At 68.2% G+C, this 111,634-nt stretch carries 96 protein-coding genes, 3 pseudogenes and 1 riboswitch (1 of these 100 only partly in view); of the genes and pseudogenes, 46 read left to right on the top strand and 53 right to left on the bottom strand.

Annotated features, from left to right (window positions below):
* Positions 1-24 precede the first annotated feature (24 nt).
* Entirely contained in the window at positions 25-678 is a 654-nt protein-coding gene (locus RHOOR92_RS19835; RefSeq protein WP_167540068.1) for a hypothetical protein, read from the top strand.
* A 91-nt stretch (positions 679-769) separates the two neighbouring features.
* Here RHOOR92_RS19835 and RHOOR92_RS0104745 read toward each other — a convergent pair whose 3' ends face one another.
* Complete coding sequence (locus RHOOR92_RS0104745; protein WP_231378326.1) at positions 770-1,822, bottom strand: hypothetical protein; 1,053 nt, start codon at positions 1,820-1,822, stop codon at positions 770-772.
* Positions 1,823-1,947: 125 nt separating this feature from the next.
* The gene (locus tag RHOOR92_RS0104740; RefSeq protein ID WP_027489745.1) at positions 1,948-3,423 is read right to left on the bottom strand and encodes an AAA family ATPase; all 1,476 of its coding nucleotides are present in this window, start codon (positions 3,421-3,423) and stop codon (positions 1,948-1,950) included.
* Between the two features lie 99 nt (positions 3,424-3,522).
* Here RHOOR92_RS0104740 and RHOOR92_RS0104735 point away from each other — a divergent pair, with 99 nt between their 5' ends.
* From RHOOR92_RS0104735 to RHOOR92_RS0104695, 10 genes and pseudogenes are all read left to right on the top strand, one after another.
* Positions 3,523-4,611, top strand: coding sequence for a PQQ-dependent sugar dehydrogenase (locus tag RHOOR92_RS0104735; RefSeq protein ID WP_027489744.1), 1,089 nt, complete (start codon positions 3,523-3,525; stop codon positions 4,609-4,611).
* Between the two features lie 140 nt (positions 4,612-4,751).
* Positions 4,752-5,042, top strand: a pseudogene (locus RHOOR92_RS19210) (GIY-YIG nuclease family protein); the annotation flags it as partial.
* 131 nt (positions 5,043-5,173) lie between these two features.
* Positions 5,174-5,797: a YbhB/YbcL family Raf kinase inhibitor-like protein gene (locus RHOOR92_RS0104730; RefSeq protein ID WP_027489743.1), complete on the top strand. Its 624-nt coding sequence runs from the start codon at positions 5,174-5,176 to the stop codon at positions 5,795-5,797.
* Positions 5,798-5,968: 171 nt separating this feature from the next.
* Positions 5,969-6,124 (top strand): DUF1328 domain-containing protein, encoded by a 156-nt coding sequence (locus RHOOR92_RS19205; protein ID WP_007510123.1) that lies wholly within the window; start codon positions 5,969-5,971, stop codon positions 6,122-6,124.
* A gap of 54 nt (positions 6,125-6,178) precedes the next feature.
* Positions 6,179-6,541, top strand: coding sequence for a DUF883 family protein (locus RHOOR92_RS0104720; RefSeq protein WP_027489742.1), 363 nt, complete (start codon positions 6,179-6,181; stop codon positions 6,539-6,541).
* Between the two features lie 23 nt (positions 6,542-6,564).
* Positions 6,565-7,050: a hypothetical protein gene (locus tag RHOOR92_RS0104715; protein WP_027489741.1), complete on the top strand. Its 486-nt coding sequence runs from the start codon at positions 6,565-6,567 to the stop codon at positions 7,048-7,050.
* A complete protein-coding gene (locus tag RHOOR92_RS0104710) occupies positions 7,047-7,370 on the top strand; it encodes a hypothetical protein (RefSeq protein ID WP_015446381.1) in 324 nt (107 codons plus the stop codon). The genes RHOOR92_RS0104715 and RHOOR92_RS0104710 overlap by 4 nt, the downstream gene beginning before the upstream one ends.
* The gene (locus RHOOR92_RS0104705; protein WP_027489740.1) at positions 7,367-8,557 is read left to right on the top strand and encodes an AI-2E family transporter; all 1,191 of its coding nucleotides are present in this window, start codon (positions 7,367-7,369) and stop codon (positions 8,555-8,557) included. The genes RHOOR92_RS0104710 and RHOOR92_RS0104705 overlap by 4 nt, the downstream gene beginning before the upstream one ends.
* Positions 8,558-8,748: 191 nt before the next feature.
* Positions 8,749-9,051, top strand: a complete 303-nt coding sequence (locus RHOOR92_RS0104700; RefSeq protein ID WP_155950209.1) for a hypothetical protein — start codon at positions 8,749-8,751, stop codon at positions 9,049-9,051.
* Positions 9,048-9,428, top strand: coding sequence for a cupin domain-containing protein (locus RHOOR92_RS0104695; protein WP_081660218.1), 381 nt, complete (start codon positions 9,048-9,050; stop codon positions 9,426-9,428). The genes RHOOR92_RS0104700 and RHOOR92_RS0104695 overlap by 4 nt, the downstream gene beginning before the upstream one ends.
* Positions 9,429-9,460: 32 nt before the next feature.
* Here the strand turns inward: RHOOR92_RS0104695 and RHOOR92_RS18525 are convergent, their stop codons facing one another.
* Both RHOOR92_RS18525 and RHOOR92_RS0104685 read right to left on the bottom strand, forming a co-directional pair.
* Complete coding sequence (locus RHOOR92_RS18525; protein WP_231378325.1) at positions 9,461-10,324, bottom strand: hypothetical protein; 864 nt, start codon at positions 10,322-10,324, stop codon at positions 9,461-9,463.
* A gap of 168 nt (positions 10,325-10,492) precedes the next feature.
* Positions 10,493-11,452: a PD40 domain-containing protein gene (locus tag RHOOR92_RS0104685; RefSeq protein ID WP_027489738.1), complete on the bottom strand. Its 960-nt coding sequence runs from the start codon at positions 11,450-11,452 to the stop codon at positions 10,493-10,495.
* A 290-nt stretch (positions 11,453-11,742) separates the two neighbouring features.
* Between RHOOR92_RS0104685 and RHOOR92_RS0104680 the strand changes: the two genes are divergently transcribed.
* From RHOOR92_RS0104680 to RHOOR92_RS0104660, 6 genes are all read left to right on the top strand, one after another.
* The gene (locus RHOOR92_RS0104680) at positions 11,743-12,411 is read left to right on the top strand and encodes a nucleotidyltransferase domain-containing protein (RefSeq protein ID WP_231378324.1); all 669 of its coding nucleotides are present in this window, start codon (positions 11,743-11,745) and stop codon (positions 12,409-12,411) included.
* Positions 12,395-12,823 (top strand): hypothetical protein, encoded by a 429-nt coding sequence (locus tag RHOOR92_RS0104675; RefSeq protein WP_007510154.1) that lies wholly within the window; start codon positions 12,395-12,397, stop codon positions 12,821-12,823. Before RHOOR92_RS0104680 ends, RHOOR92_RS0104675 begins: the two co-directional genes overlap by 17 nt.
* A gap of 17 nt (positions 12,824-12,840) precedes the next feature.
* Positions 12,841-13,155, top strand: a complete 315-nt coding sequence (locus RHOOR92_RS0104670; protein ID WP_007510155.1) for a hypothetical protein — start codon at positions 12,841-12,843, stop codon at positions 13,153-13,155.
* 86 nt (positions 13,156-13,241) lie between these two features.
* Complete coding sequence (locus RHOOR92_RS20040) at positions 13,242-13,364, top strand: hypothetical protein (protein WP_255326662.1); 123 nt, start codon at positions 13,242-13,244, stop codon at positions 13,362-13,364.
* Between the two features lie 48 nt (positions 13,365-13,412).
* The gene (locus RHOOR92_RS0104665) at positions 13,413-13,697 is read left to right on the top strand and encodes a DUF1778 domain-containing protein (protein WP_007510157.1); all 285 of its coding nucleotides are present in this window, start codon (positions 13,413-13,415) and stop codon (positions 13,695-13,697) included.
* Between the two features lies 1 nt (position 13,698).
* On the top strand, positions 13,699-13,995 hold the full coding sequence (locus tag RHOOR92_RS0104660; RefSeq protein ID WP_027489736.1) for a type II toxin-antitoxin system RelE/ParE family toxin: 297 nt from the start codon (positions 13,699-13,701) through the stop codon (positions 13,993-13,995).
* A 42-nt stretch (positions 13,996-14,037) separates the two neighbouring features.
* On the opposite strand, the gene RHOOR92_RS0104655 is transcribed toward RHOOR92_RS0104660, so the two are convergent.
* The 3 genes from RHOOR92_RS0104655 to RHOOR92_RS0104645 form a co-directional block, all read right to left on the bottom strand.
* Positions 14,038-14,640 carry a hypothetical protein gene (locus RHOOR92_RS0104655; protein WP_027489735.1) on the bottom strand — a complete coding sequence of 201 codons (603 nt, stop codon included), beginning with the start codon at positions 14,638-14,640 and terminating at the stop codon, positions 14,038-14,040.
* A complete protein-coding gene (locus RHOOR92_RS18520) occupies positions 14,607-15,083 on the bottom strand; it encodes a PD40 domain-containing protein (protein WP_007510162.1) in 477 nt (158 codons plus the stop codon). The genes RHOOR92_RS0104655 and RHOOR92_RS18520 overlap by 34 nt, the downstream gene beginning before the upstream one ends.
* A 227-nt stretch (positions 15,084-15,310) precedes the next feature.
* On the bottom strand, positions 15,311-16,147 hold the full coding sequence (locus tag RHOOR92_RS0104645; RefSeq protein ID WP_027489734.1) for a LysR substrate-binding domain-containing protein: 837 nt from the start codon (positions 16,145-16,147) through the stop codon (positions 15,311-15,313).
* Positions 16,148-16,241: 94 nt separating this feature from the next.
* Here RHOOR92_RS0104645 and RHOOR92_RS0104640 point away from each other — a divergent pair, with 94 nt between their 5' ends.
* Positions 16,242-17,165: a cyclase family protein gene (locus RHOOR92_RS0104640; RefSeq protein ID WP_027489733.1), complete on the top strand. Its 924-nt coding sequence runs from the start codon at positions 16,242-16,244 to the stop codon at positions 17,163-17,165.
* Between the two features lie 279 nt (positions 17,166-17,444).
* Positions 17,445-17,888 (top strand): nuclear transport factor 2 family protein, encoded by a 444-nt coding sequence (locus RHOOR92_RS0104635; protein WP_231378322.1) that lies wholly within the window; start codon positions 17,445-17,447, stop codon positions 17,886-17,888.
* 27 nt (positions 17,889-17,915) lie between these two features.
* Here RHOOR92_RS0104635 and RHOOR92_RS0104630 read toward each other — a convergent pair whose 3' ends face one another.
* The 4 genes from RHOOR92_RS0104630 to RHOOR92_RS0104615 all read right to left on the bottom strand — a co-directional run bounded on the left by RHOOR92_RS0104630 (position 17,916) and on the right by RHOOR92_RS0104615 (position 24,855).
* On the bottom strand, positions 17,916-18,650 hold the full coding sequence (locus tag RHOOR92_RS0104630; RefSeq protein ID WP_027489731.1) for an SDR family NAD(P)-dependent oxidoreductase: 735 nt from the start codon (positions 18,648-18,650) through the stop codon (positions 17,916-17,918).
* A complete protein-coding gene (locus tag RHOOR92_RS0104625) occupies positions 18,647-20,089 on the bottom strand; it encodes a TolC family protein (protein ID WP_027489730.1) in 1,443 nt (480 codons plus the stop codon). Before RHOOR92_RS0104625 ends, RHOOR92_RS0104630 begins: the two co-directional genes overlap by 4 nt.
* A 134-nt stretch (positions 20,090-20,223) precedes the next feature.
* Positions 20,224-23,415 (bottom strand): efflux RND transporter permease subunit, encoded by a 3,192-nt coding sequence (locus tag RHOOR92_RS0104620; protein WP_027489729.1) that lies wholly within the window; start codon positions 23,413-23,415, stop codon positions 20,224-20,226.
* 192 nt (positions 23,416-23,607) lie between these two features.
* Positions 23,608-24,855, bottom strand: a complete 1,248-nt coding sequence (locus RHOOR92_RS0104615; RefSeq protein WP_027489728.1) for an efflux RND transporter periplasmic adaptor subunit — start codon at positions 24,853-24,855, stop codon at positions 23,608-23,610.
* A 144-nt stretch (positions 24,856-24,999) separates the two neighbouring features.
* On the opposite strand from RHOOR92_RS0104615, the gene RHOOR92_RS0104610 reads away from it, so the two are divergent.
* A complete protein-coding gene (locus RHOOR92_RS0104610) occupies positions 25,000-25,971 on the top strand; it encodes a LysR family transcriptional regulator (protein WP_027485107.1) in 972 nt (323 codons plus the stop codon).
* 43 nt (positions 25,972-26,014) lie between these two features.
* Here RHOOR92_RS0104610 and RHOOR92_RS0104605 read toward each other — a convergent pair whose 3' ends face one another.
* Positions 26,015-26,812 (bottom strand): undecaprenyl-diphosphate phosphatase, encoded by a 798-nt coding sequence (locus RHOOR92_RS0104605; RefSeq protein ID WP_007510181.1) that lies wholly within the window; start codon positions 26,810-26,812, stop codon positions 26,015-26,017.
* A gap of 362 nt (positions 26,813-27,174) precedes the next feature.
* On the opposite strand from RHOOR92_RS0104605, the gene RHOOR92_RS0104600 reads away from it, so the two are divergent.
* From RHOOR92_RS0104600 to glnA, 4 genes are all read left to right on the top strand, one after another.
* Positions 27,175-27,936: a TorF family putative porin gene (locus RHOOR92_RS0104600; RefSeq protein WP_027489727.1), complete on the top strand. Its 762-nt coding sequence runs from the start codon at positions 27,175-27,177 to the stop codon at positions 27,934-27,936.
* Positions 27,937-27,960: 24 nt separating this feature from the next.
* Positions 27,961-28,299: a P-II family nitrogen regulator gene (locus RHOOR92_RS0104595; RefSeq protein ID WP_007510185.1), complete on the top strand. Its 339-nt coding sequence runs from the start codon at positions 27,961-27,963 to the stop codon at positions 28,297-28,299.
* A 22-nt stretch (positions 28,300-28,321) separates the two neighbouring features.
* Positions 28,322-29,644 (top strand): ammonium transporter, encoded by a 1,323-nt coding sequence (locus RHOOR92_RS0104590; protein ID WP_007510187.1) that lies wholly within the window; start codon positions 28,322-28,324, stop codon positions 29,642-29,644.
* Positions 29,645-29,841: 197 nt separating this feature from the next.
* The gene (gene glnA / locus RHOOR92_RS0104585) at positions 29,842-31,254 is read left to right on the top strand and encodes a type I glutamate--ammonia ligase (RefSeq protein WP_007510188.1); all 1,413 of its coding nucleotides are present in this window, start codon (positions 29,842-29,844) and stop codon (positions 31,252-31,254) included.
* A 184-nt stretch (positions 31,255-31,438) separates the two neighbouring features.
* Here glnA and RHOOR92_RS0104580 read toward each other — a convergent pair whose 3' ends face one another.
* The 6 genes from RHOOR92_RS0104580 to RHOOR92_RS0104555 form a co-directional block, all read right to left on the bottom strand.
* The gene (locus tag RHOOR92_RS0104580; protein WP_007510190.1) at positions 31,439-31,738 is read right to left on the bottom strand and encodes a hypothetical protein; all 300 of its coding nucleotides are present in this window, start codon (positions 31,736-31,738) and stop codon (positions 31,439-31,441) included.
* A 116-nt stretch (positions 31,739-31,854) separates the two neighbouring features.
* Positions 31,855-32,412 carry a Panacea domain-containing protein gene (locus RHOOR92_RS0104575; RefSeq protein WP_015446404.1) on the bottom strand — a complete coding sequence of 186 codons (558 nt, stop codon included), beginning with the start codon at positions 32,410-32,412 and terminating at the stop codon, positions 31,855-31,857.
* A gap of 333 nt (positions 32,413-32,745) precedes the next feature.
* The gene (locus RHOOR92_RS0104570) at positions 32,746-34,059 is read right to left on the bottom strand and encodes a carbohydrate porin (protein WP_051281152.1); all 1,314 of its coding nucleotides are present in this window, start codon (positions 34,057-34,059) and stop codon (positions 32,746-32,748) included.
* Between the two features lie 5 nt (positions 34,060-34,064).
* Positions 34,065-35,456, bottom strand: a complete 1,392-nt coding sequence (locus tag RHOOR92_RS0104565; protein ID WP_027489726.1) for a cytochrome c — start codon at positions 35,454-35,456, stop codon at positions 34,065-34,067.
* Complete coding sequence (locus RHOOR92_RS0104560) at positions 35,453-37,096, bottom strand: GMC family oxidoreductase (RefSeq protein ID WP_027489725.1); 1,644 nt, start codon at positions 37,094-37,096, stop codon at positions 35,453-35,455. The genes RHOOR92_RS0104565 and RHOOR92_RS0104560 overlap by 4 nt, the downstream gene beginning before the upstream one ends.
* Positions 37,097-37,109: 13 nt before the next feature.
* Positions 37,110-37,640 (bottom strand): sugar dehydrogenase complex small subunit, encoded by a 531-nt coding sequence (locus RHOOR92_RS0104555; protein WP_027489724.1) that lies wholly within the window; start codon positions 37,638-37,640, stop codon positions 37,110-37,112.
* Positions 37,641-37,878: 238 nt separating this feature from the next.
* On the opposite strand from RHOOR92_RS0104555, the pseudogene RHOOR92_RS0104550 reads away from it, so the two are divergent.
* A pseudogene (locus RHOOR92_RS0104550) lies at positions 37,879-38,094 on the top strand (hypothetical protein); the annotation flags it as partial.
* A gap of 120 nt (positions 38,095-38,214) precedes the next feature.
* Here the strand turns inward: RHOOR92_RS0104550 and RHOOR92_RS0104545 are convergent.
* From RHOOR92_RS0104545 to RHOOR92_RS0104535, 3 genes are all read right to left on the bottom strand, one after another.
* Positions 38,215-39,588, bottom strand: coding sequence for an ATP-binding protein (locus RHOOR92_RS0104545; protein ID WP_015446409.1), 1,374 nt, complete (start codon positions 39,586-39,588; stop codon positions 38,215-38,217).
* A gap of 3 nt (positions 39,589-39,591) precedes the next feature.
* Positions 39,592-40,281: a response regulator transcription factor gene (locus RHOOR92_RS0104540; protein ID WP_007510205.1), complete on the bottom strand. Its 690-nt coding sequence runs from the start codon at positions 40,279-40,281 to the stop codon at positions 39,592-39,594.
* Between the two features lie 194 nt (positions 40,282-40,475).
* The gene (locus tag RHOOR92_RS0104535; protein WP_027489723.1) at positions 40,476-43,148 is read right to left on the bottom strand and encodes a TonB-dependent receptor; all 2,673 of its coding nucleotides are present in this window, start codon (positions 43,146-43,148) and stop codon (positions 40,476-40,478) included.
* A 216-nt stretch (positions 43,149-43,364) separates the two neighbouring features.
* Here RHOOR92_RS0104535 and RHOOR92_RS0104530 point away from each other — a divergent pair, with 216 nt between their 5' ends.
* Both RHOOR92_RS0104530 and RHOOR92_RS0104525 read left to right on the top strand, forming a co-directional pair.
* Positions 43,365-44,354 (top strand): YncE family protein, encoded by a 990-nt coding sequence (locus tag RHOOR92_RS0104530; protein ID WP_027489722.1) that lies wholly within the window; start codon positions 43,365-43,367, stop codon positions 44,352-44,354.
* Positions 44,355-45,325: 971 nt separating this feature from the next.
* Positions 45,326-45,676: a DoxX family protein gene (locus tag RHOOR92_RS0104525; protein WP_037114865.1), complete on the top strand. Its 351-nt coding sequence runs from the start codon at positions 45,326-45,328 to the stop codon at positions 45,674-45,676.
* A 176-nt stretch (positions 45,677-45,852) separates the two neighbouring features.
* Here RHOOR92_RS0104525 and RHOOR92_RS19195 read toward each other — a convergent pair.
* From RHOOR92_RS19195 to RHOOR92_RS0104495, 5 genes and pseudogenes are all read right to left on the bottom strand, one after another.
* Positions 45,853-46,196: pseudogene (locus RHOOR92_RS19195) on the bottom strand (cation transporter); the annotation flags it as partial.
* A gap of 19 nt (positions 46,197-46,215) precedes the next feature.
* The gene (locus tag RHOOR92_RS0104510; protein ID WP_007510216.1) at positions 46,216-46,788 is read right to left on the bottom strand and encodes an NADPH-dependent FMN reductase; all 573 of its coding nucleotides are present in this window, start codon (positions 46,786-46,788) and stop codon (positions 46,216-46,218) included.
* A 51-nt stretch (positions 46,789-46,839) separates the two neighbouring features.
* Positions 46,840-47,388 (bottom strand): DNA starvation/stationary phase protection protein, encoded by a 549-nt coding sequence (locus tag RHOOR92_RS0104505; protein ID WP_027489721.1) that lies wholly within the window; start codon positions 47,386-47,388, stop codon positions 46,840-46,842.
* 53 nt (positions 47,389-47,441) lie between these two features.
* Complete coding sequence (locus RHOOR92_RS0104500) at positions 47,442-48,053, bottom strand: NAD(P)-dependent oxidoreductase (protein ID WP_015446414.1); 612 nt, start codon at positions 48,051-48,053, stop codon at positions 47,442-47,444.
* Positions 48,054-48,278: 225 nt separating this feature from the next.
* The gene (locus RHOOR92_RS0104495; RefSeq protein ID WP_027489720.1) at positions 48,279-49,754 is read right to left on the bottom strand and encodes an aldehyde dehydrogenase family protein; all 1,476 of its coding nucleotides are present in this window, start codon (positions 49,752-49,754) and stop codon (positions 48,279-48,281) included.
* 275 nt (positions 49,755-50,029) lie between these two features.
* Between RHOOR92_RS0104495 and ygiD the strand changes: the two genes are divergently transcribed.
* Positions 50,030-50,809: a 4,5-DOPA dioxygenase extradiol gene (gene ygiD / locus RHOOR92_RS0104490; protein ID WP_027489719.1), complete on the top strand. Its 780-nt coding sequence runs from the start codon at positions 50,030-50,032 to the stop codon at positions 50,807-50,809.
* A 52-nt stretch (positions 50,810-50,861) separates the two neighbouring features.
* Here the strand turns inward: ygiD and RHOOR92_RS0104485 are convergent, their stop codons facing one another.
* The 5 genes from RHOOR92_RS0104485 to RHOOR92_RS0104465 are packed head-to-tail and all read right to left on the bottom strand — an operon-like array spanning position 50,862 to position 54,907.
* Positions 50,862-52,091 (bottom strand): amidohydrolase family protein, encoded by a 1,230-nt coding sequence (locus RHOOR92_RS0104485; RefSeq protein WP_027489718.1) that lies wholly within the window; start codon positions 52,089-52,091, stop codon positions 50,862-50,864.
* Between the two features lie 38 nt (positions 52,092-52,129).
* Entirely contained in the window at positions 52,130-53,386 is a 1,257-nt protein-coding gene (locus tag RHOOR92_RS0104480) for a M20 family metallopeptidase (RefSeq protein ID WP_027489717.1), read from the bottom strand.
* Positions 53,387-53,435: 49 nt separating this feature from the next.
* A complete protein-coding gene (locus tag RHOOR92_RS0104475) occupies positions 53,436-53,984 on the bottom strand; it encodes a DsbA family protein (RefSeq protein WP_027489716.1) in 549 nt (182 codons plus the stop codon).
* Positions 53,984-54,496: a redoxin domain-containing protein gene (locus RHOOR92_RS0104470; RefSeq protein WP_015446419.1), complete on the bottom strand. Its 513-nt coding sequence runs from the start codon at positions 54,494-54,496 to the stop codon at positions 53,984-53,986. Before RHOOR92_RS0104470 ends, RHOOR92_RS0104475 begins: the two co-directional genes overlap by 1 nt.
* A gap of 27 nt (positions 54,497-54,523) precedes the next feature.
* Positions 54,524-54,907, bottom strand: coding sequence for a conjugal transfer protein TraR (locus tag RHOOR92_RS0104465; RefSeq protein WP_027489715.1), 384 nt, complete (start codon positions 54,905-54,907; stop codon positions 54,524-54,526).
* Positions 54,908-55,139: 232 nt separating this feature from the next.
* Between RHOOR92_RS0104465 and RHOOR92_RS0104460 the strand changes: the two genes are divergently transcribed.
* Both RHOOR92_RS0104460 and ntrC read left to right on the top strand, forming a co-directional pair.
* Complete coding sequence (locus RHOOR92_RS0104460) at positions 55,140-56,150, top strand: ATP-binding protein (RefSeq protein ID WP_027489714.1); 1,011 nt, start codon at positions 55,140-55,142, stop codon at positions 56,148-56,150.
* Entirely contained in the window at positions 56,143-57,564 is a 1,422-nt protein-coding gene (gene ntrC / locus RHOOR92_RS0104455; protein ID WP_007510239.1) for a nitrogen regulation protein NR(I), read from the top strand. Before RHOOR92_RS0104460 ends, ntrC begins: the two co-directional genes overlap by 8 nt.
* 70 nt (positions 57,565-57,634) lie before the next feature.
* On the opposite strand, the gene RHOOR92_RS0104450 is transcribed toward ntrC, so the two are convergent.
* A complete protein-coding gene (locus RHOOR92_RS0104450) occupies positions 57,635-61,522 on the bottom strand; it encodes a glycosyl transferase family 36 (RefSeq protein ID WP_027489713.1) in 3,888 nt (1,295 codons plus the stop codon).
* 178 nt (positions 61,523-61,700) lie between these two features.
* On the opposite strand from RHOOR92_RS0104450, the gene RHOOR92_RS0104445 reads away from it, so the two are divergent.
* Positions 61,701-63,035, top strand: coding sequence for a glucoamylase family protein (locus tag RHOOR92_RS0104445; protein ID WP_027489712.1), 1,335 nt, complete (start codon positions 61,701-61,703; stop codon positions 63,033-63,035).
* A gap of 34 nt (positions 63,036-63,069) precedes the next feature.
* Positions 63,070-63,975, top strand: coding sequence for a phosphogluconate dehydrogenase (NAD(+)-dependent, decarboxylating) (gene gnd / locus RHOOR92_RS0104440; protein WP_007510246.1), 906 nt, complete (start codon positions 63,070-63,072; stop codon positions 63,973-63,975).
* A gap of 770 nt (positions 63,976-64,745) precedes the next feature.
* Here gnd and RHOOR92_RS0104430 read toward each other — a convergent pair.
* The 6 genes from RHOOR92_RS0104430 to RHOOR92_RS0104410 all read right to left on the bottom strand — a co-directional run bounded on the left by RHOOR92_RS0104430 (position 64,746) and on the right by RHOOR92_RS0104410 (position 69,549).
* Positions 64,746-65,291: a DUF488 domain-containing protein gene (locus RHOOR92_RS0104430; RefSeq protein WP_027489710.1), complete on the bottom strand. Its 546-nt coding sequence runs from the start codon at positions 65,289-65,291 to the stop codon at positions 64,746-64,748.
* A gap of 1 nt (position 65,292) precedes the next feature.
* Positions 65,293-65,508, bottom strand: a complete 216-nt coding sequence (locus RHOOR92_RS0104425; protein ID WP_027489709.1) for a DUF2945 domain-containing protein — start codon at positions 65,506-65,508, stop codon at positions 65,293-65,295.
* A gap of 149 nt (positions 65,509-65,657) precedes the next feature.
* Positions 65,658-66,080, bottom strand: coding sequence for a GIY-YIG nuclease family protein (locus RHOOR92_RS19190; RefSeq protein ID WP_231378321.1), 423 nt, complete (start codon positions 66,078-66,080; stop codon positions 65,658-65,660).
* 1,020 nt (positions 66,081-67,100) lie between these two features.
* Complete coding sequence (locus RHOOR92_RS0104420; RefSeq protein WP_027489708.1) at positions 67,101-67,805, bottom strand: LytTR family DNA-binding domain-containing protein; 705 nt, start codon at positions 67,803-67,805, stop codon at positions 67,101-67,103.
* The gene (locus RHOOR92_RS0104415; RefSeq protein WP_027489707.1) at positions 67,805-68,857 is read right to left on the bottom strand and encodes a histidine kinase; all 1,053 of its coding nucleotides are present in this window, start codon (positions 68,855-68,857) and stop codon (positions 67,805-67,807) included. Before RHOOR92_RS0104415 ends, RHOOR92_RS0104420 begins: the two co-directional genes overlap by 1 nt.
* 29 nt (positions 68,858-68,886) lie before the next feature.
* On the bottom strand, positions 68,887-69,549 hold the full coding sequence (locus RHOOR92_RS0104410) for a dienelactone hydrolase family protein (protein WP_027489706.1): 663 nt from the start codon (positions 69,547-69,549) through the stop codon (positions 68,887-68,889).
* A gap of 284 nt (positions 69,550-69,833) precedes the next feature.
* Here RHOOR92_RS0104410 and RHOOR92_RS0104405 point away from each other — a divergent pair, with 284 nt between their 5' ends.
* On the top strand, positions 69,834-70,256 hold the full coding sequence (locus tag RHOOR92_RS0104405) for a transposase (RefSeq protein ID WP_081660216.1): 423 nt from the start codon (positions 69,834-69,836) through the stop codon (positions 70,254-70,256).
* Between the two features lie 94 nt (positions 70,257-70,350).
* Here RHOOR92_RS0104405 and RHOOR92_RS0104400 read toward each other — a convergent pair whose 3' ends face one another.
* Entirely contained in the window at positions 70,351-72,519 is a 2,169-nt protein-coding gene (locus tag RHOOR92_RS0104400) for a prolyl oligopeptidase family serine peptidase (RefSeq protein WP_027489704.1), read from the bottom strand.
* Between the two features lie 147 nt (positions 72,520-72,666).
* Between RHOOR92_RS0104400 and RHOOR92_RS0104395 the strand changes: the two genes are divergently transcribed.
* Entirely contained in the window at positions 72,667-75,093 is a 2,427-nt protein-coding gene (locus tag RHOOR92_RS0104395; RefSeq protein WP_027485452.1) for a prolyl oligopeptidase family serine peptidase, read from the top strand.
* 166 nt (positions 75,094-75,259) lie between these two features.
* Entirely contained in the window at positions 75,260-75,601 is a 342-nt protein-coding gene (locus tag RHOOR92_RS0104390; protein WP_027489703.1) for a hypothetical protein, read from the top strand.
* Positions 75,602-75,721: 120 nt separating this feature from the next.
* On the opposite strand, the gene RHOOR92_RS0104385 is transcribed toward RHOOR92_RS0104390, so the two are convergent.
* Together RHOOR92_RS0104385 and RHOOR92_RS0104380 are read right to left on the bottom strand one after the other, a co-directional pair.
* The gene (locus tag RHOOR92_RS0104385) at positions 75,722-76,060 is read right to left on the bottom strand and encodes a cupredoxin domain-containing protein (protein ID WP_027485454.1); all 339 of its coding nucleotides are present in this window, start codon (positions 76,058-76,060) and stop codon (positions 75,722-75,724) included.
* A gap of 10 nt (positions 76,061-76,070) precedes the next feature.
* Positions 76,071-76,601 carry a DUF4142 domain-containing protein gene (locus RHOOR92_RS0104380; RefSeq protein WP_027489702.1) on the bottom strand — a complete coding sequence of 177 codons (531 nt, stop codon included), beginning with the start codon at positions 76,599-76,601 and terminating at the stop codon, positions 76,071-76,073.
* Between the two features lie 161 nt (positions 76,602-76,762).
* Here RHOOR92_RS0104380 and folE point away from each other — a divergent pair, with 161 nt between their 5' ends.
* Entirely contained in the window at positions 76,763-77,386 is a 624-nt protein-coding gene (folE, locus tag RHOOR92_RS0104375) for a GTP cyclohydrolase I (RefSeq protein WP_027485456.1), read from the top strand.
* 55 nt (positions 77,387-77,441) lie between these two features.
* Entirely contained in the window at positions 77,442-78,146 is a 705-nt protein-coding gene (locus RHOOR92_RS0104370; protein ID WP_007510273.1) for an RNA polymerase sigma factor, read from the top strand.
* 60 nt (positions 78,147-78,206) lie between these two features.
* Here the strand turns inward: RHOOR92_RS0104370 and RHOOR92_RS0104365 are convergent, their stop codons facing one another.
* From RHOOR92_RS0104365 to zwf, 5 genes are all read right to left on the bottom strand, one after another.
* Positions 78,207-79,025: a TlpA disulfide reductase family protein gene (locus tag RHOOR92_RS0104365; protein ID WP_027489701.1), complete on the bottom strand. Its 819-nt coding sequence runs from the start codon at positions 79,023-79,025 to the stop codon at positions 78,207-78,209.
* 100 nt (positions 79,026-79,125) lie between these two features.
* The gene (locus RHOOR92_RS0104360; RefSeq protein WP_027489700.1) at positions 79,126-79,779 is read right to left on the bottom strand and encodes a bifunctional 4-hydroxy-2-oxoglutarate aldolase/2-dehydro-3-deoxy-phosphogluconate aldolase; all 654 of its coding nucleotides are present in this window, start codon (positions 79,777-79,779) and stop codon (positions 79,126-79,128) included.
* 139 nt (positions 79,780-79,918) lie between these two features.
* Positions 79,919-81,736: a phosphogluconate dehydratase gene (gene edd, locus RHOOR92_RS0104355; protein WP_027489699.1), complete on the bottom strand. Its 1,818-nt coding sequence runs from the start codon at positions 81,734-81,736 to the stop codon at positions 79,919-79,921.
* 149 nt (positions 81,737-81,885) lie between these two features.
* On the bottom strand, positions 81,886-82,599 hold the full coding sequence (gene pgl, locus RHOOR92_RS0104350) for a 6-phosphogluconolactonase (protein WP_007510281.1): 714 nt from the start codon (positions 82,597-82,599) through the stop codon (positions 81,886-81,888).
* A 97-nt stretch (positions 82,600-82,696) separates the two neighbouring features.
* Positions 82,697-84,160, bottom strand: a complete 1,464-nt coding sequence (zwf, locus tag RHOOR92_RS0104345) for a glucose-6-phosphate dehydrogenase (protein ID WP_015446446.1) — start codon at positions 84,158-84,160, stop codon at positions 82,697-82,699.
* Between the two features lie 184 nt (positions 84,161-84,344).
* On the opposite strand from zwf, the gene RHOOR92_RS0104340 reads away from it, so the two are divergent.
* The 3 genes from RHOOR92_RS0104340 (at position 84,345) to nagA (ending at position 87,378) form a co-directional block, all read left to right on the top strand.
* Positions 84,345-85,097, top strand: coding sequence for a GntR family transcriptional regulator (locus RHOOR92_RS0104340; RefSeq protein WP_007510286.1), 753 nt, complete (start codon positions 84,345-84,347; stop codon positions 85,095-85,097).
* Positions 85,098-85,106: 9 nt separating this feature from the next.
* Positions 85,107-86,138, top strand: coding sequence for an SIS domain-containing protein (locus RHOOR92_RS0104335; protein WP_015446447.1), 1,032 nt, complete (start codon positions 85,107-85,109; stop codon positions 86,136-86,138).
* A gap of 100 nt (positions 86,139-86,238) precedes the next feature.
* Entirely contained in the window at positions 86,239-87,378 is a 1,140-nt protein-coding gene (nagA, locus tag RHOOR92_RS0104330; RefSeq protein WP_027489698.1) for an N-acetylglucosamine-6-phosphate deacetylase, read from the top strand.
* Between the two features lie 56 nt (positions 87,379-87,434).
* On the opposite strand, the gene RHOOR92_RS0104325 is transcribed toward nagA, so the two are convergent.
* The 4 genes from RHOOR92_RS0104325 to RHOOR92_RS0104310 all read right to left on the bottom strand — a co-directional run bounded on the left by RHOOR92_RS0104325 (position 87,435) and on the right by RHOOR92_RS0104310 (position 95,751).
* Positions 87,435-89,030: a sulfotransferase family protein gene (locus tag RHOOR92_RS0104325; protein ID WP_037114906.1), complete on the bottom strand. Its 1,596-nt coding sequence runs from the start codon at positions 89,028-89,030 to the stop codon at positions 87,435-87,437.
* Positions 89,031-89,201: 171 nt separating this feature from the next.
* Positions 89,202-90,827 carry a sulfotransferase gene (locus tag RHOOR92_RS0104320; protein WP_027489696.1) on the bottom strand — a complete coding sequence of 542 codons (1,626 nt, stop codon included), beginning with the start codon at positions 90,825-90,827 and terminating at the stop codon, positions 89,202-89,204.
* Positions 90,828-90,903: 76 nt separating this feature from the next.
* Complete coding sequence (locus tag RHOOR92_RS0104315; RefSeq protein ID WP_037114858.1) at positions 90,904-92,526, bottom strand: sulfotransferase; 1,623 nt, start codon at positions 92,524-92,526, stop codon at positions 90,904-90,906.
* Between the two features lie 189 nt (positions 92,527-92,715).
* Positions 92,716-95,751 carry a TonB-dependent receptor gene (locus RHOOR92_RS0104310; RefSeq protein WP_231378320.1) on the bottom strand — a complete coding sequence of 1,012 codons (3,036 nt, stop codon included), beginning with the start codon at positions 95,749-95,751 and terminating at the stop codon, positions 92,716-92,718.
* Positions 95,752-96,215: 464 nt separating this feature from the next.
* A riboswitch (cobalamin riboswitch) is annotated at positions 96,216-96,447 on the top strand.
* Positions 96,448-96,577: 130 nt separating this feature from the next.
* On the opposite strand from RHOOR92_RS0104310, the gene btuB reads away from it, so the two are divergent.
* The 3 genes from btuB (at position 96,578) to RHOOR92_RS0104295 (ending at position 105,090) form a co-directional block, all read left to right on the top strand.
* Positions 96,578-98,425 (top strand): TonB-dependent vitamin B12 receptor, encoded by a 1,848-nt coding sequence (gene btuB / locus RHOOR92_RS0104305; RefSeq protein WP_027489693.1) that lies wholly within the window; start codon positions 96,578-96,580, stop codon positions 98,423-98,425.
* Between the two features lie 173 nt (positions 98,426-98,598).
* Positions 98,599-101,775, top strand: coding sequence for an efflux RND transporter permease subunit (locus RHOOR92_RS0104300; RefSeq protein ID WP_027489692.1), 3,177 nt, complete (start codon positions 98,599-98,601; stop codon positions 101,773-101,775).
* A 144-nt stretch (positions 101,776-101,919) separates the two neighbouring features.
* On the top strand, positions 101,920-105,090 hold the full coding sequence (locus tag RHOOR92_RS0104295) for an efflux RND transporter permease subunit (protein ID WP_027489691.1): 3,171 nt from the start codon (positions 101,920-101,922) through the stop codon (positions 105,088-105,090).
* A gap of 58 nt (positions 105,091-105,148) precedes the next feature.
* Here the strand turns inward: RHOOR92_RS0104295 and RHOOR92_RS0104290 are convergent, their stop codons facing one another.
* Positions 105,149-106,438, bottom strand: a complete 1,290-nt coding sequence (locus RHOOR92_RS0104290) for an MFS transporter (RefSeq protein WP_027489690.1) — start codon at positions 106,436-106,438, stop codon at positions 105,149-105,151.
* Between the two features lie 87 nt (positions 106,439-106,525).
* Complete coding sequence (locus RHOOR92_RS0104285) at positions 106,526-107,482, bottom strand: hypothetical protein (RefSeq protein WP_027489689.1); 957 nt, start codon at positions 107,480-107,482, stop codon at positions 106,526-106,528.
* 165 nt (positions 107,483-107,647) lie between these two features.
* On the opposite strand from RHOOR92_RS0104285, the gene RHOOR92_RS0104280 reads away from it, so the two are divergent.
* The 3 genes from RHOOR92_RS0104280 (at position 107,648) to RHOOR92_RS0104270 (ending at position 111,186) form a co-directional block, all read left to right on the top strand.
* Complete coding sequence (locus RHOOR92_RS0104280; RefSeq protein WP_027485467.1) at positions 107,648-109,027, top strand: pitrilysin family protein; 1,380 nt, start codon at positions 107,648-107,650, stop codon at positions 109,025-109,027.
* The gene (locus RHOOR92_RS0104275; RefSeq protein ID WP_027489688.1) at positions 109,024-110,496 is read left to right on the top strand and encodes a pitrilysin family protein; all 1,473 of its coding nucleotides are present in this window, start codon (positions 109,024-109,026) and stop codon (positions 110,494-110,496) included. The genes RHOOR92_RS0104280 and RHOOR92_RS0104275 overlap by 4 nt, the downstream gene beginning before the upstream one ends.
* A 168-nt stretch (positions 110,497-110,664) precedes the next feature.
* Positions 110,665-111,186, top strand: coding sequence for an acyloxyacyl hydrolase (locus RHOOR92_RS0104270; RefSeq protein WP_027489687.1), 522 nt, complete (start codon positions 110,665-110,667; stop codon positions 111,184-111,186).
* Positions 111,187-111,245: 59 nt separating this feature from the next.
* Here the strand turns inward: RHOOR92_RS0104270 and RHOOR92_RS0104265 are convergent, their stop codons facing one another.
* Positions 111,246-111,634 carry the final stretch of a DHA2 family efflux MFS transporter permease subunit gene (locus RHOOR92_RS0104265; protein ID WP_027489686.1) on the bottom strand. Its footprint extends 1,138 nt past the window's final position, so 389 of the gene's 1,527 nt are visible here — the last part of the coding sequence; its start codon lies off the right edge, out of view; it ends in the stop codon at positions 111,246-111,248.

Genomic DNA, 111,634 nt, shown 5'->3' with positions numbered 1-111,634 from the left:
GAAGAGCCGGGGAAGTCCAGCCGTATGCGCGAGTCGAGTGGCCGGGTCGCGGTCCTGGTCGTGGTGATCGCCTGCCATCTTGGCCTGTGGATGCTGTTGCTGCGACCGGTCGTCTTCCATCGGGGCACGATGCCGGTCGTGGAAGACCATCCGCACGTACTCAAGCTGCGTTTTCTCCGGCTACCGCGGCCATTGCCGCACCAGGCATCGCCACGCCCGCCGACTGCACCGGCTGCGCGCGGCCATGCAACGCGGTCGGCAAGGTCGTCGAAATCGGTGGCGGTTCGGCAGGCTGTACGGATCGACGCGCAGCCCGATGAATCACACTCCTCCAGCGCGGGAAGCCAGGGCATGAGCGAGGACGATTCCGCCGGCGACGGAGGCTTTCAGAACCGGTTGCGCGATGCCCGGCACGCCCACTCCGTTCACGGAGTGCCCGGCTCCGATACTCCTTCTGCACCCGGCATCCATTTGGTCGATCCGATGAGCCAGGGTATCGGTGCAGTGATGCGCGCGGCACAACGCGCCTTCGGCATCAAGAATAGCCATTGCATCGATGTCGACGTGTGGCGCCATCTCACTCCGCAGGAGTTGAGTGCGCGACACGTCTCGCCGGATGACGTCGACAAGCTCGACGAGAAGTACGCCTGCAACAAGCCGCCGGGGCTACATTTCTAGTCTTCCGGCCAGAAGCGTGCCGCCGAGGCATGCAATCCGGCCTGGTTTTCCGGACCTCGAAGCGCCGTTCTTGGTGGGGCAGGCGATGGGCTCAATGCCCTTCGATGCCCGCCCTGTGCACCAGTGTCTCGAACGCCGCGGAGATCTGCGCGTCGGTGAAGTTGCAGTGCCCATCGCCGGTCGGGGCGAGCACAGTCAGCAACTTGCCGTTGCCCGCCGCACGCACCTGGTCAGGGTAGATGGGATGAAAGCGCGACGGGATGGTTTGATCGAAGGCGTTCCACTGCATCACCAGCGGCGCGTCGATACGGCCGGTCAAGGTGACGTTGCGTTGGGCATAGGCCATGGCAGCGGGCGAGCCGGCATAGCGATGCACCTGGCGGTTGAAGGCAGCATCGTCGCCGAAGCCGTGATAGATGGTCTTGCGGTTGTCCACCGGCATGCCGCCGGCGCGCTGTTCGAGTTCACGCAACACCATGTAGTCGAGCGCCAGCGATGGCAGCGTTTCCGGCGTTTCCTGCAGACGCTTTTCCAGCAGGCTGGCCTGCTTCGGGTGCGCCTGCAGCGCCTTGGCGAAGACAGCTGGAGGAATGAACGGTGGTGAGTCGGGAGCGGCCAGGTCCGGCAGGATGCCGGGAATCAGTGCATCGAAGGCCACCAGCGGTGTAACTACGGCACGCGACAGGAGGTCGGGTGTCGAAACGGTCACTCCGCACATGACCAGCGCACCGGTGTAGACGTGTTGGTAGCGCTCGATGCTTGCCGCGGTCTCCAGGCCACCCAGTGAGAAGCCGTAAATCCAAGTGTGGGCAGGGCGGGCGAAGGCACGAATGAAATGTCGGCGAAGACGTTCGTTGTCGACGACGGCATCATCCACAGCCCAGCCTTGCGATGCGTATTCGCTCTGTGCGACGGCATAGCCTTGCTTGAGAAAGATCGGAGTGGCTTCAGCTGCCCTCATCGGCGTCGTTTTCGGCGCACCCACGGGCTGATAGCCGTGCATCAGCATGACCAGGTCGCCGTTCCAGTTTGCCGGGATATCGATGCGGTAGGGAGCGCCCTGCAGCGTACCGGCGTGGGCGCCCGGCTCCAGGCCGGCGGCGAGCGCAGACAGAGAGCCGATTCCGATACAAGCGGCCAACATGAGCCAAACGTAGATCAGTCGAACCTTCCGTAGCGACCTTTGCATGATGACCCCTATGGTGGTGAGCGCAGGAAGTTAGTACGCGGAAAAGATCGGTATCGCCTCATCCTACAACTCAGTCCCGGTCAATCCGCCGCCACGCAGCGCCCCTGCGCCCACGCCCTTAGCGCCTCCACCTGCTCCCGCATCAACACCGACAGCGGCCGCGTCTGCTTCAGCGCATTGAGCAAGGTCGCCTGATCCGGCGGCGTGCCGCTGCCGGCGGCGTCGTACAGCGCGCTGACGATGGTCTGTTCGATTTCGGCGCCGGAGAAGCCGTCGCTGGCGGCGGCCAGCGCGGGCAGGTCGAAACTGGCGGGGTCGAGTTTGCGGCGGGCCAGATGCATGGCGAAGATCTCGCCGCGCACGTTTTCCTTCGGCAGGTCGACGAAGAAGATCTCGTCGAAGCGGCCCTTGCGCAGCAGTTCGGCGGGCAGCTCCTGCACTGCGTTGGCGGTGGCGACCGCGAACACCTTGGCCTTGCGTTCGGCCATCCAGGTCAGCAGGTAGCCGAGCACGCGGCGCGACACGCCGCCGTCATCGCCGCCGCCGGCCAGGCCTTTCTCGATCTCGTCGATCCACAGCACGCACGGCGCCAGCAGCTCGGTGCTGGCCAGCGCCTCGCGCAGGTTCTTTTCGGTCTCGCCCTGGTACTTGTCGTACAGCGTGCCGAAGTCCAGCCGCACCAGCGGCACGCCGAAGCCGCCGGCGATCGCCTTCGCCGCCAGGCTCTTGCCGCAACCCTGCACGCCGAGCAGCAGCACGCCCTTCGGCGGGTCGAGCGCGGGGTCGGGGGTGGCGGCGAGGAACACCGTGCGTCGGCGCTGCACCCATTCGCGCACGCGGCCGACTCCGGCGATGTCGGCGAAGCTGGCGGTGGCGTATTCGTAGTGCAGCAGGCCGGAGCGGTTGAGCAGGTCGAACTTCGACTGCATCAGCTCCGGCAGGTCCTGCGGGCCGAGTGCGCCGTCGTTGTAGATCAGCTTGCGCACGATGCGCCGCGCATCCGGCGCGGACAGGCCGAGCAGGTTGCGCACGATGGTGCGCGCGGCGTCGTTGTCGACCGTGACGTTGCGGCCCTGCTCGCGCTGCCAGGCCACCGCCTCGCCGCGCAGGATGCCGGCCAGTTCCTTGAGATCGGGCAGCGACAGCGGCACGCGCAGGGCCAGCGCTTCGAGTTCCTCCGGCAGCTCGACCCGGGCGCCGACCAGCACGATGGTGTGCGCCGCCGAACGCTGGCGCTGCACGATCTCGCGCAGCTGGCGCAGGCTCATCGCGTAGCGCAGCAGGCTGTGGAAGTCGAACATCAGGTAGATGCCGCGCTGCTCCTGCGCGCGGATCGCGTCCAGCGTGGCGGTGGCGTCCGGCGCCACCTCGGCGTCGGTTTGCGCGAAGTCGAGCCGGCCCAGGCCGTCGGTCAGCGTCCAGCGCCACAACGGGTGCAGCGCCTGCGCAATCACGTGGCGGAAGCACTCGATCACCCGCTGCTCGTCCACCGTCTCGATCACCAGCAGCGGCGTGGCCGCGCGGACCAGGGTGGTGAGATCGTCCAGTTCGCTCATGCAGTCCCCTCGAAAGGCTGCAGTTTAGCGGGCGGTGTGGCTTCTGGCTTCACGCGGGCCGGTATACGCTGCGGTTTCCCCGGAACGCGGAGAACCGCCATGCGCCTGCTGCTGCCGTTGCTGCTGGTCCTGTCGTCGCTGCCGGCGCTGGCCGCGCCGCCGCTGCAACGGCTGAGCCTGCCGAAGGGTTTCCACGTCGCGCTGTATGCCGACCAAGTGCCGGACGCGCGCGAGCTCGCGCTGGGCGCGAAGGGCACGGTGTTCGTTGGGTCCAACGACGCCGGCAAGGTCTATGCGCTCACCGACGCCAACGGCGATGGCGTGGCGGAACGGGTGCGGGTGATCGCCAGCGGGCTCGAGCTGCCGGTGGGCGTGGCGTTCAAGGGCGGCGACCTGTACGTGTCCGCGGTGAGCCGCATCGTCGTGCTGCGCGACATCGAGAACCACCTGGATGATCCGCCGAAACCGGCGGTGGTCACCGACAAGCTGCCGACCGAGGCCCACCACGGCTGGAAGTTCATTGCGTTCGGCCCGGACGGCAAGCTCTACGTGCCGATCGGCGCGCCGTGCAACATCTGCGACCCGGGTCCGGCGCACGGCAAGCTGATCCGCATGAACGCCGACGGCAGCGGCTGGCAGGACGTGGCCCGCGGCATCCGCAACACGGTCGGCTTCGACTGGCAGCCGGGGTCGAAGCGCCTGTGGTTCACCGACAACGGCCGCGACCTGCTGGGCGACGACCTGCCCAGCGACGAATTGAACGAGATCACCGGCCCCGGCCAGCACTTCGGCTACCCGTACTGCCACCAGGGCGACACGCTCGACCCCGAGTTCGGCCGGGGCAAACGCTGCAAGGACTATGTGCCGCCGGTGCTGAAGCTGGGCGCGCACGTGGCCGCGCTGGGCATGCGCTTCTACGAAGGCAAACAGTTTCCGGCCAGCTACCGGGGCGCGATCCTGGTCGCCGAACACGGCTCGTGGAACCGCACGAAGAAATCTGGCTACCGGGTGATGACGGTGCGCCTGCATGGCAGCAAGGTGCTCTCGTACGAGCCGCTGATCACCGGCTTCGAGCAGAACGAAAGCGCCTGGGGCCGCCCCGCCGACGTGCAGCCGCTGCCCGACGGCAGCGTGCTGGTCAGCGACGACCTGGCCGGGGCGGTGTACCGGGTGACGTACAAGCCATGAGCCCCATGGCATTCCTGCGCGAAGTGCGATTCCTGCCTGCGCAGGAATGACGATGGTGTGGGTGATGAGCGGGCGTGTGACCTTTTTCCCTTTGTCATTCCTGCGAAGGCAGGAATCGCACTTCAATGCGAGGCATAGCCATGGACAGGCGACAACCCTGCGTCTACATGCTGGCGAGCAAGAAAAACGGCGTTCTCTACATCGGCGTGACCAGCGACCTGGTCAAGCGCATCTGGCAACACAGAAACGACGTGGTGGAGGGTTATACCCATCGTTACAGCGTGCATACGCTGGTGTGGTACGAACTTCATCTCACCATGGAATCGGCGATCCTGCGCGAGAAAACGCTCAAGGCCTGGAAGCGCGACTGGAAGATGCGGTTGATCAACGAAGGCAATGCCGAGTGGCGGGACTTGTATCCGACTATCCTGCAGTTGTCGAAGTGCGATGCCTGCCTGCGCAGGCATGACGGGCGTGGAGGACGCCGCATTTTTCCGCCGTCATGCCTGCGCAGGCAGGCATCGCATTCGGCAGGCAACCTGCTATCCAACGGAGAAACCCCATGCACCTGCGCAGCGACAGTTTCGACAACGGCCAACCGATTCCCGCCGAGTTCGCCTTTGGCCAGCGCGGCGACCCGGTCGCGCTGTCGGACAACCGCAGCCCGCACCTGGCCTGGCAGAACGCGCCGGCGGCCACCCGCTCGTTCGTGCTCACCTGCATCGACCCCGACGTGCCCAGTCGCGGCGACGACGTGAACCAGCCCGGCCGCACGGTGCCCGCCGACTTGCCGCGGGTGGAGTTCGTGCACTGGCTGATGGCGAACATTCCGGCCGAGTGCGGCGAACTGGCCGCGGGCGCGTGCAGCGACGGCATCACCGCGCGCGGCAAGCGCGCACCGTTCGGGCCGCCGGGCAGCGTGCAGGGCGTCAACGACTACACCGGCTGGTTCGCCGGCGACGTCGAGATGGGCGGCGAGTACCGCGGCTACGACGGCCCGTGCCCACCGTGGAACGACGCACGGCTGCACCATTACCATTTCAAGCTGCACGCGCTCGACGTGGCCGCGCTGCCGCTGGCCGGCGGCTTCTCGCTGGCCGAGCTGCGCGCGGCGATGGCCGGCCACGTGCTGGCCGAAGCGGAGCTGGTCGGCAGCTACAGCCTGAACCCGGCGGTTGCCGGCTGAGAAATCGCGTCTGGCACGCCATGGTCGGCCGGCCCGGAACGCACGTGTCGCAAACGTCGGCATCACGTGCACGGCGCTGCCAGCGCCCTTCACACCCGCATGGCGCCGGCTGTGGGTGAATGGTTACGTGCGGTTTCCCCGCCGCCATTCCCTGCAGATGAGGATGCCTTCATGCTTCACTACGCCCTGGTTTTCCTGGTCATCGCGATCATCGCCGCCGTGCTCGGCTTCGGCGGCATTGCGGGTGCCGCCACCGGGATCGCGAAGATCCTGTTCATCATCTTCCTGATCCTGGCGATCATCGCGTTCTTCCGCCGCGCCAGTTGACGGCCGGTCGTCGCATCGCGTCTGTGCCACCATGAGTCTTCTCCGGAGCATGCAATGAACAAGCAAGTCCAGACCCCCGAACAAGCCGTCGGCGATCGCATCGACGAACGCGCCGAACGGATCAAGCAGGCCACCTCCGAGGCAGTCGCCGCCACCAAGGAAAAGGTGGATCGCGCCGCGGACCATGTCGAGGAAGGCCTGCACCACGCCACCGACAAGGTTGCCGGCGCGGCCCACAAGGCCAGCGACAAGGCCGCACGGGTCGGCGAGCGTGGCCGCGAGGTCTATGACGAAACGATGGACCGCGCCGACGCGTGGCTGGAGCAGGTACGCGACTACGTGCGCGAGAAGCCGATGCAGTCGGTCGCCATCGCGCTCGGCGCCGGCTGGCTGATCGGCCGCATCCTGCGGCGTTGAGCGACGCGGCACAGGGGCCGGGAATGCACGACGAGGGTGAGTCACCCCGCGCAGCGGCGGCGCCGGATCCGGCGCCGTCGTCGTCTGGATTGCTGGCCGAGGTCGGCCAGCTCGCGCGCGCGGTCAAGCGGCTGTTCGGCGCGCAGATGCAGCTGCTGGCGGCGGAGCTGGGCTTGGCGCGCAGCGCGATCTCGTGGCTGCTGCTGGCGGCACTGGCCGCCACCGTGGCGGGGGTCGCCCTCGGCCTGACCCTGCTCGGCTTGGTCGGCGTGCTGCTGGCGGCGTGGTTCGGCTCGTGGATCTGGGCATTGCTGGTGCTGGCGTTGCTGCAGGTGCTGTTCCTGCTTGGCTCGATCGCGCTGTTCCGCCGCTGCATGCACTGGATGAGCCTGCCAGCCACACGCAGCGAATGGAGTGCGATGATGCGCGAGACCCTGCACAAGGCCGAAGCCAGCGACGCGGCCGCGCAGGACAACGGACAGGACAGTCAGCGGGAGGAGCGGCGATGAGCGTGTTCGATCGCCTGGCGAAGGTGCAGGCCGCCCAGTTGCGCATGCGCGCGGCGCGGCACGCGTTGACCACGCCGGCGGCCGCCCTGCTGGTGCGCGGCCGCGCGCATCCGCTGACGACGGTGGGCGCGGCCGCCGGTGCCGGCTTCGTATTGGGCAGCCTCGACGTGCATCCGCTGCGGGTGCCGGGGCTGGGTCCGCTGCTCGGTGGCGGCCTGGCCGAGGTGGTGGCCCACGGCGTGCGCTTGGTCGCGGAGCTGGGCGCGATGGCGCCGGGTGCCGCCGCTGCAGCGGATGCCGAGGGCGGCGAGCCGGCATGAGCGAACCCGAACAGATGTTCCCGCCCGCGCCGGACGGAAGCGCGGCCGGGGCCGGCGCCATCGCCATCCCGGCGGAGCCGGCGACGGCAGAAGAGACGGCGGTTCGCCACGGGCTGCGCCACTTGAACGCCGCGCGCGGCATGCGCCAGCACCTGCGTGCAGTGCGCATGGTGCTGAACGCACTGCTGTTGCTGGCGCTGCTGTACACCATCACCCTGACCAAGGCCTTGCTGATTCCGCTGGTGCTGGCCGCCTTCATCGGCCTGGCGCTGAACCCGATCGTCGCCTTCGGCACGCGCTTCCGCCTGCCGCGCTGGCTCACCGCCAGCGTGCTGATGCTCGGCCTGATCGTCGGCATCGGCAGCGGCGTGGGCCTGCTGGCGCAGCCGGCGATCGGCTGGTTCCATGGCGCGCCCACGGCGATCAAGAGCTTCGTGCCGAAGCTGCGCAGCTTCACCAAGCCGCTGGAGGCGGCCAACCGCGCCACGCAGACCCTGGTCAGCAGCGGCACCAGCACCCGCGCGGCCGTGCCGCAGTCCGCGCCGGTCTCGATCAGCGCCTGGGACGTGGTGTCGACCGCGCCGAAGGTGCTGGCGGCCGTGCTCAGCGTGATGTTGCTGGTGTTCTTCTTCCTGATCTACGGCGACTCGATGCTGCGCCGGCTGGTACAGATCACCCCCGGCTTCGCCTACAAGCGACATGCAGTGACCATCGTGCGCGGGATCCAGACCGAGGTGTCGCGCTACCTGCTCACCGCGCTGCTGATCAACGCCGGCCTCGGCGCGATCACTGCCGGCATGCTGTGGCTGTACAAGGTGCCCGACCCGCTGCTGTGGGGCGCGGTGGCGATGTTCGCCAACTTCATTCCCTACGTCGGCGCGATCGTCACCACCACCGTGCTGGCGGTGGTGTGCATGCTGTACGCGAACGACGCCAGCCTCGAAGTGTTCCTGCCGGTGCTGACCTTCGCCGGCATCACCGCAGTGGAGGGCAACCTGATCACGCCGATGATCCAGGGCGCCAGCATGCGGCTCAGCCCGATCGCGATCCTGCTGTGGCTGCTGGTGTGGGGCTGGCTGTGGGGCATCCCCGGCGCCCTGCTGGCGGTGCCGATGCTGACCTGCACCAAGCTGATCACCGAACGCGTGCGCGGCTGGGAATGGTTCGCGCACATCGTGCAGCGCTAGATACGCTCGTCGCAGGGTGGACACGACCCGCCGTTCCCCATGCTCCAGCCCGCCACTTGGTCGCCGCCCTGATCATGGGGCCTGCGTCAAGCATCCTGGGTCGGCATGTCACGATTGCATTTCCTGATGCGTCCTGGTGATTGGCGGGCGGACACAACGACCGCGAAACCAGCGAACTTGAGGAGAATGCGATGAACAAAAGTGCGAGTCTCGTGATGCTCAAGGCCAAGCCCGGCCAGCGCGACGAGGTCAGGCGCGTCTGGGAAAAATATGCCCGCGACTACATCGCCGGCAGCGCGCTCAGCTTCTACTATTGCTACGACGACAACGATCCCGGCAGGATCATTGTGTTCGGACTCGGCGATCAGGCCAGCCTCCGGGGGTTCGCGCAGCAGCCCTGGTTCCCCGACTATCAGCGCGACACGCACGCGCTGCTTGCCGAGCCGGGCGAGGTCCGCAGCACGACGCCGCAGTATGTGAAAGACAACGCATGATCGGGTACGCGATGACAGACAGTGCGATCAACCTGCGCGACAAGCTCACCCGGTTCTCGGAACACTGGTCGCCCCGCGTCATTGCCGAGATGAATGACTACCAGTTCAAGCTCGCCAAGCTGCAGGGCGAGTTTGTCTGGCATGCGCACGCGGACACCGACGAAGTCTTCATCGTTCTCCAGGGCGCCATGACGCTCCAGTTCAGGGACAAGGCCATCCCGCTCGCTGCCGGGGAAATGTACGTCGTTCCCAAAGGCGTGGAGCATCGCCCCGTGGCCGAGCAGGAATGCTGCGTGATGCTGGTCGAGCCACGCGGCGTGGTCAACACCGGCGATGCAGGCGGTGCCTATACCGCGCAGAACGACGTGTGGGTGTAGCGCACCCCGCGGCTCATTTCAGCAGCGGGTATTCATGCAGGCTTCTTCGCGGAAGCGGGATCGGCCGGGGCGGCGTTCGCCGGCGGCGCGATGCCGTGCGCACGCAGCAGGGCCGAGATGTCGAAGCGCCAGAGATTGCGCGAGCCGTTCAGCGGCGACTGCAGGCGCCGTTGCAGCGAGGCCGCATCGTCGCGAGGCTTGGGGAAATGCACGTCGTCGCGGCGCTCGCTCGCTACGTAGAGCTCGCCGAACGCCGGCCCTAGCGACGGTGCGTTTTCCAGCGTGCGGCTGTTGACGTCGCCGCCGAGATGCTCGGGTTTGCCCCAGCCGCCATCCGGCTGGCGGAACACGATGTAGATGTCGGCGCTGCCCAGCGCGTCGCCCTCGTTGCCGGCGTAGAGCAGGAAGCGTCCGCGCGGGTCGACCGCGGGATCCATGCGGTTGTTCGCCAGGTCGCCCAGCGGCAGCCGCTCGGGCGTGGCATAGCCGTGATCGCGCGCCACGTAGATCTGGTACGCCTTGCCGGAATCTTCGCGGTGCGCCGAGAAATAGAGATCGCCGTTCGCCGCCAGCGACGGCTTGTAGATCATCGCGCCGTCGTTGAGCGCGCCGTCGACGTGGAGCGGCGCACTCCATCCGCCGTTCGGTTGCCGCGCGACGTGCCACAGGTTCGTGCCGGGAAAACGCCGCCCGTTCATCGTGGCCATCACCGGCGCGGCGCCCGGGCGCCGCGGCCGGTTGGAGACGAAGTACAGGCGCCCGCCGTCGGGCGACAGCGTCGGTTCGGAGTCGTGCCACCGGCCGGAGAACGCGGCCACCTGCGGCGTCGACCAGCGGCCCGCCGCGCGATGCGCGACCAGGATGGTGTCGTCGGCTTCGGCGAAGTCCGAACGCATGAAAGTACAGCGTGTTGCCGTCCGGCGTCAGCGCCACCGAGGTTTCCTGCAGGCCGGTGGAAATCACCCCGGGGCCGAGCAGTTCGCCGGTGGTTGCCGTGCGCGCGGCGGGCAGCGCGGACGAGTCTGCGTGATGACATGGTCGCTCCCGATGAGGTGCCGCTGGAATCACGGCGTGCGTCTTGCCGCCAGCCACGGCGCCAGCGACACCCGCCAGATATGGTTGCTGCCGTTGTCCCACGCGCGCATGCGCGCCAGGTCCGCGCGCGCCTGCGCGGGCGTGCGCGGGTAGGCCACCTTCGCCGTGTAGTTGCTGGTGAAGTACAGGGTGCTGGCGTCCGGGCCCAGGTGCGAACCCCACGGCTCGTAGCGGTTCACCGCATCGCCGAGGTCGACCGGCTTGCTCCAGGCATCGCCTGCGCGGAAGGCGATGTACAGGCGGTCGGGCTTGTCCTTGCCGGCGTAGTTGGCGTCGAACACGATGAACGACTGGTCCGGCGCGACCGCCGGATCGAGTTCGTGCGCCGCCGGATCGCCCAGCGCCAGCCGCTGCGGCGGCTGGTAGCGGCCGTCGCGCCAGGCGGTGCGGTAGAGGTGGAACTCGTGCGTGGTCTCGTCGCGCCGCTGGTAGTACACGTCGCCGTTGGCCGCCACGCTGGGCGCGTAGATGTTTGGCGCGTCGTTCACCACGTCGGGCAATCGCTGCGGCTGGCCCCAGCCGTCGCCGCGGCGATCGGCCCGCCACAGCTGGCCGCCACGCAGCGCCGGCCCGCCGGCCACGTCGGCGCGATTGGAGGTGTACACCAGGAACGAGCCGTCCGGCGCCATCGCCGGATCGTGGTCCTGCCATGGCCCGGAGAACGGCGCGATCTGCGGCGTCGACCAGCCGTCGCCCACGCGATGCGATTCCATGATGAAACCATTCCAGCCCGCCTGCTGGTCGAAGTAGACGGTGGCGCCGTCGGGCGCGAAGGTCAGACAGTCCACGCCGGCCGGGCCGGAGATCGCGCGGGGCGCGAAGATTTCCGGCGTGGCGGGCGTCGTGTCGGCGGCGCGGGCGCCGGCGAGGCCGGACAGGGCCAGCGCGAGGAGGCTGCGGGCGAGCAGGGGAAGTGGGCGGTGGGCCATGCATGTGCCTCGACAGGATGATGGTGCGGTCGAGTCTGCTTGGCGGTGTTGGCGCGTCGCTGCCGCTTTGTGACGAGCGGAGACTCGCTGTGACCAGCGGTTGTCAACGTAGGGCAACCGGTTCGACCTCGTCGCGTAATCGCGGCGCCCCTGACGCGTGCGCTGCCCTTGTAGGAGCGCGCTTGCGCGCGATGCTCTTGTCTGACCGGGTATCCGGCATCCTGCGTTGCCTCACCTCGCCGTGGCCCGCACCCGGGTGCGCGCCCATTGGTGCCAAGCGATCCTTGCACATGCCCATTTCGGGCAATAACATGCCCAATATGGGCAACAAAACGAACAGCAGAATCAGCGAAGCAGCGGCGCTCTACGCCAGCACCAGCTTGTCCGATGCCTTGTTCACCGCCACCCAGCAGCGCGTCCTCGCCTGCCTGTTTGGCCAGCCTGATCGCAGCTTCACCATCAGCGAACTGATCCAGACTACCGGTGCCGGCAGCGGCGCGGTGCAGCGCGAGGTCGCCCGGCTGGCCGGTAGCGGCCTGCTCGCGGTGGAACCCGTCGGCAATCAGAAGCGCTATCGCGCCGACCCAGCCTCGCCCATCCATGCCGAGCTGGTATCCATCGTGCGCAAGACCTTTGGCCTTGTTGCTCCCTTGCGCGAAACGTTGGCGCCGCTGGCTCCGCATATTCCGACCGCGTTCGTGTACGGCTCGGTGGCCAAGGGTACCGACACCGCTGCCAGCGACATCGACCTGATGCTGGTGTCGGATGCGCTGACCTATGCGGACGTCATGGCCGTCCTGCATCCGCTGATCGAACGCCTGGGGCGGGAGATCCATCCCACGCTCTACACCCGCGCCGAACTGCGCAAGCGCATCGCCGCGGGCAACAGCTTCGTGACCCGCGTGCTGGCACAGCCGCGGCTCTGGGTCATCGGTGGTGAGCATGACCTCGCCGCTTGAGAGCCTCGCCGGCACCGGCAAGCCGCTGGTGGAGGAGCCGATGGATTCGGCGGAGTTCGAAGGTCTGCTTCGCTCCGGCAGAGCGCGACTGGTCGACGCACGCAACGCATCACTCGCATTGGAAAGCCGCTTCGACCTGGCCTACAACGCTGCGCATGCACTGTGTCTGGCTGCGTTGCGCCGCGAGGGCTATCGTGCCCGTCATCGCTACATCGTGTTCCAGGTATTGCCGCATACGCTCGGTCTGGGGCCGGACATATGGCGCGTGCTGGACAAGTGCCATCACATGCGCAACGTCGCCGAGTACGAAGGGGTCCTTGATGTGGAGGAACGGATCGTGGCTGACCTGGTCGCGGCGTGTGAGAAGGTTGCGGATACACTTGCCGCGCTCCTGCAAAGGGATCATTCGTAGGTGATGGATACCGCACCATGACTGACAAACTCTACGGCGTCATCTGCGACAACACCGGCTTCCTCGTATTCCTTGACCACGCTCCTGACCCGGAAGCAGCCTGTCGCTTGGCGACGAGAGAAGGTACGCGCTGGGGCGCATTGGGGTCTTTCAAGCGTTCGCTCATGGGAGCGCCGAAAGGTGATGGCCGCTCCTGGCTGGAGCTGAGCGTTTACGACGTGACGGGCGTGCTTGAGTCTGACCTCGATCCGATTCTGGATGACGAGTCGTTGATGTGCGCCATGGACGAAGAAAACTTCGCAGCGCGCTTCGTCGCGGAGCAATTGAGCTGATGCGCCGCAGTTGCGGTCTTCAAGGCGAGGTGATGACATGCCACTGATGAGAGACTTCAAGCAGACCCTGGTGGAGCGCGTGCAACGTGAGCCGGCGTTTGCGCGCGCTGCTGGATGTGGCCGCCTCACTGTTCCTCAGTGGTGACCCGGCAACGGCGCGCGTGGTCCTGCGCGACCTGGTCAACGTCCCCGCTCGTCCGCTCGTGTGACACAAACGTGCTACATTCGCGCAAGATACAGCCGCCCCGGAGCGTTTCATGAGCACCACCACCATCCGCCTGCCCGACGAACTCAAGGCCCGCGTTGCCGAGGCGGCGAAACAGGCGGGCACGACATCGCACAATTTCATTCTGGAGGCGATCGCGGAGAAGGCCGACCTGGCCGCGCAGCATGCCGCGTTCCACGCGTTGGCGGATCAGCGCTACGCCGAGTTCCTGGAATCCGGCAAGAGCATCCCGTGGGACGAAGCGCGCGCTTACCTCAAAGGGCGCATCGCGGGAAAGGCGGTGAAGCGGCCGGTGGCCCGCAAGCTGGATCGATGACGTGACGCGTGTGAGGCTGGCGCCCGGGGTGATCAAGGATCTGGACCGCATCGTGGAGCACTTGCATCACCACGAGAGCGCGGCAGCCGAGACAAGGGCGGGGGAAATCATCAGTGCGTTCGACGTGCTTGCGGACAACCCGCTGATCGGCCGCCCGGCTGGCGACGACAAGCGCGAATTGCTGATCGGCCACGGCGCGGCGGGATACGTGGCGTTGTACTGCTACCTGCCGGTGATCGATACCGCCCTGATCCTGGCGGTGCGGGGACAGCGCGAAGGGGGATACGCAAGACCGTGAACGGAACCGAAGCCGAGAGGGTTGCAGCAGGTGCCGTTCGGCTCAGCTCCGTGGACGAGGCTTCTTGGGCGGCGGTCCCAGCTCCACAAAGGCCACGCCCACGATGGCAGCTTCCGTGATGATGGCTTCCAGTGCCGCCTTGCCCGCTTCGTTGACATACAGAACGGCCGCGGCTGTCAGCGGGTCCTTGAACACGGCCGCATCGACCGGCAGCCTGTCCTCGAAGAATTCTTCATTCACGACCGAACCGCTCGGACGCTTGGCCGAGTGAGCCTCGTCGATGCAGGGAATGACGCTGGTCACGTTGTAGAACCAGCGCGGCTCGCCCGCGCAGTCCAGCTCGAGGAATTGCCCGAAGCGCGACAGGAAGGGCTCGAGCGCAACCTTCGCCTTGTCGTTCATGACCAGGGCGCCCGGAGTCAGTGCACTGACGTCTGCCAGCGGTTTGGGCTTCTTCTTTCCCGGTTCGACGAAGACTTCGACCCTGGGCTTTCTTGACCAGGAGAGGCTGGCGCCGGAGGTGTCGAACATGCCCGACGCGACGTCCTTGTCGCTGCCAAAGACCAAAGGCGCATAGTCATTGACGGAGCCACTTTCGAGTTTCCATACTTTCACTTCCACCACCTCTGCCGTGAGGCTCGGCATCGTTCGCGTACAACAACACGACGATGTCCTTGCGCATATCGTTTGCCGCCGCGGCGCGGCTGCGGCTTGCCGTCGTAGTAGCCGTCGAGCGCTGCGCCGCCGGCGGCCACCGGCCGGTTCGAGGCGAACACCAGGTAGGAGCCGTCCGGCGCCATCGCCGGGTCGAGGTCGCGCCAGCGCCCGGAGAACGGCGCGACCCGCGGCGTCGACCAGCGGCCACCGACGCAATGCGATTCCATCAGCGTGAAGCTGTCGGTGCCGCGCATGAAGTACACCGTCGCGCCGTCGGGGGTGAACGCCGCGGCGCCGTCATCGGCGTTGCCGGCGATGACGCCGGGGGCGAAGATCGCCGGCGCCGGCGCGCCGGCAGGCGATGCGGCATGCGCGCCGCCGCTGATCAGGGCCGCGGCGGTCAGGAGCACGAACGGGGACGGCAAGCGCATGTCTGGCTCTCCTTCGCCGCGCGCCCGATCAAGCGGATGGCCGGCCGCGACGGCATGGATGTGGATGCCGCGCAGGCTGGCACGCGCGGCTCGGACCGTCGCCGATCTTGTGACGATCGGCGCTTCGAGCGTGACAAGCAGCGCGCGAACCCGCGCGGCCGGCCGGCAGGCGCTGCGGATGGATGCTGGTCCGCGCCGCGACCCCGTCGCGACCGCGCCAGGTCGAGCTAACCGGCTCGGCGCGCCCTTAGCCGCTTCGCGATGAGCGCTCCCAGCGCCTCGGCGACCGGTACCGTGGCCTTCCCGGCGAAGATCCGCACATCGATGGACGGCAGCGCCGGCAGCCCGCGCGCCCTGGGCAGATCCGGCGCGGCCAGATGGGAAGCCAGAACGCCAACCGCCAAACCGGCGCGCGCGGCAGCTTCCACCGACGCCACGCTGGAGGTGCTGGTGGTGATCTCCCAGGGCAGCCCGGCGCGATCCAGTGCGGCGAGCGCCTGCCCGCGCATGAGACAGCCTTCGGGGTAGAGCACGAGGGGAACAGCACCTTTGCCCGGCCAGTGACCCATCCACCGCAACGGCAGCCTGGCCAAGGTGGTGCCGGCGGCGTGGCCCGGCAGCCCGAGGCCGATCACCAGATCGCACCGCGTGTCGAGCTGCGCCACCAGGTCCCGCGTGGTGCCGGTCGTTATCTCGAACAGCAGGTCGGTCCGCCGCGCGCGGAGATCGGCGAGCGCCGGCATCAAGGCGTACGCGGCGATCTCGTCGGTCACGCCGAGCCGTACCACGCTGCGCGTGGTACCGTCGCGCACCGCCAGGACCGCCTCCTCGCTCAGGTGGAGCAGCCGGCTGGCGTAGCCGAGCAGGCGTTCGCCGGCAGGACTCAGGCGCACCTCGCGACTGTTGCGCGCAAACAGTGTTTCGCCCAGTTGCGCCTCCAGCCGCTGGACCTGCTGGCTGATCGCCGCCTGGCTGCGCGAAATGCGCGAAGCCGCCGCGCTGAAGGAGCCGCGCTCGGCAACGGCAACGAACGTGCGCAGCAGGTCAAGGTCGAGCGATGTCATGAATTTCTTATAGATGAGATAAGAACTATTGGATTGTCTTGATGATGCTGTCCGACTAGTGTCGCGTCAACCACGCACCCGGAGAACCAGCATCGTGACAACCGGCAACCAGACCACCGACAAGCGGGTTTGCTTTGACTTCGAAGTCGATTTCTCGAACGGCGGTGGCATACAGGGGCAGGGATTCCGCCTGGATCTCGACGGCGACGACATCGCCGATCAGGCGCTCGCCGAGTACATCATCAAGGACCTGCGCCTGTTGATGGTGGGAGCGGTCCGCATCCTGAACAAGCAGATCATCAACGAGCGGCACAAGCGGCGCGCCAGTGCCGTGGCGATCGCGCAAGGCGCGGCGCGGGGCGACCTGTTCGACCTGAGCCATCCGGTCCGGGACGGCGAAGTCGTGTTTCCCGGGCTGCCGGCGCCAAGGATCACCGAGCACATGAGCCACGAGGCCAGCCGTGGCCGCTATGCGCCCGGGGTGACCTTCCAGATCGGCCGGGTGGACATGGTCGCCAACACCGGCACCAGCATCGACGCGCCGTCCCATCGCTACCCGGGAGGAATCGACGTGGCGGGGCTTGCCCTGGCATCGGTGGCTGACGTCGACGCCGTCGTGATTCGGTTGGCGGGGATGCAGGGGCGCGCGATTGCGCGCGAGGCGATCGCCGCCACGGAAGTGCGCGGACGGGCGGTGCTTCTGGATACCGGCCAGGCGCTGCGCTGGGGGACGCCGGCCTACACCGAGGCGTCACCCTATCTGTCGCGCGACGGGGCGGAGTATCTGCGCGACAACGGCGCGCTGCTGGTCGGGATCGACGCCATCAACATCGATGACACCCAGGATGCCCAGCGGCCGGCACACTCGATCCTGCTCGCGGCAGGCATCCCGATCGTGGAAAACCTTGCACCGATGAATTCGCTGCCCTCCCGGAACCTCCGCTTCTCCGCCGCTCCGATGCGAATCGCCGGGATCGGTGCGTTCCCGGTGCGCGCGTGGGCCAGGGTACTGCCGTGATTCGGTCGCCCAACCGGCGTACGCAGCAGGTCGCGGCATCGAGCAGCCGCGGCGTTGCTGGCGGAAACCCCGGTGCTTCGTCGCCGTGATCGTGGACGCCGCTGGACAGCGCTTGTCTGCCGCTTGTCCTCCTCCCGCCGGCGCTGGTCACGGAAACGTTGCCGGTCGCCGCCCTGCCGTACAGGCTGGGTCGGCGGTCATCCGGCCGCGCATGAGGGCAGTGCGATGTGCAAGCCATATCTGTTTCGGATCGGCGCCAGGTGTGTGGCCGTGCTGTCGATGACGACCCTGAGCGTGCACGCGGCCACCGCCGTCGCGCGCGCGGGCGCGAACGAGACCAGCAGAAGCGAGGCGGCTGTGATCGCCGTCGACCAGCACTGGCTGGCGGCCGAGCTCGACGGCGACACGGCCTGGCTCGACGCCATGTTGCTGCCCGAGTACCGCTCGGTCGGCGCCGACGGGGTGGTGCGTGCGAAGGCCGCGATCCTGGCGCATGCGGTGAAGAACCGCGGCAACGACGCCGAGCGGCGCAAGGTGGAGGCGTGGCTGAAGGCGCATCCATCGGGCAAGGCGGTCGTGATCCACGGCGACACCGCGATCCTCACCTTCTACAACCCGCAGCTGGGCGCGGCCAACGGCGTGCGTTCGTCCGACATCTTCGTCTACGCGGGCGGCCGCTGGCATGCGCTGTACTCGCAGCACAGCACAGTCGGCGCCGGCTGAGCCCATTCCTCGATGCGGGAGCGCGGATCACCAGGCGATGGGTTCGCCGTCGCGGAAGAAGCGTCCGGTCGGCGCCGGGGTGGGCAGGCTGGTGGCCCACACCACACCGGCGGCGCCGATGCTGACCGGGCGGCCACCGGGGCCGCCGAGGTCGGTGGCGGTCCAGCCTGGGCACACCGCGTTCACTGCAATGCCGCTGCCCTCCAGCTCCGCCGCCAGCGTGCGCGTGTACGCGTTGAGCGCGGACTTGGAGGTGCGGTAGGCCACGCAGGCGCTGCCGTTCGAAGCGCTGGCGGCGCAGCCACTGGAGACGTTGACGATGCGGCCGTAGCCATGCCGGCGCATCAGCGGCAGCAGTGCGCTGCACAGCCGCCAGCTGCCGAACAGGTGGGTCTGCATCGCGTCCAGCGCCGGCGCGAGGTCGCCGGCGCTGGCCTGTGCGTCGGGGTCGTAGTAACCGCCGGCGTTGTTGACCAGCACGTCGAGCCGGCCGTAGGTGATCTCGATCCAGCGCGCCAGCGTGTCGACCTGCTCCTGTTGCGTGACGTCGAGCTGCACCGCGATCACCTCGCCGGACGCGCCGGCCAGCTGGCGCGCGGCGTGCAGGCCCTTGTCCAGGTCGCGTGCGCCGAGCAGCACGGTCATGCCGTACTCGCTGAGCTGGCGCGCCACCTCGAAGCCGAGGCCGCGGTTGGCGCCGCTGACCAGCGCCACGCGATAGACCGGCGTCGCCGCCGGCGGGCGACGGGCCGGGCGGCTCACGGCGCGTCGGCCCGGGCCACCGCGCTGCAGCGCTCGTCGCCGCAGGCCTGCCAGCCGCCGCCGAGCGCCTTGTACAAGGCGACGGCGCGGGTATTGATCGCCGCTTCGGCCTGGGCCAGGTCGTCCTCGGCGGCGAGCTGGGTGCGTTCGGCGTCCAGCAGTTCGAGGAAGCCGGTGGCGCCTTCCTGGTAGCGCACGCGGGCCAGCTCGGCGGCGCGCTTGCTCTGAGCGCCCTGCTCGATCAAATGGTCGACGCGGATGCGCTGCTGGTTGAACCCGGTGACCGCGTTGTCGATGTCCTCGATCGCTTCGAGCACGGTGCGCTGGTAGTTCGCCTGCGCCGCATCGGTGCGCGCCTCGCTGGCATGCAGGTTAGCCCGCACGCGCTGCACGTTGAGCCCGGCCCAGCTGATGCTCGGCGCCAGCGACCAGGCGCGCGTCGCCGGGCTGCCGAAGTCGTTGCTGCGCCCGGACAGGAAGCCGAGGAAGCCGCCCAGCGTGAGGTGCGGGAAGAAGTCCGCCTTGGCCACGCCGATGCGCGCGGTGGCGGCGGCGTACGCACGTTCGGCCATGCGGACGTCCGGACGGCGCGCCAGCACGTCGCCGGCGTCGCCGATCGGCAGGCTGGCGGCGATCGGGGTGAAGCTTTTCGGCGATACGTCAATGTCCAGCTCGCCGGGGCGTTCGCCGAGCAGCACGGCGAGACGGTATGCGCTGGCGCTGGCCTGCGCCTGCAGCAACGGCAGCTGCGCCTGCACCGCGGCGAGGCGGGCCTTCGCGCTGGCCACGTCCTGCTCCGCACCGGAGCCGAGCTGCTGGCGCACCTCGGTGAGGTGCACGGTCTGCTGCTGGTTGTCGATGTCGCGACGGGCGATGTCCAGCCGCAGCTGGCTGCCGCGCAATTCGAAATAGTTGCGTGCCACCTCGGCGAGCAGGCTGACCTGGGCGTCGTGCAACGCCGCCTCGCTGGCGCCGAGGTCGGCGCCGGCCGCTTCCACCGAACGGCGCACGCCGCCGAACAGGTCCAGTTCCCATGACGCGTCGAAGCCGGCCTGGTACGTGGTCGTCGTCTGCCGCTGCGTGCCGAAGCCCGGCTGCTGGCCGCGGCTGCGCGTGTAGTTCGCGTCCGTGTCGATGGTCGGCAGTTGCTCGGACTTCGCGCCGCTGAGCAGCGCGCGCGCTTCATGCAGCCGCGCCACGGCGATGCGCAGGTCGAGGTTGTTCGCCGCGGCGCGCTGGATCAGCGCATCCAGCGTGGGGTCGTTGAACTGCTTCCACCACGCGGCCTGGAATTGCGCGTTGTTTTCCTGTGCGGCATCCAGTCCCTGCAATTGCGGCGCGGCAATCTTCGCTGCGTGGTAGTCGGGACCCGCGCTGGCGCAAGCGGCCAGCAGCGTCAGGGCCGTGACCAGCAGCGCACCTCGCACCACCTTCGTCATTCCTGCGAAAGCAGGAATCCAGTGACTGTGTGTGGTAGGAGCCGAAGGCGCTGGATCCCAGCTTTCGCTGGGATGACGAGCGAAAAGGTGGCTCGCGAAAGTGTTCCGCGGCATGTCATGCACGAGTGTTTTCATCAGTGGTTCTCCAGCGCCGGCAGTGCATGCGCGGCGGCGCGTTCGGCCGCGCGCGCCTCGCGGCGCTCGACCAGGGCGCGAATGACGACGTAGAACAGCGGCGTGTAGATCAGCCCGAAGATGGTCACGCCGAGCATGCCGGCGAACACCGCCACGCCCATCGCGTGGCGCATCTCGGCGCCGGCGCCGTGCGAGGTGACCAGCGGCACCACGCCCATGATGAAGGCGAACGAGGTCATCAGGATCGGGCGCAAGCGCAGGTGGGCCGCTTCCAGCACCGCCTCGTGGCGGCTCATGCCTTCATGCTGGCGTTCGCGGGCGAACTCGACGATCAGGATCGCGTTCTTGCACGCCAATCCGACCAGCACGATCAAGCCGATCTGGGTGAAGATGTTGTTGTCGCCACCGGACAGCCACACGCCGGCGATCGCGGACAACAGCACCATCGGCACGATCAGGATCACCGCCAGCGGCAGCGACCAGCTCTCGTACAGCGACGACAGCACCAGGAACACCAGCAGCACGCACAGCGGGAATACCAGGATCGCGGTGTTGCCGGCGAGGATCTGCTGGTAGGTCAGCTCGGTCCACTCGAAGCTGACGCCGTTCGGCAGGTTGTCCTTCGCCAGCTTTTCCATCGCCGCCTGCGCCTGGCCCGAGCTGAAGCCCGGCGCCGGGCCGCCGTTGATCTCGGCGGTGGGATAGCCGTTGTAGTGCTGCACGCGATCCGGGCCGGCACCCTGTTTCACGGTGACGAACGAACCCAGCGGCACCATCTGGCCCTGCGCGTTGCGCGTCTTCAGCTGCATGATGTCTTCGGGCGTGTGGCGGAACGCCGGGTCGGCCGAGACGTTCACCTGGTAGGTGCGGCCGAAGCGGTTGAAGTCGTTGACGTAGAGCGAGCCCATGTAGGCCTGCATGGTCTGGTACACGTCGCCCAGGTTCACGCCGACGGTCTTGGCCTTCTCGCGATCCACCTCGGCGTCCACCTGCGGCACGCTGATCTGGAAGCTGGAGAACAGCCCGGCGAGTGCCGGCTCCTTGCGGCTGGCGGCGATCAGGTTCTGCGTCTGCTGGTACAGCTCGTTGAAGCCGCGGTCGCCGCGGTCCTCGATCTGCAGGCGGAAGCCGCCGATCGTGCCGAGCCCCATCACCGGCGGCGGCGGGAACACCGCGATGTAGGCGTCCTGGATCGAGGCGAACTTCTGGTTCAGCGCACCGGCGATCGCGCCGGCCGACAGCGATGCGTCACGGCGTTCCTCGAACGGCTTCAGCGTGACGAACACGATGCCGGAGTTGGTGGAGTTGGTGAAGCCGTTGATCGACAGGCCGGGGAACGCGACCGCGTGCTCCACGCCCGGCTGCTTCAGCGCGATCGCGCCCATGCGCTGGATCACGTCCTCGGAGCGATCCAGCGAGGCCGCGTCGGGCAGCTGCGCGAACGCCACCAGGTACTGCTTGTCCTGGCCCGGCACGAAGCCGGTCGGCACGTGCGAGAAGCCGAACCAGGTCAGCGCGATCAGGCCGGCATACACCACCAGCGCCAGCATGCCCTTGCCGACGATGCGCCGGACGCCGCCTACGTAGCGTTCGGAACCGCGATGAAACAGGCGGTTGAACGGGCGGAACAGCCAGCCGAACGCGCGGTCGATGCCGCGCGTGAGGCGGTCCTTCGGCGCGTCGTGACCCTTCAGCAGCACCGCGGCCAGCGCCGGGCTCAGGGTCAGCGAGTTGAACGCGGAGATCACCGTGGAGATCGCGATGGTCAGCGCGAACTGGCGGTAGAACTGGCCGGTGAGGCCGCTGACGAAGGCGGTCGGGATGAACACCGCGCACAGCACCAGTGCGGTGGCGACGATCGGCCCGGTGACTTCGTGCATCGCCTTGCGCGTGGCTTCGCGCGGCGATTGCCCGAGCTCGATGTGCCGTTCCACATTCTCCACCACCACGATCGCGTCATCGACCACGATGCCGATCGCCAGCACCAGGCCGAACAGCGACAGCGCGTTGAGCGAGAAGCCGGCCAGGTACATCACCGCGAAGGTGCCGATCAGCGATACCGGCACCGCCACCAGCGGGATGATCGAGGCGCGCCAGGTCTGCAGGAACAGGATCACCACCAGCACCACCAGCAGGATCGCCTCCAGCAGCGTGTGCGCCACCGCCTCGATCGAGCCGCGCACGAACACGGTGGGGTCGTACACGATCTGGTAGTCGACGCCCTGCGGGAACTCCTTCTTCAGCTGCGCCATGGTGGCGCGCACCTCGTCGGAGATCTGGATCGCGTTGGAGCCGGGCCGTGCGAAGATCGGCAGCGCCACCGCCGGCTTGTTGTCGAGCAGGCTGCGCAGCGCGTAGTTGTTCGAGCCCAGGTCGACCTTCGCCACGTCGCCCAGATGGGTGACGCCGCCGTTCGCGGCGGTGCGCACGATGATGTTGCGGAAATCGTCCTCGCTGACCAGCCGGCCGCGCGTGTTGATGTTGAGCTGGAACGCCGAGTTGGTGGGGCCGGGCGGCGCGTTCAGCGCGCCGGCGGCGACTTGCACGTTCTGCTCGCGGATCGCATTGATCACGTCGCCGGTGGTGAGCGAGCGCTGCGCCAGCTTCTGCGGGTCCAGCCACACGCGCATCGAGTATTCGCCGGCGCCGAAGATCTGCACGTCGCCGACGCCATCGAGCCGCCCCAGCACATCCTTCACGTGCAGCCGCGCGTAGTTCGACAGGTACAGCATGTCGTAGCGCTGATCCGGCGAGGTGAGGTGCACCACCATGGTCAGGTCGGGCGAACTCTTCTGCGTGGTCACGCCGAGCCGCTGCACTTCCTCGGGCAGCTTCGGCAGCGCCTGCGCCACGCGGTTCTGCACGTCGACCTGGGCGGTGTTCAGATCGGTGCCAAGCGCGAACGTCACGGTCAGGGTGAGTGCGCCATCGCTGGTCGCCTGCGAGGAGGTGTACAGCATGCCTTCCACGCCGTTGATCTGTTCCTCCAGCGGCGTGGCGACGGTTTCGGCGATCACCTTCGGGTTGGCGCCGGGGTAGGCAGCACGCACCACCACGGTGGGCGGCACCACTTCGGGGTATTCGCTGATCGGCAGCTTGAACACCGCGATGGCGCCGGTGATCACGAACAGCAGCGACAGCACGGCGGCCATGATCGGCCGGTCGACGAAGAATTGGGCGATGTTTTTCATGCAAAAGATCCTCGACGAAGCCGTTTCGCGGCCTCGGTCTGCTTTGCTCTTCCCCCTGCATCGCAGGGGGAGGTGGGGAGGGGGTGACGCTCTTGCTCTTGGCTTCGCCGGAGGGCTTCACCCCTCCCCAGCCCTCCCCTGCTGCACGTCCCGCAAGGGGACTTTCTTCGGCCGCAGGGGAGGGAGCGGTGTTCAGCCTTGCGGGCGACTCTGCGGAGCTGTCGTGCCGGCTTGCGCCGTGCGCGCATCGACATCCGGCGCATCGCCGCTCTCGACCAGCGCCTTGTCGGCCGCCTCCAGCCGATAACTCATCGCCACCTTCTGCGGATTCACCTCCACGCCGGGGCGCACGCGCTGCAGGCCGTTCACCACCACCACGTCGTTGGCGCCCAAGCCGCTGTCGATCACGCGCAGGCCGTGGAACAGCGCGCCGGTGTCGACCTTGCGGTACTGCACCTTGTGCTCCTTGTCGACCACGTAGACGAACTGGTTGCCGAGGTCGGTGCCGATCGCGCGGTCGTCGACCAGCACGCGCGGGCGCGCCTGGCCGCTCTGCAGCTGCACGCGGGCGTACAGGCCGGGCGTGTACAGCCCGTCGGCGTTGTCGAACACCGCGCGCAGGCGCATCGTGCCGGAGCCGCTGTGCAACTGGTTGTCGACGAAGTCGAGGCGGCCGTCATGCGGGTAGCCGGTCTCGTCGGCCAAGCCCATCGCGGCCTCGATCCGCGCGTTGCGGCCGGCCTGCTTCGCGCTGGCGCGCAGGTGGTCGAGCTTGAGCCAGCTCTGCTCGTCCACGTCGAAGTAGACGTAGACCGGGTTGACCGAGACCACGCTGGTCAGCACGTCGTTGCTGGTGACCAGGTTGCCGGGGGTCACGCGGGCATTGCTGACGCGGCCATCGATCGGCGAACGCACCCGGGTGAAATCGAGGTTCAGCCGCGCGGCGGCCAGCGCGGCGGCGGCGGCGCCCAGCTGGGCCCGCGCACTTTGCGCGGTGGTGGCCTGGCGGTCGGCTTCCTGCTGCGCGATCGCGTGCTGGGCCAGCAGCATCTCGGCGCGGCGCTGGTTGGTTTCGGCCAGGCTCAACTCGGCCTTGGCCTGTGCCTGGTTGGCGACCAGCCGGTCGACCTCGGCCTGGTACGGGCGGGCGTCGAGCTGGAACAGCACGTCGCCCTTGTGCACCAGCGCGCCTTCCTGGAAATGCACCGACTCCACGAAGCCGCCGACCCGCGGCTGCACCTGCACCGTGTTCACCGCTTCCAGCCGGCCGGTGAACTCGGCGCTGTCGCTGACCTGGCGGGTCAACGCCTGCGCCACCGTCACTTCCGGCGGCGGCCCGCCGGCGGGGCTTTGCGCGCGGCTGTCGTTGCCGTGCAGCAGCAGCCAGCTGCCGAAGGCTCCGGCTGCAACCAGGAGAACCAGCATCCATTGTTTTTTCATCTTGCACTCCCAACACCTTGTTGGCCGGGGAGGGGGAACCCGGCGAAGGGTCGAGAGAATAGGTGTACTTTCCGGTATAGAAAATCCGTTCCTTGCGCACTACACTCGTGCGCCGCAGTCACGAATCGACGAGGAATTGAAACAATGGAAGACTTTTCCGCCATTTCGACCTTCGTCCGCGTGGTCGAGGCCAAGAGTTTCGCCGCCGCCGCCAGCCAGCTCGGCATGACCCCGTCCGGGGTCAGCCGGGCCGTTTCCCGGCTGGAAGCCCAGCTCGGCGCCAGGCTGCTGTTCCGCTCCACCCGCTCCCTGCGGCTGACCGACGATGGGGCCTCGTTCCATGCACGTTGCAAGGAAATCCTTGCCGACCTGGCCGAGGCGACCGAGGCGCTGAACTTCGCCAACAGCAAGCCGACCGGCAAGCTGCGCGTGGGCATCTCGCTGTCGGTGGGCCGCGCCGCGGTGATCCCGCGGCTGACCGAGTTCGAGCAGCGCTACCCGGACATCCGGCTGGAGCTGTCGATGAGCGACTCGCCGGCGGACCTCAACGGCGAGGGCCTGGATTGCGCGATCCGCGTCGGCGAGCTGGAGGATTCCAGCCTGATCGCGCGCAAGATCGGCTACCTCAGCAACGTGGTGTGCGCCTCGCCCGAGTACCTGCGCAAGTACGGCGCGCCGCGCAGCATCGAGGATCTGAAGAGCCACCGCTGCATCAACTACGTCTACCCGAACGGCCGGCCGCGCCAGTGGCAGTTCGACACGCCGGGCGGGCAGATGAGCGTGGACATCGACGCGCACATGCTGATCAACGACGGCGAATCGGTGCTGCAGGCGGTGGCGGCCGGGCTGGGCATCACCCAGGTGCCGCGCATGCTGGCCGCGTGCCTGCTGGAGAAGGGCATGCTGGAACGGGTGATGACCGACACCCACTCCACCGGCAAGCCGGTGTGGATCGTCTACCCGCAGAAGAAGCACCTGTCGGCGCGCGTGCAGGCCTTCATCGAATGGGTGCGCGAACTGTTCGACCGCACCAACCAGCCGGGCCAGTGTGCGGTCGACGCACCGAAGACCCCGCCGAAACCGGCGCCGCGGAAGGCGCTGGTCGAAGCCGCGTAGGCGCCACCGCCGGCGCTGGTTCGCAGGGTCCGGCCGCCGCGGCTCAGCCGCCGGCCGGCACCAGCAACAGCAGCGCCACGCCGAACGCGATGCGGTAGAGCGCGAACGGCGTGAACGCGTGCGCGCGGATGTAGCCGAGCAGCCACTTCACCGCCACGAACGCCATGATCGCCGAGACCACGAAGCCGACGATCAGCGCGGTCCAGTCCTCGTGCGCCGCGCCGCCGTCCTTCATCACCTTCAGCAGCTCGTAGCCGGTGGCCGCGTACATGGTGGGAATGCCGACCAGGAAGGCGAACTCGGTCGCCGCCGCGCGGTTGCTGGTGCCGAACAGCATCGCCGCGAAGATCGTCGCGGCCGAGCGCGAAGTGCCGGGAAAGATGCCGGCGATCATCTGCGCGATGCCGACCAGGATCGCCACTTTCCAGGTCACTTCACGGCGATCCGGCTGCCGCGCGGCCAGCCGTTCGGCGGCGATCATCCACAGGCCGCCGATCACCAGCGCCCACGCCACCGGCGTCACCGTCTCCGGCAGCTTGAAGCCGAGCTTCACCGCGACCAGGCCGAGCACGGCGGTGATCAGGAAGGCCACGGTCAGCTTCAACAGGTAATCGCGGTTGCCCGGCTCGCGCCACTGCGTCAGCAGCAGCCAGATCCGCCTGCGGTAGATCAGCGTCACCGCCAGGATCGCGCCGGCCTGGATGCCGATGTTGAACAGGTCCGAGCGCGCACCCAGCCCGAACTTCTCCGCGATCAGCAGGTGCCCGGTCGAGGAGATCGGCAGGAATTCGGTGATGCCCTCGATGATGCCGAGCAGGATGACATGGAGCAGGTCGGTCACGGGCGGGTCCGTTGGCAGGGTGGAGGTGTGCCGTCGAACGGATCGCCGGCATGAAGCGGCATAGCTTACGGGTTTTGCCTTGATGCCGGATGGCCGGCAGCCGAGCAGGCGGCCGGGCCGGATGCGCACTGCAACAGTGCAAAGCGGCCGCCTCGACGGGTGCGGATGGTGCGAACTCGGGCGCGGCCGCTTCGTTGCGATGCCGCCGATGCCGTCTCGACCACGGTTTCCGCGCGTGGCACGTGGCTTGCTGAGGGACAGGGGGAGCCATCCAGGTGCATGGCCGCGACGAAACGGCGCATGGACGTCTGGACGTCCGGACGGCCATCACCCAGGCACCATCAGCGGAGGGAGTGCGGCCCATGAGACGAAGCTGGATGTCCGCGGCGGTGGTTGCGTCGGGATGGGCCGCCATCGCGCCGATGCCGGCGCGGGCCGGCGACACCCCGGCCAGCCGGTGGCTCGGCAGCGCCGGCGTGGTCAGCGACTACCTGTTCCGCGGCCTGTCGCAGACCGATCGCCGGCCTGCCGTGCAGGCCGGCGTGGAATTCGACCATGCCGGCGGCGGGTACGTCGGCGGCTGGGGCAGCAACGTGAGCTGGCTGGCCGATGCCTCGACCTCCACCGCGCCGATTTCCAGCAGCGTGGAGCTGGATCTCTACGCCGGCTGGCGCGGCGATGCCGGCGGCGGCTGGAGCTGGGATGCGGGCCTGTATCGCTACCAGTACCCGGGCAGCTATCCACGGGGGTTCACCCGGCCGCACACCACCGAGGGCTATGCCGCGCTGGCCTGGAAAAGCGTGTCGCTGAAGTACTCGTACGCGTTCACCGACCTGTTCGGCTATGCCGGCAGCAGGCACAGCGGCTACCTGGACCTGTCGTGGAGCCGGGAGTTCGCGCCGGGCTGGCTGCTCAACGCGCACGTGGGGCACCAGCACGTGGCGAACGTGCCGGGCACCTCGTACAGCGACTGGAAGCTGGGCGTGACGCGCAACTTCGGCAGCGGCTGGTCGCTGGCGTTGGGCTACTGCGACACCGACGCGCGCCGGGCTGCGTACACCAACGCGCGCGGCCACTACCTGGGTGGCGCCACGGCGGTGCTGAGCGTGGCCAGGTCGTTCTGAAAGACATTCCATCCGGAGCCATCCATGAAAATGATCACCAGCGTGATCCGCCCGTACAAGCTCGACGAGGTCCGCGACGCGCTCGCGCATGCCGGCGTGTCGGGCATCACGGTGACGGAAGTGCGCGGCTTCGGCCGCCAGAAGGGCCACACCGAGCTGTACCGCGGCGCCGAGTACGTGGTCGATTTCCTGCCCAAGCTCAAGGTCGAGGTGGTGGTGCCCGACGAACTGCTCGACGCAGTGCTGGAGGAGATCCAGCGCGCCGCGCGCACCGGCAACGTCGGCGACGGCAAGCTCTTCGTCACCGGCGTGGAGCAGGTGATCCGCATCCGCACCGGCGAGCTCGACGCCGATGCGCTCTGACCCGCACCCCGTGAGGTTTCCCATGAAAGCGTTCAAGTTCCGTCGCGGCATCGGCGCGGGCCTGCTGCTGCTCCTGGCCGCGCCGCTGCTGCACGCCACCGCGCCCGCGCCGATGGTCGACAAGGGCGACGTGGCGTGGATGCTCACTTCCACCTTGCTGGTGCTGCTGATGACGGTGCCGGGGCTGGCGCTGTTCTACGGTGGCCTGGTGCGCGCGAAGAACGTGCTGTCGGTGCTGATGCAGGTGCTGACGGTGTTCTCGCTGCTGCTGCTGCTGTGGGTGGCGTATGGCTACAGCCTCGCCTTCAGCGGCAGCGGCGCGGTGATCGGCAACTTCGCCAAGCTGTTCCTGCATGGGGTGACGAAAGACACGCTGGCGGCCACGTTCACCCCGGGCGTGTCGTTGCCCGAGTACGTGTTCGTGGCGTTCCAGGCCACCTTCGCCGGCATCACCGGCGCGCTGATCGTGGGCGCGCTGGCCGAGCGCATGCGCTTCCGCGCGGTGCTGCTGTTCGCCGCGATCTGGTTCACCTTCGCCTACCTGCCGATCGCGCACATGGTGTGGGCCGGGCCGGACGGTTTCCTGTACGCGAAGGGCGCGCTGGATTTCGCCGGCGGCACCGTGGTGCACATCAACGCCGGCGTGGCCGGCCTGGTCGGCGCCTGGTTGGTCGGGCCGCGGCTGGGCTTCGGCCGCGAACCGATGAAGCCGCACAACGTGACCTTCACCATGATCGGCGCGGCGCTGTTGTGGGTGGGCTGGTTCGGCTTCAACGCCGGCTCCAACCTGGAGGCGAACGCCGGCGCGGCGCTGGCCTTCCTCAACACCTTGCTGGCCACCGCGGCGGCGGTGCTGGCGTGGCTGGCGATCGAGGCGGTGCGGCGCGGCCACGCCTCGATGGTGGGCGGTGCTTCCGGCGCGGTGGCCGGCCTGGTCGGCATCACCCCGGCCTGCGGCACGGTGGGGCCGCTGGGCGCGATCGTGATCGGTGCGCTGGCCAGCGTGTGCTGCGTGTGGGGCGTGACCGGGCTGAAGAAGCTGCTGCACGCCGACGACGCGCTGGACGTGTTCGGCGTGCACGGCGTCGGCGGCATCGTCGGCGCGCTGCTGACCGGCGTGTTCACCGCGCCGGCGCTGGGCGGCACCGGCGCGGCGGACTATTCGGTCATCCACCAGCTCGGCGTGCAGGCGCTGGGCGTGGCCATCACCGTGCTGTGGAGCGGGGCGGTGTCGGTGCTGGGCTATCTGGTGGTGAAGGTGGTGTTTGGCCTGCGCGTGCCGTATGACGCCGAGCGGGAGGGGCTGGACATTACCTCGCACGGCGAAAGCGCCTACGATGGCTGAGCCGGGTGGCCGGGCCACGGCCGGATGTTCCATGATGGTGCAATGCGTTTTATCGACTGCACCAGCATGAAACCTTCCGACTGCCCCGAAGCACCCCGGAAGCCCGCCACCCCTTGCGGCGCAACGGGTTCGCTCGCTGGCACGCGCCTTGCTCCATCCGCCTCATCCCGCTCATCCATCCACGTCGAGGTTGTTCCATGTCCACCGCCCACCACGTGCTCGACCTGATCCAGGAACACGAGGTCGAATTCGTCGACTTCCGTTTTGCCGACATGCTCGGCGTGCACCACCACGTCACCTTCCCGGCCCACGCGATCGACGAGTCGACGTTCGAGGACGGCAAGATGTTCGACGGCTCCTCGATCACCGGCTGGAAGGGCATCAACGAGTCGGACATGATCCTGCTGCCCGACCCGGACACCGCCCACCTCGATCCGTTCAGCTCGCACACCCAGCTGATCCTGCATTGCGACGTGCTGGAGCCGAGCACCATGCAGGCCTATGGCCGCGACCCGCGCTCGATCGCCAAGCGCGGCGAGGCGTACCTGAAATCCACCGGCATCGCCGACACCGCGTTCTTCGGTCCGGAGCCGGAGTTCTTCATCTTCGACTCGGTGCGCTGGCAGAACGACCCGGGCCGGGTGTTCTACGAGATCGGTTCCGAGGAAGCGGCGTGGTCGTCGCGCTACAAGTACGACGGCAACAACAGCGGCCATCGCCCGGGCGTGAAGGGCGGCTACTTCCCGGTCAGCCCGGTCGACTCGCTGGGCGACCTGCGCGCCGACATGTGCAAGGTGCTGGAGTCGCTGGGCCAGAAGGTCGAGGTGCACCACCATGAAGTGGCGAACGCCGGCCAGTGCGAGATCGGCGTGAAGTTCAACACGCTGGTGAAGAAGGCCGACGAGCTGCTGACGATGAAGTACGTCATCAAGAACGTGGCGCACCAGAACGGCAAGACCGTCACCTTCATGCCGAAGCCGCTGGTCGGCGACAACGGCTCGGGCATGCACGTGCACCAGTCGCTGGCCAAGAACGGCGAGAACCTGTTCGCCGGCGACCTCTACGGCGGCCTCAGCCAGACCGCGCTGTGGTACATCGGCGGCATCTTCAAGCACGCCCGCGCGATCAACGCGTTCGCCAACTCCACCACCAACAGCTACAAGCGCCTGGTGCCGGGCTTCGAGGCGCCGGTGATGCTGGCCTACTCGGCGCGGAATCGTTCCGCGAGCTGCCGCATCCCGTACGTGGCCAGCCCGAAGGGCCGGCGCATCGAGGTGCGCTTCCCCGACCCGATGAACTCCGGCTACCTGGTGTTCACCGCGCTGATGATGGCCGGCCTCGACGGCATCATCAACAAGATCGACCCGGGCGCGCCGGCCGACAAGGACCTGTACGACCTGCCGCCGGAAGAGGAGAAGAACATCCCGCAGGTCTGCTCCAGCCTCGACGCCGCGCTGGAAGCGCTGGACAAGGACCGCGACTTCCTGAAAGCCGGCGGCGTGTTCACCGACGACTTCATCGATGCCTACATCGAGGTGAAGATGAAGGAAGTGACCAAGTACCGCGCCAGCACGCACCCGCTGGAGTTCCAGATGTACTACTCGCTCTGAGCCGGCCCATCATGTGATGCGGACAACGGGCGCTTTGGCGCCCGTTGTCGTTTCGGCGGTGCCGCCAAGCTCGATGCGCTTGCTATTGAAACCCACCGCCTCGAATCCATCTACCAACCGAATTTGCGATCGTTCGGTTGTGGCTGCGTGTGGGACCCGCGGTCAGCGGTCGCTGCGGTGAAGATCATTCATCGACGGCATCGACCCAGCCGTGGGCGACGATCAGATCCTTGATTTCTTTCGGTGTGTGCCTGGAAGACAGGCATGCACGAATGATCCGAGCCACGATGGCGCCGTCCATCATGTCGTGCTGTCTGAAAACACCGGACTCCACGGCTCTCACCAGCTTGGCGGCTTCTTCCAGCCGGCAGGTGCTGTACTTGACGTAGTTGGTCTGTTTCACGAACGGATGGTCGCCTGCGTACAGCAGACAGGCGGGGTCGTAATAGGCGTTCTGACGAACCGTGCTGAGGCTGACGAGCAAACACTTGAGTGGCTCGCCAAAGAGGTCTCAAAGCAGCACGAACAAATGACGCAGATCGGGTCGATCAATCGACCCGGACGGTATAAGCACCGTCGCGCGCTTGGTCGCGAAAAACATCAGATCGTGGCGAACAGACGATCCACGATCGCCGCCTCGGCCAGACGCTCCTGGGCTTCATTCGCCTGCTGCATGTTCCGGCCCAACGCGAGAAAGACATCGCGCGGCGGGATTGGGTTCATGGAACCCTTGGGGTCGGTCCATTCTCCACACATCGTGTGGGTGAGATCGCGAATCTCGTACTTGCCAAGCTGGCCGAAACGATCCCAGGTGTCGGTCAAAACCTCGATGTCGGCATCGCTGAGTGCACCCAATGAGTCACGATTCAGCGGCCCGTGTTTGGCCGAGCCGACCTCGTAACCGGCCCTGCCGGTGACCCAATGAGACCAATCGTTGGTATCCGAGCATTCGCCGTTGATGAGCTCCAACGTCCGCGACAACACTGGGCCGTGCGGCATCGAAACCATGCGGTCGCCGGAAATCGGCTCGTCGTAGCGATCCATGGATTCGCGGTCAGCTAGGTACAGAAGCTTCATGAGCTTCAGTACCGGCATGCTGCCGTGGCCCTTCTCGAGGAAGAACGCGGCCATCTGGGAAACTTTCTTTTCGTTGAACATGGCTTTGGCCTTCATCTGCCCCGGGAATCGGCGTTGCGATGTTCGCCAGACTTTTGCTTGTCGGGAATGGCTGGGTAACGGCGCCATCCAACTGATACGGATCAAAGGTAGTGGCTGAAGAGTCGGTGGCCGCGTGAGCCGCGGAAATGTCTGACTGATCAAGAAAAAAGGTACCACAAGCGAGCGGCCGAGAAGTCAAGATGGGCAGGGATGGTTGGGGCGCGTTCACGGCCCGGCACTTGGGCGCCGGCCACGTGCGGTGGTCGATCGGCGGTGCGCTCCGGTGCTCCTTCTCCGCGAAGGCGGGGGTGATGCCGAGCCCCGGCGTGCAATTCAGAACGTCACCTGCGTGTACAGGCCGATGACGAAAGCATCGGGGATGCCGCCGGTGCCGCCGGGGTGCATCACGTACTGCAGATTGGGGCGCAGGATGAGCCAGGGAGTGAGCTTGGCGCCGTAGTCGATCTCGGCGACGCTTTCGTAGCGCTGGATGCCGATGCTGCCGGGCGCCACCAGATCGCGGTCGCGCTGGTAGCGGGTCAGCCGCGGGTTGGTGCGGCCGCTGGCGACCATGAGCGAGACCACGTCGTCGTCGCGGCCGGGGAAGGTGCCCTGGTAGTGGCCACCGACGATCCAGAAGTAGCGGTACTTCGCGGTCGACGCATCGCCCACGCCGCCCATCGCGCCCAAGGTGAGCCCGCGTTTCGTGTCGGGCCCTTCACGGTAGACCATCTTGTCGACGATGAAGTAGCCGCCCGAGCGGCCATTGTGCTGCATGAAGCCGGCGCCGGTGAGGCCGGCCGACTGGCCATTGACGTCGGTGTAGACGTCCGGCGTGCCGACGGTGTTGTAGTACGCGCCGAGCTTGAGATCGGCGGGCAGCTGCCCGCTGCCGTAGCCGTTGGACCAGCCCACCTCGACCGGCAGGAACACGCCGTGATGCTTGAGGCTGAGGTTCCAGCCCTGGTCCTTGTTGCCGGCGTTGGGATTGTTGAGATAGGCGCCGACGGTGGCGTAGAAGTCCGGCGTGGCATGCCACTTCACGTGGCCGCCCCATTGCGCGGTGGGGTAGTTGTGCGCGCCGCTGTTGGTGGTCATCGCGTTGGCGTGGCCGCAGATGATGCCGTTCTGGAAATTGCAGAACGCAGGCAGTCGCGCGAAGTCGTCGCCCGCCGGCGACCAGCCCAACTCCATGAAGACCCGGTGGTCGAGGAAATCCTGTTGCCAGTTCAATGCGGCCAGGCGGAAGTTCTGTCCCGCGCCGTAGAGCTCCTGCACCGAGAACTGGTTGCCAATCGCGTCGGCCGACAGGCTGCGGCCGTCGCGCTCGGTGACGGTGAACTGGATCTTCGCGTCGGGCACGCCCCACAGCTTGTCGAGGTCGAAGTCCGCGCCGAGGTCGAGCTGCTGGGTGTAGCGCGCGGTCTGGCGATGGCCGCCGGAGAGGTTGCCCGCGCTCTCGGTGGTCCAGTGCGCGCGCAGGGTGGTGCCGTCGCCCTGCAGCTGCGTGCGCGTGCCGCCCCAGTCGCCGGTCAGCGTGGGTTGCCCAAGCCAGCCGCCGGCCTGCTGTGCCAGGGCCGGCAACGTGCACAGCCACAACGTGCTGCCGAGCGCCAGGCCGGGGATCGTGCAGGGTGGATGGCGCATGAGGGTCAGGCCGGGCCGGAGGAAGTCCGGCGCCGCTTGCGCCGGCGCCACAGAACAATGATGGCGAGGATCAGCACCACCACCACGACCATCGCCAGCAGGACCAGCGCGGCCAGGTGCGATGGCGCGCCGCCGGCGCGCAGGTTGGCGACCCGCGTCGCCGTGATCCGTGCGGCGGGGTTGCCGTAGCGCAGCGTCAGGTAATTGCCCAGGGTGGCGATCTGCTGGTCGCTCAGATCGCCCGCGAAGCCCGGCATGTGCACGCCGGAGTCGCCGGTCTGCCAGCGGATGCCTTCGAGGATCACCAGCACCAAGTTGCCGCTGGCGATGCGGCCGGTGGCGGTGTTGTGGAACAGCGGCGGCAGGCCGCCGTCGAAGCTGCCCTCGCCGCCGGCCTGGTGGCAGCTGGCGCAGTGGGCGTCGTACAACTGCTCGCCGCTCCACTGCTCCGCGTCGGCGGGCGGGGCGATGCCGCGCTGGTCGGCCATCCCGTCGAACGCGGCGCCCCAGCCGCCGACGGCGCGGGTGTCGGCCGGGTCGTGGCGTGCGGGTACCGTCTTCAGGTAGCTGGCGATCGCCTGCAGGTCGGCGGGTTCGAAGTGTTGCAGGCTGTGCTCGACCGCCTCGGCCATCGGTCCGGCGGCCTGCGCCTTGCCGCGGGCGTGGCCGAGCTGCAGGTAGTCGACCAGGTCCTGTTCGCTCCAGCCGCCGATGCCGCTGTTCGCGTCCGCGGTGATGTTCGGCGCCAACCAGCTGCCGACCATGCCGCCGGCCAGCTCGCGCGACGACCGCTCGGCCATCAGCAGGTTGCGCGGCGTGTGGCAGGTGCTGCAGTGGGCCAGCCCGCGCACCAGGTAGGCGCCGCGGTTCCATTTGGCGTCTTTGGCCGGATCGGGCGTGAACGGCTTGCGGTCGAGGAACAGCAGGTTCCACCCTGCCATCGACAGGCGGAGGTTGAACGGGAACGGCAGCCGGGTCAGTGCCGGCCTGTTGTCCACCGGCGCCACGCCGTGCATGAAGTACGCGTACAGCGCACGCACGTCGTCGTCGGTGACCTGCGCATACGACGTGTACGGCATCGCCGGATACAGGTGGGCGCCGTCGGCGCGAATACCCTTGCGCAGGGCGTCGCGGAACTGCGGCTCGGTGTAGCGGCCGATGCCGGCGGTGGTCGACGGCGTGATGTTGGTGCTGATGATGTTGCCGACCGGCGTGGGCACCGTCAGCCCGCCCGCATACGGCTTGCCGCCGGGTGCGGTATGGCAGGCCACGCAGTCGCCGGCGGTGGCCAGGTACTGGCCGCGTTGCAGCAGGGTGGCGTCCGTCGTGTCGGCGGCATGGGCCGACGCAGTGACGAGCAGGGCGAGCAGCAGCCGGCCGCAGGTCGAAACGTTCATGCGAGGCCCGCCTCGCGCCCGCTGTCCGCCGTGGTGGTGCGCGATGCCTTCGCCGGCAGAATGTGTTCGGCGGTGCGCAGCGCCAGTGCCACGCCGGTGAGCGTGGAGTTCATCGTCGCCGCAGTGGGCATCACGCCGGTGCTGCAGATGAACAGGTTCTCGTGGTCGTGCGTGCGGCCGAACGCATCGACCACCGAGCTCGACGGGTCGTTGCCCATGCTCATCGTGCCGGTGATGTGCTGGTTGTTGGCGAAGTTGCCCTCGGCGCTGTAGCGCAGGCCGGTGCCGCCCATCAGTTCGGCGATGCGGGCGAAGTCGGCCTTGGATACTTCCGCGGCGCGGCGAGTGTAGTCGTCGATCGCGTAGTGCGCCTCCGGTTTCGGGATGCCCATGGCGTCCTTTTCCGCGCTGAGCGTGATGCGGTTGTCGGGGTTGGGCAGCACCTCCAGCACGTTCTTCACGTTGACCTGGCGCGCGGCGCGCCAGCGCAGCTGCTTGGCGAATTCCGCGCCGTACACGCCCTCCTTGATCAGGTCATTGGTGACGGCGAGCACCTGCGAGATGTTGGTGAAGTCCAGCCGGTACGGCGCGTGCTGCGAGCGGAACGCGCCGTCGCGCAGGGTGTTGATCGAGCTGGGGCTCTGCGGGCCGCGGCCCAGCCACAGTTCCTCGTCGGCGTAGAAGGTGAGCGAGGTGCTGGGGTGGTCCATCAGGTGGCGGCCGACCATGCCGGAGCTGTTGGCCAGCCCGTTCGGGTACTTGTCGCTGGCCGACAGCAGCAGCAGCTTCGGGCTCTCGATGCCGTTCGCGGCGAGGATGAAGGTGGCGCCGGTGACGCGGTGTTCGCTCTTGTCCGGCGCGTAGTAGTGCACCGCCGCGATGCGCCCCTTGGCGTCGTGCTCGATGCGGTAGACCACCGCATTGGGCACGACCTTGGCGCCGGCGGCCTCGGCCGCCTCCACCGCGTTGATGCCGAGGTATTGCGCGTTGACCGGGCAGATCGGCTGGCAGCTGTTGTTGCCCACGCAGGCGGGGCGGCCGTCGTAGCCGCGGCTGTTGCGCGCCACGGTGTTGGCGACCACCGGGTAGACCGGGGCCAGGCGTTCGCGGAAGCGGCGCATCGACCACGGCTCGGCCACCGGTTCCATCGGGAACGGATGCTGGCGCGGCGAGCCGGTGTTGTCGGCGCCGGCCACGCCGAGGATCTCCTCCGCCTCCTGGTACCACGGATCGAGTTCCTCGTAGGTGAGCGGCCAGTCCACGCCGACGCCGTAGAGGCTCTTGATGCGCACGTCGTTCGGCACCAGCCGCCATGCCTGCGCGGCCCAGTGCCAGGTGGTGCCGCCCACCGCGCGAATGTACTCGGCCGGGTAGGGATACGGCCCGGCCTGCTTCAGGTAGCCGTTGTCCTCGGGCACGTAGATCGGATGCGGCGCCCACGGCGAGGGCGGGTACGGCGCCATCCAGTTGCCCTTGATCGGCGAGTTGCGGAACGCGGCGACCACGCGGGCGCGCTCCAGCCGCGGCCCCGCCTCCAGGATCAGCACCGAGGCGCCTTGCTGCGCCAGCCGGCGCGCCGCCAGCGAGCCGATGATGCCCGAGCCGATCACCACGATGTCAGCCGACAGCTGTCCGGACATCGGATTGCACTCCTCAGGTGTTGGGCTTGACGGACCAGCTGCCGTACGCGCCGTACGCGAAGGTGGGCGGCTTCAGCACGTCGGCCACGATCACCGCGTTGAGCGCGGTCTCGTAGGCGACGCAGCGCGCGCCTTCGCCGCTGCCCACCACGCCGAGCGCCCAGGCGCCGAGGATCTGCCGCGGCAACGGCGCCAGCGGCGAATGCTCGCCATCCAGCATGCCTTGCAGCTGTTGCGGATCGATGTGGCGTTCGTTGAGCAGGGCCAGGAGCGCCTGCACGTCGGCCGGAAAGTTCGGGTGCGCGGCGGCGAGGGCGTCGTAGAGGCGGGTGGCCTGCGCGGCATCCAGCGCCTGCCGGCCGACCAGGATCGCGGAGAGCGCGGTGAACGCGCCGAGGTCGGCGCGCGGCGCGGGCTGCGCCAGCGCCCAGGGAATCAGCGAGGCGGTGTACGCGGTGAGCAGGCCCGCCAGCAGGCGGCGACGCGAGGGGTCGACGGGGCCGTTGCGGCGCGCGGCGACGCTGTCGGGTTCTTCCGGCGCCATTGACCCTCCCCCCTTGCGGATTGCCGTGCAGCTGGCGACTGGGACCGCTGCCAAGGCGGGGCCGACCTTACTCTGGTTACGGTGCAAGGCGACGTGAAGATTCGAGATGGTTGGGGGAATGTGGCGGAACGCATTGCTGCAAGAAATAACGGGATGCCGTCGACAGGCGTGGAGAGTGCCGAACCCTCGACGGGTGTCGACCGCATTCGATGGCTATTCAGTGGGCGCAGCGGCCGATGAAGAAGAAAAGACCATCCCGCAGGTGTGCTCCAGCCTCGACGCCGCGCTGGAAGCGCCGGACAAGGATCGTGACTTCCTCAAGACCGGCGGCGTGTTCACGGACGCCTGCATCGAGGTGACGATGAAGGCGGCCACCACGTGCCGCGCCAACACGCATCTGCCGGAGTTCCGGATGTATTGCCCGCCCCCGATCGCGGAGACATCGGGGGATTGAAAATGATGGGCGCTGCGGCACCCATCGTCTTTGGCGGTCGCGCGATAGGCGCCCCGTGGACCGGGGCGGCGGCCGGTCGCGTGTCTGCGTGCTGAATCGGCGCGAGGCCTTGCGCGGCGCCTAGACGGGTCGTTGAAAGTCGATTTGCACGGCGAGGCCGGGTTCGCCATCGCCCAGGCTTACCGTGATCTCGTGCAGCTGGGCGACTGCGGTCACGAGCGCGAGTCCGAGGCCGCTCCCGGGCGTGCTTCGAGAGGAGTCCAGGCGGACGAAGCGTTGCAGTACGCGTTCGCGCTCGTGCTTCGGGATGCCTGGTCCCGTGTCGCGAACAATCGCCCGGGCACATCCGGGCATCGGCAGCAACGACAGAAATACGGGTGTGTGGGGCGGGGTGTGATGCAGCGCGTTTTCGACCAGGTTGGCGAACATCTGCGTCAACAGCATCGCATCGCCGCGCACAATCGCGCCCGGATGGATTCGGGCATGAAGACTGCGGCCCTGATCCTCGAATACGGGTGCGAAGTCGCCGACCAGCACGCCAAGCAAGCCCGAGAGATCAACATCAGTGAAGTTTTCCTGCTGCTTCTGGTTCTCGATTTGCGCGATCCTGAGCAAAGCCGCAAAGGTAGCCAGCACATGGTCGACGTCGGCCAGGGCCGTCGTGCAGGATTCCCGGTAGCCTTCGACGCTGGTGACCTGAAGCGTCGTGGCTTCAAGCTTGTGGCGCAAGTGCGTCAAAGGTGTACGCAGATCGTGGGCGATATCGTTGGAGACCTGGCGCATGCCCTCCATCAGTGACTGAAGTCGGGCCAGCATTCGGTTCAGCGAGCGGGCGAGGCGGTCGAATTCGTCGTCGCGATCCGTTACCACGATTCGCGTGCCCAGATCGCCCTTGACGATGTTCGATGCGGCCTGAGTGATCGTCTCGACCTTGCTCAGGTAACTTCTGGCCGTAAGCACGCCACCGGCCAGTGCCAGCACCACGGCCGCGAGCCCGGCCCAGATGAAGGACTGCAACAGGAGTTCATTCAGTTGGTCCGCCTGCAACGTCCCGTGGGCCACCGCCAGGATGTTGCCGTCCTCGAGACGGGACGAATTGATCAGAAGGTGGCCGGGCACGGAGTGCTTGCTATCGATATGGCGAAGTTCGTGCAACCTGGTCCAACCGAGTGACGGCGGCATCTTTGCCAGACTGCCCGCGATGCGATCGCCACGGGGGGAAAACAGTCCGTAGAAGAACGTTCCCTTTTGCGCATGAGCAACGGCTTTGTTGATCGAGGCCACGCGAATGCTGCCGGGCACGGCGGTCATTTCGCTCGATTCGTCGCTGATTTCCTGACGGAGTTGTGCGGTGACATAGCCGCTTACGGAAACCCAGGTAATCGCAAACAGCACGAGTGCCGCGAAGGCGAACGATGCGGCTTGCAGAACGCCGAGTCGAAATGCGGCGCTGTGCAACAGCCGGGAGATCTGCTCCTTGGTGCGGATGTTCACGATTCAGTGTCTGTCCGGCAAGCGCAGTATGTAACCTGCGCCCCGCACCGTATCAATGAGTTCGCCGCCGGGGAAGCCGCGGTCGATCTTGGCGCGAAGCCGGCTCATGTGCGTCTCCACGACGCTGGTCCGTGGATCGAATTGATATTCCCACACGTTTTCGAGCAGCATTGCGCGGGTGACGATGTGGCCGGCATGACGCATGAGGTATTCGAGCAGGCGGATTTCACGCGCCTGCAGGTCGATGACATGACCGCCCCGGCAGGCCTCGCGCTTGAGCAGATCCAGTTCGAGATCGGCCACGCGCAGCAGCGTCTCCGAAGGCGCCGCCATTTGCATCCGCCTTGCCAGCGAACTGACGCGAGCCGCCAGTTCGCTGAATGCGAAGGGTTTCGAAAGATAGTCGTCGGCGCCGGCGTCGATGCCTTCGACGCGCTGATCCACGTCGCCCAACGCCGTCAGCATCAAGACCGGCGTAACCACGCGCGCCGACCGCAACGCTCTCACCAGGCTCATGCCGTCAAGTCCCGGCAACATGCGATCGATGACGAGTACGTCGTGTTCCTGCGATGAGGCGCGCTGCAATCCTTCCCGGCCGTCCATCGTCTGTTCGACCACATGGCCAAGTTTCGTCAGCTCCCTGGTGATATAGGCCTGGGTCTCGGCGTCGTCTTCGATCAGCAGGATGTTCATGAGGCGATTGCTTCGCTGCGTCGGGCAGGACTATCCAAAGTGCGCTCAAGGGCCAGCCGGTGCGGAAGCCGACTCCGATCAAACCGGCACGGCATGTGGAAGGACCGCCACACGCCCGTGGACCGGCCCGTTGAAGTTGGCGCGGTCCACGGTGGCTGGCGCGGCCGGATACCGGCATGTCGTCCCGGATCCGATCAGAACTCGAAGCGCACACCTGCCATGTAGGTTATCCCATAGAACTCGCGCTGGATCGGGCGGTCCGGAGTGCCCTGATAGAATGCATGGGGCGTATCGAGCAGGTTCTTGGCGTAGAAATAGATCGACCAGTCTGCCGGAAACTCGTAGCTGGCGCTGAAGTCCATCGATGTGCGGCGTGCGTTGTAGATGTCGCTGGTGCGATCGGTGCCGATGCCGAACAGGTCGGACGATACCGAATACGCCGCCAGGTTCAGCGAGAGACCAGCGCGCTTGTAGAAGATCGAGGCGTTCCAGGTGTTCTTCGATGTCGACGGGAGCAGCGAATACTCGCCGGGACGGATCTGGATGCGCGAATTGACCCAAGTGTAGTTGGCGCTGGCACCCAGGCCATCGAGCCAGCCCGGCAGGTTGCGGAACTGTTGAACCCAGTTCAGCTCCAGGCCGCGCGCGTATGCGGAGCCGATGTTTTCGAACGTGAAGATATGGAACGGCTGCGGACTGCCCGGGTACAGGTTGTTGTTCGGCAGTGTCTGGGTCGTCTCGATCGGGATGATGTAGTTGGAGATTTCCTTGTCGAACACCCCGGCGGACATGATGCCGCCGCCGTCCAGGTAGTGCTCGATGCTGAAATCGAAGCTGTTGGCCGTCGCTGGTTTCAGCGACGGGTTGCCGGTGGTGACGATGCCCGAGCCCACGTCGATCGCCAGCGCCGGGTTGGCCTGGTTGAAGCCCGGGCGGCCAATGGTCGACGAATAAGCCGCGCGCAGGATCGTGTCGGGCGCCAGTTCATAGCGAAACTGGAGGCTTGGGAAGAAATTGTCGTAGTTGTGCTTGATGTTGATCGGATACGCGAATGGATTGCCGGAGGCGTCCATGCCGGCGGAGAATGCGCCGCTTCGATCGTGCGTCTGTTCGAAACGAACGCCGGCGAGTATGCCGAGGTTGCCGTAGCTGCCCGTGTATTCACCGTAGGCCGCGGAAATGTCCTCATGCGCGTCGAGGTACTGCTGCTGAGCGCTCAATACATCGCCGGCCTCGATCGTGCCTTGGCCAAAGATGCCCCGCAAGACGCCGGGGGCGATATCCACGCCGTTCTGATAGAGCTCGTCGTAGTAGGTTTCGTTGGAACCGCTTGAGACGGCGGTCAATGGCAGGGCAGTGGGATTGAGCGTGTACGGTTGTGCCGTCGTCCGTTTATGCCGCTGGCGCACGCTCAGGCCGAACCGCAGGTTTTGATCCGTCAGGCTCCCCCAATTCACCGGCGTATCGGAATTGATGGCGTACGACATTTCACGGTCGAAGTTGTACGCCGTGCTGTTGCTGAGGCTGGTCAGTGCGTAGTTGGCCGGATCGAGGTAGCCCGGCGCGTTCGAGAGCGTGTAGACGGGAACGTGGCCGGGACCCGTCGGGCCGTACGTGATTTGCCCCGCTGGCGTGGAAGGGGAGTTGTACGTGAACGTGGAGTTGTAGTCGAAGGGCTTCTTGTACGTGCCCTCGACGTAGGCGACGTGATAGTCCACGGTCGTGTCGCCCAGGATGTTCTTGCCGCCCAGCATGTAGAGTCGCTCGGTGGACGTTTCCTGCTCGTCGCGCAGCGATTTGGTGATCGCGCCCGGGAAAGAGAGGGTGTCTTGCAGCGTTCCGTTCGACAGCACCGTGGTGTTGCCGTCAGGCAGGATGTCCATGAACTGGCGCTTGTATCTTTCCGTGTAGCCCGCATCGAAGGCACGGAAGTACCAGTCGTTGTCGTCATCGGGCTGATAGTCGATATCCATCGCGTAGCCGTGGCGCCGGCGGTGCAGCTCGTAATCGCGCTGCTCGATATCGTTCACCGCCTGGTACGGATGCGCCGAATCGTTGAAATAGGCGGGCTCGACGTCATCGATGCCGCGTGAATCGCTGTGGCCCGATGCCGTCAGGACGATCGAGAAGGGACCGAATCGGCCACCTCCCACCAGCGAGAATTCGCTGATCGGCGTGCCGCGCAGCGGCTCGTAACCGCCGCCCGCGCTGCCCTCGAAAAACGCGCCCTGCTCATCGGGGGCCCGTTTCGGCAGCACTTCGATCGTGCCGCCGAGGGCCTCCGCATCCTGGCTCGGCAGGTTCGACTTCGTCACCTTGACGGCGCCGATGAAGCCCACCGGGATGGAATCCAGGGCCACGCCGCGATAACCGCCGAACGGCGAGGCATTGTTGGTGGGAAGAAGCCGGACACCAGCGTAGGTGGTGCTGTTCAGATCGGCGTCGAACCCGCGGATGTTGACATAGCGACCTTCGCCCTCGTCGGTTTCCAGCGAGATGCCGGGAATGCGGCGAACGGCTTCGGCGGCACTCACATCGGGCAGCGCCCGGATTTGTTCCTCGGTACGAATATTGATCAGGTTGGGCGCGTTTTCCTGCGTCTTGCGGGCAATGTCATCGGACGTGCGCGGGGCTACGACACTGACTCCCTGCAGGTCTTTTACTGCCTGCTTGGACTTCTGCCTGTGCTGGCGATCGGCGCCACTTGCGTTGGCAGTGTCGCTCGCTGTCGATCCGTCATGCGCCGGGGCCGGCGTATCCGACGCCGTAGCCGCAAAAGCAAACACATCCGTCGGCGCGCTCAGTGCCCCGAGACACGAGAGGATGGTGCAACTAAGCAGGGCAACGCGTAATTTTGAACGGTGCATCGAGCTGGCCTCAATCGGGGACAAACCATCCGTTCCACCGCGCGGAGCGTGGTGGGGCTGGGGAGTGGGAAGTCCCTCGAAGCTAGGCGGGGGCTGTGACAGACAAGTTGCTGCGCACTTACCGATCCGTAAGCTGCCGATGCGTGGTCCTTCTGGCTAGACTCGCCACCTGCGTGTCAGTCAACTTGCGTAGCTGAGGATGATCAATTGAAGACAATGGCATGGGTTCTGACCCTCGCGTGCATGGTCGCGGCTCCGTCATGGGCTGCTGCGCCACCGTCGGGTAACTACCGGGTTACGCATCAGTACGCGCTGGGAGGATCGGGTGGCTGGGACTATTTGACGCTCGACCCTTCCACCAATCGTCTCTTCGTCGCTCGCGACAATCGCGTCATGGTTGTCGACACGAAAAGCGGCAAGGTGGTCAAGGAGATCCCGGGGATGAAACACGCACATGGCGTTGCGCTGGTGCCGGATCTGCAGCGTGCCTACGTCACCAACGGGGGCGCGAACGATGTCAGCGTCGTGGATCTCAAGACACTCGCCGTGGCAGGCAGCATTCCCGTTGGCGGAAAAGATCCCGACGCCATCATTTACGACAGCGCGACGTCGCATGTCCTGGCGATGAACGGGGACAGCAACAGCATAAGCGTGATCGATCCCAGGCTCGGCAAAGAGCTGCAGACCATCGCCCTTGCGGGCAACCCCGAATTCGCCACAAGCGATGGGCATGGAAACGTGTACGTCAATCTCGAGGACAAGGGCGAGCTGGCGCATATCGATACAAGGGCCAATGCCGTAAAGCAGACCTGGTCCCTGTCGCCATGCGAAGGTCCGACCGGCCTCGCACTGGACGCGGTGAACCAGCGGCTGTTTTCCGTGTGCGCGAACGGATGGCTGATCGTCATGGATGCCGGCTCCGGACATCAGGTCGCCAGGCTGCCGATCGGCAAGGCCCCCGATGCGGTCGCCTACGATGCTCGGACCCACACGGTTTTCAGTTCGAGCCGGGAAGGCGTGCTGGACGTGATCCACCAGGTGGACAAAGACCACTACTCTTCCGCAAAGGCCGTCCCGACGCTGAAAAGCGCGCGTACCTTGGCGCTTGACCCCGCATCGCACGAGATTTTCCTGGTGGGCGCGAAGAGTGCGGTAAAGGGCAAGCCGGTAAGCGGATTCACGATGCTTGTTGTGGATCCGCATTGATCGACAAGTTTGCCGCATGACCGTTCTGCCCACCTGCCGGCCGTCACACGGTCGCTTCACGGATGGGGGCTGGCGTCCGGTGCGGGTCCGGGCAAGGAATGCCGGGTGACCTGGCGCGCGAACCAGGGCATCCTTGGCGTCGTGTCCCAAGAAAAAGTTTGAACGAGGCTGGCCGTTGCCCGCGCGAGCTTGGCGAGAATCGTACCGGCGCTCTTGTACCGGACGAAAGGCCTGGGATCGGCGTTGCGCCGGTCGACGTACTCGCGAATGGATTGCTCCAGACCAGCCACGCGGGTGCGTGTGCTGCGCCTGATCCTTTGCTCGCTGATCTTGCCGGGAGAACGTTCGACCCGATTGAGCCAAGGGGCACAGGCGGAGATGAAGTGCGCATGGAATCGCAGGCGCCTTGCGGATCGCCAGCCGTGCCAGCAGCTCCGCGCGCTCCGCGTCGGTCACCACCAGCTCCGTTCATTTCCCAATCTGGTGCTACTTGTTCTTGAGACACCCCGCCAAGGAGCTTGCTGGTCCAAGTGCCGTACGCGCCGCAGGCGAAAGTAGGCGGCCTCGGTAGATCGGCCACGCGAGGGGTCGGGCTGTTCGGAAAAACCATGCCGCCGGCGGTACAAGAAAGGTGAAGGCCCGAGGCGGCCAGAGGCAAGGTGCGGACAGCGTGCCTTGCCGCAAGAAATGGCAGAAGGCTTTCCCTCATCGGAACCCGCGGGGCACCCGCAACCATGGGCGCCCGCGTCTCCCGTCCGGGCCTGTGGACGGATTGCGTGCCGTCGTCTCCAGGGCGATGATCGCAGCCGGACGACGTGTGTGACCGCTGGTCATCCGGCCATGTTGATGTTGCGAGGTTCAAGCCCAATCCGGGCATGCCGCCCGTCCTGGACGAGCCGGCATATTCAATCTGACGAGATCCGAGGAGAACGTCGTGGACAAGTTGATCAGCGTAGTGGCACGCCATCCTGATGGCGCAGCTTTTCATCATCTCCGGCTGGCAGAAGCTGACCGGGTTCAGCGGCACGGAAGGCTATTTGGCCTCGATGGGCATCCCCATGGTCGGCCTGGTGACGCCCCTGGTGATCCTGATTGAACTGGGCGGCGGGCTGGCCCTGCTGTTCGGTTTCAAGACCCGTTGGGTGGCGGCCGTGATCGCGTTGTTCAGCGTGGGCTCGGCGCTGGTCGCGCACACGCATTTTGCCGACCAGGCGCAGGCGATCAATTTCATGAAGAACCTCTCGATCGCCGGCGGCCTGCTGTGGTTCGTCAGGAATGGCGGCGGTACGGCCAGCGTCGACGCACAGATCGGAAGCAAGTAGGGCGCAAGCCGGAAGAGCACGATGATCGTCGCCTGGCCTTCGCCGGGCGGCGGTCATCCGGTTTCCGGAGGCTCGCCCGCCCGTCGGTGAACGCTTTCCCGGAAAGCCCGGTGGGTCTGCGGTTTCACGAACAGTGCCACGACCTCCGGGTGGAGCCGGCGAATCCGCAGGCTGATCGGCCGCGGCTGGCGGGCATGCCGGATGCCCCGGTAGAGCGACACGCCCGCACCGAGCGCGAACACCAGCAGCGCCACGATGAAGCTCCAGAAATACAGCTCGCGACCGTAGCCCACAGCGGATGCTCCGGGTCGGCCCGGCGTTGCGAGCGGCGCATGCCTTACAGCAGCAGGACCTCGTTGCCGGTGTCGACGAAGGAATGCACTGCCTCGCTGAGCATGGCCGAACTGCCGGTCCGTGCCGCCGCCACGGTCTTGGTGGTGGCGACCAGCAGGTTGCCGACCAGGGCGGCATGCACGGTCAGGCGCGTGGACGGAGTCCCCGCCGTGGCGGATCCGGCCATGCGCCCGCCGCGGTTTCGCTCAGCCCTCGCGAGGCAGCACGATCAGCACGCGCTCGATGAACAGGTGCAGTTCCTTCATGTAGTTGCCGAGGAATTCGGTGGTCGATTCGTCGCTGACCGTGCCATCCTCGGCGATCAGCCCCGGCCTGAACTGGATGTATGCCTCCATGGTGTTCATCAGCGGCGAGTTGCAGAAGCACAGCACGCCGCGCAACTGCTGCTGGGCGACCGCGGTGCCGATCGCGCCGGGCGAGGTGCCGATCACGCCGGACGGCTTGCGCGCGAACGAGTTCTTGCCCCACGGCCGGCTGGCCCAGTCGATCGCGTTCTTCAGCGCGCCGGGAATCGAGCGGTTGTACTCCGGGGTGACGAACAGCACCGCATCGACCTCGGCGATGGCCTGCTTGAACGCGCGTGCCACCGGCGGGTAGTCGGCGTCGTAGTCGTAGCTGTACAGCGGCAGCTCGCGGATCGGGATCTCCACCAGCTGCAGCCCCGGTGGTGCGAGCCGCACGAGCGCCTTGGCCAGCAGGCGGTTGATCGAGCCCTTGGCGAGGCTGCCGACGAGATAGCCGACTTTGTAGGTCTTCATGGGGGTTCCTCGGAAGTGGGTGGTGTTGCCGCGGAAGTGCGGATGGGCCTTTCAGTGGCCGGTCGAATCGCTGCGGCGGGCGGTCTCGAACAGGAACCAGGTGCGCCGTTCGGTCTCGTCGATCCAGTTCTCGATCAGGCTGGCGGTGGCGATGTCGCGGCGCTTGTCGCAGACTTCATGGGCTTCGCGCAGGCGCGCGGCCAGCGCCAGGTTGTCCTCGCGCAGTTCGGCCAGCATGTCCGCCGGCTCGACGTATTCGGCGTCGTTGTCGTCGACCCGCTGCAGCCGTGCGATGTGGCCGATCGAGCGCAGCGTGGTGCCGCCGAGCTTGCGCACGCGCTCGGCGATCGGGTCGGTCATCGCGAACAGCTGGTCGCCCTGCTCGTCGAGCATCAGGTGGTAGTCGCGGAAATGCGGCCCACTCATGTGCCAGTGGAAGTTCTTGGTCTTGAGGTACAGCGCGAACACGTCGGCCAGGATCGCGTTCATCGCGCCGGCCACATCGCGGGTGGCCCTGGCATCGAGGTCGGTGGGTGTGACCAGCGGCGCACGCTGCTTGCGCAGCAGGGATGCCCGGTCGGTGACGGGTTTCTTCTTCATGGCGGGATCCTTGGGTGAAACGGCCGAGGAACGGGGTTCGATGCGGATGGGTGTCAGTAACCGACGGTGAAGCGTTGCCGCGAATGCCTGGGTGTCTCCAGTTCGTCGGCCATGGCGATCGCGAAGTCTTCCATCGAGATCCAGCTGCGGCCATTCGCGTCGGTGAGCAGGCGGTCGCCGCCGAGGCGGAATGTCCCGGTGCGGTCGCCGGGAGCGAACTCGGCGGAGGGCGACAGGAAGGTCCAGTCCAGCTGCGGTTCCTTGCGCAGCATGTCGAGGAAGCGGCGCCCGGCTTCCGCCTCCGGTTTGTACGCCGCCGGGAAGTCCGGTGCGTCGATCAGTGCCTGGCCGGGCGCGACTTCCAGGCTGCCGGCCCCACCCACCACTGCCAGCCGCTGCGCACCGGCCTGCTTCACCGCGGCGATCAGTGCCGCCGCATCGGTGCTGGCGAATTTCATCGCGCTAACCACGGCGTCGTGGCCTTCCAGCAGCGGCGCCAGTTGTGCCGGCTGGTTCGCGTCGGCGTTCTTCAGCACCAGCCGTGGTTGGGCGGCCACCATCGCGGCATTGCGGGCGATACCGGTGACGTGGTGGCCGCGCCGGAGCAACTCTGCCAGCAGACGCGAGCCGACGCGCCCACTGACCCCGATCAAGGCGATGTGCATGACATGGCTCCCGCTTGCATGGTTGTCGATATGTGCTCCGGAGCCGCGATCATCCGGAGCGGAGTTCGTTGCCCAGCGCAGTGCGCCAGACGCCGGTGAAGATCAGCGAGGACCGGCAGTACGCCGCGGATGACCAGCCCGCCGCTGCCCGGGCCGGGCTTGCTCTGGATGCTGTTTGCGGTTGCCATGCGGATGGTCCTGCTCGTGATGGTTCGTGCCGGCGGTCTAGAACGGGTAGCTGCGTGGGACGTGCTGCACCGAGATCCAGTGGGCCGCGGTGAACTCGTCGATGATCCACTCGCCGCCGAAACGCCCGATGCCGGAATTCTTCTCGCCGCCGAACGGCACATGCGGTTCGTCGTTCACCGACATGTCGTTGACGTGAGTCATGCCCGCCTCGATGCGCTGGGCGAAGCGCACGCCGCGATCGATGTCGCCGCAGAACACCGCGCTGGACAGGCCGTAACCGGTGGCGTTGGCCAGCCGCAGCGCGTCGGCCTCGTCCTTCGCGCGCACGATCGGCACGATGGGGCCGAACGATTCGTCGCGGAACAGCGAGCTGTCCGCCGGGACGTCGGTGAATACGTGCGGCGGCAGCAGCTGCCCATCGGCCTCGCCGCCCAGCAACTCGGTGGCGCCCTGCTGTTTGGCCAGCGCGATCTTCTCGACGATGCCGCGCAGCTGGGCGGCGTCGATGATCGGGCCGATCGCGGTGGCGATGTCATTCGGGTCGCCCACCTGCAGCGTCCGCGTGCGCGCCACGAAGCGCTCGACGAACGCATCATGCAGCTGCGCGTCGACGATGATGCGGTTGACGCTCATGCAGATCTGGCCTTGGTGCAGGAAGCGGCCGAACACCGCGGCGCGCGCGGCCTGTTCCACATCGGCGTCGCCCAGCACCACGAACGGGCTGTTGCCGCCCAGTTCCAGCGCCACCCGCTTCAGGTGCGTGCCGCTGCTGGCGAGGCGGCCGATGCCCTGGCCCACGGCGGTTGAGCCGGTGAAGGAGATCAGCCGGGGCTGCGGGTGTGCCACGAAGTAATCGCCGATCTCGCTGCCCGCGCCCACGATGACGTTGAGCACGCCGGGCGGCAGGCCGGCCTCCTCGAAGATCTTCGCCAGCAGCAGGCCGCCGCTGACCGGAGTGTCGCTGGCCGGCTTGACCACCACCGCGTTGCCCAGCGCCAGCGCCGGTGCCAGCGAGCGCTGGGTCAGATGCAGCGGGAAATTCCACGGACTGATGATGCCGATCACGCCCAGTGCGCGACGGTAGACCCGGTTCTCCTTGCCGGGAATGTCCGAGGCCAGGATGCGGCCGGCCACGCGGTACGGGAACGAGGCGGCCTCCAGCGTGACCGCCCGCGCGCTGTCGCATTCGATGTTTGCCTTCAGCCGGGTCGAGCCGGCTTCGCGGATCAGCCACGACAGGATCTCCTCGCGGCGCTCGTCGAAGACGCGCACGGCGTTGTGCATTACGAGCGCACGCTCGGCCGGCGCGGTGGCGGCCCAGGCGGCCTGCGCCGCGCCGGCCGCCAAGTAGGCATCGTCCACGTCCTGCGTGGCGGCCAGCGGAATCGTGACCAAGGTGTCGCCGGTGTAGGGATCGATGTCGGTGTTGTGGCGGGTGGATCGGCCGCTGCGCCAGGTTCCGGCGATCGGCAGGGCTTCGAACCCCTCGAAATTTTTTGGTGATGCCGGCATGGCGGCCACGGCTTTCTCCTCAACCCGAGGTTGTGGGGCATTGGCAACCTGCCCGCTGAGAGGCCGGCAGATGGCCTTCCATATGGTTGGATGTTGCACTGACGATCACGGCAGACTAACGCGGAGCATGTAACCAATACGTGCATGAAACTGGGGCCCGCGGGCACGCTCGAAGGCCGGCCTCCGCGGCGTGCGTGCCGCCGATCGAGAAACCCGCGGCCATGGCGGGCCTTGCCGTCGGCGCGGCTCGTTCACCACCACTCACGGGACATGCCATGAATACGCGTATGCCGACGGTTTTCCTCGGGCACGGCAATCCGATGAACGCCCTGCACGACAACGACTGGAGCCGAAGTTGGGCGGCGCTCGGCCAGCGCCTGCCGCGGCCGCGTGCGGTGCTGTCGGTGTCGGCGCACTGGTACCTGCCGGGCACCGCGGTCACCGCAATGGCGGCGCCGCGCACCATCCACGATTTCGGCGGCTTCCCGCGCGAGCTGTTCGAGGTGCAATATCCTGCGCCCGGTGATCTCGATCTGGTGCGTCGCGTGCGCGAACTGCTGCAGCCGCTGGACGTGCGCGCGGATCTTGCGTGGGGGCTGGACCACGGCACCTGGTCGGTGCTGCGTCATGTGTTTCCCGCCGCCGACGTGCCGGTGGTGCAGCTTTCGATCGACGAGTCGCAGCCGCCGGCGTTCCATTACGGGCTGGGCCGGCTGCTGCGGCCGTTGCGCGACGAGGGCATCCTGCTGATCGGCAGCGGCGACGTGGTGCACAACCTGCACAGCTACGCCTGGGGCCGGCATCCGGTCGAGCCGTTCGCCTGGGCGCTGCGTTTCGAGTCGCGGGTGCGCGAACTGATGCTGCGGGGCGACCACGAGTCGCTGGTGAACTACGAGTCGCTGGGTGCGGACGCGGAGCTGTCGGTGCCCACGCCGGAGCACTACCTGCCGCTGCTGTACGTGCTCGGCGCCAGCGGCGAAGGCGACGCGGCGACGTTCCCGGTCGAGGGCATGGACGGCGGCTCGATCTCGATGCTGTCGGTGCAGTTCGGCTGAGCGCCGGCGGAGCCCGCGGCCCCCGTTGACGGGTCACGTCGCGTTCCAGTCTTCAGTGGCTCGTCGCAGTCGCCGGTCCGCGATAGACGCGCCCGCTCTTCATCACGAAATCCACCCTGGCGGTGACGCCGATGTCGGCCAGCGGGTCGCCCGGCATGGCCACGATGTCGGCGTGCTTGCCGGCCGCGAGTACGCCGATGTCGTCCTGGCCGAGCAGTTCCGCCGCGACGCTGGTGGCGGCTTTCAGCGTGCGCAGCGGCGTGAGGCCCGCCGCCACCATTGCCTGGAATTCGAGGATGCCGTGGCTGAAGGGGAACATGCCGCAGTCGGTGCCGTAGGCGATTTTCACCTCGCTCTGTGCGAGCAGCCGCTGCGATGCGACGATCGAGCCGCTGTCGCGGCTGAACTTCCACACCGCCTGGCACGGCAAGGTGTGCTCGTGCAGGGCGTGCAGGTCTTCCTGGGTCATCTGCATCGTCGGTACCAGCCAGGCACCGGCCTGCTGCGCCATCGCCAGTGCCTCGGCGTCGATCAGATAGGCGTGTTCCAGGCTGCGGGCGCCGGCGCGGATGGCCTGCCGGCAACCGTCGGCGGCGCCGGTGTGCACCGCCACCGGCATGCCCAGTTGCCGCGCGGTGGCGGCCAGCAGGTTCATTTCGTCGTCGAACCACGTCACCCGGGCCGGGTCGTCGCCGGGGCTGAAGTAGCCGCCGGTGTTGGTGGTCTTGATCCAGTCGCTGCCGAAGGTGTGCTCGCGGCGCACCAGCGCCTTGATCGCGCCCGCGTCGTCGGCGAGGGCGGAGACGGGGATGTCCCAGCGCGGCCCGTAGAACCCGCGCAGGTCGCCGTGCCCGGCCGACGAGCTGATGATGTGCGCGGCGACGATCAGCCGCGGCCCCTCGACGAGGCCGGCGGCGAGTGCGTTGCGCAGGTCCACGGTGGGGAAGTCCGGATCGACGCAGCCCATGTCGCGCAGGGTGGTGAAACCGTAGCGCATGTACTCGCGGGCGATGCTCAGCCCCTTCAGCGCCTTGGTTGCGGACGAGGCCAGCGTCTGCTGCGCCAGGTCGGCGGCATCCATGGTCAGGTGGACGTGGCAGTCGATGAAGCCGGGGCTGACGGTGCGCTCCGACAGGTCGATCGTCTGCGCATCGGGCGGCCGGCGTACCGTGGGTCCGATCGCCGCGATGCGGTCCTCTTCCACGAGGATCTCGAGCGGACCGCTCAGGCGTGCGGAGACGCCATCGAACATCCGGCCGCACTGCAAGACGCAGGTTCCCATGTCAGTTCCTTGCGCCGTGGTGCCGGCGCTGCCAAGGCTCAGGGCGCCGCCAGCCACGCCCGCGCGGCCACCATCAGCGTTTCCACGCCGGTCTGCAGGGTCGGGTGCAGCACCGGCAGGAAGCGCGGGTTGTGGTTGGTCGGGATCTCGTTGAGCCGGTTCGCCGCCTTCGCTTTCGCATAGGTGTCGGGGTCGGTGCCGCCGACGAACCAGAACACCGACGGCACCTGCCACTCGGCGCCGAACGAGCCAAAGTCCTCGCTGGCCGAGGTCGGGCCGGTTTCGCGGATGCGCTCGGCGGGAAAGTGACGGTGGAAGGCCTCGACCACGCGCGTGGTCGCCACGTCGTCGTTGGTGACCAGCGAATAGTTGTCCAGCGGCGTGATCTCCGGCGGCTTCGGCGCGCCGGAGGCCGCCGCCTCGGCGTTGACGATGCGGGTGATCGCGGCGAGTACGCGTGCGCGCACGCCCTCGTCGAAGGTGCGCACGTTGAGCTTGATGACGGCCTCGTCGGGAATCACGTTTTCCTTGGTGCCGGCCTGCAGCGAGCCGATCGTGAGCACCGCCGCCTCGGTCGGCGCCAGCTCGCGGGCGACGATGGTCTGCAGCCGCAGCACCGTCGCCGCCGCCATCACCACCGGATCGATGCTGGCTTGCGGCATCGAGCCGTGCGCGCCGCGCCCGAACAGACGGATCTGCAGGCTGTCGGCGGCCGAGGTGATCACCCCCTTGCGCCCGCCGACGGCGCCGGCCGGGCCCACCATGACATGCTGCCCCAGCACCACGTCAGGCTTGGGGAAGCGCTTGAACAGCCCGTCGTCGATCATCGCCTGAGCGCCTTCGGCCGTCTCTTCCGCCGGCTGGAACACTGGCATCAGCGTGCCCCGCCAGCTGTCGCGGGTCTGCGCCAGCAGCGTCGCGGCGCCGACCAGCCAGGCGACGTGCATGTCGTGGCCGCAGGCGTGCATCACCGGCACCGTGTTGCCATCGTGGTCGGTCGCGGTGACCTTGCTGGCGTACGGCGCGCCGGTCGCTTCCTCGACCGGCAGCGCGTCCATGTCGGCGCGCAGCATCACGGTGGGGCCGTCGCCGTTGCGCAGCAGGCCGACCACGCCGGTCTTGCCGACGCCGGTGGTCACGTCGTAGCCGGCCGCGCGCAGGTGGTCGGCGGCCAGGCCGGCGGTGCGGGTCTCCTGCATCGAGAGTTCGGGGTGCGCGTGGATGTCGGTGTACAGCGCTTCGAGTCGCGGCAGCAGCGCCTGGAGATTTCCCGGCAATGGTTCGGTGGAGGGCATGGTCTTCTCGTTCGTGGTGGTGGGCGTTTCGGGTGCCGGCCGCACGCTGTCACTGCTGCCGCGCGATCACCCGGCCGATGCTGTGCGCCAGCGTGTCGAAGTCGCCCTGGTACAGGTAGCCGTTGACGAAGAAGCTGGGCGTGCCGTTGGCGCCGCTGCGCACGCCGCCCATGAAGTCGCGCCGAATGGACGCATCGATGTCGGGGTTGCGCAGCGTGGCGGCGATCGTCGCCTCGTCCAGGCCCAGCGCGCGCACGCCGGCCTCCAGCCCGGCGCCGCCGGACGAAGCCCAGTCCGGCTGGTGCTCGTAGAGCCAGTCGTGCATCGCCCAGAAGCGGCCCTCGACCGCCGCCGCCTCGGCCAGCTCGGCGGCGAGCATCGCGTAGGGGTGCGCCTGGGCTAGCGGGAAGTGGCGGAACACGAAGCGCAGGTTGCCGGCGTAGCGGTGCTGCAGCTGCTTCACCAGCGGGTAGGCGCTGCCGCAGGCCGGACACTGGAAATCGCCGTATTCCAGCAGCGTCACCACGGCGTGGCCGTTGCCCTGGACATGGTCGTGCGCGGCGACCGGCGCGGCCAAGATCGAGTCCTCGTGCAGCATCAGGAGGCCTCCCGCGCGAGGTTCACGGGCAGCGCCTTCTGCACGTTGTTCGAGGGCAGCGCCTCCAGCGCGTTGACGATGCCGGCCGCCCCCGGGTTCACGCCGATCGGCGACAGGTGACTCCAGCGGATCATGCCGTCGCCGTCGATCACGAACAGCGCGCGCTGCGCCAGGCCGAGCTGCGCGTCGTACACGCCGTAGGCGCGCGCCACCTTGCCCTTCGGCTCGAAGTCGGACAGCAGCGGGAAGCGATACCTGCGCTCGCGCGCCAGCGCGGCGTGGCTCCACACGCCGTCCACCGAGATCGCCAGCAGCTGTGCGTTGAACCGGGCGAACTCGTCCAGCAGCTCGTTGTACAGCGCCAGCTGGTCGCTGCACACCGGGCTCCAGTCGGCGGGGTAGAACGCCAGCACCACGTTGCGGCCGCGGAACTCCTTCAGCGCCACGCTCTGGTCGGGGCTGGCATGCAGGGTGAAGGCCGGTGCGCGGGTGCCGGCGGCGAGGATGGTCATGGCGGACTCGATGGTCGGGTCGATGGGTTATCCGCGCGCCTCGCGGGCGCGTTCTTCCTGCACGGTGAGCACCGCCTCCGGCGTGCTCTGCAGCCGCACCAGCGGGATCGGCTCGCCGCTGAGGTCGGAGCAGCCGTAGCTGCCCTCGGCGATCTTCTGCAGCGCGCGCTCGATGTTCGCCAGGCGGCGGTCGTCCACGTCGTGCAGCGCCTGCTCGATTTCGTGCCGCGACGAAGCCTGCGCGGCGTCCTCGTCTTCGGCGGCCTCGTCGCCGTGCTCGAGCTGGAAGTCGCGTTCGCCGGCCAGCCCATCCTGCTCGCTGCCCAGCAGCCGCCTGCGCAACGCGACCAGGCGCTGGCGCTGCTGCTCGATGAAGGTCCGGCTCAGGCCGGCCTGCGGTTCGGACGACATGGGATGCTCCTGCCCGCGGTGTCTGCTCGCGCGTCTGCGCACAGTGGAATCAGCCGGGTGAATGCGCTGTAAAAATCGTCCGGCGGATCGCCGCCAGTTCCGGCGCAGCCGCTTCAGCGGGCGGCTTTCCGGCGGCGAACGGCAGTGCCTGCGGCTGGCCCGGGTGATCCTGTGCCGGCACGTGGCCCAGGGCCAATTTGCACCAAGACGAGACATTGCCCATGATGGTGCAATGAGCGAGCAGGCGTGGCGGACATGGGCAGAGCAGATGGCGACCGGGCTGGCCCTGGTCGACGCGCAGCTGCGCCTGCGCTGGCTCAACCCCGCCCTGGTCGAGTGCCTGGGGCTGGCTTTCCGCCACGCGGTGGGGCAGCCGCTTGGGCTGCTGCTGGACGATGCGGACGAAGGCATGGCGCGGGCGGCGAAGGTGCGGGCGGAGCAGCGGCCGGCGCAGTGGCGCGCCGTGGCGCTGGCCGCGGCCGACGACCGCGAGCTCAGCGCGGACATCGCGCTGCAGCCGTTCGGCGACGGCCTGCTGCTGGAAGTGCACGTGCTGGCCGAGCCGCCGTCGTCCGCTTCGCCGCTGTCGGCCACCCTGCGCGGCTTCGCGCACGAGGTGAAGAACCCGCTGGCCGGCCTGCGCGGCGCCGCGCAGCTGCTGCAGCGGCGGGTCGAGGGCGAGGACCTGCAGGCGCTGGCCGGCATGATCATCGCCGAGGCCGACCGGCTCGGCGCACTGGCCAACCGCCTGCTGCATCACGACGGCGCGGCGCAACTCGGCCCGGTCAACATCCATCGCCTGCTGGAACGGCTCGCCGACCTGCTGCTGGCCGAGCCTGCGCCGCCGCAACTGCATCACGACTACGACCCCAGCGTGCCGGACCTGCACGGCGACGCCGACCGCCTGCACCAGCTGCTGCTGAACCTGGCGCGCAACGCGCTGGAAGCCGGCGCACGCACGCTCACCCTGCGCACGCGGGTCGAGCACGGCGTACGCGTGGGCGAACGGATGCTGCGCATGGCGCTGCGGGTGGACCTGATCGACGACGGCGCCGGCGTGCCCCCCACGTTGCGCGACACGCTGTTCCAGCCGCTGGTCTCCGGCCGCGCCGACGGCAGCGGCCTCGGCCTGGCGTTGGCGCGCGAGATCGCCCACGAGCACAGCGGCGAGCTGCGCCACACCAGCCGCCCCGGCCACACCGTGTTCTCGCTGTACCTGCCGCTGGAGCGCACGCATGACTGATCGAGCCAAATCACCGGCAGGAGCGCAGCCTGCGCTCCTGCAAGAAATCTGGATCGCCGACGACGACCGCGGCGTGCGCTTCGTGCTGGCCGAGGCGTTGCGCGACGCCGGGCTCGCGGTGCGCGAGTTCGACGCGGTGGCCGGCGTGCGCGCGGCGCTGCGCGAGGCGCGTCCCGCGCTGCTGCTGACCGACGTGCGCATGCCGGGCGAGGACGGTCTGAACCTGCTCGGCGAGCTGCAGGCGCAGGGCATCGGCCCGGTGATCGTGATGAGCGCGTATACCGACGTGGCCACCGCCGCCGCGGCGTATCGCCTGGGTGCGGTCGACTACCTGGCCAAGCCGTTCGACCTCGACCAGGCGGTGGCCGCGGTGCAGCGCGCGCTGGCCAGCGTGGCTGCGCCGACGCCGGTCGCCGGCGCGGCGCTCGCGCCGACCCATGCGCTGCTCGGCGAGAGCGCGCCGATGCGCGAGGTGTTCCGGCTGATCGGCCGCGTCGCCGCCAGCGACCTCAACGTGCTGATCACCGGGGAGACCGGCACCGGCAAGGAACTGGTGGCGCGCGCGCTGCACGAGGAAAGCGCGCGCCGCGGCCAGCCCTTCGTGGCGCTGAACACCGCGGCGATTCCCAGCGAGCTGCTGGAGAGCGAGCTGTTCGGCCACGAGGCCGGCGCGTTCACCGGCGCCACCCGCCGCGTGGCCGGGCGCTTCGAGCAGGCCGAGGGCGGCACGCTGTTCCTCGACGAGATCGGCGACATGCCGCTGATCCTGCAGACGCGCCTGCTGCGCGTGCTGGCCGGCGGCGAGTTCTACCGGGTCGGCGGGCGCGAGCTGATCCGCTGCAACGTGCGCATCGTCGCGGCCACCCACCAGGATCTGGCCGCGCGTGTCGCCGCCGGCGCGTTCCGCGCCGACCTGATGCACCGGCTCGACGTGGTGCGCATCGAGCTGCCGCCGCTGCGCGCCCGCCGTGCCGACATTCCGCTGCTGGCCCGGCACTTCCTCGCCGCCACCGCGCAGGAGCTGAAGCTGCCGCCGAAGCGTTTCTCCAAGCCCGCGTTGAAACTGGTCGCCCAGCGCGACTATCCCGGCAACGTGCGCGAACTGGAAAACCTGTGCCGGCGGCTGGCGGTAATCGCGCCCGGCAGCGAGATCCTGCCGGCCGACCTCGGCAGCAGCGCCGATACGACGCGCGGCGGCGAATGGACCGACGCGCTGCGCGAGTGGGCGGTGCAGGCGCTGGCCGATGGCGAGGCGGACATCCACGCGCGCGCCCGCGCGGCGCTCGACCAGACCCTGCTGCAGGCCGCGCTGCAGGTGCACGAGGGGCATCGGCAGAACGCCGCGCAGGCACTCGGCGTGGGCCGCAACACGCTGACCCGCAAGCTCGGCGCGTCGCGCACGCGGCGAGGCTAGCGTCCCCGATCTGCCGGTCCATCGTCGGGGAGCGGTTTCGGGGAGCCGGCGGGCGGTACCCGCCGTGGCGTTACGGGTCTGGATGCGTGCGGGTAGGCACGCAGCCCAGCGTGATGAGTAGCTGGTGTGTTTCGCCATCATCAGGCAGTGCAAGTGCAGCATCGGCATCCAGCATCTGGCCGTCCATGTCGATGTGCGCCACGCCGCGGCAGACCCGCGTCGGATTCTCCACGCGGATCACGTAGCGGCTGACGCGAGTCCGACGATGGAGGTAAGTCAGTTCGAACCCCGGCCAGTCTCGGGGCATGCAGGGATCGATGCGCAGCCGGTCGCCTTTCAGATGGAAGCCGAGCAACGCCTCCAGCCCGGCGCGGTACAGCCAGCCGGCCGAACCGGTGTACCAGGTCCAGCCGCCGCGGCCGGTGTGCGGGGCGACCGAATAGACGTCGGCGCAGGCAACATAGGGTTCGACCTGGTAGCGCGCCTCCGCGGCGGGGCGGTCGCCGTGGCGGATCGGGTTGAGCAGGTCGAACAGGGCGCCGGCGCGGTCGCCGTCGCCGAGGCCAGCCCAGGCGAAGATCGACCACACCGCGCCGTGCGTGTACTGGCCGCCGTTCTCGCGCACGCCGGGCGGGTAGCCCTTGATGTAGCCGGGGTTCTCGCGGCCGCGGTCGAACGGCGGGGTGAACAGGCGGGCGATGCGATGGTCGTGGTCGACCAGCAGGCGATCGACCGAGTCCATCGCCTGCGCCGCATGCGCGCGATCGCCGATGCCGGCCAGCACGCTCCACGATTGCGCGATGGTGTCGATGCGGCACTCGTCGCTTTCGTGCGAGCCGAGCGGTGCGCCGTCGTCGTAGTAGCCGCGGCGATACCACTGGCCGTCCCACGCCCGCTCCAGTGCGGCACGCAGCTCGTCGGCATGGTCGCGCCAGCGCTGCGCGCGCGCCTTCTCGCCGCGTCGCTCGGCGTACGGCGCCAGCGCGGCGATCGTGGCGAGCAGGAACCAGCCCAGCCAGCTGCTCTCGCCGCGCCCCGCGGCGCCGACCGCGTTCATGCCGTCGTTCCAGTCGCCGGTACCGATCAGCGGCAGGCCGTGCGCGCCGCGGGTGAGGCTGCTGTCGATCGCGAGCGCGCAGTGCCCGTACACGCTGGCTTGCCGGTCGGAGTGCCCGGGCTGGAAGAACGCGTCGGTGGCGCCGTCGGGAATCGGCTGGCCGGCGAGGAACGGCAGCACCTCGTCCAGCACTTCAGCGTCGCCGCTCACCTCGACGTAGTGCGCGGCGACATACGCCAGCCACAGGCGGTCGTCGCTGACCCTGGTGCGGATGCCCTGGCCGCCCGGCGGCAGCCACCAGTGCTGCACGTCGCCCTCGACGAACTGGCGGCCGGCCGCACGCAGCAGGTGTTCGCGGGCGAGATCGGGGCGGCTCACGCACAGCGCCATCACGTCCTGCAGCTGGTCGCGGAAACCGTAGGCGCCGCTGGCCTGGTAGTAGGCGGTGCGCGCCCACAGCCGGCAACTGGTGACCTGGTACAGCAGCCAGTCGTTGAGCAGGAGGTCCAGCACACGATCGGGCGTGCGCACCTGCACGGCATCGAGCAGGCCGTTCCACTGCGCGGCGACGTCGGCGAGCACGCCATCGATATCCGCCGTGCGATATTTCCCGATTAACGCTTGCGCGGCGGCTTCGTCGGCGGCGTCGCCGAGCAGGAAGCGCAGGTCGAGTTGCGTGCCCGGCGGCAGTTCGATGCGTACCTGCAGCGCACCGCAAGGCTCCAGCCCGGCGCCGAGGCGGCCGGACAGCGGCGTGCCGTCGCGCAGCGCCAGCGGCTGCGCGACCGTGCCGAGCGGCCCCAGGAATTCGTGGCGGTCGCCGCTCATCGAATGCGCGGGCCCGGCCAGGTCGATGAACGCCACGCGGTCGCCGAAGTCGGGCCGCCAGCGGTTGCGCGCGAACAATGCGCCGGTGCGTTCGTCGCGCGAGGTGGCCACGAACGGCGCGGGCGTGCTGCCGTTCGCGCCCAGCGCCCACTCCACATAGCCAGTCACCGACAGCCGTCGCGTGCGCGGCGAGCGATTGCACAGGCGCAGGCGCGACAGCTTGAGCGGGTCGTCCGTCGGCACGCACTGCAGCAGCTCCAGCTCGATGCCGTGCGCGTCGTTCTCGAAGCGCGTCCAGCCCTTGCCGTGGGTGGCCGCGTAGTGCGCGCCGGCCACGCGGATCGGCAGCGCGCACGCGCTCCACAGCACGCCGCTGTCCTCGTCGCGCAGGTACAGCACGTCGTGCGGGCGGTCGCTGACCGGGTCGTTCGGCCACGGCGTCAGCGGATTCTGCTGGCTGTTGAGCGACCACGCGTACCCGCCGCCTTCGGCCGACAGCATGCAGCCGAACACGGGGTTGGCGATCACGTTGACCCATGGCGCCGGCGTGGGATGCGTTTCGTCGAAGTCGATCCGGTAGGCGCGGCCGCCGTCGACGAAACCGCCGTGGCCGTTGGCGAATTCCGGCGCATCGGCGTTGGCGGTGACGGCCGCTGCCATGGCGGTCGCGCGGATCGGCGCGGGTGCGGCGCGGGCGGCTGGCGATCCGGCCGCGGCCTGCGCGGGCGGCGCCTCGTCCAGCACCACGCGCGCCGCCGTCAGCAGGCCGCTGCGCAAATCCGCGCCGATCGCGTCGTCGCGCAACGCGAACAGCTCGGCCTTGGGCAGCGGGGCGTCGGTTTTCAGGCGCGCCTGCTGCGCACCCACCAGCGAATCGAGCGCGGCCTGCCGCGCCTCGCCGGCGGCCTGCAGCAGCACCACGTCGACGGCGAATTGCTGACGGCGCCAATGCTGCTGCGCCTGCAGCACCTCGCTCACGCGCGTCAGGTCGTCGCTCTCGCCGAGGCGCAGCAGGAGGATCGGCCGGTCGCCGGAGATGCCGGCGGACCACAGCACCGGCGCGCCGCCGTGGCCGCGTACGAGCACGTCGGGCGCCGCGCGCTGGCATGGATCGTTGCACAGCAGCGCGCTCATCCAGCGCGCGAAGCGTGCCGCCTGCGCGGCGCCGATGCCGAGCTGCGCGTATTCGGCTTCGGCCTGTCGTGCCGCGCCGTCGAACAGCCGCGCGGCGGCGGCCGGATCGCCGAGTTGCGCGGTCAGGGCGATGGCGCCGTCGCGCGAATCGGCCAGTCGGGTCCACAGCAGCAGCGTCACGCTGCTGTCCGGCGCCAGCGTGAAGCGCCGGCGCAGGGCGAACACCGGGTCGAGCACGCAACCGACGGTGTGCGACAACGCGGCGCCCGGCTGCATCGCCTGTGCGTCGCGCAGCGTGTGCAGGCGGCCGAGGAAGCGTGCGCGGTCGGTTTCGAATTCGCCGGCATCGCCGCCATCCTCCCCGACGACCTGCAGCGCCTGCGCGGCCCACACTTCGGCTTCGCTGCCGTCGCGCCGCCGCCGCGTGGCCAGCAGCATGCGGTGCGCCTCGTCCCATGCGGTCTGCACGAACATCTTGGAGAACGCCGGGTGCGTGTTGTCGGCGCCGACCGGGCCGAGCACCAGCTCGGCGTACGAAGTCAGCGACAGCGTACGCGTGCGGTCGCCGTGGTTGCTCAGGGTGAGCCGGCGCAGCTCGACGTCGGCCTCGGCCGCCACCGCAACTTCCAGCACGCTGTGCACGCTGTGGTGGCGCCGGCTGAAACGGGCGCAGCTCGGCTCGAATGCGACCGCGTCGTCCGGCCTGTGCGTGCCGTACGGCTGCCGGCTGGCCGACCAGGTTTCACCGCCGTCCTCGTCGCGCAACAGCAGGTAGCTGCCCCAGCCGTCGCCGACCGGGTCCTCGCGCCAGCGCGTCACCGCCAGGCCGCGCCAGCGGCTGAAGCCGGCGCCGTTCGCATCCAGCATCACGCTGTAGCGACCGTTGGACAGCAGGCAGCGCTGCTCCGCATCGATGCTGCGGGGGGAAGGCGATGACATGGCGACTCCTGTCGACGGCGGCAAAAAAACCAGCATGCGCCGGCCACGGCATGCGCGGCGTCAACCTGCGCTTCACCACGTCGCGGAGTACGATGCCCGCGATATCGGCCGGCGATTGGCCGTCGCAGCATCTTTCGTTTGCATGCTGCGGTCACCGCGAAAGACCACGACGAGATCCATGCCCGCCCAACCCCCCAGCCATCCGTCCGCAGCGGACCCGCTGCTGCAACACCTGCAGGACAAGGCGTTCGCCTACTTCCGGTGCGAGACGAACCTGGCGAATGGTCTGGTGGCGGACAAGACCGCAACCGATTGGCCGGCCAGCATCGCCGCCACCGGGCTGGCGCTGAGCTGCTACCCGGTGGCGGTCGAACGCGGCCTGCTGAGCCGCGATGCCGCGATCAAGCGCACCCTGGCCACGCTGCGCTTCTTCCGCGACAGCCCGCAGGGCACCGAACCCGACGCCAGCGGCTACCGCGGCTTCTACTACCACTTCCTCGACATGCAGACCGGCCGGCGCGCGTGGAAGTGCGAACTGTCCACGGTGGACAGCGCCTTCCTGTTCGCCGGCATGCTGACCGCCGCGGCGTACTTCGACGGCGACAGCGCCGGGCAGAAGGAGATCCGCGACACCGCGAACTTCCTCTACCAGCGCGCGGAGTGGCCGTGGGCGCAGGCCGCGGACGGCACCATCGGCCACGGCTGGCACCCGGAGAGCGGCTTCATCCCGCATCGCTGGCAGGGCTACGACGAGGGGCTGCTGCTGTACGTGCTGGCGCTCGGCTCGCCCACCCACGCGCTGCCGCCCGCGGCCTACGCGGCGTGGTCGTCCACCTACGAGTGGAAGCATTGCTACGACGTCGACTACCTGTACTGCGGCCCGCTGTTCACCCACCAGCTGTCGCAGGCATGGATCGATTTCCGCGGCATCCAGGACGCGTTCATGCGCGACAAGGGCATCGACTACTTCGAGAACAGCCGCCGCGCCACCCAGGTGCAGCAGCGCTACGCGATCGACAACCCGCTCGGCTTCAACGGCTACAGCGAGCATTGCTGGGGCATCACCGCCTGCGACGGCCCCGGCCCGGCCACGCGCAGGATCGACGGCATCGAACGCCGCTTCGAGGACTACGTCGGCCGCGGCGTGCCGTACGGCTTCGACGACGGCACGCTGGCGCCGTGGGCGGTGGCGGCCTCGCTGCCGTTCGCGCCGGAGATCGTGCTGCCGACGGTGCACCACTTCATCCACACGCTGCAGCTGCACGACGCGCATCCCTACGGCTTCAAGGCCAGCTTCAACCAGACCTGGACCGACACGTCCGGCCGGGCGCCGGGCGGCTGGGTCTCGCCGTATTTCTTCGGCCTCAACCTCGGCCCGATCGTGCTGATGGTGGAGAACCATCGCAGCGGCCTGCCGTGGCAACTGATGCGCGGTTGCCGCGCCATCGTCGATGGCCTGCGCCGCGCCGGCTTCGACGGCGGCTGGCTGGATGCCGGCCAGCAGCAAGCATGAACACGACAACCTTTCCCGTTACGGAGTGAACACGATGGAACTTGGCATGGTGGGTCTCGGGCGCATGGGCGCGAACATGGCCGAACGCCTGGTGAAGGGCGGCCACAAAGTCGCGGGTTTCGACCCCAGCGCCGACGCGCGCCAGGCCGCGGCGGCGCACGGCATCGCGCCGGCGACCTCGCTGGCGGCACTGGTCGCGGCCCTGCCCGCACCGCGCGTGCTGTGGCTGATGGTGCCGGCCGGCAAGATCACCGACGACACCGTCGACGCGCTGCTGCCGCTGCTGGCCAAGGGCGACACCGTGATCGATGGCGGCAATTCCAACTACAAGGACACGCTGCGCCGCGCGCAACGGTATGCCGAGCACGGCCTGGGCTACGTCGACTGCGGCACCAGCGGCGGCGTGTGGGGCCTCAAGGAGGGCTACAGCATGATGATCGGCGGCGACGAAAAAGCCGTCGAGGCGCTGCGGCCGATCTTCGAGACGCTGGCGCCGGCGAAGGACCAGGGCTGGGGCCACGTCGGCCCGGCCGGCGCCGGCCATTACACCAAGATGGTCCACAACGGCATCGAGTACGGCATGATGCAGGCCTACGCCGAAGGCTTCTCGATCCTCAAGCACAAGCAGGAGTTCGGCCTCGACCTGCACCAGGTCGGCGAGATCTGGCGCACCGGCAGCGTGGTGCGCTCGTGGCTGCTCGACCTGGCCACTGACGCGCTCGGCAAGAACCCGAACCTGGACGGCATCGCGCCCTACGTGGTCGATTCCGGCGAAGGCCGCTGGACCGTGAACGCCGCGCTGGAACTCAACGTCTCCGCCCCGGTGATCACGCTGTCGCTGATGGAGCGCTTCCGCTCGCGCGACAGTGACTCGTTCGCCGACAAGTTGCTGGCATCGCTGCGCAACGAGTTCGGCGGGCACGCGATCAAGAAGGAGTAGCGCGTTCCGCATCACTCCCCGCTGCCCCCGTAGGAGCCCGCTCGCGGGCGATGCCCTTGCGCCCCCCACGCCTGTGCCCGAACGGCTGACTTCCCCCACCGTTCGCACCGGCAGGCACGTCGTATCCTCACCTCGTCATGCCGCCGAAGGCAGGCCGTTCGCGCCGCATCTCCGCTCCTCGTCATGCCTGCGAAGGCAGGCATCGCACTTCATCCATCATGTCTGCGGCAGAGCCTGCAGGCAGAGCAAGAGCTGTCGCGCGCCTACGAGTCGTCTTCCTCTTGCGCTTCCCCGTGTAGGAGCGCGCTCGCGCGCGATGCTCTTGCCACTTCCACTCACATTCCCCGAACGGTCCGCCCCCCGCCGATGACATCGACAAGCCTCACACTCCACTTCGTCATGCCTGCGCAGGCAGGCATCGCACTTCATCCATCATGTCTGCGACGGAGCCTGCAGGCAGAGCAAGAGCTATCGTGCGCCTTTGGCGCCCGAGTTACTTTCTCTTTGCGTGCTCACGCGCACGCAGGATGCGTGCGCGAACAGCGAAGCTGGCCCGAAGGGCGTAGGGCAGGATGCCCGGAGTAAAGAGAAAGTAACCCAAGAGAAAGAGCACCCCGCTCGGCGCTTGCCGGGCATCGGGAAACTGCTCCCTGCGTTGCCTCAACTCGGGCATCCATGCCCTCGCCTGGCCCGCACTCGGTGCGCAACCGCTGCGCGGTTGCGAGAGCGAAAAGCTCTTGTTCCGGTTTTTGCCGCTCTCGCCTACCGATCTACAGCAAACCGCCTTGCGCCGGCGCGTAGCTCAACCGACCGTCGACGATATGCGCCGGCGAGGTGTACGGGTGCACCGTGCTGTGCACGGCGTCGAGGATGTGGATGACCTCGATGCCGCGCAGCTTGAACACATCGGCAACGATCGAGCGATGGCAGCGCCACCACACCGCCTCGGCGCACATCATCGCGGTGCGCTTGCCGGTGGCCAGCGCCAGCAGTTCGGCCAGGCCTTCGGCAAACTCCGCGGTGGCCGTGTAATCCGCGTAGCCCTGGAACGAGGCGTTGCGCCACGCGGTGTTCGGCGAGCCCGGCTGCACCTTGCGGCGGCCGCCCAACTTGGGCATCCAGCGGTAGGCGATGCCGTGCGCGGGCAGCGTGGCGGCCAGCGCGTCGCTGGCGAAATGTGGATGGCGGCGCGAACCGGGGAAGCGCCGCACGTCGGCGACCGCCTCGATCCGGTATTCGGATAGCAGGCCGAGGAACTCCTCAAGAGTGCGGGTGGAGTGGCCGATCGTCCAGATCGTGCCAGGGTCGGCGGGCATCTCAGTCGATCTTGTGCAGCGCCGCGCCCTTGTGCATAGCGACGTGGTCGGTCTTGTCGCTCCGGATCTCGTACTGCGGATCGGCCTCGCTGCAGTGGCGCGTGTGGCCCTTGTAGTCGGTGTCGCGCGTGTGCACCGCGATGATCCGGCCGGTGACAAATCCTGCCTCCGAATTCCAGCGCATGTGGTCGCCGATCTTGAAGGGATGATTTGTCATGGTGGCTTTCGCGGCAGCAGATCCAGAACTATTGGAGCGGGCTGTTTGCTCAGTTCAGGTGGGGCTGGGGTAGTTGCATGAGTTCTAGTTGGATCATGCTCTGACGCCTGAGTTAAGCGACGCCGGAGGCGCCCGCCTTGAACGAATTGTCAGTTTTTTTGCGTGCTGGCAACAACTGCAATGCACCGTGGAACATTGAGTTGCTCGGGCGGAACCGAAAGCTTGGCGATACGCTGAAGCAACTGTGGTGAGCTGTGAAACCACTCGGAGCCTTTGGTGCCTGGTTTGAATCTAGCTAAATGCGCGAACTCAATGTGCAACTGGCGCTCCAGTACCTCGGCCTCCCTGGTGGGAAAGTTACCAGACTCAAACGGCTTGAGTCCGAGAACCTGAACCGGCTCATGGTTGGAAGTCTGGATTTGCGCAAGGCGCCGACGAACCGCAGACTCCAATGTGAATTGCGACGTGATGGCAAGCACGCCGATCTTGACTGCCACTACTGGGTCGCCGACGCCAAGGAAATAAACAACGCCATGACAAGCCCACCACTTTTGTGTGGATGGTGAGGCCAACTCTGGTTCTTTTGGCGCGCGCACTATATTCCCCCAAAATCTAACGAGGTTGTAGAAAAAGTACCCTGGCGCGGATTCGCATGATTTCAGGGGGTACTTGAACCCTTCCCGGCAGGCTGCGCGTCGATTGTAGAGCGTTCTGTGAAGTCGCTTTTCCCCGGCTTGGCGACCAACTTGTCCAGAAGTGGTTTTTCTACAACCTCAACGCTGGAGTTAAGCGGCGGCGAAAGCCGTCCGCTTGGATGATTGGTTATGCGATTACTGCATGTGGTCGGTATTGTTCTCTAACTGAACAACTCTCGATGCCGCAGCCTGTATCGCTGAGTTAGCGCCTATTAGGCTAAATCGTACGACCTTAAACTGACCGCTTTTCATTGGCAGAGCAATGCCTAACGTAGTGCTGGTAGATATACCGTTACTGAGATCGTTTGAATTCTCAATTGTGCTGTAGTACGTGTCACCGAACTTGGTACAGGTTATTGTTGACTGGAGCGCGCCAGCATCTGTGTTTATAAGAATCGCACTTTTGGAACCCGGATCACACGTGGTGTGGGCCGAGACATAGTACATACAGCGATTGACCGATGCAGAGCATATAAAGCCGAAGGTAGATCCTGATTCGTTGACCGTGAAGGCTTCGGTCAAAGTGGAACTTCCGCGCAAATCCGCTTGCCAGTCAGCGTATTGGGTTTTTTGGGCGTGTGTAACGAAGGGAAAAGCCGCCGCGAGTGTCGTGGCTAACATGAAGAATGTGCGTAGCATGATTCCCCCCTTCCGCATAACACTTAGTAGGCCCCACATCGAGGCATATACACCGGATATTCAGCTTTCGACCATCGGTCGTCAAGCAAGTGAAACTTGCGTGGGTTCAATGCGTTGGCCGTTGGCGTGGGGCATGTCCACATGATGTTGCCGCGTCGCATATCTCACGGATCGCGGTGCCATGTCTTATCACCGACAATCCGCGGTGATAAAAGTCGCCGTTCCGGCTTGCCTGCAGGGTTTGGTAGCAACAGGCATTTAACCGAGTCGCAGCAACTTCCGCACCGCCGGCAGATTGCGCCGGCTGATCTCAGGGTTGAGTTCGCTACCGTCGAGGCGCGCCAGCACGCGGCCGTCGGCGAGGGTCTTGAGGCCGAGCAGGCGCGGCGGCGGCACCAGGCAGTTGCGGTGCAATCGAATCAGCTGGTCGGGGTAGGCTTCCTCCAGCTGGCGAAGCGAATCCTCGATCAGCAGCTCGCCGCGGCGATGCTGCACGACCACGTATTTTTCCTCGGCGAGCAGGCAGATCACTTCGTCCAGTGCGATGCGTACCTGCTCGCCGCGCAGGCGGCCGTACAGGTAGGCGGCCGGTTCGCGCGGGGCGTCGGCGAGGCGGCGTTGCGCGCGCTGCAGCGCCTCGCGCAGGCGGTCGAGCCGCACCGGTTTCAGCAGGTAGTCGGCCGCGCCCAGCTCGAACGCCTTCAGCGCATGCGCCTCGTAGGCGGTGCAGAAGATCACCTGCGGCCGCGTGCGGCCGGCCAGGCGCTGCGCCAGCGCCACGCCATCGATCCCGGGCATGTTGATGTCCAGCAGCAGCGCGTCCGGCTGCAGTTCGCCGAGCGCGGCCAGCGCGGCTTCGCCGTCGCCGACGTTGCCGACGACTTCCACGCCGGCGCAGTCGCCGAGCAGCGCGGCCAGGCGCGCGCGTGCCAGCGGCTCGTCGTCGACCACCAGCACGCGCATCAGCTTTTTCCTCCGGGCAGCTGCAGCAGCACCACGAAGCGCTCGCCCTGCGCGCCGGCCTGCACCTTCGCCTGCGGCCCGTAGCGGTAGGCGACGCGCCGGCGCACGCTGTCCAGGCCATGGCCGTTGCCGGCGGCGGGCGGGGTGGCCGGCAGCGGGTTGATGATCTCGATGCGCACGCCGCGGCCGTCGCGCTGGCCGCGCAGGATCACCTCGCCACCTTCGCGCAACGGCTGGATGCCGTGGCGCACCGCGTTCTCCACCAGCGGCTGCAGCAGCAGGCGCGGCAGCGGGAAATCGGCGGGCAGCTCATCCAGCTCGCGGCGCACGCGCAGGCGTTCGCCCAGGCGCAGCTGCTCGATCGCCAGGTAGCGCTCGACCAGCGCCAGCTCCTCGCCCAGCGTGCCGTCGGCGCTGTCGTGCTGGCCCAGCGCGGCGCGGAACAGTTCGGAGAGGTCCTCCACCGTGCGCTCGGCGGCATCGGGGTCGACCCGGATCAGCGCCGCCACGGTGTTCATGCTGTTGAACAGGAAGTGCGGGCGGATGCGCGCCTGCAGTGCCTCGACCTGGGCGCGGGTGACCGCCGCCAGCCGCGCCTGCCACTGCGCCAGCACGTAGAAATAGCGCAGCATCGCGGCGCCGAGCAGGGCGGCGATCAGCACGTTGTCGCGCACGAATACGGGCAGGCTGCCGCGCACCAGATGCATCTGCAGTGCGCCGTCGAACCAGTGCGCCACGATGCTGGCGAGCAGCACCAGCAGCAGGATCAGCAGCCACACGCCGACATACGGCAGGTGTCCTGGCAGGCGCTGCAGCCACGGCCGCAGCCCGCACAGCACCACCGCCGCCACCATCCCCAGCAGGGTCACGAACAGCATGCCGACGCTGTAGGCCGACCAGTCGCGCGGATCGTCGCGCGCCAGCCACATCACGGTCACCGTCAGCGCGCCCACCACCAGCAGCGCGAACAGCGCCGGCAGCTGGCAGAAATCCGGCAGCGGACTGTGTTCGGTGCGGCCGCGCGCGGCGCGGCGGGAGGTTGGTTCGCGCATGCGGCAAGTATGCCGCAGCGCGGTCGCGCTTACGCCAGCCGCTGGCCCAGCCAGCGGCGCAGGTCGTCGATCTCCTCGGCGCAGACCGCGTGGGCCATCGGGTAGGTGTGCCAGTCCACCGGATAGCCCAGCGCCTGCAGCGCATCGCGCGAGGCGGTGCCGCGCGGCAGCGCGACCACCGGGTCGGCGCTGCCGTGGCCCTGGAAGATCGGCGTGGCCGCGTTTGCGGCGCTGCGCTCGGCGGCGAGCGTGGCGGAGATGGGCAGGTAGGTCGACAGCGCGATGATGCCGGCCAGCTTTTCCGCATGGCGCAGCCCCGCGGACAGCGCGATCGCGCCGCCCTGCGAGAAGCCGGCGAGGACGATCCGCTCGCTTGGCACGCCGCGCGCGTGCTCGCGTTCGATCAGCGTCCCGACGGCGGCGATCGAGGCGCGGATGCCGGCCTCGTCCTGTGGCGCGCGCGCGTCGAAGCCGATGATGTCGTACCACGCACGCATCGACATGCCGTTGTTGATCGTCACCGGTCGCACCGGCGCATGCGGAAACACGAAGCGCAGCGCCGGCCACGCCGGGTCCACCAGCTCCGGCACGATCGGCGCGAAGTCGTGGCCGTCGGCACCGAGGCCGTGCAGCCAGATGATGCTGTAGCGGGGCGAGGTGCCGGTTTCGTGTTCGACGGTGGGGAGGGTCATGGTAGGAATCGACGGCGGAAGGCGGATGCCATCGTAGCAGTCTCGATCCCCTGCCTCGATGCGTAGGAGCCCGCTGGCGGGCGATGCTCTTTCCCCTGAGGCATCAGAGCAAAGGCATCGCCCGCCAGCGGGCTCCTACTGGGCGTAGAGGATTGGGAGGACAGGAGTCGATGCTGACACGCGATGTGTTTTGCTGATATCCACGGCAGTCTGCACGCATGCCTGCTTTTCCACCCATTGGTCGCCATGCCTTGCGCCAGGGCCGCGTGTCCATTCCTGGCCAGATGTATTTGCTGACGACGGTGACCCGCCATCGCGAGTGTCTCTTTGCGGATCTGGCCCGCGCACGGGTGGCCAGCCGGGTCATCCATGCGGCGTCGACCTGGGCGGATGCCCGCCTGCTCGCCTGGGTGCTGATGCCCGACCATTGGCATGGCTTGTTGCAGCTCGGCGATGAGCCGCTGGGCCGGGTCATGAATCGATTCAAGGGCTGCGCGTCGCGCGCGTTGCATGAGTCGTGCGGGCTGGATGGACCGCCGTGGGATCGCAGCTTTCATGATCACGCGTTGCGGGCCGATGAGGAAGTCAGGGCGGTTGCGCGATACATCGTCGCCAATCCGGTGCGTGCCGGCCTGGTCGACAGCGTGCTTGCCTATCCCTACTGGGATGCCGTCTGGCTCGACGGCGATGCATCGCCACTCTTGTAGGAGCCCGCTGGCGGGCGATGTTTTTGTTCTGATCTTAGCGACATCAGAGCAAAGGCATCGCCCGCCAGCGGGCTCCTACGACGGAGTGGGTGATTTATTTTTCAACGTCCAGCCCCAGCTCGTGCGCGAAGAACGTCAGCCCGATCGCGGTGTCGCCGACGCGCTGGCTGAACGGGGCGCCGATGCCGTGGCCGGCGTTCATGCGGGTCAGCAGCAGGATCGGCCGCGTCGACGAGCTGGCGTTCTGCAGCGCGGCGGCGAACTTGCGCGATTGCCACGGCGCCACCCGCGGATCGTTTTCGCCGGTGGTGAGCAGCACTGCCGGGTAGCCGGTGTTCGGGCGCACGTGCTGCAGCGGCGAGTAGGCCAGGGTGGCCTTGAACTGCGCCGGGTCGGCGATGCTGCCGTACTCGGGGATGTTGTACGGGCCGTTGGCGAAGTCGGTCTCGTGGCGCAGCATGTCGTAGATGCCCACGCGCGCCACCACGGCGCGGTAGTCGGCCGGGTGCTGCACGATCTGCGTGCCCATCAGCAGGCCGCCGTTGCTGCCGCCGAGGATGCCGAGGTGCGCGCGGTCGGTCCAGCGCGCATGGATCAGCGCCAGCGCGGCGGCGTGGAAGTCGTCGAACACGTTCTGCTTGTCGAGCTGCTGCCCCTGCGCGTGCCAGCGCTGTCCGTTCTCGTTGCCGCCGCGGATGTTGGCGTAGGCGAGTACGCCGCCGCGCTCCAGCCAGGCCAGGTTCGGGCCGATGAAGCCGGGCTTGATCGGGATGTCGAAGCCGCCGTAGCTGTAGAGGATGGCGGGCCGCTTGCCGTTCGCCGTGGTGCCGCGCAGCGACAGCACGGTCACCGGGATCTTCGTGCCGTCCTTCGAGGTGCCTTCGATGCGTCGTGCGACCACCTTCGAATAGTCGGCGGCAGGCTTGACCTCGAACACGGTCTTCAGCGCGCCACTGCGGCCGTCGTACTCGGCCCAGCGCGTGGGCGTGCTCCAGCCGCCGTAGCTCACCAGTGCCTTGTTGCTGCCGGATTCGGAGGCGATCTCGCCGATGCCGATGCCATGTTCCGGCAGCGGCAGCCGGCGCACGAAGATCGCGCCGGCGTCGTACTGCTCGACCCACCAGTCGGGGCCCCGGCTGCGCACCACCAGGAAGCCGTCGCCAAGCGGGGCGATCTGCTGGATCGCGCCTTCGCGCTCGGCCAGCACCGGCGCTGCCTTGCCGTTGTCGCCGATGGCCACGACCTTGCCGCGCGGCGCATCGCGGAACGCGGCAACGTACAGACGTCCATTCACCCAGGCCGCGGTGCGCACGTTGGCGCCGCGATCGAGCACGCGGATGAAGCGATCTCCGTGCTGCAGGAACACTTCGGCCGGGCCGCCGTCGCCGTCGTAGGCGAGCACGGCGGCCTGCGCGCTGGCCGGCGCATTCACCAGCACGTACTCGGCGGTTTTCGAGTAGCCCTTGCCGAACACCACGCGATCCGTCGTGGCGGCCTGGCCCAGCGTGTGATGCACCAGGGTGGCGTGGAACTGTTCCACTTCCTGCCCCGCCGCCGGCGGCGCGAAGCGCACGTAGCTGAAGCCGCGCTCGTCGGCATCCCAGGCCAGGCCTTGCGGCGTGGTGCCTCCGCCGGCCCAGGGCAGGGTGTCGGGCAGGGTCTTGCCGCTGGCCACCTCGAGCACGCGGATGGTGGTCAGCTCGCTGCCGCCCTCGGCGCTGCCGTAGGCGAGGTAGCGCCCGCGCGGCGAGGGCCAGTAGGCGGTGATCGCGGTGCCGGCGCCGCCGTGGTCGGCGTTCGGATCCACCAGCACCTTCGCCGTGCCGTCCGGCCACGCCTGCGCGATCAGCACCGGCTGCGGCTGCGGCGGGGTCTGCTGCAGATAGAACAAGGTGCCGCCGGCCAGCGTGGGGCCGGAGCGCGTGGTCGAGGTGATCGCCAGCTGCTGCACCCGCACGGTGAGCGCCTTGCCCTGCGGCATCGCCGCCAGGGTCGCCTCGGTGTACGCGTTCTGCGCGGCTATCCACCGCCGCACCGCCGGGTCGTCCGGGTTTTCCAGCCAGCGGTACGGGTCTGCCACGCTGACGCCGTGGAAGGTGCCGGACGCGGCCTGCTGCGGCGTGGGCGGCGGCAGCGGCTGCGGCTCGCCGATCAGCGCCAGCTCGCGCGGCGGCTTCGTCGACGGATTCACGGGCGGCAGCTGGGCGGCGGCAGCGGCGCCGGCGGCGAGCAGCAGGGCGGCGGCGAAGGACGCAAGGCGCATGGCGAGGGTTCCATGGGAAGACGTGGCAGCAAGCAGGGTAGCAACGCGCCGCCGCCGCTGCAGCCGCCGGCCGCTGACTTTCGGCAGGGGTGGCCGCGGATCGCCGCTGCGCTCGGTTATGCTGGCTTTTTTGCCCGGGAAGAATCCATGCGCCGATTGCTGCTGGCCGCCCTTGTCGCCTTCACCGTCGCGCCGCTGGCCGCGCTCGCCACGCCGGCATCGACGCCGCTGGACCTGGACACCGTGATGGCCAACCCGGACTGGATCGGCCAGGCGGTGGAGTCGCCGTACTGGAGCGTGGACGGGCGCAGCGTGTACTACGCGCTGAAGCGCGATGGCAGCCCGCTGCGCGACCTGTACCGGGTCGACCCGGCTACCGGGCAAGGCGCGAAGCTGGACCCGGTCGCGCTGGCGCAGGCCGACGGCCCGGCGGTGTTCGATCGCGCGCACCGGCATGCCGCCTTCATCCTGCACGGCGACGTGTTCGTGGTGGACCTGGCCAGTGGCCGGCGCCAGCAGGTCACCCGCACGCCGCAGGACGAATCCGCGCCGCGCTTTTCCGCCGACGGCCGCGCGCTGCAGTTCCGCGACGGCAACGACTGGTACAGCCACGACCTGGCCAGCGGCGTCACCGCGCCCGCGGCAGTGCTGAAGTTCGCCGACGACCCGCAGGCGAAGCAGCCTGACGCGCTGGGCGAGCGGCAGCTGGAATTGTTCAAGACGCTGCGCCGGCTCAAGGCCGACAAGCAGGCGAAGCGCGACGAGGAGCAGGCGCTGGCCGCCGCCGACCCGGGCCGCGCGCCGCTGCCGTTCTTCCTCGGCGACAAGATCACCCCGGTCGACAGCGAACTGTCGCCGGACGGCCGCTGGCTGCTGCTGGTCACCGCGCCGAAAGGCTACGAAGCCGGCAAGGCGCCGACGCTCGCCCACTACGTCACCGACTCCGGCTACCTCGAACCGCAGGAGGCGCGCGTGTACGTGGGCCGCAACGACCCGGCGCCGCAGTCGCTGCTGCTGCTCGACCTGGCCAACCACCAGTCATACCCGCTGGCCACCGACCCGCTGCCCGGCATCCACGACGATCCGCTGAAGGACTTGCGCGCACGCGCCGTCGCCGCGCTGCAGAAAGCCGGCAAGGCCGAGCAGGCCAAGGCGCTGAAGGCGCCGGAACGGCGCGCCGTGCGCATCGTCGGCAGTGCCGACGACGGCGGTGGCGGCGGCATCGCATGGAGCGACGACGGCCGCCAGCTCGCCATCCAGCTGCGCGCGATCGACAACAAGGACCGCTGGATCGCCAGCGTGGATTTCGCCAGGCACGCGCTGGTGCCGCAGCAGCGGTTGACCGACCCGGCGTGGATCAACTGGAACTTCAACGATTTCGGCTGGCTGAAGGACGGCCGCACGCTGTGGTACCTGAGCGAGCAGACCGGCTGGTCGCAGCTCTACGTCAAGCCGCTCGACGGCAAGGCGAAAGCGCTCACCACCGGCCGGTTCGAGGTGAGCCACCCGCAGCTCAGCGCGGACGGCCAGTGGTTCTACCTGCGCACGAACCGGGTTGCGCCCTACAGCTACGACGTCTACCGCGTGCCGTCCGCCGGCGGCGAGCTGGCGCGCGTGACGCACTACCAGGGCATGGACGACTTCGCGCTGTCACCCGACGGCACGCAGCTCGCCGTGCTGCATTCCGCGCCCTACGTGCTGCCGCAATTGGCCGTCCAGCCGTCCGCCGGCGGCACGCCGCGCGAGCTGACCAGCACCATGAAGGCGGCGTTCAGCGCGCACGACTGGATCGCGCCGAAGATCGTCGAGGTGCCGTCCTCGCACGGCGCGGGCGGCATCTGGGCGAAGTACTACGGCCCGGCCGACGAGGGTGCGTCGCCGAAGCCGGCGGTGATCTTCGTGCACGGTGCCGGCTACCTGCAGAACGTCACGTTGTCGTGGTCGCACTATTTCCGCGAGCAGATGTTCCACAACCTGCTGGTGAGCCAAGGTTATGTGGTGCTGGACATGGACTACCGCGCCTCCGAAGGCTACGGCCGCGCCTGGCGCACCGCGATCTACCGCCAGATGGGCCACCCGGAACTGGAAGACCTGCTCGACGGCAAGGCGTGGCTGGTCAAGAACCATCACGTCGATCCGCGCCGCGTGGGCATCTACGGCGGCAGCTACGGCGGCTTCATGACCGAGATGGCGCTGCTGCGCGCGCCGGGCGAGTTCGCCGCCGGCGCCGCGCTGCGCCCGGTCAGCGACTGGACACTGTACAACCACGAGTACACCGCCAACATCCTCAACGATCCGCAGCTCGATCCCGACGCGTTCAAGGCCAGCTCGCCGATCGAATACGCCGACCAGTTGCAGGATCCGCTGCTGATCGAACACGGCCTGATCGACGACAACGTGCTGGCCGAGGACTCGATCCGCCTGTACCAGCGCTTCATCGAGCTGCACAAGAAGAACTTCTGGATCTCGCTGTACCCGCTGGAACGCCACGGCTTCGTGCACGCCGATTCGTGGTACGACGAGTACCGGCGCATCGACGAGCTGTTCGGGACGTACGTGAAGCCGGTGAAGTAGGCGGCAGCGCGTGGCGGGGCGCCACTCGGCATGGGGGCGCGCCCGCGGCGACACGCGTGGGGCTCTTGACCGGTTGAACCCTGCCAGCCGAAAGTACTTCGGCTGGCAGCACGTGGCCTGAGCGTTCGGCGGCATGCCGGGACGAGGTCTCTGCCGAGGGGGAAACATGCGCAAGTTGCTGTGGATACTCGTGGCGTGCGGCCTGCTGCTGGCCGCTTGCGCCAAGCCGTTGCCGCCGGAGAAGCTGGCGTATGCCGGGCAGTGGCGGTCGACGACGATGTCGCTGCTGATCACCACCGGCGGCAACGTGAACTACCGGCGGGTGGACGGCGGCATGAGCAAGTCCGTCAACGGCCCGCTGCAGGCGTTCGAGGGCGACAACTTCGTGGTGGGCATCGGCCCGGTCAGGACCACCTTCGTGGTCTCGATGCCGCCGCACCAAGACGGCAGCGCGTGGAAGATGACGGTGGACGGGGTGGAGCTGACCCGGGTGCCGCGGGGCGAGTAAGCCCGGAAAAACGGTCGCAACGGGATCGTGCGGATCCCGTTGCGACCGGGGGACCGGCAGCACTGCAAGATCGCGGTAGGACGGCCTTGCAAGCTCGGGGGAGCGAGTGCTGCTGCCGGGTTACTTGGCGACCAGGGTGCCGGTCATGCCGGGGTGGAACTTGCAGAAGAACGCGAACGAACCGGCCTTGGCCGTGGTGCGCACGGTGGCGCCCGGTTTCAGGTCGATGTCGAAGCTGCCGTCGCGCGCGGTGGCGCTGTGTTCGAAGATGTCGTGATTGACCCATTCGATGACGTCACCGGCGCGCACGCCGGTGGGCATCGGGCCGAACATCATCTTGTCGAGCACGATCACGTGCACCGTCTTTGCCTGTGCCGTGGCCGGGGCGGCCGCGAACGCCGGCGCGGCGGCCACGCCCAGGCTCAGCAGGCCGAGGAACAGAAGCGTGCTGCGGAACATGACGTGCTCCTTACTTCAGGCTGGCAGCCAGGTGCTCGGCGTGCATCTCGTGCTCGTGGAACAGCTTCGAGCCGGTTTCCAGCAGCGACTTCAGCTCGGCGTTCTGCGTGGACGGGATCAGCGTGCCGTCGAGCGCGGCCAGCACGGCCTTGTGGAAGGCCACTTCGTTCTCGGCATAGGCCTTGTCATAGGCCGCGCCGCTCAGCGCGGCCAGCTTGGTCTGCTCGGCGGCGGCGCCCTTGGCCAGTGACTGGCTGGTGCCGTTGTCGGCCGGCGTGACGCCGAGCTTCTTGGCCAGTGCCAGCGCCTGGTCGTTCACGGCGGCGTGGTCGCGGGCCATTTCCTTGGCGAACTCGACTACCGCCTGGTTGTGCGACTTGCTCAGCGCCTGCTTGGCGGCGGTGACGTCGATCGCGCCGGCGGTGTAGGCGATGTGGGCGATCTGCGCGTCGTTGATGGCCGGCGCCGGGGTGGCGGCGTGCACGCCGGCGAGCGAGCCGAGGCCGAGCGCGACGACGAGGGCGAACAGGGATTTGTTCATGAGCGGTGTCTCCTTGGGATGGATGAAGGGCGAGCGAAGCTTGCCGGTGCCCATGAGATGCAGCAGCGGCGCACAGGTTCCGGCGGGTGCGCGGAGTGCAGCGGGAACCTCGGCCGCGGCGCCTGCGTCGGATCGGCTGTCACCCCAGCGAAACCTCTCCCATGCTCGAACTCGATCAATCCATCGCTTCCACCGCCGCGCCGATGCCGGTCGCGGAAACCCCCCGCCCCACCCGTGCCGAGGCGGAAGCCGCCGTGCGCACGCTGATCCGCTGGGCCGGCGACGAGCCCGCGCGCGAGGGCCTGCTGGCCACCCCGGCGCGGGTGGTGCGCGCCTACGAGGAATGGTTCGCCGGCTACCGGCAGGATCCGGCCGGCCTGCTCAGCCGTACCTTCAGCGAGGTCGGCGGCTACGACGAACTGGTGCTGCTGCGCGACATCCCGCTGCAGTCCACCTGCGAGCACCACCTGGCGGCGATCCGCGGCGTGGTGCACATCGCCTACCTGCCGGATCGGCGCGTGGTCGGCATCTCCAAGCTGGCGCGGCTGGTCGAGGCGTTCGGCCGGCGCCTGCAGATCCAGGAGCGGCTGACCGTGGAGATCGCCGATACCCTGGCGCAGGTGCTGCATCCGCGCGGCGTGGCGGTGGTGGTCGAGGCCAGCCACGAATGCCTGTCTTCCCGCGGGGTCCGTTTGCACGGGGTGTCGATGCAGACCCGGCGCCTGGTCGGCGAATTCGCGCAGGAACCGCGGCGCGGCGAGATCCTGGCCACGCTGGCCGGCTGACCCGGGAACCTCGGGCCACCCCGCTGCATCGGATCAGGTGTAAAAGGAGAAAGCCATGTCAGCCCATGCCCATGTTGCATCCGTCGACTACGCCGCGCTGGACGACCACGCGCTGGTGGCGCAGGTTCGCGCCGGCCATCGCGAGGCGTTCCGCCACATCATGCAGCGCTGCAACCAGCGGTTGTTCCGCGTGGCGCGCGCCGTGCTCGGCGAGGAGTCGGAAGCGGAAGACGTGCTGCAGGAATCGTATATGCGTGCCTATCACAAGCTGGATTCGTTCCGTGGCGACTCGACCTTGCTGACCTGGCTGACCAGCATCGTGCTGAACGAGGCGCGCGGCCGGTTGCGCAAGCGCCACACCATGGTCGGCCTGGAGCAGGTCGACGCGGCGGTGGAGGATACCCACCAGATCATCCAGTTCCCCTCGAAGTTCGGCAGCGAGGATCCGGCGGTATCAGCTGCGCGCACGCAGATCCGCCACCTGCTCGAACACGCCATCGACAAGCTGCCGGAGGCGTTCCGCACCGTCTACATGATGCGCGAGGTGGAGGAATGCTCGGTGGAGGAAACCGCCAGCCTGCTGGCGATCAAGCCGGAGACGGTGAAGACCCGCCTGCACCGCGCGCGCCGGCTGCTGCGCACGTCGCTGCAGGGCACTTTGGCCGAGACCATGAGTGGGGCGTTCCCGTTCATGGGCCAGCGCTGCGCCCGCGTCACCGACGCGGTGATGGCGCGGCTGGAGACCGAACAATCGGCCTGACCCGTGCAGCGGCGCAGGGCGGGCAGCGCCCGCCCTGCGCCGCCGCCCATGGCGATGTGATCAGCGTGGTGCGGCGGCGGGCGGGGTGATCCGCTGCAGCCGCTCGGCCAGCGTGGCGCGCGACAGTTCGCCGATGTGCATGTCGCGCAGGCGGCCGTCGGCGTCGAGGAACAAGGTGGTCGGGTAGCCGCGGGCGTTGTAGTGGTTCGACAGGTCCAGATTGCCGTCGATCAGCACGTCGTCCAGCGCGAGGCGCTGCACCTGCATGAACTGCTTCACCGCGGCTGCCGATTCGCCCTGGTCAGCGAACACGAAGCGGATCTGCGGCATCGTCCGCTGCGCCTCGGCCAGCACCGGCATCTCGCGCCGGCACGGGCCGCACCAGGTGGCCCACAGGTTGATCACGCTGGGCTGGCCGCGCAGCGTTTGCAGTGATACCTCGCGGCCGTCCAGGTCGCGCAGCGCCAGGGCCGGCAAACCGGGATGGCTGGCCGCGGTCAGCTTGTACGCGAGCAGTCCGGCGAAGGCCCAGGCCGCGATGCCGACCGCCACGCCGGCGGCCAGCGGCCGGCGCAGCGGCGGCCGGCGCCAGCCGATCAGCGTCGCTGCCGCCAGCAGCCCAAGCGCGCCGGCGATCGGGTCGAAGCCCTGGTCGCGGATGTTCAGCATGCTCAGCGGCTGCTGCACGTACTGCGGCCACCAGCCGACGACGTAGGCGATGCGCGCGGTCAGCAGACCGACGCCGAGTGCCAGATACAACGCATTGCCGGCGTCGGCGTAACCGCGTCGGGCCAGGAAGCCGGCCACGGCGAGTGCGGCGACGACGCCGAACAGCAGTGCCAGCAGCGCCGACGAGAGTGCCAGCGGTCCGATATTCACGTGCTTCCGTCCTTGCCGGTGAGGGCTCGCGCCGATGGCGACGAGTGCGTGCAAGCGGGAACCTTACCCGGTATCGCGTGGCCGGGCGGCGCAGGCCGCGTCAGTCCGCCCGGCGCAAGCCGGCTGCCTCGCGCGCCAGTCGCTCGATGCCGGCCCAGTCGCCGGCGGCGAGCCGGTCGGCGGGAGTGAGCCAGGAGCCGCCCACGCACAGCACGTTCGGCAGGGCGAGGAAATCCGGCGCGCTGCTCAGGCCGATGCCGCCGGTGGGGCAGAAGCGGATCTGCGGCAGCGGGCTGGCCCAGGCGCCGAGCAGCTTGTGGCCGCCGGCCGGCACGGCGGGGAAGAACTTCAGGTGGCGATAGCCGCGTTCGAGCAGGGCCATCGCCTCGCTGGCGGTGGCCACGCCGGGCAGCAGCGGCAGTTCGCTGTCGTCGGCGGCGTCGAGCAGGCGCGGCGAGGTGCCGGGCGAGACGGCGAAGCGGGCGCCGGCCTGCCGCGCCGCCTGCAGGTCGCGCGCGCTCAGCGCGGTGCCGCAGCCGACCACGGCGCCTTCCACCTCGGCGGCGATCGCGCGGATCGCCTCCAGTGCCGCCGGCGTGCGCAGGGTGACCTCGATGGTCGGAATGCCGCCGGCGACCAGCGCGCGCGCCATCGGCACCGCGGCCTTCGCGTCGTCGATGATCACCACCGGAATCACCGGCGCCAGCCGCATGAGGGTTCCGACTTGCTGCTGCTTGTGTTCGATCGAACTCACGTCTGGCTCCTGGGGTTTGGCCCCTCCCCCTGCAGCGCAGGGGGAGGTTGGGAGGGGGTTGCTCAGGCTGGCGTGGAAGTGAAGATCAAGAGCGAACCCCACCCCAACCCTCCCCTGCAAGGCAGGGGAAGGAGCAAGGCTACAGCACGCCGGCGCCGAGGTCGGCGTTGGCGGCGGCCTGGCGGAACAAGCCGAACAGTTCGCGGCCCATGCCGCTGTGCTCGCCGGACAGGTCGGCGACGTGCGGCAGGCGGGCATCCAGCTCATGCGCCTCCAGCAGGACGTCCAGACGTCCATTCGCCGCGTCCAGGCGGATCATGTCGCCGTCGCGGATCTTGGCGAGGTTGCCGCCGGCCACCGCTTCCGGGGTCACGTGGATCGCCGCCGGCACGCGGCCGGAGGCGCCGGACATGCGGCCGTCGGTGAGCAGGGCGATGCGGTGGCCGCGGTCCTGCAGCAGCGCCAGCGTGGGGGTGAGCTTGTGCAGTTCGGGCATGCCGTTCGCGCGCGGGCCCTGGAAGCGCACCACCGCCACGAAGTCGCGGTTGAGCTGGCCGCGCTTGAACGCGCCGGCGACCTCGTCCTGATCGTCGAACACGATCGCCGGCGCCTCGATCAGCAGGCGGTCGTCCGGCACCGAGGAGACCTTGATCACCGCGCGGCCGAGATTGCCGTCGAGCATGCGCAGGCCGCCGTCGGGGCGGAACGGTTCGTCCACGCCGCGCAGCACGCCGCGGTTGCCGCTCTGCTTCGCCACCGGCTGCCAGTGCAGCGCACCGCCCGCGTCGAGCGCCGGCACCTGCGCATAGCCGTCCAGGCCGGTGCCGAAGATGGTCTGCACGTCGGCGTGCAGCAGGCCGGCGCCGAGCAACTGGTCGATCAGGAAGGCCATGCCGCCGGCGTCGTGGAACTGGTTCACGTCGGCGTAGCCGTTCGGGTACACGCGCGCCAGCAGCGGGATCACGCCGGACAGTGCGTCGAAGTCGTCCCAGCGCAACTGGATGCCGGCCGCGTGCGCGATCGCGACCAGGTGCAGCAGGTGGTTGGTGGAGCCGCCGGTGGCGTGCAGGCCGATCACGCCGTTGATGATCGCGCGCTCGTCGATGATGTGGCCGAGCGGCAGGGACGCGTCGCCCAGCGCGCTGTGGGCGGCGACGCGGCGCACCACCTCGGCGGTGAGCGCGTCGCGCAGCGGGGTGTCCGGCGCGGTGAAGCTGGCGCCGGGCAGGTGCAGGCCCATGATCTCCATCAGCATCTGGTTGGAGTTGGCGGTGCCGTAGAAGGTGCAGGTGCCGGGTGCGTGGTACGAGGCCGCCTCCGCTTCCAGCAGCTCGGCCTTGCTCGCCTTGCCGTCGGCGAACGCCTGGCGCACCTTCGACTTCTGCTCGTTCGGGATGCCGCTGGGCATCGGCCCCGACGGCACGAACGCGCCCGCCAGGTGGCCGAAGCTCAGCGCGCCGATCAAGAGGCCCGGCACGATCTTGTCGCAGATGCCGAGGAACAGCGCGCCGTCGAACATGTCGTGCGACAGCGCCACCGCGGTGGCCAGCGCCACCACGTCGCGCGAGAACAGCGACAGCTGCATGCCGGGGCGACCCTGGGTGATGCCGTCGCACATCGCCGGCACGCCGCCGGCGACCTGCGCAGTGAAGCCGGCGTCGCGCGCGACCTGGCGGATCAGCGCGGGATAGCGCTCGTACGGCTGGTGCGCCGACAGCATGTCGTTGTAGGCGGTGACGATGGCCAGGTTGGCGCGCCGGCCGCTGCGCAGCGCCGCCTTGTCCTCGCTGCCGCAGGCGGCGAAGCCGTGCGCCAGGTTGCCGCAGGACAGGTGCTCGCGCTGCGGCCCGCTGCGGTCGACCGCGTCGATCCGCCGGAGGTAGGCCGCGCGCGTGTCGCGGCTGCGCTGGCGCAGGCGTTCGGTGACTTCGGCGACGACGGGGTGCAGCGTGGTCATGATTTCTTACCTTGTCTGTAGGAGCGCACGCTGTCCGCAAGGGACTTCCTGCGGTCGTGCGCGATGCTCTGGTTGGCGGTTCCCCGGGCGGGCATCGCCTGCCGTTCGCGCACAGGGCGTGCTCCTGCGGGCGATGCCGTTGGTGGTGGTCACGGACACCAGTACACCGCCACCGGCACGCGCGGCTGGGCCAGTACCGCGCGCACCGGGTAGTCCCGTGCGGCGCCGAGGCCGAGCCGCGCGTCGGCGAGCAGGTCGCGCTTCTTCTCGCCGGCCACCAGCAGGTACAACGCGCGCGTTTGCAGCAGGGTCGGCAGGGTCAGCGTGATGCGCGGCTCGCCGGCGCCGGGCGCGTGCATCGGCAGCACGCGCGCCGTGCCGTCCAGGTCCAGCGCCTCGGCCAGGTGGTCGCCGCCGGGGAAGAACGAGGCGGTGTGGCCGTCCTCGCCCATGCCCAGCACCACCGCGTCGAACGGCAACGGCAACGCCTCGATGCGCGCGTTGGCGGCAGCCAGGCCAGCCTCGGGGCTGGCGTCGCCGGTGTACAGCGGCACGAAGCGCGCCGCGGCGGCGGCATGCAGCAGCAGCCGCGATTTCACCAGCCGCGCGTTCGAACGCTCGTCGGTGTCCGCGACCCAGCGTTCGTCGACCAGGGTCACCTGCACCCGGGCCCAGTCGAGCTGCTCATGCGACAGGCGCTCGAAGAAATCCTTCGGCGTGCTGCCGCCGGAAACCGCCAGCACGGCGTGGCCGCGTTCGGCCAGCCCGCGGCGCAGGCGTTCGGCGACGCGCTCGGCCAGCGCCGTGGCCTGCGCGCGGCAATCGGTGAAACTGTGCGTGGTGACGTTCAGGTGAGTAGTCATGGCGGCGGTCGCGACGGGCACGCGGGCGTGGCCGGGCGTAGCGTGGGGAAGGGACTGCCAGTCTGCCGCGGGCCGGTGCAGCGGCAGGTGAACCGGATCATTCACTGTCTTCGTTCCAGGTGCGGCCGTCGCGCTCGATCAGCGCCACCGCGGCGCTCGGGCCCCAGCTGCCGGCGGCGTACGGCCGCGGCGGCTCGCCGCTGTCGGCCCAGGCGGCGAGGATCGGGCCGGCCCAGCGCCACGCCGCCTCCACTTCGTCGCGGCGCATGAACAAGGTGGGGTTGCCGCGCACCACGTCCAGCAGCAGGCGCTCGTACGCGTCGGGCTGCTGCACGCCGAACGCCTGGGCGAAGCTCATGTCCAGCGGCACGTGGCGCAGGCGCAGGCCGCCGGGGCCGGGATGCTTGATGGTCAGCCACAGCTTCACCCCCTCGTCCGGCTGCAGCCGCAGCACCAGCCGGTTCTGCGACAAGGTGCCGGCGTCGGGGTTGAAGATCGAATGCGGCACCGGCTTGAAGGTCACCGCGATCTCCGACACCCGGCTCGGCAGCCGCTTGCCGGTGCGCAGGTAGAACGGCACGCCGGCCCAGCGCCAGTTGGCGATCTCCGCCTTCAGGGCGACGAAGGTCTCGGTGTTCGACTTGCTGTTGCCCAGTTCCTCCGGGTAGCCCGGCACGCCAGCGCCCTCGGCCACGCCGGCGCGGTACTGGCCGCGCACGGTGAGCTGGGCGGCGTTGCTGTCGTCGATGGCTTTCAGCGAATGCAGCACCTTCAGCTTCTCGTCGCGCACCGCGTCGGGCGCCAGCGAGGACGGCGGCTCCATCGCCACCATGCACAGCAGCTGCAGCATGTGGTTCTGCACCATGTCGCGCAGCGCGCCGGCACGGTCGTAGTAGGCGCCGCGATGGCCGACGCCGAGGGTTTCGGCCACGGTGATCTGCACGTGGTCGATGTGCCCGGCGTTCCACAGCGGCTCGAACAGCGCGTTGCCGAAGCGCAGCACCAGGAGGTTCTGCACGGTCTCCTTGCCGAGGTAGTGGTCGATGCGGAAGGTCTGCGATTCGCTGAACACCTTGCCGACCGCGTCGTTGATCTGGTTCGCGCTGGCCAGGTCGCGACCGATCGGTTTTTCCAGCACCACGCGCGAGGCGCCCTGGTTGAGCCCGTGCTGGCCCAGCCGGGTGCAGATGTCGACGAACAGTTCCGGCGAGGTGGACAGGTAGAACACGCGCACGTGCTCGGGCTGGGCGCCGATGAACGCGGTGAAGTCGTTCCAGCCCTCGTCCTTGCGCGCGTCCAGCGGACGGTAGAACACCTGCTGCAGGAACACGTCGAGCTGCGCCGCCGCGCACACCCCGATCAGCGCCTCGCGCAGCTGCGCGCGGTAGCCGGCGTCGTCCAGCGCTTCGCGGGCGATGCCAACGATGCGGCTGCTGGCCGGGATCTGGCCGTCGAGGAAGCGGTGGAACAAGGCCGGCAGCAGCTTGCGTACGGCGAGGTCGCCGGTGCCGCCGAAGATCACCAGGTCGAACGGTTCGACCGATTGGGGGGAAGCAGTCACGCGGGTCACCTCGACTCGATGCCGGATGGCGGGCGGAAGGCCTGGCGGCGCGATCGCCCGGATTTCCGTCGATGGTACCAGTGAAATACCAGATCGACCACGGGTCTGCATACGAATTCATGCGATGAGGGTGGGCGTGATACGGGCTTGCAGCCAGTGGTTCGCTATTGGTATCGTTCGCGACATGGAAGCCGCCCTCGCCCATGAATACCGCCGGATCTGCCACGACCCGGCCACGCACCAGCCGCTGGCCTACCTGCGGCTGCGCCAGGCGATCCGCAACATCATCGGGCACCGCGACATCGAGCCGGGCCAGGCGCTGCCCAGCGAGCGCGACCTGTCGCAGACGTTGAAGCTGTCGCGGGTGACCGTGCGCAAGGCGATCGCCGGCCTGGTCGAGGAGGGCCTGCTGACCCAGCGCCACGGCGCCGGCACCTTCATCGCCGAGCGCATCGTCAAGCCGATGTCGCGGCTGACCAGCTTCACCGAGGATCTGCGCGAGCGCGGGCTGTCGCCGCGTTCGGAGTTCTTCGAGCGCGGCATCGGCGAGGTGACGCCGGAAGAATCGATGGCGCTGAACCTGTCGCCCGGCTCGCTGGTGGTGCGCCTGCACCGCGTGCGCTACGGCCAGGACGAGCCGCTGGCGATCGAGCGCAGCGTGGTGCCGGCCAGCGTGTTGCCGGACCCGCACCTGGTGCGCGATTCGCTGTACGAGGCACTGGAAAAACTCAACGCCCGCCCGCGTCGCGCGCTGCAGCGGCTGCGTGCGGTGTCGCTGAACGCGCAGCAGGCGCGGCTGCTGCACGTCAGCGTGGGCAGTGCCGGGCTGAACATCGAGCGGCGCAGCTTCCTCGACGACGGCCGCGTGGTCGAGTTCACCTGCTCCTGGTACCGCGGCGACATCTACGACTTCGTCGCCGAACTGCAGACCGATTGAAGGAACGCCATGGACGCCCGCGACACCCTGATGTACCAGGAGGCGCACGAGTCGGCCGATGTAGTCGCGCGCCAGTTCGCCGCCAACGAGGCGGTGGTCGGCGCGCTGGCGCAGTCGCTGCGTGCGCAGCCGCCGCGTTTCATCGTCACCTGTGCACGCGGCAGCTCCGACCATGCCGCGGCGTATGCGAAGTACGTGTTCGAGACCCAGCTCGGCATCGTCACCGCGTCGGCGTCGCCGTCGGTGACCTCGGTTTACGCGGCCGAGCAGCAGTGGCAGGGCGCGCTGTTCATCGCGATCTCGCAGTCGGGCAAGAGCCCCGACCTGCTGCGCAATGCGCAGGCGGCGAAGCTCGCCGGCGCGCGCGTGGTGGCGCTGGTGAACGTGGAGGATTCGCCGCTGGCGGCGCTGGCCGACACGGTGATCCCGCTGCACGCCGGGCCGGAGCGCAGCGTGGCGGCGACCAAGAGCTATCTTGCCGCGCTGGCCGCGGTGCTGCACCTGTGTGCGCGCTGGCGCGGCGACGGGGAACTGGGCGCCGCACTGCGCGCCTTGCCGGATGCGCTGCGCGCCGGCTGGGACGCCGACTGGTCGGCGCTGGTCGACGGCCTGGCCGCTGCGCACAACCTGTTCGTGGTCGGTCGCGGCTACGGCCTCGGCATCGCGCTGGAGGCGGCGCTGAAGTTCAAGGAAACCTGCGGCCTGCACGCCGAGGCGTTCAGCGCGGCCGAGGTGAGGCACGGCCCGATGGCGCTGGTCGGCCCCGACTTCCCGGTGCTGTGCTTCGCCCAGGACGACGACACGCTGGACAGCACGCTGGCGGTGGCGCGCGAGTTCCGCGGCCGCGGCGCGCAGGTGTTCGTGGCCGCGCCCGGCGTGCACGGTGCCGGCACGCTGGCGGTGGCCGGCGGCCTGCCGGCGCTGTGCACGCCGCTGCTGGTCATCCAGAGTTTCTACCGCGCCGCCAGCGCACTGGCGCTGCGCCGTGGCTTCAACCCCGACGTGCCGCCGCATCTCAACAAGGTCACCGAGACGGTCTGACCATGCAGGAGCGCACCCTGTGCGCGGTGCTCTTCGTTACGTTGCACAAAAGCAGCGTGCACAAGGTGCGCGCCTACACGTCGGCCTGTGAGTATTCGCCATGATCCAATCGCTTGCCAATGCCCGCGTACTCACCCCCGACGGCTGGCGCGACGACCTCGTCGTGCTGCTGGAGGGCGAGCGCATCGCCGACCTGCTGCCGCCATCCGATCCGCGCGTGCGTGATGCGCAACAGCACGATCTTGGCGGCGCGATGCTGGTGCCCGGCTTCATCGACGTGCAGGTCAATGGCGGCGGTGGCGTGCTGTTCAACGAGGCGCCCACGGTGGAAACATTGCGTCGGATCGGCGCCGCGCATCGGCGCTTCGGCACCACCGGCTTCCTGCCGACCCTGATCAGCGACCGCGTGGAGGTGATGCGCGCAGCGCTGGCCGCGGTGGAGCAGGCGCTGGCCGAAGGCGTGCCGGGCGTGCTCGGCATCCATCTGGAAGGCCCCTACCTGGCGCCGGCGCGCAAGGGCGTGCACGACGCAAAGTATTTCCACGCGCCGAACCGCGACGAGTTGGCGCTGCTGTGCGCACCGCACCGCGGCGTGCGTCTGCTCACGCTGGCGCCGGACCAGGTGCCGACGGCCAGCATCGGTGCGCTGGTTGACGCCGGGGTGATCGTCTGCGCCGGACATACCGCAGCCGACTACGCCACCACCCGTGCCGCGCTCGCGGCCGGCGTGCGCGGCTTCACCCACCTGTTCAACGCGATGACCCCGTTCGGCAGCCGCGAGCCCGGCGTGGTCGGCGCCGCGCTGGAGGATGCCGACAGCTGGTGCGGCATCATCGTCGACGGCCACCACGTGCACCCGGCCAGCCTGCGCGTGGCGCTCGCCGCCAAGCCGCGCGGCAAGCTGCTGCTGGTCACCGACGCGATGCCGCCGGTCGGTGCGGATCGTCCCGACTACGTGCTGAATGGCGAAACGATCATCGTGAAAGACGGCATCTGCCAGACCGCGCAAGGCGTGCTGGCCGGCTCCGCGCTGGACATGGCCAGCGCCGTGCGCAACGGCGTGGAAATGCTCGGCCTGCCGCTGGACGAGGCCGTGCGCATGGCCAGCAGCTACGCGGCCGATTTCCTCGGGCTCGGCGCCAGCCATGGCCGCATTGCGGCGGGCTGCCGCGCCGACCTGGTGGCGCTGGATGACGACTACCGCGTGCGGTGGCGCTGGGTTGGCGGCGTGGGAGAGTGAGGCCGGAGCGTTCGCGCGTGCCGGAACGATGATTGCCTCGCCATGCGCGAGCACGCTCAACCCACGCCAACCCCCTGTTCGGCGAGGGCCAGCCGCAGCGGTTCGAGTTGTTTGGCGTAGCGGCGCCACTGGCCCAGGTTGCGGGAATGCACCGGCTCGCGCACCTGCACGCTGCTTGGCGTGGCCACCGGGGCCGGGTTGCGCTCGGGATGCAGGCAGGCTTCTTCCATCGCCAGCCCGCAATGGTGCAGCACGCGGCGCATGGTCGCCTCGGGCTCGTTCACCAGGGCGGCATAGGAAACCTCGAGCATGGCCCCGGGCATGCTGGCCCGCCAGTGGTTCGTCAGGCGTACATACTGGCCGTAGTAATGGGCGAGCGCCTGCTGGTCGTAGCAGTAGGGCGAAGCCTTGCCGAACATGACCTTCAGGTTGGAATAGCACACGTCCATCGGCTCACGCGCCAGGTGCAGGATGGGCGCACGGGGCAGCGCCCGGCGTATGAACGGCAGCATCCGCACGTTGATCGGCAACTTGTCGATGTAGAAGCGATGCCCGTGGGCACGCCATTGGGTCTGCTGCAGGTAGCGCGCGCCGAGTTCCGCAAAATCCATCCCCGCGCTGCGCTCGATGGCCTTCTGCATGCCTTGCGCGCTTCGTGGCGCAACATCGGCCATCCAGTGAAGCTGGTGCTGGAAGTCCGGGATCTCCCCGGCGGAAATCACCTGCGAATGACTGGACAGCATCTGGTCCAGCAGGGTCGATCCCGATCGGGGCATGCCGACGATGAAGATCGGCATGGGGCCGGCAAACTCCGCCGCGGCGTCGGTTACTGCCGCCGCGAGGGACTCCGGAATGCCGACCAGTGCGTCGGTCAGTGCCGCTTCGGCCTGCGCATCGTAGGGGTTGATGTCGTGCATGAGGGCATTGCTGCGTGCCAGTGCCGACCACGCCTCGTCGTGGCGCCCGCAGTCGTCGTGCACCTTGAAGATCGCGGATTCGAACTCGGCGCGGGCGAACTTGTCGCGCGCATCGGTGCTTGCTGCGGAGATTCGTCCGAGCGATTCCCGGAAAAGCTCCAGATGGTTGGCTTCCGGTGTCTGCCGGCGCAGGTTCGCCAGGATCACCGCGGCATCGCCGTAGCGCGGCCAGCGTCGCAGACAGGCCAGCAGCACCGCCTCGGCTTCGGCAAGCCTGCCCAGGAACTGGTACAGCATGGCATCCAGGTAATACTCGCTGCTCGTCTCGACGCCAAGGGCCACGGCCCGATCCATCAGCGCCCGCGCCACCGGGATCTCGCCGAGTGCCCAGCGCAGGTGGGCCTGCTCGCTGAGCACTTCCGCCGGCGGGTTTGGCGCGCGTGCCAGGTGCGCGAGACAGGCGCGCGCACCCTGGATCTCGCCGTTCGTGGACAGACGCCATGCCAGTTGCGCGATCAGGCTGGCGTCGTTTGGCAGCAACGGGATGGCCTGCAGCAGATGCCGGGTTGCGGCACGCATCCTGCCCCGACGGAGAATCACGTCGGCCAGTGCCATGTGGATGGACACGTCGTGCGGCTCGTGCTGCGCGAGCGACTCGAGTGCGGCCTGCGCCGCATCCCATTGCCCGGCATCCATGGCTTGCTGGGCCTGGCGGCGAAGACGGTCAGCTGTCATCGGGATGTCCACGATGGGGATGGGGAGCGGGTAATCGCGCACGTCTTGGCTCGACCAATGCAGCAAGGCATGGCCTGTCGGGCGGCAGCCTGGACGACGCTGCCGCGCCCCATGGAAACCCGCCAGGGCCGGCGGTGCCGGGCATGCCTGCCACCTGCGTACAAGGCGGGCTCACGCAAGGCCATGGATCTGACGCGGCGCTCGCTCGAGCGCGAGTCGCAAGGGTTCCAGCGGTCCTGCATAACGCTGCCACTCGCCGAGGGTGCGCTGATGGATCGGTTCGCGCACCTGGGCGCTGCTTGGCGTAGCCACCGGGGCCATGTTGCGTTCGGGATGCAGGCAGCCCTCTTCGACCGCCAGTCCGCAGTGCTCCAGCACCCGGCGCAGGGTCGCTGCCGGCTCGCTGACCAGTGACGCGTAGGGAACGTCGAGCATCGCCCCGGGCATGCGCGTGTGCCAGTGATTGGTCAGTCGCACGTACTGTCCGTGGTAGTGGGCCAGCGTCTGCATGTCGTAGCTGTAGGCGGAGGCGGGGCCGAGCATGGCCTTGAAGTTGGAGAAGCACACGCCCATCGGTTCGCGGACCATGTGCAGGATCGGCGCATGCGGCAGCGCGCGGCTTATGAGATGCACCATGCGGACGTTGATCGGCAACTTGTCGATGTAGAACCGGCGCCCCTGCGCACGCCATTGCGTCTGCTGCAGGTAGCGGGCGCCCAGTTCCGCGAAGTCGATGCCCACGCTGCGCCGCTGTGCGGTCAGCATGCCTTGAACGCCACCCGGGGGAACGTCCGTCATCCAGCGCAGCTGTCGGCGGAAGTCGTTGATCTCGCCGGCCGAAACCACTTGCGAGTGGCTGGAGAGCATGCGGTCGAGCAGGGTCGTGCCGGATCGGGGCAGGCCGACGATGAAGATCGGCATGGCGTCGCCGGGGGGCGGGGCCGGCCTGGCGGGCTTCACCGCGAGGGCCTCGGATGCGTGGATGATCGCATCGGTCACGGCCGTCTCGCCTGCCGCGTCGTAGGGGTGCAGCGCGTGCATGATGGCATTGCTGCGCGCCAGCGCCTGCCATGCCTCGTCCGGGCAGCCGAGGTCGTCCAGCTCCTTGAAAAGCGCCGACTCGAATCCGGCACGGCTGGCCAGGATTCCCGCGGCATTGCTGTCTTGCGGCATCCGCCGAAGCCGCTCGCGCAACAACCCGAGGTCGTTGGCTTCCGGCGTTTGCCTGCGCACGTTCGCCAGCGCCACCGCCGCGTCGCCGAAATCCGGCCATCGCCGCAAGCACGTTTCAAGCATGCCGCGGGCCTGGGCGATGTTCCCGGTGAACTGCGACAGCATCGCGTGCAGGTAGCAGGCATCGGGTGTTTCGACCCCCGCTGCGCTTGCGCACTCCATCAGGGCCATCGCCGCGGGTATCTCACCCAGCATCCAGCGCAATTGCGCCTGCTCGGCCAGCAGCGGAGCCGGTGGATCGGGTGCCCGCTCGAGGCGGTCGAGACAGCTCCGTGCGGCGACGATTTCGCCATGGAAGTACAGCCGCCGTATCGTCTGCACGAGCAGGGGAACGTTGCCGGCGGGAAGCCGGGCGATCTGCAGGAGCTGGCGGGTCGACGCCTGCAACTGGCCGCGCCCGAGCAGCAGGTTGGCCAGTTCCATGCGGGCGGGGGCATCGTCGGGCACTCGCTCGAGCAGCGTTTCCAGGGTGATCTGCGCGGCGTCCGTCAGGCCGGCGTCCAGGTACTGTCTGGCGCGGCGGCGGAGGCGGCTTTCCGCGGCGGAGATGTCATCGGCGGTCATCGGGAGTGGCGGCCCTGGCGGGGTGGCGGCAGCGCTTCCGCACCGTGGCGCCGGTCGGCGGTGCGGGCGGGCGTCGTCACGATGGCTGCGCCTGGCCGGGAAACTCGTCCAGCGCCTGGCGCAGCGGTTGCAGTTGCGCGGCGTAGTTCTTCCAGTGGTCGAGGCTGCGGGTATGGATGGCCTCGCGCACCTGGCCGCTGCTCGGCGTGGCCACCGGCGAGGTATTGAGCTCCGGCTGCAGGCAGCCTTCCTCCAGTGCCAGCCCGCAATGCTCGAGCACGCCTCGCAAGGTGTTCCCGGGATCGCGCACCAGGGCGGCGTAGGGAACGTCGAGCATGGCGTGCGGAAGCCGGGCATGCCAGTGCCGGGTCAGGCGCGCATATTGCCCGTGGTAATGGGCCAGCGCCGGCAGGTCGTAGCTGTACGGCGAGACGTTGCCGAACATCGCCTTGAAGTTGGAGAAGCAGGTGTCGATCGGATCGCGCACCAGGTGCAGGATCGGCGCCCGCGGCAAGGCCCGACGGATGAACGCGACCATCCGGAAGTTGGCGGGCAGCTTGTCGATGTAGTACGTGCGCCCCTGGGCGCGCCACTGCGTCTGCCGCAGGTAGCGTGCGCCCAGCCCGGCGTAATCGATATCCGCACTGCGCCGGATGACTTCCAGCAGTTCGCGCGACCCGGCCGGAGCCACGTCGGTGACCCAGTGCAGTTGGCGCCAGAAGTCGATGATCTCGCCAGCGGAGGCGATCTGCGAATGGCGGGACAGCATCCGATCGAGCAGGGTCGTGCCCGAGCGCGGCATGCCGACGATGAAGATGGGCGTGGGGCCCTCGAACGCTGAGGCCGACGTCGCCTGGGACCTGTCGTCCGGCGTGGGCATGCCCATCAGCGCGTCGGTGACGGCGGCCTCGGCGTCGGCGTCGTACGGATTGAGCTCGTGCATGATGGCGTTGCACCGCGCCAGCGCGGGCCACGCCTCTGCGTAGCGCTGGAGATCGTCCAGTATCTTGAATTGCGCGTACTCGAACTCGGCACGGACGAACCGCGCGGCGGGATCCGGGTCGTCGGCGGGAAGGCGGCGCAGCTGCGCCTGCACGTGGCCCAGCGGATGGCTTTCCGGCCGCTGCCTGCGCAGGTTCACCAGCGCCATCACCGCGTCGCCGAATTGCGGCCAGCGCTCCAGGCAGCCTTCCAGTACGGTGCTGGCGCGGTCGATGTCGCCGCTGAACTGAAGCAGCATGGCGTACAGATGCAGTTCGCCTGGCGCATCGGCGCCGGCCGCGAGGGCTTTCTCGATCAGCGTCTTCGCCGCGGCGATCTCGCCGAGGCCGAAGCGCAGATGTGCCTGCGCGACCAGCAGCTCAGGGGGCGGGGCGGGGGCCCGGGCGAGGAGATCGAGGCAGCTGCGGGCGGCAGGAACTTCGCCAAAGGCGATCAGGCGTTTCGCCACGCCGACGATCAGCGGGCCATTCCGTGGCAGCCGGGCCGCGACCCGCAGCATCTGTGCGCTCGCTTCACGCAACCGGCCGCGCCTGAACAGGACATCGGCCAGCTCGACCATTACCGCAGCGTCGTGCGGCAGCTGTCGGGCAAGCGACTCCAGGACAGCCTGCGCAGCGCCCCATTGTCGGCCGTCGATGTGCTGCCGGGCGAGCATGCGCAGGCGGTTTTCCGCCGTGCCGGTGTCCTGAGGATTCATTCGGGCATAGTAACTTCAGGGGCGGGAAAACGTGCGCTCCACCGCGGTGTTCCACGTGCCTTGCCGAGGTCGCGCCCGCGCTGGCCGGGTCCCGCCGGATCGTCGTGGACGCGCGCCGCCGTGGCCACCTCAAAGAAAAAGCCACCGGCCGGAGCCGGTGGCTTTCAAGACGCGAATCAGCTCGTACGATCAGTAGTCGTAGGTTACCGACAGGCGAACCGTGCGCGGCGGCTGGAAGAAGATGCCGTCGCCGTAGCTGTTGTTGATGTTGAGGGTATTGGTGGTCCGGTTGTACGAGCTGTTGCCGGCCGGATCGGTCTGCACGGCCCTCTGCTGGTCCAGCGCGTTGAAGATGTCCAGATTGATCCCGAGCTTGTTGTCGGCAAACGCCGGCGCGTAGTGGATGCCGAGGTTGAGCTGCTCGGTCCACGGCGTATGGCCGAGGGTACCCGCCGGGTAGCGCACGCCATTGCACCAGTGATAGTTGCCGCTGCCGTAGTTGTTGTAACCGGACGGATCGCCCGGCTTGCCCGGGCCATAGTAGGCCTTGCCCGAACCACCCACGCCGTAGTAACCGAGGCACTCCTTCGGATAGCCGGACTGCGCCAGCAGCGTCGCGGACACCAGCCACTCCGGGGTGATCTGGTAGGCGCCGCGGATGCGCAGCTGGTGCTTGCGGACGTTGGCGAGCTCGCCGTTCGCGCCGTCCATGAGCTGCCAGGAATCCCAGTCTTCGGTCTTGGACACGTCGGCCTGGCCGAAGTCGGAGCGCACCTGGCCCTCGGTGTTGCCGAAGCCGCGGGTGTAGGTGTAGTCCACGCGCGCCTGCCACTTGCCGTCGAACGGATGCTCCAGGTACAGGTTCAGCGAGCCGGTCTTGCGCTTCACGCCCTGCTGGTAACCCCAATCCTTCTGGCTCATCGTGACGAGAAGGTCGGGATGGGTGCTGTCGCTCGACTTCACCAGAATGTCGTTGGTCAGGCCCGGGTTGATCAGGCGGCAGTAGCTGGCACCGTACAGTGAATCGTAGTAGGCGCCGCCCAATGCGGCCGGGTCCACGCCTTGGGCCACCATCTTGTTGCCGATCCGGCCCGGCGAGCACTCGTCGTCGATGGCGGTCTTCAGGTCGCGCCACATCGCCTTGGCGCCGTAGGTCCAGCTGTCGTTGAGCTTCTTGTCGAAACCGACGATGAACTCATCCAGGTACTCGGCCTTCAGGTTGCGCGCGGTGACCTGCTGCGGGTCCTTGGGCAGACCCTTCTCGCCATCCGGCGAAGTCGTCGCCGGGTCGTCCAGCGTCGCCAGGCCGGTCGGGATGCCGTTGGCGTCGATGCCGGTGTAGCTGTAGTTGGTGGTGAGGAAGGTCGAGATGTTTGCCGCGCGTTCGGCCGCATTATCCGGCAGCGCAAGGTAGTAGCGACCCGCGTTGCCGTAGATCTTGAACGAGGAGTCGCCGTTCACGTCCCAGCTGGCGCCGATGCGCGGTTCCCACTGGTTCTTCTCGTCGACGAACGCCTTGCCCACATCGTTGTAGTTGGTGAAGTGGTCATTGCGCACGCCGATGTCCAGCAGCAGGTTCGGCAGCACCTGCCAGCTGTCCTGCAGGTAGTAGGCCTTCTGGGTCATCGTCATGCTGGTCTGCCAGCCGATCTCGCGCTTCTGCACGACGCCGCCGGTGAGGTAGCGCCAGTAGTAGTTGATCGACGGGTTGAACGGGTTCTGCTGGTTCGGGCCCTGGTTGCGGGCCTTGTAGGTCATGTTGTCGATGCCGACGGCAAGGTCGTGGTCACCCAGCCGGTAATCGAAGTCGACGCGCAAACCATGGGTACCGTTGGTTGCGTTGTTCGCGGACCAGCTGGTGTTGGTCTGGTTGTTGGTGATGCCGTTCGGCCCCGTGCCCGGCGGCAGGTAGGCCGGGTTCTGGTTGTAGGGGCGGGAAATGAACGGCAGCGGGCTGGTGTTGCCATAGATCGTCGGGTTCTGGAAATTCGCCTTGCCGTACAGGATGCTCAGCGTGGCCGCGTCGGTGATGTAGCTGGTGAAATGGCCAAGGTAGAACTGGGCGTTATCCTTGGTCACGTCGTTGTTGGCGACGAAGGCACCCGACTTCAGCGTGTTGTAATCGAACGCGTAGGTGGTTCCGGCGCCGTTGCGGGAACGGTTGTTCAGCGCGGTCAGCTCGAGGATGTTGCTGTCGGTGATATTCCAGTCCAACTTGCCGTAGAACTTGGTGTCCTTGTCGTTGTTGTACTGCACCTTCTGGTTGGACGCGATTTCCACGTTGTTGGACTGCGTCTCGGAGGTCTCGGCCGCCAGGAACATGAACAGCTTGTCCTGAATCAGCGGGCCACCGACGTAAGCGGAGTAGATCGTCTGCCACTGCTTGTTGTCGTTGCGGTACTGGTGCAGCGTGCCCGCCAGGGCCGGGTTTTCCAGCGCGTAGTTGACCTGGCTGGTCGACGCCGGGACGGTCGGGTGGCCGTAATAGTTGTTGACCGGGGTCCCTTCGAGGAACCTCGGCTCCCAGGCCACCTGAGCGCCGAAATGCCACTCGTTGGTGCCGCGCCTGCCGAGCTGGTTGATCACGCCACCGTCGGAGCGGCCGTACTTGGCGTTGTAGCCGCCGGTGAGCGTTTCCTGCTGGTCGATCGCGCCGTAGGGCAGCTGGAAGCCGCCCAGGTTCTTGTACGGCTCGCCGGTGTTGTAGCCGTTCACGTAGTACGCATTTTCAGTCACGCTCGAGCCGCCGAACGAGACCAGCGAGTGCCCGCCCGGGCCGTTGAAGAAGTTGCTGCCACTGGTGGTGCCTGGCGCCAGCAGGGCGATGGACTCCGCGTTGCGGCTGACCGGCAGCTTGCGCAGGTCGGCGGCGGTGATGACCGTGCTGGAACTCACGCTGGAGACGTCGATGGCCGGCAGCGCATTGGCCGAGACGGTGACCGCGCTCAGCGAGGTCGTTTCGGCGCTGAAGGTGACGGCCGTGCCGGCGCCGGGCGCCAGGGACACCTTGCGCGAGTCGACGACCGCGCCATCCTTCTTCAGCGAGACCGTATAGGTACCCACCGGCACGTTGCTGATCTGGAAACGCCCGGAGCTATCGACAGCAACCTCGCGCGTCAGGCCCGAAGCGTTGGTGGCGCTGACGGTTTCGCCCGCGGCCGCCGGAGCCTGGCCGAAGATCGAGCCCGTGGTGGACTGGGCCATGGCGACGCCGCCGAGACTCATGCTCAGGGCTACGGCCAGAGCGGTGTGGCGCCACCTCGGATTATGTATTTTGTTGTGCCTGCTCATTGGTAATGATTTCCCCAGAGTGAAAGGCCCATGAGGGCCGGGTGATGCAACGCAATTGATTCATCCCAAAACAGCAGGCCGGGCATATGTCGTCGACTGCCGCCAAGTGGCCAGCCAAACCTGCCAAGGCCCGTAGCCATGCCGTTTGGGCGACCTGCCTTCTGAACATAAGGCGATGTAAATACTGCAGTCAACAAAATCTTTATGATTAATCGCCAATTAGCAAGAAGTTACGTTTCGCTATTATTTTTCCGAAAGAATCTACGGTTATCGTTTCTCGATTTCAGCTATTTGCCGGTGCGTCGCGAAGCTGTAGATGGGTACCGGAACAATCGGGTGCGGCAGGGCGGACCAGCCGTTAACGCGGCGATCCGATTGCATGTGCTCCCCGGTCGGCGCTAGAGTCGCGCCGTTCAGGTGTCCCGACGGCGCATGGCCGGAGGGATGAAACGGGAAGCCGGTGCGTGGTGTGCGAACACACTGCAAGGCCGGCGCTGCCCCCGCAACGGTAAGCGAGATCACCGGCGGCGAACGCCACTGTGCATGGCACGGGAAGGCGCCGCTCGGGGCATGCAGGTCACCGCATGCCACTCGCCAGCCCGGAGACCGGCCCGAACGCTTCCTGGTGGCTCGCGGTGGGCGAGGCCGAACCACGTGTCGGTCGTTGCCGCCTGCCCGTCGTTCCGTCTTCCTCCCTCGCTTGCCGCCAGCTCATTGAACCCATGAGCCGTGCGCGGGTGCACGGCGTAGAGGAACGAACATGAAGAAGACCCTGCTGGCCGCGGCACTGCTCGGCGGTACGCTGGCCGCCCACGCGGCCGACCAGAACGCGGCGTCGGCGCTGGCGCCGGTGATCGTCACCGCCACGCGCACCGCGATTACCGCCGACGAGGCGCTGTCGTCGGTGACGGTGATCACCCGCGCCGACATCGAGCGGCTGCAGCCGTTGTCGGTGCCGGACCTGCTGGCCGGGCTGCCCGGGCTGAGCTTCGCCAACAGCGGCGGCTACGGCCAGCAGACCTCGCTGTTCCTGCGCGGTACCAACTCCACCCACACCCTGCTGCTGGTCGACGGCGTGCGGGTGGCCTCGGTCAGCGCCGGGCTGGCGGCGTTCGAGCAGATTCCGGTGGAGCAGATCGAGCGCATCGAGGTGGTGCGCGGCCCGCGTTCCAGCCTGTACGGCGCCGACGCGATCGGCGGGGTGATCCAGATCTTCACCCGGCGTGGTACGCCGGGCGGCGGCCTGCAACCCTCGTTCAGCGTGACCACCGGCAGCAACCGCCTGCTGCGCGGCCAGGCTGGACTGTCCGGCGGCGATGGGCACGCCTGGTACAACCTCGGCGTCGGCGCCCAGTACACCCGTGGCATCAACGCGTGCCGCATCGGCGCGGCCGAAGCGTTCGCCGGCTGCTTCACCGACGAGCCGGACCGCGACGCCTTCCGCAACAAGAACCTCAGCGCCAGTGGCGGCTATCGCTGGGACAATGGCGCCGAGCTCACCGGCACCTGGCTGCGCAGCCTCGGCGAGATCCATTTCGACGGCAGCTACCAGAACCGCAGCCGCACCCTGCAGCAGGTTGCCGGCAGCAGCTTCAGCTTCAATCCGCTCCCGGCGTGGAAGACCACGCTGAGCGTGGGCCAGAACCTGGACCGCTACGACAACTACGAGAACCGGGACTTCGTCGGCTACATCTACTCGCGGCGCAACCAGGCGGCGTGGCAGAACGACCTCAGCATGGCCGACAACCAGCTGCTGACCTTGGGTGTCGACTGGCAGGGCGAGCACATCGACAGCGACACCGGCTTCCTCGCCAGCCGCCGCAACAACACCGGCGGCTACGTGCAGTACCAGGGCACGTTCGGCCGCCACCAGGTGCAGCTGTCGGCGCGGCGCGACCACAACGGCCAGTTCGGCGACCACAACACCGGCGCCGCGGCGTGGGGCTACCACTTCGATCATGGCCTGCGCCTGTCGGCCAGCTACGGCAGCGCGTTCCATGCGCCGACCTTCAACGACCTGTACTACCCGTACGGCAGCGGCAACCCGCAGCTGAAGCCGGAGCAATCGCGCAGCGCCGAACTGGGCCTGAGCCAGCAGCAGGATGCGTGGAACTGGGCGCTGAACGCCTACCAGACCCGCATCGACCAGCTGATCGCGCTGGACGCCAACTACTTCCCGTCCAACATCAGCAAGGCGCGCATCCGCGGCGTGGAAGGCCAGCTCGGCGCGACCCTCGCCGGCTGGCAGCTGCAGGGCTACCTGACCTGGCTGCAGCCGCGCAACGACGACGGCGGCGCCAACGACGGCAAGTGGCTGCCGCGCCGGCCCGGGCGCACCGCGCGACTGGACCTGGACCGGCGCTATGGTGCGTTCGGCGTGGGCGCCAGCGTCAACGCGGCCGGACGCAGCTACGACGACGCGGCCAACCGCCACCCGCTGGGCGGCTACGCCACCACCGACCTGCGCGCCAGCTGGCACTTTGCGCCGGACTGGCAGCTCGAAGCGCGGCTGGCCAATGTGTTCGACCGCCACTACGAGACCGTGTGGTACTTCAACCAGGCCGGCCGCGGTGCGTTCCTGACCTTGCGCTACAGCCCGGCGCGCTGACCCCGCCGCGACGCCGGCAGGAGCCCGGTGGCGGGTTCCTGCCGGCGGGTGGACTTCAGGCACATGCGCCAGGAGCGCGGCAGCTGGCATAAAGCGGGCATGAATGGAACTCTCGTCATGCCGCGGGTCGTGTTGCTGGCCCTCACGCCACGCCGCTGCGCCAGGGAGGCTGTCTGAATATCTTCGCACCGCTGGTCCGCCGCCCGGTCGGCACCTCGTTGCTCGCGATCGGCCTGATGCTGGGCGGCTTGTGGGCGTACCTGCTGCTCGGCGTGGCGGCGTTCCCGTCGATCGAGTTTCCCGGCGTGGCGGTGTTCGCGCAGATGCCCGGCGCCAGCGCGCAGACCATGGCCTCCACCGTGGTCGCGCCGCTGGAACGCCATCTCGGGCGCATCCCCGGGGTGCGCATGATGGCCTCCAGCGCCAGCGAGGGCGGCGCGCAGATCCAGGTCATCTTCAACATGGACCGCGGCGCCGACAAGGCTGCGCGCGACGTGCAGGCGGCGATCAACGCGGCCGCGCCGGACCTGCCGCCCGGGCTGCCCAGCCCGCCCGGCTACGTCAAGTTCGACACCTCGCAGATTCCGGTACTGCTGGTCTCGCTGACCTCCTCCAGCCTGCCGCCGGACCAGCTGTACGATCTCGCCGACACCTTGCTGAAGCCGGCGGTGGCGCAGATCGCCGGCGTGGCCCAGGTGCAGGTGGGCGGCGGCACGCCGCATGCGGTGCGCATCGTGCTGGACACCCGCGCGCTGGTGGGCATGGGCGTCACCGCCAACGACGTGGCCAATGCGCTGCGCGCGGCCAACGTCAGCTCGCCGCAGGGCACGCTCAGCAACGGCGTCACGCGCATGACGGTGAGCGCCAGCGACGCGCTGCACACGGTGCCGGACTTCGCCGCGCTGGTGGTCGCCAGCCGCAACGGCGTGCCGGTGCGCCTGGCCGACGTGGCGACGATCAGCGGCGGCCAGGAAAACAAGTACGCCGCGGCGTGGTTCAACGGCCAGCGTGCGGTGGTGATGCAGATCAACAAGCGGCCGGAGGCGAACGCGGTGGCCACCGTGCAAGCGGTCCGCGCACGCCTGCCCGAGCTGCGTGGCCTGCTGCCGGCCGACGCCACCATCACCCCGATCTTCGACTTCACCCCGACCACGCTGTCGGCGCTGCACGAGGTGCAGGTAGCGCTGCTGATGGGCATCGTGATGGTGGCGCTGGTGATGCTGGTGTTCCTGCGCCGGCTGCGGCCCACCGTGATCGCGATGCTCAGCGTGCCGCTGTCGCTGGCCGGCGCGTTCGTGGCGATGTGGATGCTCGGCTTCACCCTGAACATCTTCTCGCTGGTGGCGCTGGTGCTGTGCGTGGGCTTCGTGGTGGACGACGCGATCGTGGTGATCGAGAACATCGTGCGTCACATGGAACGCGGCGAGCCGCCACTGCAGGCGGCGCTCAAGGGCGTGCGCGAGATCGGTTTCACCGTGCTCTCGATCACGCTGTCGCTGATCGCCGTGTTCGGGCCGATGGTGTTCGGCAACAACATGTTCACCATGCTGATGCGCGAGTTCTCGGTGACCCTGATCGCCACCATCGTGATCTCCGCACTGGTCTCGCTCACGCTGACCCCGGCGTTGTGCGGCGCCTGGCTGGCGCACGAGCCCTCCGGCGCGCGCACAGCGGGGCGGCTGGAGCGGCTGGCCGAGCGTTTCGACAGCGGCATGCTGCGCATCTACGAGCGCGCGCTGGACTGGGCGATGCGGCACCGCCGGATCATGCGCTGGCAGCCGATCATCCTGCTGGTGCTTACCATCGGCCTGGCGGTGGTGGTGGTGATGACCGCCGGCGGCGGCCTGATGCCGAAGGAGGACACCGGCCTGCTGCAGGCGAGCATCACCGCCGACGCCAACGTCTCGCCGCTGCTGCTGTCCCGGCGCACGCAGGAGGTGGCGGCGAAGGTCAAGGCCGACCCGGCGGTGCGCGACGTCTCTGCCTTCCTCGGCGGCAACAACGGCGGCGGCGCGGTCGGCAACCAGGCCAGCCTGTTCGTCGACCTGAAGCCGCCGGGCGACCGGCCCGGCGACCGCCACGTCAGCTCCCAGGCGGTGGTCGACCGGCTGGACAAGGTCTTCAAGAACGTGCCGGACCTGGACGTGTCGCTCTCGGTCAACCAGTTCATCGGCGGTGGCGGCGGCGCGGGCGGCGGCCGGGGGCAGTATGCGTTCCAGCTCGACAGCGTGGACGGCGTGCCGCTGCAGCAGCCCACGCTGAAGCTGGCGCGGGTGATGCGCGGCATGAAACAGTTCCGCAACGTCAGCACCAGCTTCGACAGCATCGGCAAGCAGCAGATGCTGCAGGTGGACCGCAACGCCGCCGCGCGGCTGCACGTGAGCGTGGCCCAGGTCGACACGGCGCTGGCCAACGCGTTCGGGCAGACCCCGGTTTCCACCATCTATTCGGACATCAACCAGTACCGCGTGGTGATCACCGCCGAGAGTGCCGAGTCGCTGAGCCCGGCCACCCTGCTCAATACCTACGTGCGCAACACGCAGGGAAAGATGATTCCGCTGTCCGCGCTGGCACAGATCCGGCCGCACATCGCGCCGGTCAGCATCAGCCACTTCGACCAGCTCGAATCGGCCGCGATCAATTACAACCTGGCCAAGGGCGTCACCCAGGCCGAGGGCCTGAAGCTGGTGGAGCAGGCGATGTTCGCCGCGCAGCTGCCGCCCGGTGTGCACAAGAAGTACAGCGGCGACAACAAGAACCTGGTCGACGCGATGAACAACGCGCTGATCATGCTGCTGGCGGTGATCCTGGTGATGTACGTGGTGCTCGGCATCCTGTACGAGAGCCTGATCCACCCGCTGACCATCCTTTCCACCCTGCCGGCCGCCGGCATGGGCGCGTTCCTGGCGATGCTGGTGACGCATACCCAGCTGACCCTGATGTCGGTGATCGCGGTGCTGATGCTGATCGGCATCGTCAAGAAGAACGCGATCCTGATGGTCGACTTTGCGCTGGTCGCCGAGCGCGACCACGGCATGTCGCCGCCGGAGGCGATCCGCGAGGCGGCGCTGGTGCGCTTCCGCCCGATCACCATGACCACCCTGGTGGCGATGGGCGCGGCGCTGCCGCTGGCGGTCGGTTTCGGCTACGGCTCGGAGATGCGCCAGCCGCTCGGCATCGCCATCCTCGGCGGCCTGTTCGTGTCGCAGCTGCTGACCTTGCTGAGCACCCCGGCGATCTACCTGTGGCAACACGACCACCGCGAGCGCAAGGCGGCGCGGCGGCAGCTGCGCGCCGAGATCCGGCGCCAGCGCCTGGTGCAGCAGCAGATGCCGGCCTTGCCGAAATAGCCGCCACTACCCCTGCCTTCCGGCAGGGTGTGGACTTCAGGCACATACGCCGCGGGGCGCCGAAAGGCATAAAGTGGGCATGCACGGACTGCCCACCCCTTCCCCGACCTCCCCACGCCCGCCGCGCGCGCGGGCGGAAGCGCCATGAACATCTTCGCCCCGTTGATCCGCCGACCGGTCGGCACCTCGCTGCTCGCGCTCGGCCTGATGCTGGCCGGGCTGTGGGCGTACCTGCTGCTCGGCGTGGCGGCGCTGCCGTCGCTGGATTTCCCCGGCGTGTACGTGGTGGCCAGCCAGCCCGGCGCCAGCGCGCAGACCATGGCCAACACCGTGCTGGCGCCGCTGGAGCGGCACCTGGGGCGCATTCCCGGCGTCGACGAGATGTACGGCAACGCCAGCGAGGGCCAGGCCTCGGTGATGGTGCGCTTCACCTTCGACCGCACCGCAGACAGCGCCGCGCGCGACGTGCAGGCGGCGATCAACGCGGCCGCGGTCGACCTGCCCAGCGGCATGCCGTCGCCACCGCAGTACTTCAAGTTCGACACCGCGCAGATCCCGATCCTGTTCCTCACGCTGACCTCGACCGGGCTGCCGCAGGACCAGCTGTTCGACCTGGCCGACACCATGCTGAAGCCGGCGGTGGCGCAGATCGACGGCGTGGCCCAGGTGCAGGTGTTCGGCGGCACCCCGCATGCGGTGCGCATCGAGCTGGACAACGGTGCGCTGGCGGCCAAGGGCCTCACCACCAACGACGTGGCCAACGCGCTGCGCGCGGCCAACGTCACCTCGCCGCAGGGCACGCTGAGCGACGGCCGCACGCAGATGACGGTGAGCGCCAGCGACAGCCTGCAGACGCCGACCGAGTTCGCCCGCCTGCTGATCTCGGCGAAGAACGGCACGCCGGTGCGGCTGTCCGACGTGGCGAAGGTCTACAGCGGCCAGCAGGACGAGTACCAGGCGGCCTGGTTCAACGACGCGCGCGCGGTCGGCCTGCAGATCAGCAAGCGGCCGGAGGCGAATGCAGTGGCCACGGTGGAGGCGATCCGCGCGCGATTGCCGCAGCTGCGCGCTTCGCTGCCGCAGAACGTGACGATGACGCCGGTGTTCGACCTCACCCAGACCACCAAGTCGGCGCTGCACGAGGTGCAGGTGGCGCTGCTGATCTCGATTGCGATGGTGGTGCTGGTGATGCTGGTGTTCCTGCGCCGGCTGCGGCCCACGCTGATCGCCACGCTGAGCGTGCCGCTGTCGCTGGCCGGCGCGTTCGTGGTGATGTGGGCGCTGGGCTACACGCTCAACACGCTGTCGTTGGTGGCGCTGGTGCTGTGCATCGGCTTCGTGGTGGACGACGCGATCGTGGTGATCGAGAACATCGTGCGCCACATGGAGCGCGGCGAGCCGCCGATGCAGGCCGCGCTCACCGGCGTGCGCGAGATCGGCTTCACGGTGATCTCGATCACCTTGTCGCTGGTGGCGGTGTTCGCGCCGCTCCTGTTCGGCAACAACATGCTGATCATGCTGCTGCGCGAGTTCTCGGTGACGCTGACCGCGGCGGTGGTGATCTCGGCGCTGGTCTCGCTCACGCTGACCCCGGCGCTGTGCGCGTGGATGCTGACCCACGAGCCGGAGCGCAGCAGGCCGCCCGGGCGGATCGAGCAGGCGGTGGAGAACTTCGACCGCAAGCTGCTGCACGTCTACCAGCGTGCGCTGGACTGGGCGATGCACCATCGCCGGATCATGCGCTGGCAGCCGCTCACGCTGCTGGTGCTGACCTTCGTGCTCGGTTTCGCGGTGGCCAAGACCGCCGGCGGCACCTTCATGCCCGACGAGGACACCGGCCAGCTGCAGGTGGACATCAGCGCCGACGCCAACATCTCGCCGGCCGAACTGACCGCGCGTGCGCTGGCGGTGGCCAAGATCATGCAGGCCGACCCCGCCGTGCTCGACCAGCTCACCATGCTCGGCCGCGACGGTGGCGGTGGCGGCGCGGTGGGCAACAACGCGCAGATGTTCGTCGACCTCAAGCCGCGCGGCAGCGGGCCGGGCCAGCGCCGCGAAGGCATCAAGCAGGTGGTCGAGCGGCTGTCCAAGCAGTACGACAAGCTGGCCAACGTGAAGGTCTCGGTCAGCGCCGCGCAGTTCCTCGGCGGCGGCGGCAGCGGCGACAAGGGCGGCCAATACGAATTCCAGCTGGTCAGCAGCAACGGCGGCGACCTGCAGCCGTGGACGCTGAAGATGGTGCGGCAGCTGCGCGGCATGCAGCAGTTCCGCGACGTCAGCAGCAGCTTCGACCAGGTCGGCAAGCAGCAGCTGCTGCGGATCGACCGCGAGGCGGCCGCTCGCCTGCACGTGGGCGTCGGCACCATCGACTCGGCGCTGTACAACGCGTTCGGCCAGCGCCAGGTCTCGCAGATCTATTCCGACATCAACCAGTACGCGGTGGTGCTCAGCACCGGCGCGGCCGAGCGGGTGAGCCCGGAGTCGCTGCTGGACGTGCGCGTGCGCAACGAGCAGGGGCGGATGATTCCGCTGTCGGCGCTGGCGACGATCGAGCCGAACATGAGTCCGCTGCGCGTGCGCCACCACAACCAGCTGGAGGCGGCCACGATCAGCTACAACCTGGCCAAGGACGTCACCCAGGACGTCGGCGTGAAGCTGGTCGAGCAGGCCGCCTACGCCGCGCGCCTGCCGGCCGGCATGCGGGTGGATTTCACCGGCGCCAACCAGCGCCTGAAGCAGGCCCAGTCCAACGGCATGGTGCTGCTGCTCGGCTCGATCCTGGCGATGTACATCGTGCTGGGCATCCTCTATGAAAGCCTTGGCCATCCGCTGACCATCCTGTCCACCCTGCCGGCGGCCGGCGCCGGTGCGTTCCTGGCGATGCTGGTGACGCAGACGCAGATCTCGATGATGGCGATCATCGCGATCCTGATGCTGATCGGCATCGTCAAGAAGAACGCGATCCTGATGGTCGACTTCGCGCTGGTCGCCGAACGCGAGCGGGGATTGCCCGCACCCGAGGCGATCCGCGAGGCGGCACTGGTGCGCTTTCGCCCGATCACCATGACCACCCTGGTGGCGATGGGCGCGGCGCTGCCGCTGGCGATCGGCTTCGGCATCGGCTCGGAAATGCGCCAGCCGCTCGGCATCGCCATCGTCGGCGGTTTGCTGGTGTCGCAGTTGCTGACCCTGCTGAGCACGCCGGCGATCTACCTGTGGAATTACGACCGCAAGATCCGCAAGGCGGCGCGCAGGGAGCGCAAGGCGGAGAAGAAACGCTTGAAGACGTTGGGCAAGGTGCAGACGGCGTCCTGACCCGGCGCCGCCACGGAACGTCAACTCGCTCCCGTCGCCCGGCGCCGCGCCGGGGATTTCATGCCGGCGCCGCCCCGGGCCGCGCCGCGCCGATGCTGCGCAGCGCCGGGCTGGTCATGCAGGCGAGGGCGATCGCGCTCAGTGTCAGTCCCGCCGCGGTGAACAAGGTCGCCAGTGAGACCACCTTCAACAGGCTGCCGGCGATCGCGGCCGCCAGCGGGCCCAGCCCCATGAAGGCGAACATCAGCACGCTCATGGTACGGCCCATCATCTCCGGGGCCACGCGGTGCTGGATCCAGCTGATGATGGCAATCTGCGCGATACCGGCGAGCACGCCGGTGCAGGCCAGCAGCATGGCACCGGCGAAGGTCGAGTGCACCAGCGCCAGCGTGGCTAGCGCCAGCCCGGCGAGGCTGTCGATGCCCAGCACCATCAGGCCGAGCCGGCCGCGTACCAGCTTCGCCGCGACGCCGGAGAGGACGCTGCCCAGCAGCATGCCGCCACCGTTGGCGGTCATCAGGATGCCCAGCGACGCAGCACCCAGGTCCAGCCGGGTATCGGCCAGCACCGGCAGGCCGACCTGGATCGGGCCACCCACGAACACCGATACCACGGCGGCATAGAGGATGAATGCGCGCAGCGGCAGGTCGGCCCAGATGTTGCGGATGCCGCTGGCGACGTTCGCCAGCACGCTGCCGACTGGGGCCTTCGGGTGGTGGTCGCTGTGGATGCGGATCAGCAGCAGCGAGCCGAGCGAGAACAGGAAGCTCACCGCATCGATGCCGAACGCGAGTCCGAGCCCGGCGGCATCGGCCACACCGTTGCCGTGGCTACCGTGCACGCCGACGCTGATCAGCAGGCCGGCGATCGCCGGGCCGACGATCATGCTCAGCTGGCGCGTGCCCATGAACAGCGCGTTGGCCGGCTGCAGCTGCTGCGGCGGGATCAGCTGCGGCAGGATCGCCGAACCCGCCGGGTAGGCAAACGCAGTGGACAGGCCGATGCCCAGCGCGAGAGCGTAGACCGTCCACATCTGGATCGCCCCGGCCAGCACCAGCACGGCGAGCAGGCTGACCAGCAGCGCGTTGACCGCGCGCGCGCCGAGCAGCACCCGCCGCGGCGACATGCGATCCACCACCGCACCACCGATCAGCATGAACAGCGCCCGCGGCAGCGCCATCGCGGCCAGCACCAGGCCGAGCGCGGCCGGGTCGCCGGTGAGTTTCAGCACCAGCCACGGCAACGCCACCAGGGTGAACTGGTCGCCGATCGCCGAGATCGTGCTGCCGCCGAACAGCAAAGTGAAGTTGTGGTTGGCGAACAGCGATGATCGAGCTGTTGTAGGCATCGAACGTCCCTCGATGATGGATTGGCAGTGCGCCGGCGCAGCGCAGCGGCAGGCCTGGCGTGCGTTTTCGCGGATCGTACAGGGCAATCAATCGTGGAAGTGGTGGCGCTGGGCATGCCACCAGCGACCCCAGAACACGCCGATCACTACGGAAATGCCGCCGAACACGACTGCCGGCACGCGCGCATCGCCGAGGTCGGTGCGTACGAGCGGGCTGACGATCGAGTAGACCGTGCTTGCCGCCAGCAGCACGAAGCCCGACCACCAGGCGAACAGCATGCGTCGATAGATGCCAAGGGCGACGCCGAGCATCGCGATGGAGCCCGCCCCGGCGACCATGCGCAGCGTATCGTTCGCATAGTGTGTGATCACGGCTCCGTCAGGGCCGCCGCGATAGATCTGGATGCCGCTGATCGCCGACATGATGCCCAGGAGCCCGAACAGGGTGAACAGCCCGGTCAGCGTGTAGATGAATACGGGTGTCTTGCCACTCGCCGCCTGGCCGGCAAGGCCTGCACCCTGGCCCGGCGTGGCGGTGTCCGGCAGTACTTGCAGAGCGGTGCGCATGACATGGGTGAGCCAGGCGGCGTCGTTCCGTGAAAACCATTGACCCAGCGCCGTCAGCCCGACGCCGAAGCCCATCATCCCGACGGCCGCCAGCGGGAACATGGCGGCTTTCGGCGATGCCACGGCGGCCGCCGAGCCGGCCACCGCGAACAATGCAAGCATGCCAAGCCAGAACGCCATGAACACCTTCACCAATAGCATCATGGTGAAACGGCCGCGCAGCACCACCTTGCCCTGCCGTTGCTCGAACCTGCCGATGAAGAACGGCTTGAACGAGTTGCCGACCATCGGAATGACCCGCTGCAACGACACGCGGTTTTCCTTCACCGTGCCAGCCGCGCATTCCTGCGTGGCGAACGGAAACGACCACCGGCGCGTCGCGGCTCGCAGTCGCTCCACGGATTCGTTCATGCCGAACGCGCTCACGAATTCGACGGGCTCGGAACCCGTCCAGACGTTCTTGATCCAGCGGAACATGCCACCCCCTCACGACAGGCTCGCGTTTGCCCATCATCGCAGATCGCCCGGTTCGCCATGAAGTCGAGCGGTATCCGGGCATGCCTGCGCGGACAGGCGGCACGTCACGAGCATGGCTCGGCACGACTTGCTAAGGTTGAGCCCTTTCCACCAAAGGGACCGCCCATGCATCTGCGTCCGGCTGCCTTGCTCGCCCCGCTCGTCCTGCTGACCGCGCTGGCTTCGCCGCCGCTGCTCGCGGCCGAACTGGCCATTCCGCCGATCCAGTACCACCAGCGCACCTTGCCGAACGGCTTGCAGGTGCTCAGCGTGGAGGATCACGCCAGCCCGAACGTGGCGGTGCAGGTGTGGTACCACGTCGGCTCGAAGGACGACCCGCAGGGGCGCTCCGGCTTCGCGCATCTGTTCGAGCACCTGATGTTCAAGAGCACCAAGCACATGCACGCCGAGCAGTTCGACCGGCTCACCGAGGACGTCGGCGGCGCCAACAACGCGTCCACCGGCGACGACGTCACCAACTACTTCGAGGTGGTGCCGAGCAACCACCTGCAGACCCTGCTGTGGGCCGAGGCCGAGCGGCTGTCCAACCTCAACGTGGACGAGGCGAATTTCAAGTCCGAGCGCGCGGTGGTGGAGGAGGAATACCGCCAGAGCGTGCTGGCCAACCCGTACGGCAAGCTGTTCAACGCGATCGACCCGCACTCGTACACCGTGCATCCGTACAAGCGCCCCACCATCGGCAGCATCGAGGACCTGGAGGCGGCCTCGCTGCCGGACGTGATCGCGTTCCACCAGACCTTCTACCGACCGGACAACGCCACCCTGATCGTCGCCGGCGACTTCGACCCGAAGCAGCTCGACGCCTGGGTCGACCAGTATTTCGGCTGGATCCCGAAACCGGCCGCGCCGATCCCGCAGGTCACCGCGCAGGAACCGAAGCGCAAGAAGAACCTGCGCTACACCGTCACCAGCGAAACCGCGCCGCTGCCCGCGGTGGCGCTCACCTGGCTGCTGCCGCCGGCGTCCGACACGGCCGACCGCATCCCGCTGCAGGTCGCCGCCGCGCTGCTTTCGCAGGGCGATTCCTCGCGGTTGTACCAGTCGCTGGTGTATCGCCACCAGGTTGCCCAGCGGGTCGGTGCCGATGCCGACGGCCGGGTCGGCCCGGGCCTGTTCACCGCCTACGCGATCCTCGCCAGCGGCCACCAGCCGGCCGAGGCGGAGAAGCTGCTGCACGAGGAGATCATCTGGCTGGCGACCCAGCCGATTCCCGCCGCCGAGCTGGACAAGGTGAAGACCCAGCTGCTGACCAGCGAGTTGAAGCAGCGGCAGACCGCGCAGGGCCTGGCCTTCGCGCTGGGCCAGGCGACGCTGATCGACGGCAATCCGGAACACGTCAACACCGACCTGGCCGCGCTGCAGAAAGTCAGCGAGCAGGACGTGCACCGCGTGCTGCAGAAATACGTCACCGGCGCCCACAGCGTCACTATCGACTACCTGCCGCAGCCCGCCGGGGCGGCGACGACCTCGGGAGCAGCGAAATGAGCCGCCGCAAGAACGCCTGTCGTCTGGCCGTCTTTACGGCCATCGCGATCGCCGCCGGCAACGTGGCGGCCGCCGAGTTTCCCGCCACGCCGCCTGCGCCGGGCCCCGCGCCGCAGCTGACCGTGCCGACACCGTCGACGCAAACCCTGGCGAACGGCCTGCAGGTGGTCAGCGTGCACCGCGCCGGCCTGCCGCTGGTCACCGCGCAGCTGGTGTTGCGCAGCGGCGGCGAGATGGACCCGCCGGCGCTGGCCGGCCTGGCCGACCTCACCGCGAGCCTGCTGACCAAGGGCGCCGCCGGCCAGAGCGCGCCGCAGATCGCCGCCGCCGCCGAGGCGTTGGGCGGTTCGCTGGATGCCGATGCCGGCTGGGACGAAAGTGCGGTCGGCATCACCGTGACTACGCCGAAGTTGCCGCAGGCGCTGGGCCTGCTCGCCGAAGTGGTGCGCCAGCCGGATTTCAGCGCGGCCGAGCTGAAACGGGCGCAGGCGCAGGCGATCGACGACCTGCGCCTGCTGCTGAGCCGGCCTACCGCGCTGGCCTCGCTGGCGGCCAGCCGTGGCGTGTTCGGCGATGGCGCCTACGGCCATTCGCGCGGCGGCACGCCGGCCTCGATCGCGCGGATCGGCCGCGCCGACGTGCAGCGACTGCACGCGGCGCTGTACCGGCCGGACAATGCGATCCTGATCCTCGCCGGCGACATCACCCCGGCGCAGGCGCAACAGCTGGCGCAGGCCAGCTTCGGCGATTGGCCGAAGCCGGCCACGCCGCTGCCTGCGCGCGCGGCAGGCAAGGCCGCCAGCCGCGTGCCGGCGATCGTGCTGATCGACCAGCGCGGCGCCGGGCAGGCCGGCGTGGTGGCGGCACATGCGGCGCCGTCGCGCGGCGATGACGGCTACTACGTAGGCACGCTCGCCAACGCGGTGCTCGGCGGCTCGTACTCGGCGCGCCTGAACGAGGAGATCCGCATCAAGCGCGGCCTGTCCTATGGCGCCAACAGCCGGCTGCAGCCGTTGCGCGACGCCGGCCTGTGGCTGGCCTCGGCGCAGACCAAGAACCCGTCCGCGGCGCAGGTGGTCGAATTGATGCTGGGCGAGTTCAGGCGGCTGGGCGACACGCGGGTTTCCGCCGACGAGCTGGCCGCGCGCAAGGCCACCCTGATCGGCGGCTACGGCCGCAGCCTGGAAACCACCACCGGGCTGGCCGAACAGGTCGGCGAGCTGGCCGTGTATGGCGTGCCGCTGGACCAGATCGGCCGGTACGTCGCCAAGGTGCAGGCGGTGACGCCGAAGCAGATCGAGAAGTACGCGGACAAGCATCTGAATGCCGGCGCCAGCACGGTGGTGGTGGTCGGCGACGCCGCGCAGTTCGCCGCGGACGTCCGCAAGGCGCATCCGGAGGCCGCGCTGCTGGAATCGACCGCGCTGGACCTGGACAGCCCGACCCTGCAGCCGGTGGTCGGCAAGTAGTTTTTCTCCAGCGCGGGCGGCACCCGAACCCCGGCCATCGTGCCGGGGTTTTTACATCGCGCGGGCAACAATCCGTTGCCGAAATCGCACCAAAGGAAAGCTGCGCCGGGCGTCGGCCATTTGTAGACTATGCGGTACATAAAAAGAAACCTGCCGCGAGGTTGCCCCATGTCCCTTCGTCCCCTCATCCGCAGCGCGCTCGCGCTCGCCCTGGTCACCGCCGCGCTGCCTGCGACGGCCGCCCACTTCGAGCTGCAGGCCGGCCGCAGCTATTCGAACAGCCACGGCGCGAACACCGCCTTCGTCGAGGCCGTGTTCGCGCCGCAGCCGCTGGGCCAGACCCGCTTCACTTGGGCGCCGGATGTCTCGCTCGGCTGGATCGACGGCCGCCACGTGGCGACCGACGACAGCCGCTACACCAATCGCGACTCGGTGGCGTTGCTGGCCGCCGGCGCGCGTTTCCACTTCGGCGAGGCCGGCGACTGGTACCAGCCGCTGTTTTTCAGCGAACAGCTCGCCGTCACCAACCACGCCACCCACGCACTCTCCAGCCACTACCAGTTCGTCAGCACGCTGGGCTGGCAGGCGAAGCATTTCAGCGTGGCGCTGCGGCATGTCTCCAATGGCGGGCTGCACCGCCCGAACACCGGCGAGACGATGGCGCTGGTCGGCGTCGCGTTCGATCTCTGAGGTCGCGGCGGACGGCTCCGTGCGGAGCCGTTCGTCGGTGCCAATGCGTGCCGGCGGCTTCAGTGGCCGCCGGAGACGCTGCGCGCCTTCGGCGTGAACGGCGGCTTGGCCAGCCAGATCACCAGCACCAGCGCGAGGAAGATCCAGCCCAGCGCGTGGAACACCTCGTTGAACGAGATCTGGTAGGCCTGCTGGGTGATGATGTCGTTGAGCACGCCGGCGGCAGCCTGCTGGTCGCCCTGGCCGAGCTGATGCATCGCGGCCTGCGTGGTCGGACTGTAGGCGGTGATGTGCTCGGTCAGCTGTTCGTGGTGGGTCACCGCGCGGCGCTCCCACAGCAAGGTGGTGAGCGAGGCGGAGAAGCTGCCGCCCAGCGTGCGCAGGAAGGTGGCCAGGCCGGAGCCGGAGGCGATCTCGTTCTGCTGCAGGTCCGACAGCAGGATGGTCA

This window comes from Rhodanobacter sp. OR92 (assembly GCF_000427545.1).
GTDB classification, from domain to species: Bacteria; Pseudomonadota; Gammaproteobacteria; order Xanthomonadales; family Rhodanobacteraceae; genus Rhodanobacter; species Rhodanobacter denitrificans.
Note: the sequence above shows the minus strand (reverse complement) of the source record. Positions and strands in the feature narration are given on the sequence as shown.

What these genes read in the sequence shown, in the direction of transcription:
- RHOOR92_RS18525 (WP_231378325.1), bottom strand. Translation starts at nt 10,324, where the DNA reads ATGCGTTCGGACTTCGCCGAAGCCGACGACACCATCCTGGTCGCGCAT.
- RHOOR92_RS0104415 (WP_027489707.1), bottom strand. Translation starts at nt 68,857, where the DNA reads ATGCGCGAACCAACCTCCCGCCGCGCCGCGCGCGGCCGCACCGAACAC.
- RHOOR92_RS0104315 (WP_037114858.1), bottom strand. Translation starts at nt 92,526, where the DNA reads ATGAATCCTCAGGACACCGGCACGGCGGAAAACCGCCTGCGCATGCTC.
- RHOOR92_RS0104270 (WP_027489687.1), top strand. Translation starts at nt 110,665, where the DNA reads ATGTCCCTTCGTCCCCTCATCCGCAGCGCGCTCGCGCTCGCCCTGGTC.
- RHOOR92_RS0104465 (WP_027489715.1), bottom strand. Translation starts at nt 54,907, where the DNA reads ATGTCGTCCGAACCGCAGGCCGGCCTGAGCCGGACCTTCATCGAGCAG.
- RHOOR92_RS0104610 (WP_027485107.1), top strand. Translation starts at nt 25,000, where the DNA reads ATGGAAGACTTTTCCGCCATTTCGACCTTCGTCCGCGTGGTCGAGGCC.
- RHOOR92_RS0104370 (WP_007510273.1), top strand. Translation starts at nt 77,442, where the DNA reads ATGTCAGCCCATGCCCATGTTGCATCCGTCGACTACGCCGCGCTGGAC.
- RHOOR92_RS0104575 (WP_015446404.1), bottom strand. Translation starts at nt 32,412, where the DNA reads ATGTTCAACGAAAAGAAAGTTTCCCAGATGGCCGCGTTCTTCCTCGAG.
- RHOOR92_RS0104290 (WP_027489690.1), bottom strand. Translation starts at nt 106,438, where the DNA reads ATGCCTACAACAGCTCGATCATCGCTGTTCGCCAACCACAACTTCACT.
- RHOOR92_RS0104600 (WP_027489727.1), top strand. Translation starts at nt 27,175, where the DNA reads ATGAGACGAAGCTGGATGTCCGCGGCGGTGGTTGCGTCGGGATGGGCC.
- RHOOR92_RS0104625 (WP_027489730.1), bottom strand. Translation starts at nt 20,089, where the DNA reads ATGACGAAGGTGGTGCGAGGTGCGCTGCTGGTCACGGCCCTGACGCTG.
- RHOOR92_RS0104695 (WP_081660218.1), top strand. Translation starts at nt 9,048, where the DNA reads ATGATCGGGTACGCGATGACAGACAGTGCGATCAACCTGCGCGACAAG.
- RHOOR92_RS0104275 (WP_027489688.1), top strand. Translation starts at nt 109,024, where the DNA reads ATGAGCCGCCGCAAGAACGCCTGTCGTCTGGCCGTCTTTACGGCCATC.
- ygiD (WP_027489719.1), top strand. Translation starts at nt 50,030, where the DNA reads ATGAATACGCGTATGCCGACGGTTTTCCTCGGGCACGGCAATCCGATG.
- RHOOR92_RS0104665 (WP_007510157.1), top strand. Translation starts at nt 13,413, where the DNA reads ATGAGCACCACCACCATCCGCCTGCCCGACGAACTCAAGGCCCGCGTT.
- RHOOR92_RS0104495 (WP_027489720.1), bottom strand. Translation starts at nt 49,754, where the DNA reads ATGCCGGCATCACCAAAAAATTTCGAGGGGTTCGAAGCCCTGCCGATC.
- RHOOR92_RS0104680 (WP_231378324.1), top strand. Translation starts at nt 11,743, where the DNA reads ATGCCCATTTCGGGCAATAACATGCCCAATATGGGCAACAAAACGAAC.
- RHOOR92_RS0104395 (WP_027485452.1), top strand. Translation starts at nt 72,667, where the DNA reads ATGCGCCGATTGCTGCTGGCCGCCCTTGTCGCCTTCACCGTCGCGCCG.
- RHOOR92_RS0104715 (WP_027489741.1), top strand. Translation starts at nt 6,565, where the DNA reads ATGCACGACGAGGGTGAGTCACCCCGCGCAGCGGCGGCGCCGGATCCG.
- RHOOR92_RS0104555 (WP_027489724.1), bottom strand. Translation starts at nt 37,640, where the DNA reads ATGGCGCCGGAAGAACCCGACAGCGTCGCCGCGCGCCGCAACGGCCCC.
- nagA (WP_027489698.1), top strand. Translation starts at nt 86,239, where the DNA reads ATGATCCAATCGCTTGCCAATGCCCGCGTACTCACCCCCGACGGCTGG.
- RHOOR92_RS0104390 (WP_027489703.1), top strand. Translation starts at nt 75,260, where the DNA reads ATGCGCAAGTTGCTGTGGATACTCGTGGCGTGCGGCCTGCTGCTGGCC.
- RHOOR92_RS0104335 (WP_015446447.1), top strand. Translation starts at nt 85,107, where the DNA reads ATGGACGCCCGCGACACCCTGATGTACCAGGAGGCGCACGAGTCGGCC.
- RHOOR92_RS0104450 (WP_027489713.1), bottom strand. Translation starts at nt 61,522, where the DNA reads ATGTCATCGCCTTCCCCCCGCAGCATCGATGCGGAGCAGCGCTGCCTG.
- RHOOR92_RS0104445 (WP_027489712.1), top strand. Translation starts at nt 61,701, where the DNA reads ATGCCCGCCCAACCCCCCAGCCATCCGTCCGCAGCGGACCCGCTGCTG.
- RHOOR92_RS0104655 (WP_027489735.1), bottom strand. Translation starts at nt 14,640, where the DNA reads ATGCCGAGCCTCACGGCAGAGGTGGTGGAAGTGAAAGTATGGAAACTC.
- btuB (WP_027489693.1), top strand. Translation starts at nt 96,578, where the DNA reads ATGAAGAAGACCCTGCTGGCCGCGGCACTGCTCGGCGGTACGCTGGCC.
- RHOOR92_RS0104525 (WP_037114865.1), top strand. Translation starts at nt 45,326, where the DNA reads ATGGCGCAGCTTTTCATCATCTCCGGCTGGCAGAAGCTGACCGGGTTC.
- RHOOR92_RS0104485 (WP_027489718.1), bottom strand. Translation starts at nt 52,091, where the DNA reads ATGGGAACCTGCGTCTTGCAGTGCGGCCGGATGTTCGATGGCGTCTCC.
- RHOOR92_RS0104720 (WP_027489742.1), top strand. Translation starts at nt 6,179, where the DNA reads ATGAACAAGCAAGTCCAGACCCCCGAACAAGCCGTCGGCGATCGCATC.
- RHOOR92_RS0104400 (WP_027489704.1), bottom strand. Translation starts at nt 72,519, where the DNA reads ATGCGCCTTGCGTCCTTCGCCGCCGCCCTGCTGCTCGCCGCCGGCGCC.
- RHOOR92_RS0104705 (WP_027489740.1), top strand. Translation starts at nt 7,367, where the DNA reads ATGAGCGAACCCGAACAGATGTTCCCGCCCGCGCCGGACGGAAGCGCG.
- RHOOR92_RS0104470 (WP_015446419.1), bottom strand. Translation starts at nt 54,496, where the DNA reads ATGACCATCCTCGCCGCCGGCACCCGCGCACCGGCCTTCACCCTGCAT.
- RHOOR92_RS0104325 (WP_037114906.1), bottom strand. Translation starts at nt 89,030, where the DNA reads ATGACAGCTGACCGTCTTCGCCGCCAGGCCCAGCAAGCCATGGATGCC.
- RHOOR92_RS0104535 (WP_027489723.1), bottom strand. Translation starts at nt 43,148, where the DNA reads ATGCACCGTTCAAAATTACGCGTTGCCCTGCTTAGTTGCACCATCCTC.
- RHOOR92_RS0104295 (WP_027489691.1), top strand. Translation starts at nt 101,920, where the DNA reads ATGAACATCTTCGCCCCGTTGATCCGCCGACCGGTCGGCACCTCGCTG.
- RHOOR92_RS0104425 (WP_027489709.1), bottom strand. Translation starts at nt 65,508, where the DNA reads ATGACAAATCATCCCTTCAAGATCGGCGACCACATGCGCTGGAATTCG.
- RHOOR92_RS19205 (WP_007510123.1), top strand. Translation starts at nt 5,969, where the DNA reads ATGCTTCACTACGCCCTGGTTTTCCTGGTCATCGCGATCATCGCCGCC.
- folE (WP_027485456.1), top strand. Translation starts at nt 76,763, where the DNA reads ATGCTCGAACTCGATCAATCCATCGCTTCCACCGCCGCGCCGATGCCG.
- RHOOR92_RS0104635 (WP_231378322.1), top strand. Translation starts at nt 17,445, where the DNA reads ATGACGACCCTGAGCGTGCACGCGGCCACCGCCGTCGCGCGCGCGGGC.
- edd (WP_027489699.1), bottom strand. Translation starts at nt 81,736, where the DNA reads ATGACCACGCTGCACCCCGTCGTCGCCGAAGTCACCGAACGCCTGCGC.
- ntrC (WP_007510239.1), top strand. Translation starts at nt 56,143, where the DNA reads ATGACTGATCGAGCCAAATCACCGGCAGGAGCGCAGCCTGCGCTCCTG.
- RHOOR92_RS0104430 (WP_027489710.1), bottom strand. Translation starts at nt 65,291, where the DNA reads ATGCCCGCCGACCCTGGCACGATCTGGACGATCGGCCACTCCACCCGC.
- RHOOR92_RS0104380 (WP_027489702.1), bottom strand. Translation starts at nt 76,601, where the DNA reads ATGAACAAATCCCTGTTCGCCCTCGTCGTCGCGCTCGGCCTCGGCTCG.
- RHOOR92_RS19835 (WP_167540068.1), top strand. Translation starts at nt 25, where the DNA reads ATGCGCGAGTCGAGTGGCCGGGTCGCGGTCCTGGTCGTGGTGATCGCC.
- RHOOR92_RS0104280 (WP_027485467.1), top strand. Translation starts at nt 107,648, where the DNA reads ATGCATCTGCGTCCGGCTGCCTTGCTCGCCCCGCTCGTCCTGCTGACC.
- RHOOR92_RS0104730 (WP_027489743.1), top strand. Translation starts at nt 5,174, where the DNA reads ATGCACCTGCGCAGCGACAGTTTCGACAACGGCCAACCGATTCCCGCC.
- RHOOR92_RS0104410 (WP_027489706.1), bottom strand. Translation starts at nt 69,549, where the DNA reads ATGACCCTCCCCACCGTCGAACACGAAACCGGCACCTCGCCCCGCTAC.
- RHOOR92_RS0104740 (WP_027489745.1), bottom strand. Translation starts at nt 3,423, where the DNA reads ATGAGCGAACTGGACGATCTCACCACCCTGGTCCGCGCGGCCACGCCG.
- RHOOR92_RS0104685 (WP_027489738.1), bottom strand. Translation starts at nt 11,452, where the DNA reads ATGGCCCACCGCCCACTTCCCCTGCTCGCCCGCAGCCTCCTCGCGCTG.
- RHOOR92_RS0104510 (WP_007510216.1), bottom strand. Translation starts at nt 46,788, where the DNA reads ATGAAGACCTACAAAGTCGGCTATCTCGTCGGCAGCCTCGCCAAGGGC.
- RHOOR92_RS0104405 (WP_081660216.1), top strand. Translation starts at nt 69,834, where the DNA reads ATGTATTTGCTGACGACGGTGACCCGCCATCGCGAGTGTCTCTTTGCG.
- RHOOR92_RS0104540 (WP_007510205.1), bottom strand. Translation starts at nt 40,281, where the DNA reads ATGAACATCCTGCTGATCGAAGACGACGCCGAGACCCAGGCCTATATC.
- RHOOR92_RS0104700 (WP_155950209.1), top strand. Translation starts at nt 8,749, where the DNA reads ATGAACAAAAGTGCGAGTCTCGTGATGCTCAAGGCCAAGCCCGGCCAG.
- RHOOR92_RS0104285 (WP_027489689.1), bottom strand. Translation starts at nt 107,482, where the DNA reads ATGTTCCGCTGGATCAAGAACGTCTGGACGGGTTCCGAGCCCGTCGAA.
- RHOOR92_RS0104615 (WP_027489728.1), bottom strand. Translation starts at nt 24,855, where the DNA reads ATGAAAAAACAATGGATGCTGGTTCTCCTGGTTGCAGCCGGAGCCTTC.
- RHOOR92_RS0104560 (WP_027489725.1), bottom strand. Translation starts at nt 37,096, where the DNA reads ATGTCCGGACAGCTGTCGGCTGACATCGTGGTGATCGGCTCGGGCATC.
- RHOOR92_RS0104710 (WP_015446381.1), top strand. Translation starts at nt 7,047, where the DNA reads ATGAGCGTGTTCGATCGCCTGGCGAAGGTGCAGGCCGCCCAGTTGCGC.
- RHOOR92_RS0104460 (WP_027489714.1), top strand. Translation starts at nt 55,140, where the DNA reads ATGAGCGAGCAGGCGTGGCGGACATGGGCAGAGCAGATGGCGACCGGG.
- RHOOR92_RS0104310 (WP_231378320.1), bottom strand. Translation starts at nt 95,751, where the DNA reads ATGAGTCTCGGCGGCGTCGCCATGGCCCAGTCCACCACGGGCTCGATC.
- pgl (WP_007510281.1), bottom strand. Translation starts at nt 82,599, where the DNA reads ATGACTACTCACCTGAACGTCACCACGCACAGTTTCACCGATTGCCGC.
- RHOOR92_RS0104670 (WP_007510155.1), top strand. Translation starts at nt 12,841, where the DNA reads ATGACTGACAAACTCTACGGCGTCATCTGCGACAACACCGGCTTCCTC.
- RHOOR92_RS0104530 (WP_027489722.1), top strand. Translation starts at nt 43,365, where the DNA reads ATGGCATGGGTTCTGACCCTCGCGTGCATGGTCGCGGCTCCGTCATGG.
- RHOOR92_RS0104320 (WP_027489696.1), bottom strand. Translation starts at nt 90,827, where the DNA reads ATGACCGCCGATGACATCTCCGCCGCGGAAAGCCGCCTCCGCCGCCGC.
- RHOOR92_RS0104420 (WP_027489708.1), bottom strand. Translation starts at nt 67,805, where the DNA reads ATGCGCGTGCTGGTGGTCGACGACGAGCCGCTGGCACGCGCGCGCCTG.
- RHOOR92_RS0104340 (WP_007510286.1), top strand. Translation starts at nt 84,345, where the DNA reads ATGGAAGCCGCCCTCGCCCATGAATACCGCCGGATCTGCCACGACCCG.
- glnA (WP_007510188.1), top strand. Translation starts at nt 29,842, where the DNA reads ATGTCCACCGCCCACCACGTGCTCGACCTGATCCAGGAACACGAGGTC.
- gnd (WP_007510246.1), top strand. Translation starts at nt 63,070, where the DNA reads ATGGAACTTGGCATGGTGGGTCTCGGGCGCATGGGCGCGAACATGGCC.
- RHOOR92_RS0104565 (WP_027489726.1), bottom strand. Translation starts at nt 35,456, where the DNA reads ATGAACGTTTCGACCTGCGGCCGGCTGCTGCTCGCCCTGCTCGTCACT.
- RHOOR92_RS0104745 (WP_231378326.1), bottom strand. Translation starts at nt 1,822, where the DNA reads ATGTTGGCCGCTTGTATCGGAATCGGCTCTCTGTCTGCGCTCGCCGCC.
- RHOOR92_RS0104570 (WP_051281152.1), bottom strand. Translation starts at nt 34,059, where the DNA reads ATGCGCCATCCACCCTGCACGATCCCCGGCCTGGCGCTCGGCAGCACG.
- RHOOR92_RS0104480 (WP_027489717.1), bottom strand. Translation starts at nt 53,386, where the DNA reads ATGCCCTCCACCGAACCATTGCCGGGAAATCTCCAGGCGCTGCTGCCG.
- RHOOR92_RS18520 (WP_007510162.1), bottom strand. Translation starts at nt 15,083, where the DNA reads ATGCGCTTGCCGTCCCCGTTCGTGCTCCTGACCGCCGCGGCCCTGATC.
- RHOOR92_RS0104645 (WP_027489734.1), bottom strand. Translation starts at nt 16,147, where the DNA reads ATGACATCGCTCGACCTTGACCTGCTGCGCACGTTCGTTGCCGTTGCC.
- RHOOR92_RS0104500 (WP_015446414.1), bottom strand. Translation starts at nt 48,053, where the DNA reads ATGCACATCGCCTTGATCGGGGTCAGTGGGCGCGTCGGCTCGCGTCTG.
- RHOOR92_RS0104505 (WP_027489721.1), bottom strand. Translation starts at nt 47,388, where the DNA reads ATGAAGAAGAAACCCGTCACCGACCGGGCATCCCTGCTGCGCAAGCAG.
- RHOOR92_RS0104385 (WP_027485454.1), bottom strand. Translation starts at nt 76,060, where the DNA reads ATGTTCCGCAGCACGCTTCTGTTCCTCGGCCTGCTGAGCCTGGGCGTG.
- RHOOR92_RS0104475 (WP_027489716.1), bottom strand. Translation starts at nt 53,984, where the DNA reads ATGCTGCACGAGGACTCGATCTTGGCCGCGCCGGTCGCCGCGCACGAC.
- RHOOR92_RS0104595 (WP_007510185.1), top strand. Translation starts at nt 27,961, where the DNA reads ATGAAAATGATCACCAGCGTGATCCGCCCGTACAAGCTCGACGAGGTC.
- RHOOR92_RS0104620 (WP_027489729.1), bottom strand. Translation starts at nt 23,415, where the DNA reads ATGAAAAACATCGCCCAATTCTTCGTCGACCGGCCGATCATGGCCGCC.
- RHOOR92_RS0104675 (WP_007510154.1), top strand. Translation starts at nt 12,395, where the DNA reads ATGACCTCGCCGCTTGAGAGCCTCGCCGGCACCGGCAAGCCGCTGGTG.
- RHOOR92_RS0104590 (WP_007510187.1), top strand. Translation starts at nt 28,322, where the DNA reads ATGAAAGCGTTCAAGTTCCGTCGCGGCATCGGCGCGGGCCTGCTGCTG.
- RHOOR92_RS0104735 (WP_027489744.1), top strand. Translation starts at nt 3,523, where the DNA reads ATGCGCCTGCTGCTGCCGTTGCTGCTGGTCCTGTCGTCGCTGCCGGCG.